Below are 107,152 nucleotides of genomic sequence, written 5' to 3'. Positions count from 1 at the left end.
GGTTACTCACGTGTTACTCACCCGTTCGCCACTCTCACCAAAAGTGCAAGCACCAATGGATCCCGTTCGACTTGCATGTGTTAAGCACGCCGCCAGCGTTCGTCCTGAGCCAGGATCAAACTCTCCAAACAAAAACATTCAGAAAACACCCAAAAAAGGGCAATCCCAACCAAAAAAACAAAAAACAGACTCACACAACCAAAAAAGAAGTGCAAAGCCCACACGCAAAAAAGAGCAAAAAACAAAAACACACTATCGAGAACAAAAACAACCCCACCACACCAAACAACCAACCAAAACAGCCAGCCACCTGGGGGCCCGTCTCGCCGGCTCCTGTCCGGCGCAACGAGAAATACTTTAGGCAGGTGCGCCCCTCAAACGCAAACTATTTTGCGGTGACGCTGCCCACATATCCCCGCTTTATACCAAGAGCCTTGCAATAGTGCGGAAAAGTATTTCGCGGAAAATAGTTTCGTCAACGCCTTTATGGAAAAACGTTGCCGCCCACACATTTTGCAATGTGGGGCGGCCAACAAATCGATTAATTGCAGCTCACTTCTGTTCGTAGAAAGGGTAATCCGTATATCCCTCAGCACCTTTTGCATAGAAAGTGGACTGGACCGGCTCGTTGAGTTCCAGCCCCTCGCGCCAGCGCTTCGCTAGATCCGGATTAGCTAGGGCAGCCCGCCCCACCCCTACCGCATCCGCGTAACCGGCGGCAACAATTTTCAGGGCTTCCTCGACTGTAGTGACCGTGTCGAAGCCGTTGTTCAATACCAGACCACAGCCAGACTCATTCCGAATTTTTTGTACTAAATCAGAACTCGGGTCGCGGTAGATCACATCCAAAAATGCGAGCCCCTCTTTTTCTACGGCCAAGGCATATTCCGCGTAAGTGGCCATGGTAGCTTCGCGATCGGCCTCGATGACTCCTTGCACATCATGCTCCGGAGACAGGCGCACCCCGACCCTATCCGCACCGATCGCCTCGGAAACAGCCTGGGTGACCTCGATAGCGAAACGTGCCCTCTTCTTCGGGGAACCACCGTATGCATCAGAACGCTTATTAGTAGTAGGGGCGAAGAACTGATGTATCAGATACCCGTTCGCCCCATGTAACTGCACCCCGTCCATCCCGGCAGCGATCGCGTTCTTGGCAGCCTGAACAAAATCGTCAATAACAGATTTCACCTCGGCTGCAGACAGCCCCTGCGGCGCAGGCGGCACCACCTTGCCGGACTTTACCCGCACCGGCCCATCTAGCGGCACATCGGATGCAGATACAGTTCGCCCGGTGCCCGTGATCTCGGGGTGGGAAACCCGCCCGCCGTGCATGAGTTGCAAAACGATTACGCCTCCGCGCTCATGCACCGCCTCGGTTACCTTCTTCCACCCCTCAATCTGTTCCCGATTAGCAATGCCGGGCTGGCCATACCAGGTACGCCCCTCCAAAGTGGGCCAGGTCCCCTCCGCGACAATCATGCCCAGGGAAGCGCGCTGGGAATAGTAGTCGGCGAGTAGCGGCCCGGGAACGCCCTCGTCACCCGTACGTAAACGGGTAAGGGGAGCCATAACAAGCCTGTTTTTTAGTTTTAGGGCCCCCAAAGTAAGCGGGGTGAAAAGTGGTGCGGTATCGAGCATAAAAACCTCCTGCCGGTATTTTGGAGCACCAGCGTAAACACTTCCTTAACTTCTTCCAAAATCAACGTATTTACTACATTTATCTCACATAGAGAACTGCACAGTTAGCCCAAGCCCCCAAGTGCGGCCTTGTACTGCACAAACAGGTATTTGCATCCCGAAGAAAAATGTGCGAAATGTTTACTAAAGATCCCCATCTAAATGGTCGAATGGAGTAAATCGGTGACCACAAAACCACAAATAACCCCTCCCGCGTGGTCCATGGCAGTAACTGGCATGGTTTCGGTACAAATTGGTTCCGCCCTATCTGTCGGTTTGATCGACCGCTACAGCGCAGGCGGGGTTGCCTGGATGCGCCTTGTGGCTGGCACAATTATTTTTTGGATCATAGCTAGGCCTCCACTACGAGCAATACGCAAGAAAGACGTCCTCCCCCTAATAGGCCTCGGCCTGGCCACCGGCTCGATGACCACACTATTCATCTTGGCCTTGCCCTATATAAATCTGGGAACAGCCGTGGCAATCGAATATTTGGGACCGCTTACGGTGGCGGCGATGCGCTCTCGCTCACTGAAACCTGTGGGATGGCTATTTTTGGCATTCGCGGGCGTTATAGCCATGACTCAACCCTGGTCCAGCGCTTTCAACCTAACAGGCGTCCTAATGGCAGCCTGCGCCGGGGTGTGCTGGGGTACCTACATTTTGCTAACCCAGAAAATAGGTGACCGTTTTACTGGCCTAAGTGCACTGACGATTACGGTACCCATCGCCTCGTTAGTTGCAGGGGCAGTTGGCGCACGGGCGATCATCAGCCACTTCGATCTGCAGATGGTCGCTTTTGCCTTCGGTATCGCACTTTTACACCCGGTGATCCCCTTTGCAGTCGAAATGATGGCCCTGCGGCGGATGAATCCGACGGCCTTCGGTACCCTCACCTCCCTTGAACCTGCGGTGAGCATAATTATCGGCGTAATAATACTCGGCCAAATTCCCAACTGGCTACAGGCTCTAGGCGTAGTCGTAGTAGTCATTGCGGGGGCTGGTTCACAACAAAATGCTGCGCGCGATCCCGAGGCCTCGACCAAACAAAATGTTACCGAACTGCTAGCAGACGAAAATGCGCTGATGCCTAAAAAGAAAAGTCGCCTACATTTGCCCAAAAAGCCTCATCTTCGCAGGCAGAAACGAAAAGATGATTAAGGCCACCAGAGCTACGAAATAGACGCGGAGACGTTTAGACTTTAACCGCAGATAAAGTTTTTCGGAATGAGGTATTGATGGCGTCTGTCGCAGAAAATATTGTCGCCAGCTTAAAAGCTAGCGGTGTTTCAAAGGTATGGGGCGTAGCAGGGGATTCTTTGAACGCGCTTACCGATGCTATCCGTCTTACCGACGGAATTGGTTGGGTTCCGGTTCGCCACGAGGAGGCCGGCGCTTTCGCCGCCGGTGCTGAAGCTGCCGTCACTGGCAAGCTCGCAGTAACAGTTGGCTCTTGCGGTCCGGGAAACCTTCACCTAATTAACGGTTTATTTGACGCTAACCGGTCCCGCCAACCCGTCCTGGCTATCGCCGCTCACATTCCACACGACGAAATTGGCGGCCAGTACTTCCAGGAAACCCATCCCGAGAACCTGTTCCAGGAATGCTCTGTGTACTGCGAATTGGTTTCTAATCCAGCACAAATGCCGCGTATCCTGCGGGTTGCAATGCGCGCCGCCCTCGACAAAAAAGGTGTCGCCGTGCTGGTCATTCCCGGCAATATTTTGCAGGCTGAGGTAAAGGGCGGCCCCGAAGCTGTGTACCACTCCCCCACCCGCGCCATTCCCGCTGAGGAAAGCCTCGAGAAGGCTGCCGAAATCCTGAATCACTCCAAGAAGGTTTCGATTTTGGCCGGGGCCGGTTGCGAGGGCGCACACGACGAGTTGGTGTCTTTGGCGGAGGCCTTGCAGGCTCCAATGGTGCACACCATGCGCGGTAAAGAATGGGTTGCCTATGACAATCCCTATGACGTGGGCATGACCGGGTTGTTGGGGTTTACTTCCGGCTACAACGCCATGACCGAGTGCGACACTCTGCTAATGCTCGGCGCCGACCTTCCCTACAGGCAGTTCTATCCCAAGAACGCTAAGGTTATTCAGGTAGACATTGCCGGAGATCATATCGGCCGTCGCACCAAAGTGGATGTACCGCTCGTGGGCACGGTAAAAGACACCGCTCCCGAACTAGAAAAGCTCATCAAGATTGGCCGGTCCTCCAAGCACTTGAAGAAGATGCAAAAGGATTACAAGGAAGCAACTAAGGATTTGATGTCCCTAGCTAAGCCTTCCCGCGGCAAGATTCACCCTCAATACCTCGCAGAGCTTCTGAATCGCTACGCAGACGACGATGCCGTCTTTGTCCCGGATGTAGGCTCCCCGGTCATCTGGGCTGCCCGCTACATTGACGTGAACGGCAAGCGCCGCATTATCGGCTCGTTCAACCATGGCTCTATGGCAAATGGACTTCCCATGGGGATGGGGGCGCAGGCTGCCTACCCGGATCGCCAGGTTATTTCCATGTCTGGCGACGGCGGTCTTTCGATGCTGATGGGTGATCTGCTCACGCTGAAGCAAGATGGACTACCAGTTAAGATCGTCGTCTTCAACAATTCCTCACTGAACTTCGTAGAGCTGGAAATGAAGTCGGCTGGTTTCGTGAACTACGCTACCGACCTGTCCGATCCGAATTTTGCGAATATCGCCGAGGCCTGCGACATTAAGGGATACCGTGTCGAAAAGGCTAAGGATCTGGAGAAGACAGTGAAGGAATTCTTGGCCCACAAGGGCCCGGCCATCCTTGACGTAGTAACAGATCGGCAGGAGCTTACTATTCCGCCGTCTATCGACCTTGATCAGATGAAGGGATTTAGCCTCTACGCCATGCGCACTGTTCTTTCGGGTCGCGGCGCAGAGCTTATCGATATGGCTAAGACCAACATTAGGCAGCTGCCGAACCTGTTCTAGATTGAAGGGCTCGTTGGTGTGGGGGCGTCCTGCGTTGCAGGACGCCCCCACACCTATAAACCGCCTGGTAACTGGGTTATTGCCCACCCATTCCGGTGGTAGCAAAGCCCTTGACGATTTGGCGTTGGAACAAGATAAAGACGATTACCAGCGGCAGGGCACCAATTACAGCACTTGCCATCCCCTGTGCATACTGGACGCCATAGGCATTCTTGACCGTTCCCAAGCCCACTGGAATGGTCATCAGCTTTGGCGAGTTGGTAATGATAAATGGCCACAAAAAGTTGTTCCAGCAGCCAATAAAGACGAAGATCGCAACAGCCACGATTATTGATCTAGATAGCGGCAATATTATCGAAGTGAGGATCTTCATTCTTGAAGCTCCCTCCAATCTTGCGGATTCCTCTAGCTCAAGCGGCAGTTGGTCGAAAAAGTTCTTAAGCACAATCACCATCAGCGGCGCCACTACCTGTGGCAGTGCTACACCGGCGAGAGTATCGGTCAGCTTCAGGAACTTCATTTGCTCAAACAAGGGAACAATTAGGATCTGAGGTGGCACCATGATTGCTGCGACAGTTAGTCCGTAGCAAAACTTTTTTCCTGGAAAGGTAGCCCTCGAGAATACGTAGGCTGCTGGTACGGAAATTAGCAGGGTAATCACAGTAACTACAGTGGCGACGACTAGAGAATTCCACAGCCAAAGGGGGATGTCCCCGCCTCGAAATACCGCAAGATAATTGTCTAAAGTCCAGCCTTTTGAAGGCCAGAAGGCAAGTGGAGCGGCCGAAGCATCGGCCTCGTGTTTCAGCGACAGCTGTAGTGCGAACAATACCGGGATTGCCCAGGCCAGTGCCGCAACCGCCAACGCTGCGAAGGCGCCAATTCGTACTCCCTTGTTATTGCCGAGGAGAAGAGAACGGGCTTTGGCATTGTCGGCTGCTCGCTCCTGGCGACTAGCGCCCCGTTTGCTCAAGGAACTGCCCTTTGGTGTAGACAAACTTTCAGTAGTGCTCATTTCTGCTCCTGCCTACTGTGGCTAACCGCTACCATCTGGAAGAGGGATATGCCTACGACGATGGCAAAAAAGATGTACGAAACCGCTGAGGCGTATCCGACCCTGTAGCCACTAAAGCCCACGTCGTATATGTACTGGATTATTGAACGCGTGGCTCCATCAGGGCCTCCCGCGGTAAGCAGGAATATTTGGTCGAACACTTTCAGCGATGCAAGTATCTGTAGCAAAATGACCATCACCGTTGTAGGCCTGACGATGGGTAAAGTCACTGACACTAGCCGGCGCCATGGGCCTGCCCCGTCGATTTGGGCCGCTTCGTATACCTGATCGGGAATATTTTGAAGGGCCGACAAGTACAACAAAAAGTTGAATCCGACGGTCCACCACACAGTAGTCAGAGCAATAGCCCACATCGCTACGTGCTTATCACTCAACCAACCTATCTGGGCAACATTCAGATGTTGCAGTATCCCATTGATGAAGCCGAAATCATTGGCAAACATTACGCCCCACATTGCAGTCACTACAGAAACTGGCAGTAAGTAGGGGGTGAAAAAACTCAGGCGCCATAGCCACTGCCCGGGTAGCCCGGCAACTACCAGGTATGCCAAGAGGAATGACACAACAATCAAAGGCACAGTAGAAATGACCGTGAAGAACACGGTATTGCCCAGACTCTGCCACATCTCGGGTGCCGTCAGTGCCTCAACATAGTTTGCTAGCCCAACGAATTCTGAGTGCCTCGCCGCCAGTGATTGGTTTGTAAAACTCATCCAAACCCCCCACAGGATCGGCACTATAAGAAAAAGCGCAAACAAGACCATGTAGGGAAGGACAAACCAACCTGCTCCCTTCGAGGCGAGTTTCGAATGCGGCCTCATCATGCCTCCTAATTCGTGGGATTCGGCTGTTTAGCAATTGCGGTTACGGTGTCGAGCAGGTTCTCTACCGCGCGCTTAGGCTCTACAGAGCCCCTGAACCCTTCGATAAGATGCTGACATACTCGATTCTGAAAATCTGTGCCCGCACCTGCGTACCAGACCGGCGGATCAAATACGACAGTCTGCGCAGCCTGCGAATACTCGTTTTGCAACTCCAAGCCCTTGTAACCGGGCTTTTTCTGCGAAGGAAGATAACCGGGAATGTGTCCAGCGCTGCCCCACCTGTCACCAAGCTTCAGCATTGAGGCAACAAACTCGTAAGTCTTCTTTTTCAGGGTCTCGTTCATACGCCTATTAGTTGGAAATACGTAGGTGTGAGAATCTGCGTAGTTAGCAGGATGGCCAAACATGGTTGGCATTGGGGAGGCGGCTAATGCAGGCACATTTTCTCGAAAGCCGTTCAATTCCCACACTCCAGAAAGAATCATCGCATTTCTTCCCCCGTCGAATGCAGAGAGCCCTCCGGCGTAATCTTGGTCTGCTGCCATGCATTTTCCATCCATCCAGTGACGGATGGCCTGCACCACAACAGCCGCCTTGTCCACGTCTAGTTCAGCTTTTGTACCTGCCTCAAAGTTGTATTCCCCGCCCGTCTGGTTATAGAGCCCCCAAAACAGCCGCCAAGCTTGCGCCGTATCTAGCAAGTAGCCGAATGCTATGCCAGCGCCACCCACAATTTCGCCCATCTTTACTCCTGCTTCGTACATCGCCTCTGCAGAGTCAATGGCTAAGCTTCCATCGGAGCGAAGCACCCCTGCTTTATCCGCTACATCACGGTCATAAAAAGTAATAAAAGGGTGGGTATCCAGCGGTATCGCGAATTGTTTGCCGGCATACTGGCCAGCACTAAATAGCGCCTCCGTAAACTTGGTTGAATCTACTCCAAACTCTTCAAATAAGGCCATGTCCCAGGGCTCTATCAGGCCTCCTGGCGCGAATCCCGGCATGCGGGAAACATGCATGATAGCAGTAGACGGTGGCGCCTCCGAAGAAGCTGCCATCGCAAGTTTCGTGTAATAGGGATTTCCCCAGCTCAAGGTGGTGGGCTCAATTTTTAGAGAGGGGTTATGCTCCATTATCGAAGCGATCATAGACCTGGTATTTTCACCGTCGGCTCCGCTAAATAGGTCCCAAACGGCAACACTGTCCTGTACCCGCCTATTAGCTGAGCAGCCGGATAGCCCCAGCGAGGAAGTAACGCCTCCGAGCCCCAGTCCGAGCAGAGCCAAAGCGCTCCCCTGTAGAAAGGAGCGTCGAGTCATTCCCAATTCGTGCCGCAAATGCTTTTGCGCCATGGCTTACCATGTCACCTTCCTGGTCATCTTTGACCGGCGTGAAGGAATAGAATTTAAAAACTAATTCTCACGTGAGAGTATTGCACTATGAACCAGGCAGGTCAAATAATTAATTAGCCAGGCTCGCCCGACGCAAACTGTCGCACGGCCTGCAGGCCCTCGCCAATAGGAGCATAGTTGAGAGCAAAAAGAGCGACTATAAAAGACGTTGCTGTGCACGCAAAAGTGTCTTGGAAGACCGTTTCTAACGTAGTGCACGGACGGACGTGTGTACGCCCTCAAACCCGAGAGAGGGTGCTAAAAGCAATAGAGGAGTTAGGTTACGTCCCCAACCATTCTGCTCGCGACATTCGCGGCAGTTCAACTCGGACTATTGCCTTGGTAATTCCCCATCTAACTAATCCGTATTTTGCTGAACTAGCAGAAACCTTCCACTATCTCGCCCACGAGGCCGACTACACCGTAGAGATAGCCCTGAGCGGGGCCCGCGGTGAAATAGAGCGCAAGTATGCTGAGGGAAAACTGTCGCATTCAGTCGATGCTCTGATCATGTCACCCATGCTTGCTGAAACAAGCAGACTTCTTAGCCACCACCATGAAATTCCAGTTGTATTACTGGGCGAGGCGGTAGTAGAGAACGGTCCAGTTAGCCATGTTTCGATCGACAACACTGCCTCCGCAGTAGACCTTGTGCGGCACGTTCTAGAGCGAGGCGCACGAAAAATAGCCTTTTTGGGAGCTCAGTCGGGAGTAACTTCGACCGGATCCGAGAGATTTGCAGGAGTGCGCGCCGCCCTACTATTTTCCCAAGGCCAACTAGACGGGGACCTGTTCATTACCACTGAAAAGTGGACTAGGTCGGAAGGCTACAGCCAAACCATGAGACTACTGGAGCAGGCAGATGGCGCCCCTGCCGTTGACGCCGTAATCGCCGCGAACGATCTACTTGCCTTGGGAGCTCTGCGCGCATTTGCTGAGCGAGGCATAAAAGTAGGCAAAGACGTACTAGTAGCAAGCTGGGACAATATCCCGGAAGCTCACTTTTCAACGCCATCGCTAACTACCATTGCTCCCAATCTGACTTGCCTCGCCTCTGCAGCCCTTTACGCGGCCGTAAAAGATGATGCTTTCAAAAGGGACGCGCTCATGGCTTCAACTTCTACGGTCGGGACCAATCTGGAGCTTGTGGTCCCCCACGAACTGAAGATTCGCGAATCCACATTCCCACGTTGAAATAAATGCCCAGAAGGTGTTGACTGGGGGTATCTTAAACAACGAAGTTAGGACACCATGACTGGCTCTTCCGAGATAGCTGATTTTGCTTCCATACGGTCACTAACTGCAAGGGCAGATGAGCTCGCTGCCCTACTAGATCCTCCCCGTACGAATAAAACCGTTCCCAAACCAGAACACCCGCGTCCCACCTTGGCCCGTAGCCTTTGGATTAACCTGAACGGCGAATGGGAATTTGAAATTGATCCATCAGACTCTGGCCGTGAACGGGGACTTCTGCAAAGGAAGCTCTCAGGAACCATTACGGTGCCTTTTGCTCCAGAATCGAAATTGTCTGGAGTAGAAAACAGAGATTTCATGGAGGCGGTCTGGTATCGCAAAAAGGTAACTATCCCCAGCTCGTGGAAAGCTACCGAGTTACGCCCAATCTTGCACTTTGGAGCAGTCGACCACGACGCTACTGTCTGGGTAAACGGCACCGAGGTCGCGCGCCACCGGGGCGGTTTCACGCCCTTCAGCGCAGATCTAAACGGAATCGTCAGCGGCGGACAGACGGCAGAAATAGTTGTGAGAGCCCGCGACAGCCGCATAGCCCCGCAGGCCCGGGGGAAACAGGCGACTTGGTACGATTCCACTCACTGTCAGTACACGCGCACAACTGGCATCTGGCAGACAGTATGGCTCGAGGCCGTGCCTCACGTCCACATTCGTTCCCTTCGGATCTTTCCGTCAGTAGAAAACGAAAGTTTCAACTTTGTAGTTCCCATATCGGCAAACGCCCCCGGCCTCACCTTAAAAATAGAGATCGCCAACCCCGGGGCAGCGGTTATTGCCCGTCGTCGCGTTGCTGTGAGGGCGGACTTATCCGCCCAACTCGAGATTGCTATCCCCAAAGAACACGTGCGCCTGTGGGAAGTTGGCAATCCCCAACTATATTCCGTTAGCGCCCAATTAATAGACGACGCTGGCCGACCTCTTGACCGCGTCAGTTCTTACTGTGGTCTCCGTTCGACAGCACTACACGGACAAAGATTCTTGCTTAACGGCAAGAAGACTTTCCAACGCCTGGTACTGGATCAAGGTTATTGGCCAGACTCGCTAATGACCGCACCTTGCGACGCAGCTATAAAACGGGACATTAGAATCGCCCTGGCTGCCGGTTTCAATGGAGCGCGATTACACCAGAAAGTTTTCGAAGAGCGGATGCTATTTTGGGCAGATTTGCACGGATACCTGCTCTGGGGTGAATTCGGGGATTGGGGGGTATCCGGACGCGGCCCACTGGGCTACAACCAGGAGCCCACAGCTTCCTTCCTCACCCAGTGGACAGAAGTGCTGGAACGCGACATTTCCCACCCCTCCATAATTGGCTGGTGTCCCCTAAACGAAACCCATCAGGTTCTGCACGATCGAATCACAGTACTTGACGACGTGACCCAGGGAATGTACCAGCTAACGAAGCTCGCCGACCCAACCCGCCCTGTCCTCGACGCTTCAGGATACGCGCACAGAGTTAGAAACGCCGACATCTACGATTCACACTCCTACGAGCAGGATCCGAAAGCATTTTATAAAGAGCAATCTGGGCTCGCCGACGGCAACCCCTACATAAATCGCGTTGAATTAGCGCCCAACCAGATGCCCTTTGCCGACGGTAACTTTTCCCTCCCCTACGCTGGTCAGCCCTTTTTCATCTCGGAATTCGGAGGTATCTGGTGGAATGAGGACGAAGCACTGGCCCAGGCCCATGCCAATGACCAGACGGCCTCGTGGGGTTACGGCGATCGCGTTCGCACGCTAGAAGAGTTCTACGAACGTTTCGCCGGCCTGGTAGGCGTGCTGGCCGATATGCCACAGACTTTCGGATACTGCTACACCCAACTAACCGACGTATTCCAAGAGAAAAACGGCATTGTTGCTTTCGACCGCAGCCTCAAACTAGACGTGCAAAGGATCCGCGCAATACAAGCCAGGCCCGCCGCCTACGAAAGCTAGGCTCCCTACTTTACTTGGTCGCCCTCGCCAAGGGGCCGCAGCACGCGGCAAGGATTACCCGCCGCAACCACTCGGGCAGGAATATCTTTTGTCACAACTGAGCCAGCCCCCACAATTGCGCCCTCGCCGATACTGACTCCAGGAAGTACGCACACCTTAGCCCCTAACCACACGTTGTCCGCAAGGACAATGGGACTAGCCTTTTCTAAACCTTCCTTGCGCTGGGCCGGCAACCTCGCATGATCTGCAGTATAAAAACCACAATCGGGACCTATGAAACAATTCGAACCGATAGTGATCCCGCCCCCGTCCATGAAATAGGCATTGTGGTTAATAAATACATCGTCACCAATACGCGTTCTGGTCCCGTAATCGGCATAAACCGGCGAGAGTAACACCAGATTTCGCCCCACTTGCAAGAAAAGCTCGTCAACTACCCGGGCCCGCTCCCGCTGCTTCGACGGCGCCAGGTTATTCAATTCAAAGCACAGCTCTTCAGCGTGTGCTCGCAAAGCTAAAATCTGCTCGTCGTAATTCGCGTCGTACCATTTGCCCGCAATCATCTTCTGGTATTCGTCCATGTTTCCCCCTCCACCCCACTTTATCGATCCACGTACTCAACCCTAGAGCAGTCGCACCAGCGCCCCCCAGAACTACTTACCACCGCCATCCTTATGTCGAAGATGCGCAGCGGAAGCCCGGCTATAACCTCAGCCAGATTCCGCACGCAGGAGTAGTCGGCGGTCATTTACATAGCCCCCGAGCACTCAGTGAACGTTCGACCCGAGGAAGCGGGGCCGAATAGAAAGCTGTAGCCACTAGTGGGGTTTTGTTATCTACTGGCAGTCGACGGAAAAGTTAAAGAAAGCCGGCTATGTTGTTTCGCCAGTAATATCGGCGGCGTGACAAAGGAGATTAGATACAGCGTCGTAATGCTGAGAACGTGGAGAGTACGCACAAAGCACGTTTTAAATCTTTGCACCAACGCATGTAGTACATGTTTGTTCCTTCCACTGCCCATTGAAACAACTACGCAAGCCCTCACCTAGAAGCGGTACGTACTCAGACTTGAACTAATCGCCCAAATCGACGACGTTCTTAAGGAATAAAGATTCGCATGTATCCATTGAGAATCGCAATCACGGATCATTCTCAACGACTCTGACAATTGGATCAACAAGCCGCTCAGAGGAAATATAATCCTCAGCTTCTTTAGCTATAGCCGTAATGTCGTTCATCTGGGTTAAGACCACACTTTTCCAGCTTTTCTACATTTAAGCTTCAGATACTTTGGGAACGTGGTATTGTAAAACGCCTTCGCCGCTTCTTATGCAGGCTTCGACAGTGAAACCTCAATCTTTGCATCCCAAGCTAATCTAGGCTCATAAGTTATCGCGTCCATTTAGAGAACGGGAATCGGTTCTCCTGCCGAGGACAACGATGATGAGGGGAGTCTGCAATAAGGGCAGTATCGCCCACCGAAACTTGTATTGTTTCCGGTTCACTCGCATGGGCAGCTAGCGAACCAGGCGATACTAAGCTAATGCAACAGCACAGAAACGAGAAGCGCTTTCGATATTTTCGACTTCAATTATGTTTCCTTTCGTAGTGCCACCTTCTTTGTTGGCGGCTTGCTCAGCACGGGAAAACTGGGCTACGGCCTCCCCTTAGAGACAAGAGAATTTTCTATCCAAGATTTACCAAGCTGTACGGTTTCAGAAAATCTAGAACACCAGACCGACACGCGAATCGTACACCGAACCGCTACTCGGGCTATTGCCCCAGCGGATCGCCTGATTCAACACCATGATCGTGCCACTACGGCATTAGTTCTGTAACCTTAAGATCTATAAGCTCTTGGAGCACTTCATCCGAAAGAGCCCATGGTTTTTGCGTCGACTCAGTGAAATCGTTGCTAATAAGTGAACGCAGATTCTCAAAAGAGGTTGATTCAAGATTCTTCCATTTAGTAAAGATAATGCGCTCAATGGAGCGAGCCTCTTCTGGTTCCACTCTATTCCGAAGCAAGCACGTAGCATAGGAGGAGAACCCAAAATGGTCACTCAATTCTACGATGGCATTAATGATCCAAGATACTTCGACGCGTAACTCACGTACAATCTCTTCTCTGATAAGCCCACTCATTTTAACCCCTCCTATGCGGGAGCAACCCACTCGATTACTTTAGTTACCCAATAAGCAAGATCTGTACCTATCACTGGCGATAGTTGGTCTTGCACCGTTTGCCAAACTAGGTCCTCGTACCGAAGCAATCTTCGTAGGGTTGGACTGATATCGTAGATCACTTTTTCCACTCGCCGAGCTGGTTCTTTACCTACCCACCTTTCGACGCCTTTTACAATATCGCGTTCATGATGCAAAGCCCATTTGAGCGCCTTTTTAATAACCGCAGTTCCAGCGCTACGATCCTGCCCGTAGGACTGAGCCTTTTTGCCCCACTCGCTATTTTCAAAGGCTAATATAAGTTCTGCATATTCTTGCTCAGTTAATTTATCTGGTTTGGCTTCGCCCTGACCAATAGTACTGGGTTGATAATTAAAGGCAGGATAGGTACAAGCTTCCGCTGTTCCAGTAACAGAAATAGTCAGCAAAGCAACAATAATTGCGCTACTCAAAGCAGAAAATATGCGTTTTTCAATATTTTTCATCGCCATCCTCCTTGCTAGTCGCACAAGATAAGTGATAGTTTCCGGATTCCTTTGTTCAGGAACCTCTAAACCGACAAAACTGGGTGTCCCGACAATGCGACCTTCCGTTTTGCGTGAAATCTGTCTTTTCCTTTATAGCGGAGAATTAGTAATGCTCAATCACCCTCAAGTACTAAGTACCAACCTGCACCGGACAACGTATCAGAGAATTTCGACCCCCGCAATACATTTTGAGTACGTGCAATCCGAGTTGGTGATATGTCCTCTCGCTGGCCGTCCCTAGGCCGAATCTAATCGCACGGTGAGGAGCCAGGGTGGTGGCTACAACGCCGTCGATCTTTTCAGTGGATTTTTGTTTTCCAGGCCGGGTATACAGAGTCACGGCACAACCGTCTACTTAACGTCCGCGCTGTCCGGTGGAAAGACGAGCACGAACGCCGGGATATTAGTAGTGCTGGCGAACTCGTGTTTGCCTTAACGTAGCCAGCCTCCCGCGCGAAACCAACCACTCCAATCAAGGAAATCCTCAAACTCAGGAGACGCTCGCCACACAAGACCCGAACTGCCAAGCCCATACTATCCACGCATACCCGGACGTGGAAAACAAAACCTGCCCAACGGTACCTGGCAATAAGACTGCACTCTCTGGCACCTCAGCGGACACATCACGCGGAACATGGCCCGCACATATGGCCTGGGACATCTAGCCCTAAAACGTGAAAAATCCCGTGTCACAGGCGAGCCTATGGCACGGGACATCACACCAGTGGAGCTAGGGGGATTCGAACCCCCGACCTTCTCATTGCGAACGAGACGCGCTACCAACTGCGCCATAGCCCCTTTTGACTCGTATAGGTTAGCACTAAATGCCGAACGGTTTCCAACTGCCGCCACCAAGATCACAAAAATGCCGGCCGAGAAACCCCGACCGGCTAATGCTTGTCAGCCCTGTGCTACGAGGCGTTCGCCCTACGAGCAGCCAACATATCGTCGCCATCCATACGCACCAGCGCCGTACGGGCAACCTCGTCGGCAGTCATCGCAGCTTCGACCCTGTGCACTGTCCGCGGCCTATACGGGACTGCAACCCCCGTTGCCGGAGTATCGCCGCGCATGTGCTCGACCGCAACCGTGCGAGGCTGCACAAGCGGCTTCAACTTGTGCGTAGGCGCAGGCACGGGCATTGGAGACCAAGACATGCCGGTGGCATGTTTACGTGGGCGTTTGGCCGGCTGCGCGGTAGAACCCGCCTGCTCCTGAGCTTTAGCGTCCCGGTCTTTATTTTGCTGTTCAGCCTGAACCTCCCGAGCAGATTCCTGGCTACTTTCAGTATCAGTTTCGCCCGTATCGAACTGGATGAGCCTAGAAAGCTGACGCCAAGACTTGTTGGCCTTGGGAGCCGGTCGGTTGCTCTTCAGAGCTTCTTCCTTCAAGTGGCGAATGCGTTCCAAGTCAGCAGCGTCGCGTTTGCGGTCGGCCACCACGCTCTGTCGCGAATAGTAGAGGGCGCCTGCAACTCCCGCCGTGGGAAGCAGTGCCCACAGCAGTGAAATGACCCCGCTAGCCGCAACAATCAAAACCACAACCAGAGCCACCACCATGAGGGCGGTGACCGCCACCCTGCGTTGGGCGGCAGCATGCCTGCGGGCCACCAGCGCGGCTCGCTGGGCTCGCGCATTGACCAGTTCAGACCTGCTGTTGTTCATTTTGCCTCCTAGTTGGGGGAACAGCTTCCCGCCGTTGTCCCCCGGGCCGTGGTGCCTGACGTACCGAGTATTCAAGACCTGTAGTTTTTCGGAATAGCGATCGGATTCGTTACCCTGGCTAACTGCCATTCGCCAAAAGACGAGCTTAGGGAAAACAAACCCGAGCACGACCAGCACAAGTGCCGCGAAAACCAAACCTCCAAACTCCACACGGTTAAATCTATGAAAGAAAGAAGCAGATAGCAGTCAACTCGCCCCGCGAGCCGTATTACTCTGCAACTATTTTCCGACCACAATTATCAGCAGCCACAACTTTCACATTAGCCACAGGACTTGTGGCGATTGCGCAAAAGTAGAGCCACATATCCGGCACCCGCATCCTCGACCGTGGCCGCAAAAGAGACGTGATCCGCCCACGTGCCATCAATGCAGATGTATTTCTTGCGCAACCCCTCGTTGCGCAATCCCAGCTTGCGGGGAATTGCCAGCGAGCGCGCATTCTCGGGACGAATATTAATCTCGGCCCGATGCAAATTTAGGTCACTAAAGCAGCAATCCAAAGCCATAGCCACGGCCAAAGTCATAAGCCCCATATTCGCCCACCGCTGCGAAATCCAATACCCGATAGCGCAACTTTGCGTAGCTGCCCTGGAGATATCGGAAATAGTGAGCTGCCCCATCGGGGCTCCGTCGCCCTCGACAAGAAATGGAAGCATACGGCCTTCCAAAATCTGCCTATTACAGTTAGCCACGTACTGCGCAAAGGTGGGAGCCTGAACCCTGTATCCAACGGGAGCGCTAGCCTCCCAAGGCCCCAGCCACTCGCGTTCGCCGTAGCGTAACTCCGCCACCCGCACGTGATCCTCCTGAGTCATTTGCTTGAGCCTAAAGGTTCCCAAATTTGCGCTCGTGAGCTGTGCAAGATCAGACCCTTCAGAGACCAAATCTAAAGGCCTGCGCAGGCTTAGACGAACCCGGTCAGCCAAGGCAAACACTAGTCCAGCACCATGCAAACTAGCTCGTCGCCAGCACTTACCTCGGTTACGTCCTCGGGAACAACAGCGAGGGCGTTCGCCTCGGTAAGTTTCGAAAGCAGCAGCTGGCGCGGGTCACCGCACACTGCCGCCTGGTACCCTTCAGCTGGCGCACCACTGAGGGCCACCCGAACAAATTCGCGCTTGCCCGCCGGGGAAGCCCACCCCGAGTCGACGCGAGCAGTAACCGCATCCCGATACAAATCAGACCAACCCGCCATGGACCGCAACGCCGGCCGGACGAACACCTCGTAGCAAATCTGAGCCGTTACTGGATCGCCCGGAAGGCAGAAAATCGGGGTATCCTCAACCTTGCCAACCCCCATATGTTTTCCGGGCGCAATTGCCACAGAATCAAAACGAACCGTACCCAAAGGGGAGAGGACCTCTTTGACCGTATCGCCTGCCCCGTAAGACAATCCGCCGGTAGTGATAAGCAAATCTGCCCTCACCAGTTGGTCTTCTATAGTCTGCCGCAAAATACGATGCTCGTCTGGAACCGCATTTACTCGAAAAGTATCGGCTCCCGCATCGGCAACTGCGGCAGCAAGAGCGTGCCCATTTGCGTCAAAAACCGCCCCCGGCGAAGCAATGCGCCCAGGTTCTACAAGCTCGTCGCCAATAGACATCACCACCACACGCGGGTGCGGGTGCACGAGCACGCGCAGCCGCCCAACCCCAGCAAGCAACGCAATCTGCCGGGCCCCAATGCGTTGCCCCTCCTGCAGAACGTGCTGATAGGCTTTTACGTCGCTAGCTCGAGGGCGAATATTCTGACCAGGCAGGGCCAAATGCTTTATTTGCACATTCGACTCGTCCCGATCAGTATTTTCCAGATCGACAACCGCGTCTGCGCCGGCCGGCACCGGGGCTCCTGAAGCAATGCGCACAGCCGTATTCTCGACGACCGAAGTAGGGTCGACGTCACCGGCTCTGACCTCATCAATGACACGCAGGTAGGTGGGATCGTCTGCACCCGCCCCCGCTACGTCCACACTGCGCACCGCATACCCATCCAACGTCGACACGTCGGTAACCGGTAGATCAAAAGGTGAACTAACGTCCTCGGCTAGAACGCAGCCCACCGCGTCGGGCAATTGCACCTCTAATGGCGGCAGCGGGCCCACCTGAGCCAAGCAAGCTTCTAAATGTTGGGCGACAGTTCGCACGCGGCCTCCTAAAGTTACAGTTTCCTTAACGTTATCCGTTTTGGAGCGTCAGCCTCCGCTCGCGCGCCGAAAGCTGCAATGATAAAGACATGGATATGGAACAAAACTTCGACGCCGTTGCCGAAGAAGATATTGAAGAAGCCAAGTCCACCCTCCGCGCTAAGGTACGGGCGAAACGGAAACAGCTCACCAATGCGCAAAGAACAGAAGCAGCCGCAGGAATATTGCGGGCGGCCACCCCCCTACTAGAGCGAGCCCACACCCTTGCAGCCTACGTTCCTGTAAATTCTGAACCAGACATTATGGCTGTGGTAGATGCCGCCTGGGCAGCCCAGAAAAAGATCTTGCTTCCCCGGCTGGGGCCCAAGCTGTCGCGCACCTGGGCCTTGTACAGAGGCCGTGAAGATCTGCAGGTGCACGCTCCCGGCCGGCCTCCTGCCCCCTCGGGCGAAGTGCTAGACCCGCGGGCAATCACCCAGGCGAAAGTCCTCTTCATCCCTGCGCTTTCCATAGATCGATCCGGAAACCGACTAGGGCAGGGAGGCGGCTGGTACGACCACGTACTCGAAAATGCGGCGCCAGACGCTTGCATATGCGGGATTGTTTACAACCACGAATACGCAGATGCCGAGGACGTCCTCCCCACCGCCGGCCACGATAAAAAAGTCAACGCCGTAATAACACCCGCCGGATTGCTTTACCTAAACTGAACAGTAAATAACTAAACGGTTGCAATATTCTAAATTAGCCCATTGCCGACTACTTTTGCCCATAGCTTCACATCTAAACTAAAAGGCGAAACCTACAATTAAAGGAGAGCAAAATGCTACAGGGCTTCAAAGAATTCGTAATGCGCGGTAACGCCCTCGAATTAGCTGTTGGCGTCGTTATCGCGGGAGCGTTTTCTGCAATCGTCAACGCTATCGTCGACGGCATAATCAACCCGCTAATAGCCGGATTAGTTGGCAAACCAAACTTCGACGACGTGGCTGCCTTCCACCTGGGGTCGGCAACGGTCAAACCCGGCCTACTAATTACTGCCGTCATCAACTTTTTGCTGATAGCAGCCGCCGTCTACTTCATTATTGTTCTGCCCATGAACAAGCTGAACGAAAAGATTGCCGCCCGCCGCAAGGCAGGCGAAGAGGTCGAAGACGCTGCCATTTCCGACGAGGCCGCACTACTTACAGAAATTCGCGACCTACTGGCAACTGAACGGAATATCTCCGCCTCCTCCAGCCCCGCAGAAGGTCGGCACAGGGCAGACATCTAACAGCTAGGTATGTGTTGGGGCCTGCGGGTCCCAACACATTTTTACTGCCGCCCCCAATGGGGCGGCACGTTTTCCATAAGGCGAGCATCGTTTTCGCCAGCACCGTGGTCTTGGGAAGCGTGTGCCAACTTCACATAGTCGGGCCTGTTTGTGCCCTCGTCCCAACTGGGAGTCTTCCCTTCAGCCAGACGCCGCCTGTCGGCCTCGGAAACAAAAACTGCGCGGCGCCTCTTAGTTTTCTTCATCGGGAAGTGCCCCATTTCGCCGCGCCACATTAGCTAACACAGCATTCACCTGTGCTCCCCTGCGAACCAATTGCAACTGGGCAATCAATTCTGCGACCATCTGAGATTCAGTGCGGTCAAGCCCGTCGGAGGCAATCCACTTGGCCATTTCGTCTAACTGATCGTCGCCGTAGGCAGTGAGCGGCAGCCCGGGAGCAATCGGAGGCCGCGGGTCTTTGCGCTCCGGAACAGGCTCCACAGCTTCTCCGGCCTCGTCTACTTCGAGCTCATCTGTCTTCGCTTCCGATTGTTCCGGCGCAGGCGAGACCGCGGTTTCCCCCTGTAGGTCGTCGACCATGTCAAGCACTAGATTCAAGATCGCTTCTGCCTCAGCCTGCGGGTTCATAAACACGGCGGTCGAGTAAACCATGTAGACGCCCCACCCGAATTCACCGAGTCGAGCAGGCAGCAGCAGTTCCCGACGCCTCAAAGAGGGTTCGGAGGCATAAGCAACATTGTCTGTTAACACCGCGACTAACAATTCGTCTGGGAAAGCCGGGTGCCCAATGGCCAGCGGAATGCGCACGCCTTGCGCACTGCCCAAATTCGGCAACACGGTGAGGCCTAGCCGGTAGAGCCGCTCCGCTAAATCCACGAGCAAGCGATCGGGCTCAGATTCCTCTTCCGTTGAAAGTTGCGCCAGCTGAATCGGAGAGAGCGCCTTGCCGGATTCCTGTGCGCTCTCGATCAAATCAACTAGCATGCGGGCGCCCTCGGTAGAAAGACGCGACTTGTCCACATCCTGGGGGGCGAAGGAAGCTACCACGTCCAAATCCCCCCGCACCGCCGAAAGGGCATCCACCAGCAAGGACGGCCCGGAGGCCCCGCCAATTGCACCAAAATCGTGAAGCACCCGCCCGTGTGGAGTCTTGGCGTAGCCGACCGACAAAATAATGCGGTCGCGGCGCAACCCGGCCGCGTGTGCCGCGTCGAGGGTGACAAACGGTTCCGCACTTGCCGGATTGAAGAACGAATCTATTGCGGGTGAATCCGCAACCGCAGAAATAATTGCCTCGCGGATGCGCTGAGCGTGACGCGCATTCAAAGTGATTACAGCTAAAGACTCGTCGCTGCGCGAAAGCGCGTGTTCTATTACCAAATCGACAACAGCTTCGACCTCGTCGGCCGAAGATTCTATAGCAGAAAGCCCGGGCGCAGGCATTCCGCGACCGTCGACCAGGTGCAGTTTCAGTGCCGAGGATGCCCGGGGCACGGGAACTGCAAACACGTCCCGCCCGTAACCGTGCGAAGCTAAAAACTCCGTAACTGCTTCGTTCGAGCGCGCCAACGCAGGAGGAACCGTAATGTGGGGCAACAACTTAGCTATTTCAGCTACCGCCCCTCCGAGTTTGCGACGCACGTCCCCAGCAACCACAACCTGGCTCGCGCGGCAAATGGCCGGCAAAAGCTGAGCTACCTCAAGGCGTTCAACCCCATCGAGGACAACCACGTCAATCCTGGCCTTCGCGTCCAGCAGAGAGGCCACCTGCACGGGCGGCACAATCCTAATCGGCATCACGTAGGCAGAGATGGGATAGTCCGACAAAATCTTTGGCAGCGGCAGATCGCGGTCCGGCCCAAGCGCCTCGTATAACAACCCCGCCTGATCGCGATCGTCTAGCAGCCTGCGACGCACCTGTTGAGCGATCTTGAAGCGCGCCTGCGGTACCAGTGACCGCTCCTGTTCACGTTCCAAATTGCGCAGCTGCGTGCTGAGCCCAGCAAGCGTCTTACCGGTGTAGTGCGCGAGCCTCTCGTCTCCGGAAAGCATCACGGACAGGGCCGAAGCCCACCAGGCCAGATCCAGCTCCGCGGGGATTAGATAGTCGGGAACCTGGCGTTCGCGCAAATCGTCAACTAGTTCTTCGAGCCCCATTCCCTTAATTCGCTTGAGCACTTTAACCCGATCAGGCAGCTTTGCGGCGCCCTCTTTATCTTGGGCCAAAGCATCCATTAGGCGCACCAGATCGTCGACGGGCATCTTGGTCAGATCCCCGTGCACCGTAGAGAAGAACGGAGCAATTGCCTTCAGATCTGCCCGCAGAGCCTGGTTGACATTGATCATCTCGTCGAGCCCGCCAGGCAGTTTAGGCCAACCAGCCGTGTCGCCATGTTCTGCCCAAATGCTGCGCAAATTCTGCACCCGCGCAAGCTCTGTATGCAAGTCTTGGACCTTCACCCCCGGACGCACCATGTCGCGTGCCTGCTTTACCAGGCGCCTTCGGGTGGAGCCCTTCATATTGAGGGCGCGTTCCTTGCGCCACTCTTTAGAGGCCGTAGCAATCATCATGTCCGCGGCCGAACGCTCAAAGACCATGGGCATAAACACGTCCAGAGATTCGCGCACTCCGGACAGCAATTCTAGCTGCTCCGCCCAATCGGCCAAGTTGTGGGCCTGAGTTAGTCCAGTTTCGCGAGCTACCCGCCCAATATTTGCGCGCACCTGCGGCAGCGACTGAATAGAAATGCGTTGGACGCATTCGACTGTTTCAGCAACCGCCTCCGGAGCAGAAATAACCGCCCCGTGCCAGGGATTAGTTTGCTTGCCAGCTTTGAAAATGCCCAGTTGGGAAGCCTCTTGCAGAACTTCTCGGGCAGCAGCTGCGCCGTCCTCGGCAATCTTATCCAAACGCTCTTTAGAAAAGCGCACCCGAGTGCGCGGGCCGGAACTGCCCGCAGTTAAATCGGTGAGCACCTGCAGTGCGTCGTAGGGAGAAATACCCCAATTCGGCTCAGGCCGATGCAATGCAGCAGTATAACCCCCAAGTTTTTCGCGGACGTTGGACAGTTCGGTGCGGATTTCTTCAACCAGGTCAGCGTCCTGGGTTTTCTTAGGCTCGACTGTGATCGCGTGCCGCAGTGCCGCCTCGCCCTTACTATCCCACTCGGTACTATCTGAGAGGTCGAGTACAAGGTCGTCTAGGCCAAGTTTGCGCAGGTAGGCAACTAGTGCAGTGCCTGCGCGGCGTTCCCCCGGCACATACAAAACGCGTTTTCCGGAGGCAGCAGCGTCGATCAAAATCGCAGCAATGGTCTGAGCCCGCTCAGACGCCGGTGGGGTATCCAAAACCAGCGACCGCCCAGCGGCGACAGCGTCGAGGGCGTCGTGCTGGACCGGGTCAAGAAGCCCCACTCCTTGCTCGGTGTGCGGGTCCCGGTCAGTGCGAATCGGATCCGCCAGAGGGACCGCCAGCGCACTGCGCGCAGTGGTGTCCCCCGCCAATGCTGCAACAAGCGTAGACTCGCCGGCGCGTTCGCGGAGCTTACGCAAATCAGCTGTCAAAATATCGGCAGGCTTCACAAACACGCCAAGTGTGAGCGACTCGTACATGTCGAAACCAACCAGGTTCAACGACCCGGCCTCGCGCAAAAACCGCAGTGCGTTCAGCGGCGAAAAATCCCCGGCCTTGTCGAACTGGGAAATATCCAGACGCAATCCCTTTTGCTCCAAAGCCTGGGCCAATTCCTGATTCAGGATCAGCCCCGGGCGCAGCGTGAGCAGAATATCGTCGTCCTCGGCAAGCTGCATTGTGAGCGGACGCAGCAGAGCCGTGACAGAGTGAGCGGAAGAAGTTCCCTGGGCAGTTTCGGCCCACGAGGCCGTTCCCACCCCCAGGTGCATGGGTACCGCGCCCTGACCAGAACTGAGCTCATTTTGAGCAGCCAGAAGGTCGTGGGCGCGCATCCGCGCATGCGCCAACGCATTGGGTTCGCGCACCAAGTTCGTAAGACGCGTTGGCCGCCCAGCATAGAGCTGAGCCAGCCCCGTTGGATGGGCGGCCGAAAGCTCGAGCGTAGGTAACGAGGGCGCAGTAGAGTCCTCGCGGCGCAGCTGCTCTGTCCAATCTTGCAGTGCGGCCTCTACTAGCTCCCCACGCGAAGAGCCAGTCCTTTCTTGCCCGCGCCCCGGGCGCAGCTTAGAAAACCTGTCATTCTTGCTCACTGTTCCACCATATCCAGGACCAAACAACCCACGAGGCCGCAGCCTGCGCGCGCCTTAAAAAAGACCGCAAAATTGCCCTGGGAAAATGGCAGGGCCGCTAACGCACCTTGACGGATGCGGCTGCCACTCCGGCGGCCTCACGGGCTTCAGCGGTAGAGGTCCCCACAGCCATAGCCACTCCCATGCGCCTGTCGTTGTAAGCCTGCGGCTTGCCAAAGATGCGCACGTCCACACACGCATTGGTGCCGTTCGTTGTAGCCAGGGCCTCTTCGACGCCCTCGTAACGCGGAGAATCGGTTCGGATCTGCGACTTGATGGGAACGGATGCCCCGGGCCTGCGGATAGACACGTCCAACGGCAACCCCAAGATGGCCCTCGCCTGCAAATCGAATTCACTGTGGTACTGACTGATCATAGTAACCATGCCAGTGTCGTGAGGGCGGGGCGACAGTTCCGAGAACATGACCTCGTCGCCGGCAACGAATAGTTCCACCCCGAACACCCCTAGGGTGGGCCCCTGCCACTGCGGGGCTTCGGCCGCGAGCGCGTCCACTACTGCCTTGGCCACCTCGCGGGCCTTAGCTAGCACCTTCGGAGCCATCTGGTGAGGCTGCCAGCTTTCGACGTAGTCGCCGCGCGATTGAGTGTGCCCGATAGGGGCGCAGAAGCTAGTTTGCACCTGCCCGTGGGCGTCCAGATGACGGACCGTGAGCAGGGTTATCTCGTAGTCAAAGTTAACTTTGCTTTCGCAGATCACCCAGTCGCTTTGTGCCCGAGCATCACTTTGGGCTTTCTTCCATGCCCCTTCTACCTGCTCGGGAGCGGTTACTAGGGACTGCCCGTGTCCCGAAGACGACATTGTCGGTTTCACGAAGCAGGGGTAGCCAATTTTATTGGCTAGCTCCCCCAGCTGAGAGGCGGAATTAGCGAAGCCGTACCTTGAGGTGGCTACCCCGGCCGTTTCGGCGGCTAGAGTGCGAATGTAGCGACGGTCGAAGGTGGCTTGCACTGCAGGGGCGTTCGGCACCACCCGCACTGGGGCGAGAGTGTCTTGGCCCCGGTTTTGTTCCATCCATTCTTCCAGTACCCCGGCTGCGAGTTTTTCCACTTCGGGCACTACCAGGTCGGGTTTTACCTCGCGCAACAAGTCGCGCAGCTGGGCGGCATCAGTCATGTCTAATACGTGGCTCTGCTGAGCTACTTGCATTGCTGGTGCCTCGGGGTAGGAGTCGGCGGCCACTACAGTGCAACCGAGGCGCTGCAGCGAGATGGCCATTTCTTTACCGAGTTCGCCACTTCCGAGCAACAGTATTTTGGCGGGTAAGACGAGGGGAAAATGATTCGCGTTCATATAAAGAATCGTACATGCCACACCCACCTGCTTTGGCCCTAATCCGCCCTGCGCTTATGCCTTGCCATTATTTGACGATGAATCGGAATCGTTATGGCGGTTGCCAAAGATACCATCGCTATCCCCGCAACAACCACTCCCAAACCGACCAGAGCCGATAGAACAGGCGAGGCGCTTCTAAACGGCGTGCCCGCACTATTGAAGAAAATCGCTAGCGGACCCGCATTTATACTCCCCAGTAAGTAGCCAAGAAGGCATACGCCGGCAACGGGGATTATTGCCTCGGCTGCCGACACCTTGAGGGCAAACGAATCTTTCGCTCCCATGCGGGCGAGGGCGTAGGAGTGATTTAGGTGTTCGAATTCGTGGGACATGGACGAGAGCAGGGTTGCTCCTGCCGCCAGTATGAAGCCGAAGAGGATAGTCAGCAAGGCTCCCACACGCACGTCCATTAGGACCGCTCGGACGAAGCGCTCTTCTTTTGGAATTTCGATTCCAGGAATAGATGCGGGTAGCAGGACAGCAATGGCGGCTATGAACGAAAGTATGCCTACCCCGGAAACCCTTCTCCAGGTGTTCCGTGGGGAAGCGACTATGCGCCACATGGCCACGGAAACTACCGGGTTTTTCGCCGCGGTAAATATGCGAGCCACCAGCCGCAGCAGCAGGGGCATTACAGCTGAAAAACCGGCCACCAGGAGCAAGATGATGGCAATCACTAGTCCCACTCCCACCGAGATTCCCCCCTCGGTGAACCAAACGGGGATCACGTAGGCGGCACCTATCCCTGTCAGCAAGAGCACTACCCGCCACAGGCGAGGGCGCCGTGGCAGAGCTTTTCTGCTTACCCCCAGGGGCGAGACTATGACCCTGCGCAGCCCGAATACCGCCGCCACTCCAGAAAACAATATTATGGCCAGCGCACAGGCTCCGTAGTAGGCGGGGGGCATGAACATTTCCTGCCATGACAATGCGATGCCTTGAAAAGAAAGGTTTTTGAGGGCGGGTAAGGCCAAAAAGGCGGCCAGCAATCCAATTGCTGCCCCCGCGGCGGCTTGGAGCATAGTTTCCAACGCGGCAATGCGCATCACTGCCCAATTTGATACGCCAAGTAGGCGCATTCCAGCCAGCCGGGTCTCGCGCGAGGTGGCCGCAAGCACAGATGCTAAACCGGCCAGATTGACCAGGGGCCCGAGCAGCAGCGAGAGCGCTAGCGCCGAAAGTAACACGTAGGCGGAGGCAGCGGCACTGCCAAGCTGTAGGTCGCCAAAGAATTGGTCGGCATGCTCGCTGCGTTGGTAGAACATGTAGGTGCCGGTGGCCACCAGATACGTTATGGCCGACACGATCGCAAACGACACTATAGTCAGCCCGACAGTAATGCCCTCCCCGCGAAGATTTTCGAGCCTATATTTAGCCAGTTGGAACGTAATAGAAACTAAGTTCGTGGCTCCTTTCCTCCTAGCCATCATTTCGCCCAACTAACTGATCAGAGTGCAGCAATCCGTCCCTAATCTCGATCACCCGATCGCACCAGGAGGCCACGTTTACGTCGTGGGTGACCATAACCAGAGCGCTCCCCATCATCCGCACCAGGGCAGTTAATACTTGCATCACTTCGTGGCCTGTGGGCTGGTCGAGGGCGCCGGTCGGCTCGTCGGCAAAAATAATTGCTGGTCGTGTAACTACTGCGCGGGCAACCGCAACTCTTTGGGCCTGCCCGCCCGACATATCCCCGGGTAGGCGCAACGCAACCTCATCTACCCCAAGTTTGGCAAGCGTATCCATGGCCCTCTCTAGTGCCTCCGGGCGCGAAAGTCCCTGCAGTTGCAACGGCAAAGCCACGTTCTCCCTAGCCGGCAGCTCAGGGAGCAACGCCCCGTCTTGAAAAACAAAGCCAAACGCGGACAACCTAATGGCCGAACGCGCCGAATCGGAAAGACCGGCCAAATCTTCGCCCTCAAAATAGACGCTACCTGAATCGGGAACGAGCACGCCCGAAAGGCAGTGCAACAAAGTGGATTTGCCGGATCCGGAAGGCCCCATTACAGCCACGGCCTGCCCACTTTGGACCTGCAGGGAAACGTCAGCTAGCGCGCGCACCTTTCCGAAGCTTTTTTGCAAATGCTCGGCCGAGAGGATTGTCTGAGTCATAGTTCCATTCTGCCCTGTTCTACCGCAGGAAAAATCGGGCGAGCTTTAGAGTCTAGGTAGGCCTAGCTCTACCTTGCGGCCTAAGTATGCTACCCATGCGGGCTAAACAGGCCTCCCCATTTAGGATAGTGGCGTGAGGTTTTTCGAGAAATGGCAGGACAGGCGCTCCGCAGCGGCCCAGGTGGAGCGGCTCGTGCGTTCCCGCCGCGCAATCGTAGATGCCTATGAGGTCGAAAGACGGCGCATAGAGCGCGACCTACACGACGGCGCCCAACAGTACCTGGTTGCGGCTGCCCTTTCGCTTGGCGAAGCCGAGATGGATCCCTGCTTGGAAAGTAATCCTCAGCTAGCGCAACTCCTTAGCGCTACCCACAAAAATATCGACACCGCCCTCGCGGAATTGCGTGCTACCGTCCGCGGGATCCACCCGCAAGTGTTGGAAGACAAGGGCTTAGTAGCAGCCCTAGAGGACGTAGTGCGCCACAGCGCCAGCGCAGTTACTATCCGCTGCCCCTCGCCTATCCCGCCCCTTCCAGAGGGCGTGTTAGCCTGCGCCTATTTCTTTGCCACGGAGGCAATAACCAACGCCGCTAAACACGCTGCCCGGACCCCCGTAAATGTGCTGATCACAGTGGGCAGGCAGCTGCGTATTTCCGTTCAAGATGACGGCCCTGGAGGCGCACGCGTAATACCCGGCGGCGGCTTAGCTGGTATCCAGGAACGCCTGGCTGCATTTGGAGGCAGGCTAATTGTTTCCTCCCCTGCCGGTGGCCCCACCCAGGTGATAGGGTCCTTACCGCTGTTGCTATTTGCTGGCGAATCGTCAATAACACTGGAGAAATAATGAAACTTGTACTTGCAGACGATTCCGGTCTGCTGCGCGAATCCCTAGCGGGGATGCTCGAGCGGCAAGGCTTCGAAATTGTGGGGCAAACTGACAATGCCCAGACTCTGCCGTTGCTTGTCGATTCGCTTTTTGCCGAGTCAACTCCCCCAGACCTCGTGGTTACCGATGTGCGCATGCCCCCAAATATGGCCGAGGACGGCCTGGAGGCCGCCAAGCAGATTCGCCAGCTGCACCCCGAGGTAGCTATCTTGGTGTGCTCACAGTACGTGGCCCCCGCGTATGCGCGCGCAGTACTAGACCTCACTACCCCCAGTGCAGGAACCGGCTATCTATTAAAAGACTCCGTGGGCCACGTGGCTGATTTCATCACCACCCTTAAGGCGGTGGGCAGGGGGGCCGTGGTGATAGACCCGCAAGTGGCCGGGGCAATGGTGTCTAAATCCGGCATAGATCAACTGACCGAACGCGAAATGGAAGTACTCGCTCTGATGGCTCAGGGCCAGTCCAATTCACAGATCGCCCAGAAGCTGTACGTGTCTGGCGCGGCGGTGGGTAAACACGTGGCTAACATTTTCGCCAAACTGGGGCTAACCCCAGAACAGGAAAACAGGCGAGTGCGCGCCATCCTCACCTACCTGCAAGACCAAGCTCGCAACTAGTTGCAGGTAACCTCGGCCTTACCGGCGGCAAAATCGCATACCAGTTCCGCCCAAGCATCCTTATTTTCCCAGGTCAACACCAATCGAGAATCCTCCTCATAGGAGCGCACCTGGCAGGAACCCCGAAACGCCGGGTGGGATTTGCGCAGCGCCAACAAATCAGTCAGCCTACGCACCAGCGGTTTGCGCAGCAGCTCGCGTACCCGAGAGCTGGAATAGTAGGGACGGTTGATATCGCGCCCCACCCCCGTGCGCTCTAGTAGTTCTAAGTCGCAGGGAGCCGCTAACAACCCCGCGTAATAAACCTGACATATACCGGGAGTGAAAGCCTGCAGGGCACGCGCTAAGAAGTAAGCCTCCTCATTTTTGCCACAGGCGTCAAAGAACGTGCAATTCACCTGGTAAACATCCAAATTCGAGGCATTCCAACCAGTGGCTTTGCGCGAAGCCCCTCCCGAAGCCTCATGTATGCCTTCCACCAGGGCGTCCACTTCGCCCTCGGTGAGCAAACCCGCCTGCCCACTTTGCCCATCTGGGCCCACGTCGACAATGCCGATACCGTCGTGAGTGTCCAAAACCGTGACTGCATTTATTGGCCTTACTCGAAGCCACTTCACTAGGGGGGCGATCTTCCCCGTGTACAGGGAATGCAACACTAGCGGCGGCAGCGCGAAATCGTAGACTGAATCCACCTTCGAAGCCACCTGGATCTGATTCTTGTAGTGCGAGTGGATTTCCACCAGCACGCTCATCCCCAACGCCCGGGCCCGCTGGGTGAGCTCGCCTATGAACTGGTAGGTTTGCGGGGTCATAAAGCACGAAGAGCCCGGCGTTTTCACGGAATAACCAACCGCGTCCAAGCGCACTTGGCTTACCCCGCCAGCGGCCATGGTCTGCAAAACAGAATCCAAATAGCCACTGCCCTCCTCCGAGCGAACATCGATGTCGATCTGCTGCGGGGTAAACGTGGTCCACACAAGGCGGGTTTCTTTTCCAAAAGTGTAGTGGGTGAAGGGAAGGCCAGGCCGAGGGCGGTAGATGGCGGCTAGCTCCTGCTCACTGGCCCCCTGCGGGAATATCGAAGATAAGGTCAAGAACATGCCCGCATACGGCGAACCCGCCCCCTTAGCCATTACATCGCGAAATTGCGGGGACTTGTAGGACAGATGATTGACGATCATGTCGGCCATAACCGTGAAGTGCTGGGAAATGCTGCGCACCTGCTCCCAGCTGCCCAAGCGCGGGTCGACGCTGGTGTGGTCGGCAGGGTCGAAGCCCGCATCCGCCCCGTCGAAAGGGGTGAAGAAAGGCAAAATGTGCACCCCGTCAAAAACCTCGCGCAGGTCTTCCAACAGTTCGCCCAGCTCTGAAAGATTCTGCCCAAAGCGGTTTGCGTAAGTGATCAACTGGGTTGAGTCAGCGTAGTCAGGCTGGCTGAGGGTGAACGATTGATCAGGATCGGGTGGGATCATTGTCGCCTCCAAACATTAGTGTCTACAGGTTAGGGCAAAACGGGCGAGGACGAACCAAAATGGGCTTTCTAATCGAAGAGTCCCCACAAAGTCACTATTGTATAAATATCCCCTACCCCAACTAGGAGCAAGCCGTGAGCGCCCAAGAGGCTAGCCAACGCCCAGAATCCAAGCCGCACCTATCCACCGCACAAATTATGCTGATGAACTTCGGTTTCTTCGGCATCCAATATTCGTTTGGCATGCAGCAAACTGCAGTGAATCCCGTCTACCAATTTCTGGGTGCCGACCCGGCTTCCCTACCAATACTGAATATGGCGGGGCCTATTACCGGCCTGTTCATCCAACCGCTAATCGGGGCAGTTTCCGACCGCACCTGGTCTCCGCGCTGGGGCAGACGCAAACCGTTCTTTTTGCTGGGGGCACTTGGATGCTCGATCTGCTTATTTTTGTTTCCCTTCGTAGCCGCCGTGTGGATGGCCGTCATCTTGCTGTGGCTGCTAGACGCCTCAAACAACACCGCAATGGAACCCTTCCGCGCCTTTATCGCCGACAAGCTACCCGAAAAACAGTTGGCCAAAGGATTCCTCACGCAATCCTTCTTTACCGGCCTCGGCATTACCCTGGCCAATTTGTCGCTGTGGGTCTTCCAACAACTAATCACCTCCTCTACCTCAGCGGGCATCCCCTACTGGGTGGTCGGCTCATTCATGCTCGGCTCCGTCTGCTCCATAGGATCGGTCCTAGTGACAGTCCTATCCACTAAAGAAATCCCTCCCACCAAAGCCGAGGTCGAACGCCTCAAAGCAGAAAAGAAGGGGCTGAAAGGCACACTCACCGAAATCTGGCAGGCCCTAAAGGACATGCCTAAAGGGCTGCGCAAACTCGCCCTGGTCTACCTTTTCCAATGGTTCGCGATGAACGTGTACTGGCAATTCGTTGCCGCCACCGCCGCCGACGCGGTCTGGGGCACCCACGCCCCGTCCTCGAACGCGTTCAAAGAGGCCACCGCCTGGACTGGCGTAATCAACGGCACCTACAACGTGGTTACCTTTTGCTGTGCCTTCGGCCTAGTAAGCCTCGCCCACAAAATCGGCCCCAAAGCCGTCCACTGCGCTTGCCTGCTCGTGGCCGCGGTTGGACTATTTATGTTTCCCGCCATGACCACGAAGGAAATGCTGCTAATACCCATCATCGGCTTGGGGGTGGCCTGGGCTTCCATCATGGGAGTGCCATACATTATGGCCGTACGCATGATCCCGAAAGAACGCTACGGCGTCTACATGGGAATAATAAACATGATGATCGTAGTCCCGCAGCTCCTTCAGACGCTTAGCTTCGGGGCCATCTACAAGCACCTGTTAGGGGCCCAGCCGGCGGCAGCCATGCGTTTTGCAGCAATCCTGCTCGCCGTAGCCGCCCTGGCAATGCTTTGGATCAACGAAAAGAAGGACGGGGCCACCGATCTGACCGCCTAAGCCGCAAAGTGAACTCCTTTGGGCCTACCCCACCCAGGCAGGCATAATGAGTACAAACAACTTCTGAAGGAGTCTCCATGCCCGACCTAGTAGGCCAGGAAATCGACAGAATCACTCCGCAGCTGATCGCACTGCGCCACGAATTGCACCAGATTCCCGAGGTCGGGCTCGACCTTCCAAATACTGCTCGGCGAATCCGAAGCGAAATTGACTCCCTGGGACTCGAGGTTGTAAAAGCCAAGTCTTCAACCGGTTACATGGCAATCCTGCACGGCCAGGCCGGCGACGGCCCTCTAGTCCTACTGCGCGCAGACATGGACGGCCTCCCCATAAAAGAGGCTACGAAACTACCCTGGGCTTCAAAAAATGGAAATATGCACGCCTGCGGGCACGACCTCCACATGGCCGGCCTAGTTGGAGCCATGCGCGCCCTCGCCCATGTGCGCGAGAGGCTTGCCGGAAGCGTAATCTTCATGTTCCAACCCGGCGAAGAGGCCTACCACGGAGCAGACAAGATGATTGCGGAAGGGCTCTTGGAAGCTGCCGGACGCATCCCCGACCACGCCTATGCCTGCCACGTGTGGGCTGGCCGCTACCCGGCCAAGACTATCTTCTCGAGGCCTGCGGGGGCTATGGCCTCGTCCGATAACCTCTACGTGACTATTCGAGGGCGCGGAGGCCACGGCAGTGCTCCCCACGAAACCCACGATCCAATAATGGCGTGCGCACAAATTTTGAGCGAAATTCAGGTAACAGTAGCCCGCGAATTCGACGCCTTCGACCCGGTGGTCGTCACCTGCGGGCAAATCCACGCCGGCTCTACCGAAAACGTAATACCCAACGAGGCAAAAATGGATTTCACCATGCGCTCAGTGGATCCGAAAACCCGAATTCGCCTGCAGGCGCGCATCCAGGAACTAATCCACTCCCTAGCAAAAGCTAACAACGTAGAAGCCAAATGCGTTCTAGATCCGATTACCCCGGTAACATTCAACGACGCCGCCGAGTATCAGTTCGTGGCAAACACCCTAGCAGTGAAATTTAAAGAGCGCTGGCTCCCCCAATCCCACGCCATGGCTGCCTCCGAAGATTTCGCCTACGTACTCGAGAAGATCCCCGGCTGCTTTATCGGAGTCTCGGCAGTCCCGGAGGGAACAGACGAGCACAAGGTGCAGTTCAACCACTCTGCAAAAGCAAACTTTGCGGATTACGCGGTAGCTGACACGGCAAAAATACTGGCAGAACTGGCCTGGGCCCGCCTGCAGCCCTAAGAAAAATTGTGCCCCCGAGACGATTCGAACGTCCGACACCCGCTTTAGGAGAGCGGTGCTCTATCCCCTGAGCTACGAGGGCAACAAGGCAAGGTTACCAGCATGATGGCCGACTAGTTAAATAACTAGTCGGCCATCAGAAAAAATGTAAGCGAGAACTCTACCTGTTCCACTTGGGGACCACAGAATCGCCCTCGTCGTGTTTGCGGGTGGGAACAACCATTACCGGACACTGCGAATGCCCGAGCACCGCCTGGGAAGTGGAACCAAGCAGCAAGCCCGCGAACCCGCCCCGCCCACGGGTACCCACCACAACCAAATCGACGGCGGTAGAAAACTCGGTCAGCAGTGCCGCCGCGTTGCCATCGAGAGCATGGCGGCGGATCTTTATCTTGGAATCGCCCTGCACGCCCTCGACCAATTCTGTAAGACGCTGGCGCGTATCTTCAATAACGGCGTCCCGATCCACAGAGGCCGGGAACCAGCCCATAGTGGACGAGGACGTAGCCAAAGGCACCGCAGAAACGACTGTGAGTTCAGCCCCCCAAGCCTCAGCTTCGGCAACCGCATAGTTTAGTGAAGGGCTTGCGGCAGCAGAGCCGTCGACGCCAACAACAATTCTTTCAGCCGGGGTGAATGCCGGACCCGACTTGTGGCGTGGCACCACAACCACCGGGCAAGCCGCGTGGGCAGGCAAAGCCGAGGACACCGTGCCCAGTAGCCGGTCGGCGAACCCCCCTCCCCCGCGGGTGCCCACCACAACCAGCTGGTATTCGTGCGACAGGTCGATTAGCACGCCGGCGGGATCGCCGGGTTCGAGCAGGGTGTTCACCGTGAGGCCATCACGCTCGGCCACTTGTGCGGCCTCGTCGACAACTGCCTGCGCTGAAGCTTTTATAGTTTCGTCGTCCAAGGCCGCATAGCCGCCATCTAAGGAAGCGGCGGTAAAAGATGGGAGTGCATACGCACAAACAATAGTTAGCTCACTACCAGTACGATTGGCGCGTGCAGCCGCCCATTCGACAGCCTGCAAGCTCTCCTTTGAACCATCGACACCAACCAGTATTGCGTTGCCAGACATAAGAACCTCCCAAAAGGTAACATCTAACTCCTATTGTGCCCTATTCGCGGCCCGAAGGGGATAAAAACGCGTACGCCACTTCTCACATTAAAAGTGCCCTTTTGCACGAATACCCACTTGTGTACATAAAAAGAACGCGCCCCGAGCAATAAGGGCGCGTTCTAAAAAGTCTAAGTACTACTTTGCGGTGCGGTAGTAGTGGAAGGAGGTGTACACGTCACCAACAGTGACGCCAGTTGAAGGGGTGGCAGCATGGATCATGCGACCGTTGCCAAGGTAGATGCCAACGTGACCCGGAGTCCACATCAGATCGCCCGGCTGTGCTTCGGCAGCAGAAACCTCGGATCCGGCGAGGGCGGCAGCCTGGCCCTCGGACTGGTGCGGCAGCGAAATCCCGACCTGGCCGAACACTACCTGGGTGAAACCAGAGCAGTCGAAGGCATCCGGACCTGCAGCGCCGTAAACGTAGGGCATACCCAGGTAGCGCATCGCAATATCGATGATGGCGTTTCCGGTTGCCTGGTCGTGGCCGAGCTGTTGCACAGAGGAGGCGGAGCCCCCCTCGGACGTGGCAGCTGCTGCCTGTGCGCGAGCCTGCTGGCGAGGGGCGGGGGCAACCTCGGAAGTGACCTTCTGGGTAGCGGCACCGTTCTGCCAAGTAGCAGCCTTAGAAACTACCTGCTGCTTGTTGGTGTCGGCATTGTGCTTGAGGGTCTTGGCCATGTGGGCCACATCCACGCCCTTGGTAGTGGGCGCCTGATGCCCAACGGTTCCTGCTAGGGCCGGAACTACAACCACACCTGACAGAGCGATGGAGGTACCTACAACCGCGCCTGCGCGACGGCGGACGGTAGGCGAGGCAAGAGAGTTGCCCAGTTCGGTCAGTGGCGTGGAGGGGCGGCACGCTGCGCGATGCCGGCCGGCGGACTGCTTAGCCAAGATTGCTCCTGTTTGTTTCCCCGCCTAGGCGGCACTCGCAACTGTTGCTCATTGGTTTCCGTCCTGGCGGGGCGAGTAACGGGGACCCGCCAAAACGCGATCTGAAGATCTAACGAAAAAAGCATAACCGGAAGATAACGGTTTGTCACGTTTTTATTACAGAAACGCGGGACAGATCACGCTCAGATTACTTTTTGACCACGAACAGGTGCGCCAGTAAGGAGGCGTCAAAGGAGACATTTCCCCTGGAAGCAGCGGTTTTGAGGACAGCTTCATTACCCTTGAGCAAAATTGTTACCTTCGCTCCAACCTGTATGGAAATCTGTTGCAACTTTGTTAAGACGTTCTCTTCAGCCTGCAGCGGCTCCCCAAATCGCGTGATCTGGAACTCGTTGCCGTCTAGCTCGACCTCGCTAGCGGCTACCTCGGCTGGGCGTTCTTCAGGCTTGTGGCCAGGTATTGGGTTTCCGTAGGGGTCGCAGGCGGGATCGCCCAACACGTCCGCAAGGCGTTCCTCGACCTTTTTAGAGAGGACGTGTTCCCACCTGCAGGCTTCCTCGTGAGCTTCCGCCCAGGGAAGTTTTAGGGGCCCCACGAGTAGGCATTCAACAAGTCTGTGCTTTCTTATTACCTCAGTAGCGCGCTTGCGGCCCTCTTTAGAAAGTTGAATGATGCGATCGTCGCCAACAAAAACCAGCTTGTCGCGTTCCATTCGTGCCACCGTCTGGGAAACGGTCGGCCCTGATTGGCCCAGCCTTTCAACGATTCGCGCGCGTAGGGGTGGGATTCCGTCCTCTTCCATCTCGTAGATAGTCTTTAGATACATTTCGGTGGTATCGATCAGATTGCCCACGTGCCCCTCCTAATATAAAAGCTGCCATTAATTCTAACCAGTACGGCAGCTCTGAGCGCTCCATATCTGCCGGTGTCCATAGCCGAGCTCACCCTCCTTGGATCCGCCCTTTGGCACCCGCCCCCACCTATTCGTCGTCAGCGCGTTCCCGGGGCCCATAGGAAGAGACAAAGGGGCGCTTCTTTTGTAAATGCACCTCGACCTGCCACCTGTGCCATGCCCAAGCCCCCATGACCACAGCTACTGCCACGGCGGCAAGAGAACCTATCCCAATAGACCAGCGCGGCCCCCAGACCTGGGCTACCCACCCCACGATTGGCGCCCCAATGGGGGTAGCACCCATGTTCACCGTCTGGTAGATGGAAATAACGCGCCCTCGCATGGAGGGGTGGGTGTACATCTGAATCGCAGCGTTCGCCGTAGTGAGCATAGTGAGGGTGGCAAGACCTGTGGGGATTAGCAGTAGCGCAAACGACCAGTATCCTGGGGCGAGGGCGGCGGCCCCGGAAGCCACCCCAAAGGCTAGGGCTGCAACCACCACAGTGCGTACTCGCGGGTAGCGCCGACGCGCCGCCAACAGTGCTCCAGTTAGCGTCCCCACAGCCATCGCAGAGGTGAGCAGTCCGTACGCCTCGGGCCCCCGATGGAACTGGACGCGGGCCATTATTGCCGTGGTCATCTGGAAGTTCAGCCCGAATGCAGAGACCACTCCCGCAATGGCCATGATTACCACGATGTCGCTGCGTCGCTTGATATAGCGAAAACCTTTGGATGAACATTCCTTTGCGCTCGGGCTTCTTAGCGGAGGTGGCTACATATGTCTCGCGAATCATGAACATGACCGCCACGGGCCCCGCAAAAGTCAAAGCATTTAATAGGAACACCCACCCCGGCCCTACTGCTGCCACCGCAATACCTGCTACGGCCGGGCCTACTAGGCGCGCCATATTAAAGGAAGTGGAGTTGAGCCCCACCGCATTGGGGAGCTTGTTGGGCGGCACTAATGAGGAGATGTAGACCAACCGCACCGGGGTGTCCACTGCCGCCACGCACCCCGAAAGAAACGCAAAGACGTACAGGTGCCAGAGTTCGGCAAGCCCTGAAAGCAGTAGCAGTGACATCGCGAGGGCGAGCACCCCCATGGCCGACTGGGTCACAATTAGCAGTTTGCGCCGATCTAGCCGGTCCGCTAGCACGCCCGCGGCTGCACCGAACAGCAGGGTCGGCAAGAATTGGAGGGCGGTGGTTACTCCTACCGCAAAACCGGAATTGTCGGTTAGTTCGGTGAGCACCACCCAGTCCTGGGCTACCCGCTGCATCCAAGTGCCGACGTTAGCGAACAGCGAGGCAACGAACCACAGGCGGTAGCTCCTGTAGTGCAGCGACGCAAAAGTTCTTCCCATACATTCATCCTTGCGCATTTTGCGCCGCGGCGCAGGCATAAAAAAGGAAGAGCAAGATTGGCTTGCTCTTCCTTTTTTATTTGCTAACTCTATTTAGGCAAACAGCGCCTTAATCGGGCCTAGCACAAAGTAGCAGACAAACAGAATTGCCACTAAGGCCATCAGGGGGTGGATCTGGCGGACCTTGCCCCTGGCCAGCTTGATTACCGTCCACACGATAACCCCCGCCCCGATGCCTACCGTTATCGAATAGGCGAAGGGCATCATAGCCACGGTCAAGAATGCCGGAATGGCGATTTCGGGGTCCTTCCAGTCGATGTCGAGCACCTGCTGCATCATTAGGAATCCTACGAACACAAGCGCGGTAGAAGCTGCCTCCGAGGGCACTACTTCAACCAGCGGCGAGAAGAATACCGAGGCCAGGAAGAAGCAACCCGTAAACACCGTTGCCAAGCCGGTGCGTGCGCCCTCGCCAACACCTGCCGACGATTCCACATAAGACGTATTCGAAGAGGTGCCTGCCAGACCGCCAATGGCAGCTGCCAGCGAGTCAACTAGCAAGATGCGGTCAGAATGCGGCGGTACACCGTTCTCGTCGAGTAGATCGCCTTCGGCACCAATCGCCACCATAGTCCCCATGGTGTCGAAGAAGTCGGCAAGCAGAAGCGAAAAGATGATCAAGACGGCCGCTATGGGGCCGAGCTTGTTGAACGCTCCGAAGAAATCGATCTGCCCCAAAGTGGCAAAATCGGGCAGTCGTATCGGCGAACCGGTAAGATTCGGGGCGTTCAGCCCCCACCCGGTGGGGTGGGCAACCTTGCCAGTCGCGTCGTGCATAGCGGGCACGTGGGCGATGGCCTGGACAATCACAGATAGTGTCGTGGCTCCCACGATGCCAATCAAGATCGCCCCGCGCACCTTCTTCACGTACAGCACCACGATCAAGAGCAGGCCGACCACGAAGATGAAGGCGGGCCACCCGGCTAGCGAACCGTCGATGCCCAGCTGGACGGGAGTGCCGCCGGGGCGAATGACCCCCGCGTTTAATAGGCCTACAAACGCGATGAACAGACCAATACCTACCGAGATCGCTGTTTTGAGCTCCGCCGGGACTGCCCGGAACACCGCCTCGCGCAGTCCAGTTAGTACGAGCACGGTAATTGCCGCACCTTCCCAGAAGATTAGGCCCATGGCCTCGGCGTAGGAAAGACCCATCGCACCACAAAGCGTAAATGCCACCATGGCGTTCAGCCCCATGCCGGCAGCGAGGGCGAGCGGATAGTTCGCGACGACTCCCATTAGGATCGACATGAGGCCCGCGATCAGCGCTGTCCCTGCAGCGATTGCAGTGGGCGGAATGGACGAGTCTACGCCTCCGAGCAGATTCGCGTTGACCACCAGAATGTAGGCCATCGCGAAGAAGGTCACCAGCCCGCCCCGGAATTCCCGGCCTACTGTTGAACCGCGCTCAGTAATGTGAAAGAACTTATCGAGCCCGCTGCCTTTGGCAGGGGCAGTAGTGTTTGTTGCCACGTCTTTTCCAATTCAATGGGGGAATAATCCGTGCCAATCGTTTCAAAATTTCGTCTGGGGAGGAAAACTGTTTCCTCACACTTATCTGTACTAGAGCGAATAAACGGCGAAAAATAGCGGTTTTCGCGAAAATGTTCTTCGTGCCACGTTAGCGGGCACTGACCTCCAGGTCGTCCTCGCTCAGAGCTGCTTCGTTTTGCGGCACTGTGGTAGGACGGACGGCCTCGTCGGTTTCCGAATGTGCCCCACACACGTGGTCGAGACTTACCACCGCCCCATCTTGCGGTGACCATTCGTTGGCACAAACCCCGAATAGGGTGCGCATAGACCCGTGCAACTTCACCAGAAAACCACAGGTAGAACACTGTTCGCCGCCTCTTTTGCGAGGGCGGGCAGGGCCATGTTCGCGGGAGCGGTACCACCGGCGGGCCGCCTGCGCGCGCCCCTCTTCAGAAAGCACGCGCTCCCGCCCTAGCCCTACTTCGTCAATTTGGAGGGCGTCGCGGTTGGCTGGATCGACCTGGCTGTAGCCCGGTTCGAGCCGCTCGTCTTGTTCCTTGTACGGCAGCGTGTCGCCCTCGCGCAGGTCGCCTGGCTTGAGCCGCTCTTTCCAAGGCACCCATTTGGGCGCCAGCAACGCATCGGGGCCGGGAATTAGGGCCACCTCGCAAATAGTCGCTTTGCGTCCCCGAGGTACACGCGCCACCGTGGACACCCAATGCCATCCGCGGTAACCCGGCTTGAGGCATTCGAAGGAATGCGTACCAAGGCGAACATCGTCGAGGACGAAACCTAAGTGCTTGCCAATCTCGTCTTCTTTTGCGATAGACAAAAGTGACTGCCTTGCCACCTCGACGGCTGCCGCCAAAACCTTGTCTGTTTCAGGCATCGAAATCATCCGCAACTGCGCGCAGGACCGAAGCGATCTTCTTGCCGTTGGCCGGGTAGCGCCCCTTGCGGAGGGAGGCCGAAGAGTAGTCCAACAGTTTAATTAGGTCTTCTACAACCGGCACCATGACTGCCGGTTTGCGGCGCGCCTGCTTCGCTAAGGAGGGCATGGGCGCTTCAACGGTGAGGCCGAACGCCTGCGGGCCTTTGCGCCCGTCAGCCACCGAGTATTCCACCCGGGTACCCGCTTTCAGGTGCGTGGTACCAGCGGGAAGAGCAGACGCATGCAAAAATACTTCTGCCCCGTCGTCGCCCGCGATAAAGCCAAACCCGCGGTCGCCGTCAAACCACTTCACTTTGCCAGCTGGCACTTTTACTCCTTAAGTACTCCAATACGTCACCTAATGATAGCTGAGCTAAGTCGCCGGACGTTATTTCGTTGCTCACTATAGTGCGTTTTTCGCATCCCGCGAATCTCGTTGCAGCTAGGCAGGCAAAAGCCGCTAATACTTGCGATAATGCACCCATGACGCGTTTTTCTTTTGTTCGTAAGGCAGGAGCAGTTCTAGCTGCAACCGCGGCGGTAGTTTTCGCCCTCCCCGCACCTGCCCTAGCCGAGGACCCCTATTCGATAGAGGACATGATTTCGGATCGTGCCCAAGTGATGGATTCGGGTCAGCTAGCCAAGGCTCGCGAGGCTGCCAAACAGACCCGATCTTCTAAGGCCGGCAATTTCAATGCCGTTTATGTGAACGATTTTTCTGGGCAATCCACCAACGCCTGGTGCGAACAGACTTTGCGCAAATCTTCTCTGTTGGGGCGCAACGTGTTGCTAGTAGTTGCGGTTCGCACCCACGACTACGGTTTTTGCTATGGCGACCAGGTACGCCTTTCCGATTCACAAAAGGAGCAGATCGACCAGGCTGCCGTATCCGCACTCTCTCGTGAGGATTGGGCTGGCGCCTCGGTCGCTGCGGCCGAACAGATGACTAAGCTCACCCCGGGGAACAGTTCCGGCCACAGCTCGGGCGGGGGAAGCGGTATCGGACGCCTCGGAGTGGGGCCCGTACTGCTAATAGGCTTGCTCGTAGTTGGTTTCTTTGTGTGGCGCAATCGCAAGTCCTCCGGAAAGCCTGCTAATGCCCCCACCGCTTCCGGCCCATCTGACCAGCAAATCGACCAGACGGTTTCTAAAGCTGGGTCAGCTGCTCTAGAGGCCGACAACGCGGTTCGCGCTGCCGAAGAGGACGTGCAGTTCGCCAAAGCCCAGTTCGGCACTACCCGCACCGATTCTTTCCAGGCCGCCTATCAGAGCGCTTCAAAGGAACGCGATCAGGCATTGGGATTGCTCAAGCAGATGAATTCGGCCTCGGATTCTTCCCAACGCTATTCCCTGGCCAACCAAGTGCTTGAACATGCCCAAACTGCTCTGCAAATCATTCAGGCGAAACGTCAGGAGTTTTCCGACCTATCTAACGACCAGGCCCAGGCCGACAAGGGGCTGGCCGATGCCCAGACTAGGATTGACGAATCGCGCGACAGCCTGCCCGCTGCCCGCGAGGAATTGAAAAACCTACACCTGTCGTTCCCGGGGGTGAATCTGTCCTCGATTGAAGACAACGCGGACCAGGCGGAAGCCCTGTTGGATTCTGCAGCCCAAACTGTTGCCGACGGCAAGCAGGCATTCGCCGCCGACGATCGCGCTCAGGCCGTCGAGCGCCTACACCTGGCTCGGCGCGCTATTACGCAGGCAAACGGGCTACTTTCCGGAATCACGAATGCCCGGCAAAATCTGGCCGAATCAAACCAGTCCCTACTGCGCGCTATTGGCTCTATCAGCTCCGACCTAGACGACGTAGCTCGCGAGAACAAGAAACGCGGTCAGTCACTATTCGAACCGCTAGTGGCCGAAGCCAAGGAGGCTATCGCCTTCGCCCAATCAGCTCGGGCGGGCAAAGCCGACCCGCTGGCGGCCGCCGAACGCATCCGCACTGCCGAGGACGCCCTCGACAATGTGCTGGACCCAATTCGCGAGCAAAACGAACGCGACTCGCGCAAAGCTGGCATCTACAACGATCGCAAGCAGAGCGCCCAAGCGCACATTTCCGAGGCCGAATCGCTAATCTCGCCCTACCGCGGCGTGGTGGATGTGGAGGTGCGTTCACTAGTCTCCCAGGCCAAGAACAAGCTGGAAAACGCCAGGCAACTCGAAGATTCGGACATTTCCACCGCGGTAGCCCTAGTTACCGAGGCCGACAAGGACGCGCTGCAGGCCATCAACGAGCTACGCGACGGGGGCGGCGGGCAGATGCGGGAGGCCTACCGGGCTCCAGGTATCGACTTTGGTTCATTCTTGCTAGGTGGACTGCTTTCGGGCGGGCATCACTCCAATTGGGGCTCTTCTGATTGGGACTCCTCCGACTGGGGGTCGGGGGGCACTTTCGGCGGCTCCTTCGGGGGCGGTTCCTTCGGCGGCGGGGGTGGCTTCGGCGGTTCCTTCGGCGGCGGCAAATTCTAGTTTTCAGATTTTCAACCTTTAGAAAGGCTAAAAATGGCAGAAAAACAATCAATCCTGGGTCGCATCACCCAACTTGCAAAGGCAAATATCAACGCCCTCCTAGATAGGGCCGAAGATCCAGAAAAGATGTTAGATCAGCTCATCCGCGACTACACGAACTCGATCGCAGACGCCCAGAATGCGGTGGCTCAAACCGTGGGCAACCTGCGCCTGGCCGAGCGCGACCGCGAAGAAGATAAGAATGCGGTGGCCGAGTGGGGACGCAAAGCCGAAGCGGCCTCTTCCAAAGCCGACGAGCTGCGCGCCGGCGGGGACAGTGCCCAGGCCGACAAGTTCGACAATCTGGCCAAGATGGCTCTAACCAAGCAGCTGCAGTTCGAAGAGCAGATCAAGACTGCCGATCCTATGATCGCTTCGCAAACCGAGGTAGTCGAAAAGCTCAAGGCTGGCCTGAATGACATGAAGGTCAAGCTCGACCAGTTGAAATCTAGGCGCGACCAGCTTGTGGCAAGGCAGAAGACCGCGCAGGCCCAGAACAAGGTGCACGACGCCATGAGTTCCATCAACGTCATGGACCCCACTTCTGAGCTGAGCCGCTGGGAAGAAAATATTCGCCGCCAAGAAGCCCAGGCTGCGGGCAAGATTGAGCTGCAGCAAGATTCCTTCGAATCGCAGTTCGAGGAACTCGAAAAGATGGGTCAGCAAAGCGAGGTCGAAGCTCGCCTGGCCGCTTTGAAGAACAAAAAATCCGAGTAGTTCTAGCCTTAAATAAAGTTGCGCTCCCCTGGCCTGGGGAGCGCAACTTTTTATTTTAGTCTTCCTTCCGGCGGGCTAAAATAATGCCACCTCCTGTAAGTAACAGGCCCGCTACGCTTACCAGAGCTGCAGCCCCGGCGCCTGTACCAGCTAGGGCGCGACCCTTTTTGAGCGCGGCTTTATTGCCTTTGCCCGAGCCTTGCCCGTTGGGCTTTTGGCCCTGGCTAGCGTTCTGTCCGCTGTCTTTGCCCGGGGCGGGCTTTGCACCCGGTTCGCTACCCGGTTTCGTTCCAGGCTCACTACAGGGAGCGGTACCCGGTTCAGTTTCGGCTTCCATACACGGCTCTACTTGGGCGGTGTTTGGATCTTCGAGCTCGGGGGTCAGATCTTCTACCACTACATTGTCAATAGTCATATCCGATTGCCAACCACCTGCCAGCTTTTCAATCCCAAACCAGTAGGCGCCCTCGCCCACTTCAATCACCTTCGAGAAATGGGCGGTGCCGTGGGTGGGGGCAAATTGGTTCTCGACTATGCGCTCAGTCTTCCCAGTCCGGTCAATGCCGGCCACAAACTTGTAAGTGTGTGGCAGAGCCACCTGGTAGTCGAAACTCACCTTATACTTGTGTCCCTTTTGGAACGGAACCGTAGCCGTAGTAGTACGCAGCACCAAGCCGGGATTTTCCTCGTGTGCCATAAGCGACCACTTGCCCTCGAGCACGTTGTCTATGAGCTTAGCCCCCTTCACTACCTGGCCGGCGGAATTGCGCCCCCACCAACCCCGCTGGGAGTATGGTTCGTGGCGTTCGGCAAGCTGAGTGCGAGCATCCCCGCCCTTGTTAGCTTCACCGGTGACAAAGGGCCAATAGCCCACGTCTGGGTGCTCAAAGTCCTCGGCAACAATCGCGTTCTTCACTGACTTTGACGGAACGTAACTGGTAAGCCGCAAATCGTCTATGCTCACCCTGGCGTTACCCGCTGCTGCTCCAATCTTGAAATTCACTTTGCCCCCACTGGTGGTGAAGGTGACGCGAGCACGTTGGAAGTAGGTTCCCAATTTCTCGTCCGAGGCCGTAGCGTTAATTGCCGTTGTGGAGGTCAGCACAGTGGTGGGAATTCCCCCTATCGCGCGTTGCGTGCCCGCTGGTTTTACGCCCTCGCCACACACTTGCAAGTTCACCTGGCGTACGGCGCGCGGATCTATTTCTATCCACGCCGAGGCATTGTAGGTGCCCGCAGGCAAGTTTCCTCCCCTAAAGGTGGTGGCAATCGAAGAGTTGCCCTTGCCTAGCTCAGCCTGGAAATTGCCCCTGTCTGTGCGCACCACGCGCGCCTTGCCCTTGACCCTGTACGCATCCAAGTTTCCCGAGAAGAAGCTGGGGTCCGAGATCCCGCTGCCCTCGCCCCAGTTAGGATCTACCGTCCGGTCGCTGGTGTCTAGTACGTAGGCAGTTTTGGCAGCGGCCTTCAAAGTAACCCGGCCGTTCGAGACCGGTACGGTACCGAGTGCTTCGCGACCAATATCTGTAAGCCTGTATACCTTCAGTGAGCTCACCCCAGCCCATTTTCCGGTCAGTTCCCACGTGGTGGTGCCGCCCTGAGCGTTGTAATGGTATAGCCTGTCGTGGCCGCCATCGGACCACGGCAACAGATACGCGCCATCTTTGTACACCGTCTTGCCCTCGTAGGTTATGTGGCGATCGGTAGGAATGGTCCGCCCATCTATTTTGCTCTTGGGGGAGGTGGCTACGGTGCCATTTTCAAACGTTATTTTTCCTTTTTCCCAACTGCGAATGGGACTGCTCTGCAAAAACTTGGTTGGCAAGTTGCGTTCCCACACGTTAGTAATGAACGGGCCGTAATCCACGTGGCCAGTCCAACCTTCGAACTCGACCACGTTGGTATTACCCAAGATCGGATCTGGGTTGAAGGTGTCGCGCCGAGAGTTCTCGACAAAGCGGAACACCTTCGAGGAGATGCCCTTGTTGTTGCTGCCACCGTATTTTTCGTCATTTGCCCAGTGCGACCACAAAGAGACCTCGGGCAGGGAGTATGACCATTCAGACCCTACTTTCCAACCCTGCTTTTGCAGCTCTGCACCCAGGCGGTTCGGCTCCCAACCGAAGTCACGGTAGACGTCCAAGTAAACCCAGTCCAAATTCTGGGGAACTTCCTTGCGCAGCTGCGCAAAACGATTCAACACCTTACCGGTGCCCAAGTCCTTTGCCGAATCGATCGTGTAGGCCTGGTTCATCCACCCCCAGGCAGCTTGGGGTGGCCAGTTCAGCAGTTCCTCACTAAAGTTATGCGCTTCTGAATAGGATTCTGTGACGTTTACGTGCACGCCTAGGTTAGCGTTGAAGTTGGCGGCTGATTTTGCCAAAGTCTTCAAATCCTCAAGCCCGCCTGCCCGCTCGTTGTAGTGACCGGCGTAGTCGGGGTGGGCGCTGTCGTGCCCCTCTGCCTGGTAGCCCTTGAGCAGAATCTGCTGCCCTAACCCGTCGGTTGCGAGCGAAATGCGCTTCGTGTCGTCAAGAGTCCTCAAGAACGGGTGCGTGGCTTGCGAAACAATGTTGAAGGGGATCCGGGTGATCACCTTGTTTGGCACTTCTTGGGAACCGTTTGGCCCCTTGCGCAGCGAGCGCAGGGCAGTGGCCCCATCTTGCCAGTCCACTTTGCCATCTTTGTTGGCGTCGGCTACTGGTTTTATGCCAATCCAGGGGTCAGCATCGTTGCCAATGGCGTCGGTGGCAGCTGCTCCCCTCCAAGTGAAGGTGCCCGGATAGATGGTTGCGGTGGAAGCGGCACGCGTTTCCCAGCGTCCATCCGTGCGCAGATCCTTTTCCGGGTAATTCGCACTGCCGTCGTCTACTGCATTCGATTCCATCCCGAAGGAAAGCCCACCGGTTGTGGGGACGGCGAGCCAAGAACGGTACGAGGACTTTTTCAGTTCTTTAGCTGTAGTGAACAGGTCCCCGCTGTTTTCGCGGTCTACGCTGAGGCGGGTAAGCGCTAGTTTCCCTTCAGGGGCTACTTTTACCAGCCCGAGGGCGGGAATGCGCACCCGGTGTACCTTGTGCTGCGGATCTACCAAATTCGTGAGGGTGAGTTTCCAGGTACCCTCGCTAACCGTTGCCACAGCATCCATGGTTACCGAGAGATCGGGCAGAGACACCTTCCAAACAGCTTTCGCGGGGCCAGTTTCGGCGAGTTTGAATTCGGCCTTCTGCGGCTGCTCATCCACCTGCAAAGAAGAAATTTTTTCAGCCGACCCAGCTACTTCCCGCCCGTCTTTTTGCCACTTCAACACGGCAGGATAAGCGCGGGCCATCTGCACCTTCAGCGTCCCATCCGAAAGTTGCAGGGATGTTTCTTCGCCCTCGGCAGGCCTGCCGGGCTCACCCTTTGGAGCCGGCTCCTGCTTCTTAGCTGAGGGCGCGGGTTTTTTGGCGGGCGCTTCGGCCTTCTGCGCTCCGTCAGCCTGCTCGGGCTGATCTTTTGCGGGGGCAGCGGGATGGTCTTCGCCCTCCTTGGCAATCCTCGCTTGCGAGTTGTCTTGATCAGTGGGCGTGGGAGCGGGGTCTGCTACTGCCAGGGAAACCCCACTAAAGAGTAGTGCTCCCGAAGCCAGAACTGCACCGCCCGCACGCGCGAGCACGCCAGAGTTTTTCGGCGTTATTGACATCGTTGTCCCTTCGACGGTTTTTCAGGAACAACAATATTGCCCCCAGCGAGGACTCACAGTAGTTTGGCGACAAAAAACATTTTGTGCAGCCTCCATGATTTTTTTCCTAGGAATATTGGCTGGTCAGCTAGTAGCCTAAAGAACATGAGTAATAAATTAACTTACGTAGTTATAGATGGGGAAAATATTGACGCCACTTTAGGCATGTCTGTCCTCGGCCACCGCCCCGAGTCTGAGGAACGCCCCCGGTGGGATCGCATTCTCGAATATGCCCACGAACATTGGGAAGGCGAGGTCCACGGCCTATTCTTCCTGAACGCTTCTTCCGGACACCTCCCCATGGCCTTCGTACAAGCGCTAGTTGCGATGGGTTATACGCCCGTACCACTTTCGTCCACCAATCCCGAGGACAAGGTGGTCGATATCGGTATTCAGCGCACCCTTGACGCGATCTTGGATCAGGGCGAGGGCGACGTGATTTTGGGAACCCACGACATAGATTTTCTTCCCCAGGTGCAGGATTTGCTCAGCGACGAACGGCGTGTGGGAATCATGTGCTTCCGCGAATTCTTGTCGATTGCTTTCAACGACTTTGTGGAGCAGGGCATCGAGATCATAGACATGGAATACGACATGCACGCCTTCCAGGTTCCGCTACCCAGGTTGCACATTATTCCGCTCGAGGAATTCGACCCAACCGAAATTCTTTAGTGCCTGGCAAAGAAGCTGTTTAGTTCCGCTTCTTTCTTTGCACTATCCCAACCGCACACGTCAGCGACCACTTCTGCGATTGCTGGGGCGGCCTCCTTGCCGTCATCTTGATGGCGCCGCCCTAGCATAAGGCGTCGCTCAATTACGTCGGTGAGGGTGAGCGCGCCCTCGGCTTGCAGGGCCCAAAAGATTTCCACTTTGAGCCGCTCTTGTGCGCCCGGAATAGTTTGCCCCATCTGCGGATCAGTACGAATTTTGGCGAGCAGCATTTCGGCCTCGTCGCCATACCTGTTGAGCAGCGAAGCCACGTGTACCGAATCTATGCCACTGTTGGCAGCCACGGAATAGCGGGTATTCCACAGCTTTGTGTAGCCGGCTGCCCCAACCAACGGCAGCTTCGCTGTGCGGGAGGGCTGCCATTTGCCCAAATGCGCCAGGATCTGGTCTACAGTTCGCTCGGCTGTAAGGCGGTACAAGGTCATGGCCCCACCAAAAATGGCGGTAATCCCCGAGCCCACATCTAAAATGTGCGGCCACCGCATAGGTTCACCCTGCGGATGGTCCCGGTCGGCAATCAGATGGCGTACCCCGGCCCAGGCTGCAACCACCTGGTCCCGCCTTAGCGGCACCGCCAGATGTTCGTTTACTTGTTCCAACAGGGCAGCTATTTCCTGTTCGCTAACCGGCGGCTTTGCCTTATCCCCTGCAAAGGCGCGGTAGTCCGTGCCTATGATCCAGTGGGTGCGCCTGGGAACCAGGCTGAGCAGGTGACCGCCGGAGGATAGACAAACGCCCGTGGAACCGCGAATGGCCTGGCGCGGCACAGCAATGTTGATGCCCTTTTCCAGGTGGACCTTGTCGGCAAGGTCCGGTGACATTTGCAGGCTCGACGAGGCCACCCAAGGCCCGGTAGCCAGTACGGTGTGGCGGGCCCTAATTCTAAACTGCCGGTCGGGTTGCAGCTGGTCTACTACCTGCGCCCCGTTTACTTTCTGAGAGGCATCGCGCAGGATTTTGGTGGCTTGCAGGTGTGAAGCTACTACTGCCCCGTATTGCCGGGCCGTGCGCAAGACGGCAATAACTAGGCGGGTATCTGTTACTACCGCATCAAAAAAGCGCAGCGCCCCAGCCGAGGGGCTTTTCGCAAACGAGGGAAAGGCACGCACAGCTTCTTTTACTCCGCATGCTCGCGGGGGCGGCACTGCCCCACGCACCCCGGCTCTGATAATCATGTCGTGTAAGAATGCTATGCCGAGCTGCCGGATGCGCCCCTTCAGTCCCTTTTCTATGGGCCAGATGAAGGGCATTAGTTTCACCAGGTGGGGAGCGGTTTTTTGCAAAAGAATTCCGCGTTCGTTGGCAACTTTCGCTATCTGCCGCAGCTGATTATTTTCGAGCCAAGATATGCCCCCGTGGATGATCCCTTTGGTTCTGGAGGACGTTCCCTCGCCCCAGTCCTGAGCTTCCACAAGGCACACCTGCAGGCCCCGGCTAGCAGCTTCAAGGGCAATTCCAGCCCCATTTATGCCTCCCCCAATTACGAGGACGTCGAAGATCTTGCCCGCACTCATTTGCGCTATGGCTTGTTCCCTGCTGTGGGCGTTGAGCTGCGAATCTACCACCTGTCCCCCTTTTCGGCTCAGCTAAAATCTACCACTAAAAAAAGGTGGCTCCGCTAACGCGGAGCCACCTTTGCCTCTTAGTTAGCTCTGTCGTTTGACTAGTGGGAAGGTGATGGTCTCGCGGATACCAAGGCCGGTAATAGCCATGAGCAAGCGATCAATCCCCATGCCCATACCACCAGCCGGGGGCATGCCCAACTCGATAGCCTGCAAGAACTCCTCATCAACTTCCATAGCCTCAGGATCACCATTAGCCGCATCCAAAGACTGCTTCTCGAAACGCTCACGCTGAACCACCGGGTCGTTCAGCTCCGAATACCCAGTAGCCAACTCAAACCCGCGCACGTACAAATCCCACTTCTCTACAACACCCTTACGAGACCGATGCTGCTTGACCAGCGGAGAAGTATCCTCAGGGAAATTCTTCACGAAAGTCGGCTCATACAAATCATCGCCAACCTCTTCTTCCCACAACATCTCAGCCAACTTGCCCGGCACGTAGTAGTCCTCGACAACAATCCCGCGCTCTTCAGCCAGCTCAACCAGCCGCTCACGCGGAGTCTCGGGAGTGATCTGCTCGCCAATCTTCTCAGAAAGAGTCGAATACAAATCCATCTCCTTCCAATCCCCACCCAAGTCATACTCAGTACCATCAGCCAAAGTAACCAGCGTAGACCCAGTAGCAGCCACAGCCGCGTTCTGAATCAATTCCTTGGTCAACTGGGCAATAGTGTCGTAGTTGCCGTAAGCCGCGTAGGCCTCAAGCATGGTGAATTCAGGCGAGTGCGAAGAATCAGCGCCCTCATTACGGAAATTCCTGTTAATTTCGAAGTTGCGCTCAATGCCACCAATCAGGCACCGCTTCAAGAACAGCTCAGGCGCAATACGCAAGTACAGATCCGTGTCATAAGCATTCATGTGAGTGGTAAACGGACGAGCCGCCGCCCCACCGTGCAGGTTCTGCAAAATCGGAGTCTCCATCTCGATAAAGCCCTGCTCATCAAAGTAATCACGCAAAGACTTCACCACGCGAGCACGAAGACGCACCATCTCACGCGCCCGCGGCCGCATAATCATATCCAGCTCACGCCTACGCACCCTCTGCTCCTCAGACAGCACCGACGCCCCATCCTTGCCCTCAAACGTCTTCGGCAAAGGCAAAATGGACTTACACGTAAGCATCCATGCCGGAGGAACAACCCCGGTACGCTCATCAGGAGTGCTCCCCGGAGTGGCCATAACCGACAGCTCGCCAGTACGCGAAGAAATAACCCGACCATACACAAACAAGTGATCGCCCAAGTCAACGTCGGCCTTGTAACTCTTCAATGAATCAGCACCGATCTCGCGAGCCGACAACATAGCCTGCAACCTGTTGCCCTCACCATCCATCAACGTAACAAAACACAACTTGCCAGTATTACGCGAAAGCATCACCCGCCCAGCAACACCAACAAAATCATCAGTCTCATCCCCCGCACCAAGATCACCATACTTAGCGCGAACCTCACTAATAGAAGCCGTAACCGGCACCAACACAGGATACGGATTACGCCCCTCCGCAAGCAGCCGCTCACGCTTAGCCGCACGAACACGCACCTGCTCAGGTTGATCTACATTGACGTCTACTGCTTCATTCGATTCTTTTTGTGCCACGGTTAACAAGTGTACAGGTAGATTCAACAGAGGAGGTAGTCTCGCAAACCGTCCTCCTTTAGGTGCAGAACCCGGCAACTTACATTTTGTCTACCTGCGGTTAACCGCAACGTCAACTACGCGTAAAAATGGCCGGTTAGTTTTAGCGCCGTGAGATTTTTACACAAAACCCTGGCGGGGGTAACCGCCATTGCTATGACCGCGCTTGGCCTCGGCTCTGTGGCCAGCGCAGAGACAACCCCGGAACCAGCTGCTTCCGTAGCCGGCGGCACTGAGCTGAATACTTCCGAGGGCGCACGCGGCTCCATTGCCGTTCTTCCTGACACCCAGTTCTATGCCCGCTACGGCGAAACGCAGAACAATCAGTACGGAAAGAATTTCCCCGATCTACCAAACCCCTACGATTCGCAGGTGCAGTGGATCATCGACCACTCCAAGGACTACCACATTGGCATCACCCAACACTTGGGTGACGTGGTAGACCAGATGCAGGTTCCCGGCCAGTGGGCACTAGCTTCAGCCTCCCAAAAGAAGCTCGAGGACGCGGGCGTTCCCTACGCGATCCTTCCGGGCAACCACGATTGTCACGACTGCGTCCCTGAATGGAATGGCAGCCCCGACGATCTTTTCGGCACCTACAAGAAGAACTTCCCCGTGTCTAGGCAAGCTAAGTCTTCTACGTTCCAAAAGGCTTCGCCCTCGGGCCTTTCTAACTTCCACCTGTTCAAAGTGGCGGGAGTGCAGATGGCCTCCGTCAACCTGCCCTGGCACGGCGACGACGCCGAAATTGCCTGGGCAGGCAAGATTTTGGACCAGAACCCCACTATTCCTACTATCGTCACCTCCCACCAGATCATCAATGTGGACGGGGAGGGCAATCCTCTAGCCACCGACTACGGCGACAAGCTGTGGGACAAGATTATCCGCAACCACCCGCAGGTGTTCCTCACCCTAAACGGCCACCACCACGGGGCCACGAACCGCGTCCTCAAAAACGATGCGGGCCTGGACGTGTTCGAGCAATTAATCGACTTCCAGGGTGCCTATCAGGGCGGCAACGGAAAAATGTCACTGCTGGAATTCGACTTCACCCATAACCAGCTGTCGCAGACTTCCTTCAGCCCCTGGGTAATGCAGAAATCGCAGAAGCAGGTTACCCCCTTTGACAAGGCGATCGACACTTCTAAGGGCGCTACCTTCAGTTATCCCATCGACTTCAAGAAGCGTTTCGAAGCCTTTGGAGCCACCTATAAGCCCGAGGGCAGTGTGGCTTCTTCCACTGCAGACTTGCGAGCGTGGATTGAACGCGGCTTCACCCCGGCAGAAGCTATTGAAAAGCCCGCCCCCAAGGGCGAGGCTGATTATCCGCAGGTGCGCGGCACTTTGGCTCACTGGCGTCCGGTGAAGGAAAAGGGCTTAGCTTTGAAGGATCTTACTGGCAATGGCAACGACATGGCACTCACCGGCCCTGCCGATGCCGCGTCCCTTTCCGAGGACGTCCCCCAAGATTCTGCGGCTGCAAAGTCTGTGTACTTCACTCCTCAGGGCAAGGGCGTTTTTGCCCGCTTCCAAACTAAGGACGACGCGCCCTTAAATGGGCAGGAGTTCAAGAAGGGTTACACCTTCGAAACCTTCGTCAAGATCGACAAAAACTTCTCGGAAGCCAACCACTGGATGGCTTTCGTTACCCGCGGCGGCAAACGCTCGGACATCAAGAATTTTGGGGAGGACTCCGACATTGAAGAACCCCCGCTCGCAGGCGCCATTTCCTCGCTGAGAGAGGTCCAGTGGGCCTTTGCCGACGCCGAGAAAACTTCGCTTGGGCACTCCAACTGGTCTAGCGAAATTCCCGTAGGAAAATGGCACCACATCGCGGTGGTCGACGACCCGGCCGCAGATTCGGTGACCATGTTCGTGGACGGGGCTCCCACCCTACGCGCCACCTACGGCGTCCACGGGTTGCGTTCCATCAACAACCTTCCCTGGATCATTGGCGGTTCACTGTACAACGGCGAACCGAACACCGGCTTCTTCGGAAACATTGGTGAGACCCGCATTGTTGACCATCCGTTGAAGCGAGCCGAATGGCTCACCGCTCGCACTGGCCAGCAGGGCCCCGCCCAGCCCGGCACCGAACAGCCTGGAAAGGGCAACCAGCCAACCGCCACCGGCCAGACTAAGCAAAACACCGGCGCACAAAAGCCCGCGCAGCCGAGCACCCACAAGGGGGCCGCTAGCTCGAAGCTTTCGCACACCGGTGTCAATATGCCGCTTGTACTTGGAGCGGTAGTAGTTCTAGTGCTAGCCGGCGGAGCGGTTCTTTACCTGCGCCGCCGCAGGGGTTAGCCCTTTACAGAACCTGCTGCCAGTCCAGACTGCCAGTATTTCTGTAGCCCCAAGAACAACACAATAAGTGGCACAACCCCGAGGAGGGCGCCCATCATTACGGCTCCCTTTTCGGGGTTGAAGTAACTCATCATCCCGTACAGGCCCAAGGTGACCGGTTTGATCTCGGGGCTCGAGACCATCATCAACGGCAAAAGGAAGTTATTCCAAGTAGCCACAAAAATAAAGAGGAAGATCGTAACCATTGCGGGGGCTAGTAGGCGCAACACCATCGTGAAAAAGATGCGTGCTTCAGAGGCGCCATCGATACGAGCCGCCTCTATTAGTTCAGTAGGCACCGAAGATTGGGCGTAAACACGCCCCAAGAACACCCCGAAGGGGCTCACGCACGAGGGAATAATAATTGCCGCCATGGTATTAGTTAGGCCCAGGTGCTGGAAGACGATGTACATGGGGATGGTCAGCAGTGCAACCGGCAGCAGCAGGCCCCCCATGATTACGCCCATGGCCACATTTTTTCCGGGGAAACGGAACTTCGCCAACCCATATCCGGCCATTACTGAAATGAGGGTGCCAACTATGCCGGCCACCGTCGAATACAGCAGCGAGTTACCCACCCACCGCCAGAACATTCCGTGGGTCCAACTCATCAGCCTGTGGTAGTTGGCTGCAAAACCTTCAACGATCCCAGACGGGCCGCCGGCAAACCAGACGCCGGAGGAATTTACCAGCTCCGGGTTGGACTTCGACGAGGCAATGATCACCCAGTACACGGGAAACAGGAAGTAGACCAGAGCTAGCAGCAGCAGACCGGTGGTAAGCCATTTTGCGGCGGTTGAAGGAGCTACCGAACGTACCGGCACGCCCTCGAGCGAAGGCCGGTAGGTGATTCCGCTTTTGGTTGTTTTGGTGCTCATTTTGCGGTCTTCCTATCTACGAGGGCGTACACAACAGCTAGGACGCCGGCGAACACTGCCATCACGATTGAGACGGCCGACGCGGGCCCATCGCCAGAAGGCGAGAGATTACCCATCATGGTGTTGTAGGCCATCATCATTGGAGTGTAGGCCTTACCCATCCAGGTTTGGGTGGTGGCCATGATTGCGGGCTCGTTGAAGAGCTGAACGGTACCGATGATTGACAGCAAGACCGCCAGGAGGGCGGCGCCGCGAACCAGCGGAATCTTAATTTTGGTAACTATCTGGAAACCAGTTGCTCCGTCGATACGTGCGGCCTCCGACAAATCCCCTGGAATAGCCTGCAAAGCAGCTAGGAAGATGAGCATGTTGTAGCCCGTGTAGGTCCAGGTAGTCATGTTAGCCATGGAGGCCAAAATTACGTTGCGCGAAAGAAAGTTTACGTCTAGGCCCAGATGCGAGAGCCCAGCTACGATTGGGGACAGTTCCGGAGTGTACAAATACAGCCAGATCATTGCTGCCACGATGCCTGGGATAGCGAACGGCAAGAAGTAGCCAAGTCTGTAGATCGTCACATGTTTAGTTAGGAACGAATCCAAAAGCAGCGCAAAAATAAGCGCCAAGATAATCATGATTGGCACCTGGAACAGGGTGTACAAAATTACCCTGCCCATGCCATGCCAGAACTCAGGGTTAGTGACTACGGTCTTGTAGTTAGCTAACCCTACGAAGTTAGAGACGGTTTCCCCGCCCCCAAATGCGCCGCCTCCCGAGGCTTCCTGCACGAAGAAGGACGAGAATATGGAGACGCAAATGGGGATCAGGAAAACCAGGACGAACAAGAGGCAGAAAGGCGCCATGAACGCCCATCCGGTTCTTGCGTCGTGCCTTTCACGGGCTCTTGACCCCCGTTTCGCACTCACCGCAGACACACTAGAGGAGCCGCGAACTTTTTCTGCACTCACTGTTCTTCCTTACTGTCTAGACTCTAGTTAGCGACCGGCAGCTTCTGATCCTGCAAGGACTTCACCGAGGCGTCCTGCGCAGTCTTGAAGATGTCGGCAACCTTCTTCTCGCCGGTGGCAGCGTTAGCTGCCGTCTTGTTCATTTCTTCCATCACACCGCTGAATCCGGGCATGTATCCGAAGTCCTGAGCCATTACTTCGTTGGCCTTCGACAGCTCTGCCAATACGTCCTGGCCGCCGTAGAACTTCGAGATCTTTTCGGGGGTCTTCACGTCGCCCTTGGCGGCAACAACTAGACCCTGCGATACCAGCGGCTCAATCTGGGTGTTGAACCAGCCGGCGAAGTCGACTGCAGCATCTACAGCCTTGCAACCCTTCATAACGGCTACGCCCGAGCCACCGTCGGGACCCGACTTTACGCCCTGCCCGAAATCGGGCAACTGGGCTACAGCCCACTGGCCCTCGTTGTCGGTTCCGGCCATGTCGTCAACCAGCAGCGGGGCTTCCCAAGCAGCACCGATAGTGCCAATCAGCTTCTTCTCGCCCAAAGCCTTCTTGAAGGAGTCATCCCAACGGTTTTCGGTGAGGACGGCCTTGTTATCCAGCAGATCCTGCCAGAGCGCAGCCACCTTCTGGCTACCTTCGCCGTCAGTCTTTACTGCCCACTTGTCGTTTTCTACCTTGTACCAGCTGTCACCAGCGGCAGCAGCCTGCGCGGAGAGCCAGAACGCAGATTCGTCGGGCTGGAAATCGGCAATGTACTTGCCAGCGGCAGCAGCCTTCTTAGCAGCAGCCTTGAACTCGTCCAAGTTCTTAGGAGCTGTAATGCCCAGCTTTTCGAACTCTGCCTTGTTGTAGTAGTAGACGAGCGGACCGGTATCCTGCGGTAGCCCCACCGTCTTTCCATCGACGCTCATCAGCGAGAACGGGCCTGCAGCGAACTTGTCTTTGTAGGTTTCGGCCTGCTTCGTTACGTCCTCGACAAGCCCCTTAGTGTACATCTCGGGCACCTCAGAGTAGCCGAGCTGCGCCAGACAGGGACCATTGTTGGCCTTGATGTCAGTTTCGAGCTTCTTGGTAAGTTCTTGCGCCTTGCCGTCGAACTTGGTTGCCTTGACCTGTTTGTCAGGGTTTTCCTTATTCCATTTCTGGACAATCTCGTCAACCTTCGTCATTCCGTCGCCGTCGGGCAGACGATGGATGAACTGAATCTGAGTGTCAGAAGAATTAGAAGCCTTGGTGTCTTTGTCTGCCTTGTCGGTGCCCGAAGAGCATGCCGCCAAGGATAGGGATGCAAGCGCTAACACAGCTACGCCAGCGCCAGCTTTTTTGAAATTTCTCATTGGTAACCTCTTCATTGAAGTGAACAATAAATGTAAGCAACTACGGAACTAGTTTATTTCCCGGCTCCTCCCCTCCGGCCTTTGAAAAAGTCCTCAAAAAACCTCATTTAACCCACTTGACCTGCATAGATGGAACGTTTACGGGCTCGGTTGAAAAGCCTGAAATAATCCCGGACTGATCACTGCCCGTGATATTTGCTACCAGGATTTTGCCGTTGGGATAGTGCGCTACCTCCAGAGCCGGGTTAGAGCACAGCCCCGCCTGCTCCCACTCGCCCTCGGCACCCGCTGCCCAGTAGATAGCCCGGTGTAACAGGCGCGCGTTTGCAACCGAATAGGCCATGCCCGTCGCGTAGACTGCGCGCCCTCCAAAATATTCGTTTACCGCTAGCGAAACGCCGCCCTCTGTGTGGGCAAGCGAGGTGCCCGTGGTGGTGAACACGCCAGCTAAAGCCTCCCCAGGGACGAAGGGGCTATCCAGATCTGCGGTGACAAAGTGCTCCCGTGCCCTGCGCGGGTACTTGTCAGTAGATAGCGACCAATCGCGTTCGCGGTCGACCCCCAGCACATCGGCTAGAGCGAACGTGACACCACTAGTCCCTGCCGCCTTGGCAGTGAGCCCGGTAGGTTCGCCGACCCCAATAAAGCCGCCCCCACCGGCCACAAACTCTCGCATAGCAACTACCAGCGCCGGGTCCTCCCAAACCGGCCCACCCGAGAAGGCAGTACCGGCCGAGCCGGCGTTGATCACGACGTCGATCCCCTCTAAACCGCCATTTTGAACGTCAGCAAAAGACATGAACTTCACATCGAAAGGAAGTCCCGCCAGAGCCTCGATAACGCCCACGTAAGAATAGGCTTCCCGGTAGTGCAGGGCGTGGGCAACCATGTGGGTCTGCCAGGCACGCAACGAGCCCCAGGCATTCACAATTGCCACCTTTATGCGGCTATTTTCAGGGCGCTGGCCATCCGAAACCGAATGCAACGAACGGAATTCGGCGACGATCTGTTCGACCCGCTCGATAAAATCGGGGTGCGCGACCGCCAACGACAGGTAGCCGCCGTAGCCCATCCGATCTAGCGGATTGCGAATGATAGCCCTGCGCGCTCCCAACCACGACTCGTTGGCCTCCCCCACAGGATCACCCTCGGGATTGAACACGTCAGGGAAAAAGTATGGCAAGAAGCGGCCCTCGGTGTAGCGCACGCCCTCGATATCGCTAATCATGCGACAGGTGGCCGCATTGCCCACAGACCCCACCACGGCGTCCAAACCGATCTGGCTGAAATACTTGCCGTAGGGCTCAGTGCCAATCCAATTGTCACCTAGAAACATCATGGCCTCGCGACCGGCCTCGTGTGTGGTTTCGACAAGCACCTTTGCCTTGTCCGCAACCTGGGAGGAGACAAAGTCAATCCAATCCAAAAACCGTTTACGTGGAGGGCGGAAGGGAGAGTTGTAATAGCCGGCATCGACGAAGTCCTCAGGGCGCAACGCGTAGCCCTTCACTCGCTCAAATTCTTCCAGAGCCGGAACCGACACGGCCGCCGAGTACCCGAACCAATCCACGTACTTTTCGCGGGCATCTTCGCCGAACACCAACGTGAAATGGTAAAAGAAAGTGGTAAAACGCACCACATCCACCTCGGGGTGTTCCCCCAACCATTCCTTCAATGCCCGCTGCATGAACTGCCAGGTCTGGGCGTAAGCAGGATCGTAAGTTTTGTCTTTTTTCCGGTTCGGGTCCGCCGCCCAGTCGTTAGTTAGGTAGTTGTAGATCTGAGTCGAGTCCCAAATCTGGCGGGCCAGGAAGTTCACGGTGTATTCGTGGAACGGCTCTGGGTCCTCGATAGTTACTATCGCCGAGGCCGCCTCCGGATCCTGCGGGCCAGAGTTCGCTGCCTCTGCTGCCCTGTCGATGGCCCGCGCAGGAGCCTGGCGAACCGACCACTGCCCATAGGGAACCTCGCTGTTCGTAGTACGGTCAATCACCTGCCAGTACTTACTTTTGTCGCAGTCCATTTCGGGGGCAAATTGCTGGGAGAAGTACCCCTCCATAACGTCTATGTGCAGCGGTTCGCCCCCTCCCACGTGGCGCCTGCTCATCAGGTACTGGTGTACACGCTGGTCCGGGTGGGCCCGTGACCAGTCGTGATCCCCCCGCGACGGGAAGTAGGTGGCGTACACCTTGTCAACCAATTCTTTAGCCACTGCGGGCAGCGCAGTGCCGTCAGAATTGCGCACAGCATCAGGCTTCAGTCTTTGCACTAGCTCGCGCAGCTGCGAGTCCATGCCCTCTTCGATTGGCAGGGTCAACCGGCCACTATCCATTGGTGCTCCTCCGATAGGCTCTTCCAGCAAATTCCGCCACGTACGTGGCCGCTGTGTCTTTCAAATAGGGGAAGGAACTCAAGTATTCTGCTAGCCACTTGCTAGCGAAAGCTTCGGCCTCGTCACGCTTCACAAGTGCCCACACGCTTCCACCGAAGCCGGCCCCAAAAGCGCTGGCGGCAACCGCCCCCAAACGCCGCGCCGAATGTGCTAGGAACACGGTCTGTTGCACCTGATTTTCGAGGCCCGACTCGGCCAATTCCTGGGACCTGTCTACAAGTTCCCCAAACGCCTGTAGATGGCTGCCCGCGAGCGCGTCTGCGGCCAGGGGCACGATCTCTTCAGATTCGGCATAAAACTGGTCTAGGCGGCGGCGCAAATAGGTTTCGTCGCCGACTAGTTCGCGCATGCGTTCGAGGGCGTATTCCGAAGATGCGATAGCTTCGGCTAAAGAAGCGTCAGAACGGCCGGTGTCGGAGTTCCACAGTCCCACGATTTCGCGAACGGCCAGCGAGACGCGGTTGTAGGCTTCGCGGGCTGCTCCCGTTTTTTCGGCTAATACTCCCGACACGGCAACCACGAACGCGTAACCTTTCGGGACCGGCACGAGTGCGCGCCGCCGGACCGGCGAGAAAGAGTACTCGGCCAGCTTGCCCTCTTCGCAGCAGAGCATTGCCGTGTGGTCTTCGGAGCCTCCGAACGTACCCACTCCGCGCCGGCCTTTCAGATCGCCGAAAGTCATGCCGTTTTCGATGCAGGCCATGTATCCGGCGAGCGATTCGTAATCGCGAATGTGCCTGCGAAACAACGCCAGGCTGGCTATTCCGCCCAGATCAATGAGGCAGCGGGCAATGCCGATCACCATTGCCGAGGACGAAGACATGCCGGAAGCCAACGGCAATGTGGAGTCAACCTCGATTTGGGCCCCGGGAACGTGGCCGGGAAAGTTGGCTGCAAGCCTGGCTACGACTGCTTCGGGGTAGGCCGCCCAGTGCCCGGGTGGCAGGGGCGGGGTTTCCCCGTCGATCGCGATGTCTACGCTCTCGCCTATAGCGGATGAATATACGCGCACTAGCGGCTGGTCTAAGCGGCGTGCTTTGAAGGTGATCCCCCGGTCTACCGCGGCTAGCAGCGACCGGCCTCCGGCGTAGTCGGTGTGTTTGCCTAGTACTTCGATGCGGCCGGGTACGAACCAGCTGACTTGGTCTACGGGGGCGGTTAGCGCGTCCGGGGTGGATACTTTGGCGGCAATGTTTATTGCCCCGGTGACCGGGCCGGTGGGGTATAGGACGGGATCCATGGACATTGTTTACAGCCTGACCGCTACGTGTTCAAGCGCTTTGCCGACTGCGGCGATGTCGCGCCTAGAGGACATGTCGAGCACGCCTTCTTTTGACGGCACCACTGCCACCGAGGTGCCGGCCTCCAGCAGGTAGCGCACGGCATCGACAATTTCATATTCGCCGCGCCCCGAGGGGGAAATGTGTGCGCAAGCGTCGATAATTTGCGGGGTGAAGCGCCAGCAGTTCATTGACACGGGGGCCTGGGGCATTTGTTTTAGCTGTGCCTGGGAAGGTTTTTCCACGATGTTTTTCAGCTGGCCTGCCGCGGTGTCCATAACCGCAAAGGCGGCGATGCGGGAGGCGGGAATGTTGGAATTTGCTACCAGCCCGTCGCGGTCAAAGCCCACGGTGGCGCAGCCTTCTTGTTGAGCCAGGGCCTGCAGGGCAGAAACGGGATAGTAGTTGTCCGAGTTCAACACTAGTGCGCCCTCGGTAAGGAAGTCTTTGGCGGCGGCAACCGCGTCGGCTGTACCTAGCGGCTCTTTTTGAATTGCATACGTTAGGGTTACGCGCGTTTTTTCCACTGAATCGTAGTAGTTGGCAAAGGCCTTCTGTTCGGGGCCGACTACCAGGCACACCTGGTCAATGCCGGCGTCGGCGAGGGCGGAAATTACGTAGTCGAGGAAGGGGCGCCCCACGTTGATCAGCCCCTTGGTTCCCGCGTCGGCGGCTCCTTGCTGGGACTGTTCGAGTTTTGTGCCGTCGTCGGCGCGCATGCGAGTGCCGAGACCTCGAGCCATGATGACTGCCTTGCGCGTGCTCATGCTACGGTGACCTCAATTCCGTGTTGTTGTAGCGCGGCTATTTGGTCGGCACTGACACCGGCGTCGGTAATCAGTTTATCGACCTTCGCGAAGGAGCAGATGTTGGCGAAGGCGCGTTCGCCAATTTTTGTGTGGTCCGCCAAAACTACAACCTTCTGAGCCACTTCGACCAAAGCGGCGTTCACTGCAGCTTCGGCTTCGTTGTTCGTATAAATGCCTCCCGATTCTATATCGACGGCGGTTACTCCTAAAAATAGGAGTCCAACGTTGATGCGCTCTAAAACGGCCTGAGCGAGCGAACCTACCAATTCGTATGAGCGGGAACGCGCCACCCCGCCAATAACCACTAGCTGCACGTTGGGCCTAACCGTAAGGTCGTTGGCAATGTTGACGGCATTGGTCACAACTGTGAGCGGGTGCCCAATAAAGGCTCTTTCCGAGGACGTGCGGACCCCTAATTCGTAGGCGGCGACGGTGGTGGTGGTGCCGCCGTTGAAGCTAACTACCGAACCGGGTTTAGGCAGCAGGCAGGCGCGCCTTGCGATCGCCTGTTTTTCGTCCCACTGCCTGGAAGTGCGGTAGCGCATCGGCAGTTCGCCCGAGGTGGAGTTGGCTTTGGCTCCCCCGCGGATGCGGGTGATGAGCTGCTGCTCGGCTAGCATGTCCAGGTCGCGACGGACGGTAGCGGGCGAGACTTTCAGGGCGGCTACTATTTCGTCTACGTGCACGCTGCCGCGTTCGATGACCAAGTCAACAATTTTTGACTGCCGATCCTGCCTGTCCACCTGCCACTCCTTTGCTAGCCGGTTGCGAACAAGCAAATCCTGTCATAACCAATCACTTTTTTGCAAGCAATTTTAGTCAACTTAGCTGAGCAATCATCATATGCGCACTTCACAGGCCTTTTTGCCAGCTGATCAGTTCTGCTTAAAACAGCATTTCCGCCCTCGAAACACCACCTACTATTGACCCCAATCGACGCCAAAATCTAGCCTTGAAGCACCTACGAATCAGAAAGGTGCAGCAATGTCGCTTACCAGTGAAGAAATCAAATCTCAGCCACAAACTTGGCGCAAAACCAGCGAAGTCGACGCCTCCGCCCTCAAAATCGAAAAGGGCCGAGTAGCCGTAGTCGGCTGCGGCACTTCCTGGTTCATGGCCCAGGCCTACGCCCGCATGCGCGAGGTGAAGACGGGCCAACCAACTTTCGCCTACACCGCCACTGAATTCCCGCTGGGCGAGTGGGACAAGGTCATTTGCATCTCCCGCTCCGGCACTACGACCGAGATCGTGGACCTGCTCAAGGCCACCCGCAAGCACTCCATCCCAAACGTGTTAATTACCGCCGTAACCCCGGGGCCGGGCAGCGAGTACGCAGACGACGAGATTACGCTGGCTTTCGCCGACGAAAGCTCGGTAGTGCAGACCCGTTTTGCCACTACTGCGCTGGCACTGTTGCTGTCGACCTTAGGCGAGGACGTAGAGGCGGCCGCGCTCGATTGCGAAAAAGCGCTAGAGGCAGAGTTGCCACAGTCGTGGATAGAGGCCGAACAGGTTACTTTCCTAGGTACCGGTTGGACTATCGGGCTAGCCAACGAAGCCGCCCTCAAAAATAGGGAGGCCTCCCAATCGTGGGCCGAATCCTACCCGGCAATGGAATACCGCCACGGCCCAATTTCGATCGCCCAGCCGGGGCGGCTGGTCTGGGGCTTCGGCCCTCTGCCTGTCGGCTTAGCTGAACAGGTGAATAAGACCGGCGCCGAACTTGTGACTAGTAAATTGCACCCGCTCGCGCACCTGGTACTTGCCCAACGGCTAGCTGTAGGGCGCGCTGAAAACCGCGGACTCAACCCCGACACCCCTCGTCACCTGACCCGCTCTGTAATTCTTAGTGAAGGCCAACACTAATGCACGCCTACGGGATAGACGTCGGCGGCACCAATATAAAGGCCGTCCTCGTAGACCAGGATGGCAAACTGGCCGCCGACTGGTCAGCTCCCACTCCCCAAACGCGGGATGCCGCCGACGTGGTTGAGGCCGTGGCAAACCTGTATCAACAAATGCGTGCCCCCTCCGTACTAGCCGGCATCGACGAGGTCGTTGCCACGGTTACTGTGGCAGTGCCCGGCATTGTAGACGAAGCGGCAGGCGTGGGCGTGTATTCGGTGAACCTGGGGTGGGAAAACTACCCCCTGCGCGAGGCCCTTGCAGAACGGCTGCAAGTACCCGTGGTACTAGCCCACGACGTGCGCTCTGGGGCGCTGGGCGAATCCCGCTGGGGCGCCGCCGAGGCCGATTCCCTCTACGTCGCGTTAGGCACGGGCATTTCTGCCGCTTTGATCATCGACGGCTATCCCGTAGCCGCCCACCCCTGGTCGGGTGAAATAGGCCAGCATCTGGTACCCGACCCGGATCAGCCCGGGCAAACCACAACCTTAGAAAAGGTGTGTTCGGCCTCGGCGTTTGCGCGCCGGATGCACACCGCCGCTCCGCACCTGCTTGCCCCCGAGGCGGGGGCCCGGGAAGTTTTCGACCTAGCTGCTTCGGGCAACGAGTTGGCCAGGCACATCATCAATTCTGGGGTGGCCGAGCTGTCGCGTTCCATTTCGGCTGCGATCCACTTGCTGGGCCCAATCCCAGTGGTCGTAGGAGGGGGCATGGCCGAGGCTGGACCGCTCCTGCTGGAGCCTCTTGCCAAACAGTTGCGCTCTTATTCTCCGCTGCTGCCCGAAGCCCCCTTGCGCAAGGCTACTTTAGGAAAGTATTCCCAGGCCTTGGGGGCCGCCGTGCGCTCATTCGATTCGCACGCAATGTGGCAGGCCCTGCCCATCAGTTTCCCGGCGGCGATGTAAATGATTTTGACCGTTACCCCCAATCCCGCCCTAGACATCACCTACCAGGTAGACCACCTAAAGCGGGGAGTTTCCTTCAGGGTTACTCCCCTGGCCGAGGCCGGAGGCAAAGGACTAAATGTGGCGCGCGTGCTGGCCGCTCTCGGCAACGAGGTTTCTGCCACCGGTCCGCTTGGTGGGGCTAATGGGCTAAGGGTCCGCGAACTATTAGAAAAGACCGCGGTGGTACCCAAATTCATCGCCAGCCAGGTGCCCACCCGCCAAACCATAAACGTGGTCGACGATTCCGACGCGACTATTTTTAACGAGGCCGGCCTCCCCCAGACGGAAGAGCTTTGGGAACGTCTCAGCCACGTCATTTTGGCCGCGCGGGCAAAGGTAGTTACGATCTGCGGTTCTTTCCCCCCACACACCGCCCCCGGCACCTTAACTAAGCTGCTGGCGGCAGCCCGCAGTGCCGGTTCCAACACGGTAGTGGACACCTCCGGGCAGGCCCTTGTGGCAGCCGCGCAGGCTGGGGCCGACCTGCTAAAGCCCAACGAGGTTGAGCTGGCCGAAGCCACCGGGGAGAATGCCCTTCAAGCCGGCGCCACCCGCCTTCTTGGCCTTGGCGCCAAAGCGGTGGTGTGCTCGCGCGGAGCCGCAGGCCTTTCCGCTTTCACCCCTTCCCTGCAGGTGAACGTTCCCCCAGGGGTGCGCCTACACGGCAACCCCACCGGAGCGGGCGATTCTCTTGTGGCCTCGCTGGCCGCATCCCTAGCCAAAACCGGAGAGATTCCCACCTCTAAACCAGAACTAACCAGCTGGCTAAACCGTGCCTCTGCCCTGGCGGCAGCTACGGTAGCCGCCCCCACAGCCGGCGCTTTCGACCAAGCCCTGTACCAAAAACTCTTGGAGGAATAAATGCCTAAAAGTGATACCGCCGCCCTCGCCCGCGAAGCCGCGAAAGCCGGAGTCGGGCTCGGAGCGTTCAACGTAGTTTTGCTCCACCACGCCGAAGTGTTTGTCGAAGCCGCAGAAGAGACCGGCCTGCCCGTGATCTTGCAGCTGTCCCAAAACGCCGTCAAATGGCACGGCAAATTTGCTCCCCTAGCTTCCGGCCTACTCGCACTGGCCGAACAGGCGCAGGTACCTGTGGGGGTACACCTAGATCACGCTGAAGACCAGCAGCTGTGCGTTGACGCCATCGACATGGGATTTTCCTCGGTCATGTACGACGGCTCTAAATTGCCAGACCGACAAAACCGGGAGGCCACCGCCGAGGTCGTGCGCTACGCCCGCGAGCGGGGGGTTTCAGTCGAAGCCGAACTCGGCGAGGTAGGCGGCAAAAACGGGGTACACGACCCTTCCGCCCGCACTAACCCGGCGGACGCCGCAAAGTTTGTGGCCGACACGGGCGTTGACCTGCTGGCAGTTGCAGTCGGATCTTCTCACGCCATGGCAACTCGCGACGCCGTCCTCGACAATGAGCTGATTTCCCAAATTCGCGACCAGGTGCCAGTCCCGCTGGTGCTGCACGGCTCTTCCGGGGTACCCGACGAGGGTATGGCAAGCGCGATCAAAGCCGGGATGACAAAAATCAACGTGTCTACTCACTTGAACGTGGTGTTCACCCAGCAGGTGCGCGAGGGGTTAGCCGCAGATCCGAAGTTAGTCGATCCACGCAAATACATGGGCCCTGCCGACGCGAAGGTGGGTGCCGAAGTCGCTCGCCTACTTCGCCTCTACAACGCGTAATAGTTGTCAGAAAGAGGACGAGACGAGAATAAAAGCGCAGGTCGCACATTAGAAGTTTCTAATAGAGGCCGGTCTTATCCTTTTCCTACCCTTGCGTTGCGCATACTTTAATCCGATGCACACAGAGGTGCACGAAACAGTTAGGGATTGATATGCGCAACGCAAAGATGCGGGTACTAGCGGCGGCTACGGCTGCCACAGCCGCTTTTACCCTCGCCGGATGTGGGCAGGCCAAGAACGAATCTGCCCCCGAAGAAGGAACCACCCTGAAAATGCTGGTTCCGGCCTACACGGACAACGTGAAGGAACTGTGGGGGCAGGTAATCGACGGTTTCAAGAAGGAAAACCCCAAGATCAAAGTCGACCTGCAGGTCGAATCCTGGGAAAACATCAATGACGTCGTCCGGCAAAATATTCAAGCCGGCAAAGCCCCCGACATTCTAAATATCGATTCATTCACCGATTTTGCCGGCGAAGATCTACTCTACAGTGCCGACGAGGTCACCTCTAAAGAAACCTTGCAAAATATCGAAGAATCGTTCCGCAAGAACGCTTCAATGGATGGGACCCAATACGGGCTGCCCCTGTTCGCCTCGGCTCGCGCCCTCTTCTACAACGAAGATCTGTTCAAAGAAGCCGGCATTTCTGCTCCTCCCAAAACTTGGGACGAGCTGGAAAAAGACGCCAAGGCAATTAAAGCCCTAGGTAAAGACGGGGTCGACGGTTACGGGATGCCCCTGGGCAACGAAGAAGCTCAAGCCGAGGCCGCAATCTGGTTCTTCGGGGCCGGCGGCTCCTACGGGGACGAAAAAAAGATCGAGGTAAACCAGAAAGCCAACATTGAAGCCGCCCAGTTCATGCAAAAGCTCATTAAAGAAGGAGCAACCGAAGCCAACCCCGGTTCTGCCCAGCGCACTCCGCTAGGCAAGACCTTCTTCCAAGGCAAACTCGGCATGGTAGTGGGCCTACCCCAGTACAAGAAACTGATCGAGGAACAAAACCCCAATCTGAACTACAAGATTGCCCCGATCCCCACTAAGGACGGGTCCGAAATTACCCTCGGCGTGGCAGACCACCTGATGGCTTTCGAAAATGACGGCGACAAAAAAGAGGCCATCAAGAAGTTCTTTGACTACTTCTACTCCGACGCCGCCTACCCCAAGTTCGTTTCTACGCTCGGGTTCATTCCCATCACTAAATCCGCTGGCGAAGCCCTAAAGGACGATCCCACCACCAAGGAATTCATCCCGCTGCTCCCCAAGGCGAAGTTCTACCCCTTCACAAACCCGAAGTGGCAGTCCACCCAAGGGGCAATCCAGTCCAACATTGGCAAGATCGCAAGCGAAGACCCCAAGACCGTTCTAAAACAAATTCAAGACCAAGCAGAACAAGACTAATCCTCCAGGTGGGAGCGCCCCGCGCTCCCACCTGCCCCAAAGAACTCATGAAGAATCGCAAAAACAAACGGGCTGGACTCCTTTCAGCTCTGCCCTGGCTTGCCCCCGTCCTAATACTGATCGGCGCCATCGTCGCCTACCCCATGGCCTTGATGGTGTGGAACTCCACCCGCAAAATCACCCGAATTGGCCGCGACAAAGGCTCAGTGGGACTAGCTAACTACACGCGAGTCCTGCACGATCCCGCCCTGGGGCGCGTGTTAGTTAACACGGCCATCTGGGTAATAGTTGTAGTAGCCCTGACCATTGTCCTCTCGTTGGCACTGGCCAACTTCCTAAATAAAGCGTTCCCTGGAAGGAGGCTCGTCCGCCTGGCAGTGATAATCCCGTGGGCGGCCTCGGTAGTAATGACCACGACTGTCGTCTACTACTCCCTGCAACCTAAACTGGGAATTGCCCAACAATTCCTCAAAGACATCGGCATTACCTCGCGCACGGACCTGGGAATCACCTCCCGGCCCATTCCAGCGTTTATAGTCGCAATTGGGGTGGCCATCTTCGTATCCCTGCCCTTCACCACCTACACAATCCTGGCCGGGCATCAGGCAATAGGGGCAGACGTATTAGAGGCGGCCCGCGTGGACGGGGCTTCGCCCTCGCGCACCTATTTCTCAATCATTTTGCCCCAGCTGAAACCCGCAATAGCTACCGCCACCACCATCAACATCATCAACGTGTTCAACAACATCCCAATTCTGCAGGTCATGACCGGAGCCATTCCCGGCAACAGCGCAGACACAACCACCACACTGTTGTTCAAATACATCCGTGCGCGGGGGCACGTCGATTGGGCCTCGGCACTGTCGGTACTGAACCTGGTGCTCATGATCGTAATTATTGGAATCTATCTAGTACTTGCAAAACCAATGCAAGGGGTGGACGAATAATGCTAAAAAACTGGTGGAACAAACAATGCGAACCGAAATCCCCCGGCGTCCACCCACACACGGGCCTGCGCGTTGCAGGCGGGATAGTTTTAATAATTATTTTTATATTGCCCTACCTAGTAATGGTGGCAGGCTCATTAAAATCGCGGGCCGAAGTACTGTCTATCCCACCTACCTACCTGCCTAAAAATTGGCATTTCGACAACTACTTGTCCATGTGGTCTACTCCGGAAACTCCGGTGGGACAAAATCTTGCCTCCACCCTAATTATTGCCGGGGCCGCAACGTTGATAGTGGTGGCAGTGGCAATGCCCGCCGCATACTACACGGCTCGTTTCCGCTTCCCAGGCAGAGGCGCATTCTTGTTTTTAGTTTTGCTCACCCAAATGTGCCCGCCAGCACTTGTCGTTGCCGGGCTCTTCCGCGAATTCCAAATGCTCTCGCTCACCGACACTTTACTGGCGATGATTTTGGTCAACTCTGCCTTCAACTTGGCTTTCGCCACCTGGATTATGCATTCGTTCTTTGCCTCTGTTCCGAGCGAGGTCGACGAGGCAGCTCAAATCGACGGAGCTGGTTCGCTGGCGGTACTTTTCCGCATTAATCTGCCGCTGGTTTGGCCGGGCATAGTTACCGCTGTCATCTTCACTTTTGTGGCGGCATGGAACGAATTTGCCGCCTCCCTAGTAGTACTCTCGACCCCGGGAAAACAGCCGTTGTCAGTGGCGCTAACCAAGTTCGTGGGCCAGTACGAAACCAGCTGGCAATATGTTTTTGGAATTTCTGTAGTGGCAATTATTCCGGTGGTTATTCTGTTTGCCCTTGTGGAAAAGCGCCTCATCGGTGGCCTTACCGCAGGTGCCATCAAGTAAATTTGAGGGGCGCCCTTCGGCGCCCCTCAAATTTACTTCTGCACTGGCAACTTCTGATCTTCCAGCACTCTCACAGAAGCACTTTGAGCAGTAGAAAATATTTCTGAAACTGGGGCACTGCCCTCAGCTACCTCACCTGCCTTGCGCTTTATAGCCTCAGCTACGGTATCGTAACCGGGAATAAAGTAAGTTTCTGCCACCATCCTGGCTTCGGCCTCTTTATTTGTTCCCACCACGCTTTGGCCAGAATAAAAGGCGTTTAGCTGGGGATCGTCTTTAGGTCTCTTTTTGGCGGCCACAACCAAGCCCTGGGAAGCCAAATCGTCGACGTTCGTGTTGAACCAATTGGCAAATTCCATGGCCTTTTGTGGGACTTTGCACCCCTTCATAACTACTACGGCCGATCCCCCGTCGGGAGCAGTAACCGGGCCCGCCCCCAAATCGGGAAGTTGAGCTATTGCCCACTTGTCCTTAGTCTTTTCCATGTCTTCGGCAAGAAGTGGGGATTCCCACGCCCCGCCAACTGTGCCGATGAGTTTGCCCTCGCGCAGAGCCTTTTTAAACCTATCGTCCCACCTGGGCAGGGCCAGGGCGGCTTTGTCTGTTAGCAGCCCTTGCCACAATTCAGAAACGCGGGCGGCCCCTTCCGAATTGGCATTTACCTGCCAGCGCCCGTCTTTTATGCGATACCACTTGTCGCCTGCAGCCATAGCCTGGGGGGAGAACCAGTACGGGGATTCGTCGGGTTCAAAGTCCGCCACGTATTTGCCGTGGGCGGCAGCTACTTTTCCTATTTGGCGGAATTCAGAAATGTTGCTGGGGGGTTTTATTCCCAGCGAATCGAATGCGGTCTTGTTGTAGAAGTAAACTAGCGGGCCGGTGTCTGTGGGCAGGCCGAAGAATTTTCCATCTACGCCGGTCATTGACACTGCCGAGGGCGAATAGTTGCCTTGGTATTTTTTTGCTTCTTTTGTAACGTCTTGTACCAACGATTTGGTGTAGACGCCGGGGATTTCGTTGTAGCCCATCATTGCCAGGCACGGCGCGGTGGAAGCTTTTACATCCAGTTCGAGCTTCTTTATTAGTTCGTCGAGCCCGGAATCAAACTTGGTTGCATTGACCGGGGTATCGGGATGTTCTTTATTCCATTTTTGCACCATTTGACTTACTTTCACCATTCCCTGCCCGTCCGGCAGGGTGTGCAAGAATTCGATGGGCTTCGTTTGGTTGTTAGCGGAGCATCCCGCTAACAGGCATAGTGACAGTACTGAACTTGCGGCAAGCAACTTGGAAAAACGAGTCCGCATATTCGCCCCCTAAAGGCAATAGAAAAGTTGACTACCTCCAATCTAATGCACCCAGCTGGCGGACAAAAAAGTTATGCCTAGCGGACCTTGCCCTTCCGCGTTCGCGTAGATAGGTAGAGTGAGAAAAAACGATCAGGAAAAATTATGCACACTCAGGTATTAGATAGAGCCGAAGGCGCCCTAGTTGGGCTGGCGCTCGGGGATGCGCTTGGGATGCCCACCCAGTCGATGTCGCCCACTCAGATACAAGCCACCTATGGCCGCATAGAGTCTTTGGTATCCGCGAGCGCTGATCAACCTATTGCGCCTTCGCTTGAGGCGGGACGGGTTACTGACGACACGGAACAGGCAATAATTCTAGCCAAGCAAATTGAGGGCGGGTTTTCGATCCGGTCTTATGCTCGCCAGCTCCTCGCTTGGGAGGAGCAGATGCGGGCGAGGGGGTCTCTCGATTTGTTGGGCCCTTCCACTAAAGCGGCTTTGCAGCTGGTGCGCGAGGGCGCAGATATCGCCAAGGTAGGCAAGGAGGGGGCTACCAATGGGGCGGCAATGCGGATTTGCCCCGCGGGTATTGCCTACCGGCCCGGTTCGGAACTGATTTCGCGGGTGCAAACTATTACTGAGCTAACGCACGGGTCCAGCATTGGTATTTCTGGGGCTGTAGCGGTGGCAGTCACCGTTAGTTGCGCGTTGGAGGGGGTTCCGTTGCCCGAGGCGATTGCCGAGGGCGTAGCCGCCTGTTCGCGTCCACGGGGTAACTGGGTTGCCGGAGCCACCATTGCCGCCCGCTTTACTACCTTTGAACAGCTGAGCCGGAATCTTTCGGGTGCGGATTTCACCCGGTTTTTGCGCGAGGTCGTTGGCACCTCGCTGCAGTCGCAGGAATCGGTTGTTGCGGCCCTGCTTATTGCCGTCCATTATGCAGAGCGCCCGTTTGAGGCACTGTTGGAAGGCGCAAACTTGGGTGGGGACACTGACACTATTGCTGCCATTGCTGGGGCAATGTTGGGGGCCGCCCACGGCAGCGCTGGTTTTCCCCACGAGCAGGTGGCGTTGGTAGAAAGAATAAACGAGCTAGATTTTGCGGCCTTGGCGCGCCCGCTCGTGGCAATGAGGGAAGAACGCTCACATGGGTAAAACTCTAGGAATCGTAGAACAGCGAGGCATAGAACCAGTTCCGCTCGAAGAGCGCAACGGGAATCCCTTGGAACTGTTTTGGGTGTGGTTTGCAGCGAATATTTCGGTGCTGGGCTTGCCGCTAGGTGTTTCCCTAATCGCCCTCGGGCTAAACGTGCCCCAGGCTCTTTTCGCGGCAGTGATCGGCTCGGCGGGTTCTTTCGCAGTAGTTGGCATTATCTCGATTGCAGGCAGGAACGGGGCAGCCCCTTCGTTGACCTTGTCGAGGGCGATGTTCGGCACGCGCGGCAACATTGGCCCCACGTTCGTGTCGCTAGTGTCCCGCCTGGGATGGGAAACAGTAAATACCGCAACTGCGGCACTGGCGTTTGTCACCTTCTGCTCGTATTGTTTTGGAACGGCCGAAACCGCCGCAAAGGCGCCCGTTGTGGCGATAGCCGGAGTGGTTGGATTTGTGGCTTTGACGGTGGCCGTTTCGGTGCTCGGGCATGCTGCCATTTTGGTCGTGCAAAAGTGGGCCACTTGGATTTTCGGAGTGCTGAATTTGCTGGTGGCTGCGTTTCTCCTCGGGCAAGTGGACTTTTCGGCGCTAGTTTCCGAAACCGGTGCGGAGCCCGCCAGGGTGCTCACGGGGGTGGGAATTATTGCTGCGGGCACAGGCATCGGCTGGGCCAATTCTGGCGCTGACATGGCCCGCTACCAGCGCCCTTCTGTAAAGGCTGCTGCGCTGGTGGTTTCTGCTGCCGCGGGGGCTGGAATACCGCTGGTGATCATGATTGGCATGGGCAGCCTTGTTGGCGGGTCCAACTCGGTGGTGTTGGCGTCTCCTAACCCGATGGAGGCGATCCGGCAAACGCTGCCCGGCCCTGTGGCCGCGATATATCTGATTGCTTCGATAGTGGGATTGCTCTTGTCGAATCACCTGTCGGTGTATTCGGCTGGTCTAACTACCCTGACCTTGGGAATTCGCATTCGACGAGTGTGGGCGGTGGTCGTTGACGTGGCGGTAACTACCACGGGGGCAATACTATTTTTGCTGGTAGCAACTGGTTTTTATGGTCCTTTCGTGGCTTTCATTTCGATCCTGGCTATCCCCATTTCCGCCTGGATCGGCATTTTCTTAGTGGATATGTGTGTGCGCCACACCTACAGCGGGCCAGATTTGCTCGACTTGTCTAGTGGCGGAGCCTATTTCTACACCGGGGGCATCCGCTGGGCAGGGTTGGTTCCCTGGCTGGTTTCTATCTTGGTAGCAAGCTTGTTCGTCCAGATTGGCGAGGGCGCGCACCCGTTTTTTACCGGCCCAGCCTACTTCACCTGGTTGGGCCAGTCAGGGTTGGCTTGGCTGCTCGCGCTCATTGTTGGCGCAGCTGGCTACGCCCCTCTGGCACGAAGGAGCTTCTAGTGGGACGTCTAATCCATACTGGCCAAGCGATCGTAGATCTAACTATGTCTGTTGCTGCAATCCCCAAAGCTGGCGAGGACATTTTTGCTTCCTCACCTGCTTTCTGCGCTGGAGGTGGTTTTAACGTTATGGCGGCGGCCGCCCGCGACGGTGCACAAGTGCTGCACTTAGGCACCCATGGTACGGGGTTCTTCGGAGACCTTGTCCGCTCTGCCATGCGGGATGAGGGCATCACGGTGGCGCTGCCGGTAACGCCGGGCCAGGACACCGGCTTTTGTATAGCACTTACGGACGCGCAGGCGGAACGCACTTTTGTGTCCACAGTTGGGGCTGAAGCCGAAGTTACGAAAGAACAATTGGGGCAGGTTCGACTCTTTCCCGAGGACGTCGTCTACCTGTCTGGTTATTCGTTTGTGCACCCTAAAAACTGCAAGGCGCTCATGCAGTGGCTGCCCACTGTGCCTGCTGGGCAAATAGTGTTGGACGTGAGCCCTGTAGTGGCCGACATTCCCGATATTGGAAGGCTGCTTCGCCTTAGTTCTGTGGTCAGCGCGAACGAGCGCGAATTGGAAATACTGTCTAGGCGCACCCAACTGGCACCAGCCGCCCTCGCCCAACATTTCCAAGTGAGCGTACTAGCCCGTGCCGGCGCTAGTGGCACTACCATTTATCAGCCACAAGCCTATGCGCCAGTACACGTGGGGGCTCCGGCGGTGACGGCAGTCGATTCTAACGGTGCAGGTGATGCCCACGCGGGAGTGTTTTGTTCGTCGCTACTCGCCGGCCTTCCGCTCGTTCGGGCGGTAAAGCGCGCCAACGTTGCGGGTGCACTCACTGTCACACGCAGGGGCCCGGCCACCTCGCCCACCCGCGCCCAAATCGAACGAACTCTAGATGGGAACCGCCTTTGATGCCAGCCGCCTGCTAGTAGTGCTCCCGCCAAGAGCCTGCCGCAAGGCTACCTGTTGCTCAAACGCTACGAACGTTTTGCCACCATTTCCAGCGTTTCTCTAATGGTGCGGCACGCGTTGGCAACCGCCCTATAAAGTGAGGGCGCACACTCAGCTAGAGCTATCTCTAGGGGGACAACTCGCTGCATTGTCGAAAATATTGCCGCGAAATACTCTGGCACTAGCTTGTACGCTTCGTCGGTCACGTTACCGGCAAAGCACAACGCCGGCACCGCCTTCGCGCGAGCAGCCTCTGCCACCCCCACCGGAGTCTTGCCAAAAGCACTTTGCCCGTCTAGTCTGCCTTCCCCCGTAAACACCCAGTCGGCTCCCACTAGATGAGCTTTCAAGCCCACAGCATCGATTACAGCATCTACTCCTCGTACCACCCGCGCGTTAGTGGCTGCTAAAATCCCTGCCCCTAATCCACCCGCCGCCCCAGCACCGGGCGTAGTTGTTACCTCCTTGGCAAAGGTCCGCGCCAGCACCTTGCCGAAGTGAGAAAGGGCGGCGTCTAGTTTTGGCAGGTCATCTGCACTCGCCCCTTTTTGGGGAGCGTAGACGAAGCTAGCCCCGCCCTCGCCGGAAAGCGGATTCGTTACATCGCAGGCGAGTACGATCTGGGTTTGCAACAGTTTTCTGTCCAATCCGGAAGTATCGATACAGCTAACCTGAGCCAAATTTGCCGGCACTGGTGCTAGCTCGTGCCCGTTTTCGTCTAGCAGCCTCGCCCCCAAGCCAACTAGGAAGCCGGCGCCGCCGTCGTTAGTGCCACTGCCTCCAAGTCCAATAATTATTTGCTCGGGATCTTCCTCTAACGCGGCCCTCACAAGCTGGCCTACCCCGCGCGTGTCCGCCTGCCAAATGTTCCCACCCAAAGCAAGGTTTAGTCCACTGGACTGGGCCATGTCGATAACTGCCAGCCGTTTGTTGGCAACCATCCCAAAAGTCGCCACGACCTCCTTACCGAGCGGCCCAGACACGGAAAGGTGCCGCTTCTTGCCGCCCAACGCCACAGTAATAGCTTCGGCGGTTCCCTCCCCACCGTCAGCCATAGGCACCTGCAGAACGGCGGCCTCTGGGAATATCTCGCCTACCGCTCTACCCATTACAGCTGCGGCTTGAGGGGCGCTCAAGGTTCCCTTAAACGAATCCGGCGCCAGCACAATTTTCATATGCTTTTCTTCCCCTAAGAAAAATGGGGCTGACGCAACGCGCCAGCCCCCAAATCCATGTTGGATTTACTTCATCTTGGTGCCCTTAGAGCCCAGACGCTCGCAGGCCTCGACAACGCGAGCGGCCATGCCAGCTTCAGCAGCCTTGCCCCAAGAACGCGGATCGTATTGCTTCTTGACGCCAACCTCGCCGTCGATCTTCAGAACGCCGGCGTAGTGCTCCATCATCCAAGCGGCGACGGGGCGGGTGAAGGCGTACTGGGTGTCGGTGTCGACGTTCATCTTGATGACGCCGTTGCGAACCGCAGTGGCGATCTCGTCGGCAGTAGAACCGGAGCCACCGTGCATTACCAGGTCAAACGGGCGGTCGCCAGCGTTGAACTTGGCACCCACCTCTTCCTGAATGGTGCCCAGGATCTCGGGACGCAGCTTCACGAAGCCGGGCTTGTAGGCGCCGTGCACGTTGCCGAAGGTCAGAGCGGTCAGGTAACGGCCCTTTTCGCCTAGGCCCAGAGCCTCGACAGTCTTGATGCCATCTTCAGTGGTGGTGTACAGCTTTTCGTTGATTTCGCCCTTGATGCCATCTTCTTCGCCGCCGACAACACCAATCTCGACCTCGAGAATAGTGTTAGCCTTCTGCGACAGCTCCAACAGCTCCTGGCCGATCTTCAGGTTCTCGTCGAGCGGCACGGAAGAACCGTCCCACATGTGCGACTGGAAGAACGGATCACGGCCGGCCTTTACTTCCTCGGCTTCCAGTTCCAGCAGCGGACGAACCCAAGAATCGATGTTCTGCTTGGCGCAGTGGTCAGTGTGCAGCGCAACGGTGACGTTGTAGTTCTTGGCAACCTCACGGGCGTAGGCAACCATTGCCAGGGACCCAGCGACGCGGTCCTTCTTGGTGGAACCCGAGAAGTATTCTGCGCCACCGACGGAAATCTGGATGATGCCGTCAGATTCGGCTTCCTCAAAACCACGCAGAGCAGCAGTTAGAGTCTGAGAAGAGGTCACGTTGATTGCCGGGTAGGCGAACTTCTGTTCCTTTGCCCGGTCTAGCATCTCGGCGTAAACCTCTGGGGTTGCGATTGCCACAGGTATCTCCTTTTAACTAGAGGATCGCTACAGGGATAAATTTACCCTGTTTCACATTTTTTTCCGAGTGCCAAGGTCCCAACAATCGCCAATATTCGCCTCGAGCAAACCCCCTAGCGGCTCAAATGCACCCGCGCCCACGCCCACATAGCCACGGCAGCTGCTGCCCCCACGTTGATCGACCTAGTGGAACCGTACTGGGTTATGTGGTGTATGGCAGCGCAATTGGCTCGCATTTGTTCGCTGAGTCCTTCAGATTCGGAACCAAAAACTAGTACGCAATCGCGCGGCAGTTCGACCTCCTCGATAGGGGTAGAGCCGGCAACATTGTCAATGCCGATGATTGTTTTGCCGCGCCGCACCATCATCTGGACGAACTGTTCAGGCCCGGGCACGTTGTCCACGTGCAAATAGCGGTCGGTGACCATAGCACCGCGCCGATTCCACCGCTTCTTCCCCACGATGTGCACCGCCTCGGCATTGAATGCGTTGGCGCTGCGCACAATAGAACCGATGTTGAAATCGTGGTCTAGATTTTCGATCGCCACCTCGAGCGCAGAACGCGAAGAATCCAAGTCCGCCACAATCGCCTCCATGCGCCAATACCTATATTTGTCCGCCACATTGCGCCGATCGCCGTATTCGAGCAACGTGGGATCTAAACGGGCGTCTTCGGGCCATGCCGAGCGCCCTCCCGGGTAAGGCCCCACGCCCACTTCCCGCGAATCAATCCGTTCTTCTGCCACTATCGAATCCTCCAGTTGGGCCTACCTGTAATAAGCCTTATAAGAGGGCGCGGGCTTACATGGGTGAGGGCGTCGACCACCTTGTACGTAAGTGAGGGGACGACCTCGACCTTGCCGGCCGCAACCGCACGCATTGCCTCATGCACCACCTGCCCGGGGGTAATTCGGGCAATGGTCGGCAAGGTAGCAAAGTCGAAACCGATCTTGTCGAAAAAGTCGGTGTCGGTGGTACCGGGGCGCACCGAGGTAACAGTTACCCCACTGCCCTTCAATTCACTGGCCAGCGCCTCAGAAAATACGTTTACCCAGGTTTTGTGAGCCGCGTACGTTCCCCCGGCAGTCCAAGAAGCCACCGAGGAAATGTTTACGATGGCGCCCCTGCCGCGAGCCTTCATGGCCCCCGCCGCGGCGTGGGAGAGAACCATTACTGCCCGCACCATCACGTTCAATGCGTCTACTTCCCGCTGCAAGCTGCCGTCCACAAATTTTTGCCCCAAGCCGAAACCCGCGTTATTTACTAGCAGGGATACGGGTTGGTCTGTGGACCTGAGTCGCTCCGCCACTTTTTGAGTGTCTGCTTCCTCAGCCAGGTCTGCACTGAGTACTTCGACTTTTACCCACTCCAGGCTCGCAGCTACTTCCTGCAGTTTTTGTTCATTTCGGGCTACCAACACGAGGTTGTGTCCACGTGCGGCTAACTGGCGGGCAAACTCGAGCCCGATGCCCGAAGAAGCTCCGGTGATTAGGGCGGTAGCCACCTAGTTCAGCTCCAAATCGGCCAATCCGAGGGCGTTGAGGTACTTGTAGCCGGCAGCTTCAATCTTTTCTTTGGCACCGGTGTCGCGGTCAACCACTACAGCTACGGCCAAAATGTTCGCCCCGGCCTCTTCAACCGCCTTGGCAGCCTCGAGCGGAGAGCCGCCGGTGGTAGAGGTATCCTCGAGCACAACTACGTTGCGGCCCGCAATGTCCGGGCCTTCGATGCGGCGTTTCATGCCGTGGTCCTTGGCAGCTTTGCGCACCACGAATGCGTCTACGTCGAGCCCCCTCGAGGAGGCGGCATGCAAAATCGCGGTAGCTACCGGATCTGCCCCCATGGTGAGCCCGCCTACTGCGTCAATGTCCTCGGGGGAAAAACCGGCCTCTTCGAGCATGTCTAGCATGACGTGCCCGATTAGCGGGGCGGCTTCGTGATGCAAGGTTGCCCTGCGCATGTCGACGTAAAAATCGGATTTCAATCCGGAGGCCAAAGTGACTTCCCCACGGATTACTGCGAGTTCTTGGACTAGTTTCGCAAGTTTGTTGCGCTGCGGATCGTTAGACATGCTCCTACTCTACAGTCTTCTAGAGGGCGGCCTCTGCGGTAGCTTAGAAGTATGCGTATTGCCACCTGGAATGTGAATTCGATTAGGGCCCGCCTCGAGCGCGTGCTGGCCTTTTTGGAACGCTCGAGTACCGACGTGTTAGCGATTCAAGAGACCAAATGCAAGGCGGAGCAATTCCCCGCTGAGGCGTTTGCCGAGGCCGGCTACAAAGCTTGTGCGAGTGGGCTCAATCAGTGGAATGGGGTTGCCATAGTTTCGCGGGTGGGGTTAGAAAAACCGGCCGAGTCCTTCCCGAACTGCCCTACTTTCAAAGACCAGCTTGAGCCACGGGCCCTGTTCGCCACGTGTAACGGGATCCGCGTGGGCTCGCTCTACGTCCCTCACGGGCGCGCGCTAGACGATCCGCACTACACCTACAAACTGGCCTGGCTGCGGGCTTTGAAGGAATACGCCTCCACGCTCACGGCCGCTGGCGAGCAGGTGGCCCTCATGGGCGATTGGAACGTAGCCCCGCGCGATAGCGACGTGTGGGACATGGCGGTATTCGAAAATTCCACCCACGTCTCTGCCCCCGAGCGGGAAGCTTTTGCTGCTTTTGAGGGCGAAGCCCACCTGGTAGAAGTCTCGCGCGAACGCGTGGAAGGCTACACGTACTGGGATTACCGTCGCCTGCGTTTCCCTAAAAACGAGGGCATGCGCATCGACTGGATGTTTGCCACACCCGCTCTTGACAAGACGGTTTCACATGTGGAAATCGACCGCGACGAACGCAAGGGCAAGGGCGCCTCAGACCATGTCCCGCTGATTGTAGATTTCGACCTTTAGGAGGTACCGTGCTCCAGCAAGAAAGGTGGCTCACCTGGGCCATGAAAATCCAGTCGCTGGCCCAGGCCGGACTGGCTTACACCCAAAGTGAATACGACCGGGAACGGTACCGGGAGCTACGCGAAATCTCTGCCCAAATTTTAGCTCACAAAAGTGAGGTTCCCGTAGAAACAGTTCGCGACCTCTTTTGCAACGACGAGGGCTACCAAACCCCTAAAGTGGATACTCGCGCCGCCATTATTGCCGACGACAAGATCCTTTTAGTACGCGAAAACGACGGCTACTGGTCGCTACCTGGCGGCTGGGCCGACATCTTGCAGTCACCGGCTTCTAACACCGCTAAAGAAGCCGCAGAAGAGGCGGGAATCCAAGTAAAGGTAACCAAACTGGTGGCCGTCCAAGATCGCAACCTGCACAATACGCCGGTATTTCCGTACTCGGTGTGGAAGTTATTTTTCCTCTGCGAATCTGAGGGCGGGCACTTTGCCAAGAATATCGAGACCACGGCCTCGGCCTATTTCGGCCTCGCCGAATTGCCGCCCCTGTCCGAAAGCAAGAACACCGCGGCCCAAATCCGCATGTGTTTTGAGGCCCACCGGCAGGGCCAGGGCTGGCAGACGCTATTTGACTAAGCGTAGTTGTTCAAGATCGCGCTGTTGAGTCCGGGCCAGGCTCTGACGTGATCCTTCCCGAACGGCTTACTGCCCACAAAAGCCGCCCCCAGTTTTAGGTCGGGATCAAACCACAAAAAAGAACCGGATTGGCCAAAGTGTCCACATACCTTAGCGGAGGCTTCCGGGGCACACCAGTGGGGGTCCTTGCGCCCTCTAATTTCAAACCCCAATCCCCACAGGTTGTCTTCTTGCTTGCCGTACCCCGGCAGAATACCGGGAAGGCCAGGAAAATGCGGGCGCATGGCAAGAGCAGCCGTATCCTTGCTGATGAGCGTGGGAGCCATTATTTCTGTCAGAAACTTGGCCAGATCGTCGGTGGTTGAGACCCCCGAGTGAGCCGGCGAGCCCGGCAGCTGAGTTTGTTCCATTCCCAGGGGTTCTAGAACGCTTTTCTTAATCCACTCCCCCGCATTTTTGGCACCCACCGCCCGAGCTACGTACTCGCCCAACAGCTCGATGTTGCGGTTGGAATAGATGCGCCTGGTTCCCGGGGAGGCGAGAACCTTGTCTGAGTCCATTGCCAAGCCCGAGGCGTGCGAAAATACGTGCTCTACGGTAGCCCCCTTCGGGCCAAGAGGGGCATCGAGGCTGACGGCTCCCTGCTCTACTGCCACCAGGTAGGCCCACGCGGAGAGCAGTTTAGTTACAGAGGCCAGCTTGAAAGATTGATGAATCTGCGGGGTCCACCCAACAGCTTTCCCATCTTTGACCACCACCAGTTGCCAGGGCGCCTTTAAAACCTTCTGTACCTGTTCTAGAGCTTCGGTGAACGCCTGTGGCATGTGACCTTCCTATTCAGTTGGAGTTTGGGTTTCGCCCTCTTGAGTGAACAGATGACGAATGGCTTCCTCACGGCTTTCGCTCTGGTGCACGCCCCACCCTCTGGAGAGCGCCAAATCGCGGTCGGTGACCACGTCTGCAGCAATAATCTTGTCGACCACATGAGCCGGAACGTGGTGCCCGTAGTAACAGTCGGCCACATCTTTCACCGACAAGGCGTCCGACTTTAGGATCCGGTACACCAAATCAATCTGCAGATGCCCCACCCCTATTGCCGAGAGATTATCTGGGGACACGTTCAGCAGACCAATATTCAGAAAATCCTTCAGCCCCAGCCCGGTGGCCTTTTCGATCTGCACCATCGCCTCGGGGGTAGAAAGCCCCAAATAATTTGCTAGCGCCAAGTGTTCCTGATTTAGGATGTCCAGGCTCTTTACCACCTCGCCGCGCAAAATCCCCTGCACGTCGACACTGTGGTCGTACAACCACATGATTCGCAGGCCACGCCACATTGCCAGATGCTTTTGCGCCAGCTCAGCGGCAGGAACGTCAACCAAAAACATCCCCTGGTCTTTGAAAGCCTCGTAAGCCTTAGTCAGCGCTCCACCAATCTTGCGCATGTTGTCTTTGTAATGTTCGCGAGCCGGGTGACCGGTGGAAGCTGCCTCGACCTCGATCACGCAATCCATCTGCGCCAGAGCAGGGTTGTGCACGTGGATGCCAGCCAACACTAAAAACAGGCGCAACACCTCGTGAGGCTCCATGTGCGCCAGCTTGTCCATGGTTACCCCAAATTGGGCTTCGTATCGTTCGATAACTGCAGCTAGCAAAGCCTCTTTTGTGGGGAAATGGTAGATCACCCCGGGGTGGGAAATTCCCACCCGGCGGGCTATGTCGCGCATCGAAAGCCCGTAGTAGCCGACCTCGCCTAGGAGCGTAACCGTGGTGTCGAGAATCTTCTGCCGACGGGCCAGACCACCAGCGTAGGGTCCTCGCTCTTTCTTACGCGCTGGCATGTCTAGCTCCCTTCGACACTGTACTGACAAGTCTAGTATTTCCCAATATCTTTGCCATTATTTATTGCTTTGCATAGACGTGCGGCGGGGCAGCTCAGTACCTGAACCACCCCGCCTCACACACGGTTCTATTATGCCACAGCCAGATTAAGGCCAGAACCATCCTCGCTAACGCGCACGGTTTGCCCCTCTCTCACCTCTCCGGCAAGTAACATCTTGGCCAGTGGATCGCCAATCTCGCGCTGCACCAAGCGCCGCAGAGGCCGAGCCCCGTAGGCCGGATCATAGCCTTCGCGCGCCAAGTAGGCGCGTGCCGAATCGGTCACGTCCAAGCCGATGCGACGATCAGATAGCCGCTCGGCCATAGCCGCAACCTGCAAACTGACAATCTTGCCCAGCTCGTCCTCGCTCAGGGCCTCGAACACCACGATCTCGTCTAGCCGGTTCAAAAACTCTGGCTTGAAGGCTCCACGCACGGCAGCCATAACCGACTCGTGTGCCTCCTCCTTGTCGATCGTGGGATCTACCAAAAACTGCGACCCCAGGTTCGAAGTCAGCACCAAGATCGTGTTCCGGAAATCCACTGTGCGCCCCTGCCCATCGGTCAAGCGCCCGTCATCCAACACCTGCAGCAAAATGTTGAAAATCTCGGGGTGAGCCTTTTCGACCTCATCCAGTAGGACCACTGAATACGGGCGCCGCCTGATCGCCTCTGTGAGCTGGCCGCCCTCGTCGTAGCCAACATAACCCGGAGGCGCACCAATCAGGCGTGCCACCGAATGCTTTTCGGAATACTCCGACATGTCGATGCGCACCAGCGCATGCTCGTCGTCAAACAAGAAGTCGGCAAGCGACTTGGCCAACTCAGTCTTACCAACGCCGGTGGGCCCAAGGAACATGAACGAACCCGTAGGCCGATCGGGGTCGGACACCCCAGCCCGCGAGCGCCGCACAGCATCGGCCACCACCTGCACAGCCTTCTTCTGGCCGACTAGGCGCCTCGCAATTACCTCTTCCATGTGCAGCAACTTCTCCTGGTCGCCCTCGAGCAACTTGCCCGTGGGAATACCCGTCCAAGCCTCTACTACTTCCGCAACTTCGGCGGGGCCAACCTTCTCGGCAATCATGGGATCAGCTGGGGCTTGTTCATCCTTCTCGGCGGCCGCAATCTGGCGTTCGACCTGCGGAATGTCGCCGTTTTGCAGGCGCCCTGCTTCATCCCACCGCCCGTCGCGCATGGCCACATTCAACTGGGTGCGCAACTCGTCGAGCTTTACGCGCAAATCGCCAACCTTGTTGTGTTCAGCCTTCTCGGCCTCCCACCGAGCGGTGAGGCCACGCAATTCCTCGGTCTTGTTGGCCAGTTCCTCGCGCAACTTCGCAAGGCGCTCAACGCTGGCAGCGTCGTCGGCCTCGTCGGAATCACTCAAATAGGATTCCTCCATGCGCAACCTGTCCACCTCGCGGGTGAGCTGGTCGATCTCTTCCGGAGACGAATCGAGCTCCATGCGCAGCCTAGAAGCGGCCTCGTCGATCAAGTCGATCGCCTTGTCTGGCAACTGCCGGCCCGAAATGTAGCGATCCGAGAGCCGGGCCGCCGCAACCAAGGCGCCATCCGAAATGGTGATCTTGTGGTGCGCTTCATACTTAGGGGCAATGCCGCGCAAAATAGCTACCGTGTCATCCACGGAAGGTTCGCCCACATAAATTTGCTGGAACCTCCGCTCCAAAGCGGGATCCTTCTCAATATTTTCGCGATATTCGTCCAGGGTAGTTGCCCCAACCAGGCGCAACTCGCCACGGGCAAGCATAGGCTTGAGCATGTTACCCGCATCCATCGCCCCTTCAGAACCGCCCCCGGCACCAACCACCGTGTGCAGCTCGTCAATGAAGGTAATAATCTGCCCGTCTGCGGATTTGACCTCGTTCAGCACTGCCTTGAAGCGCTCTTCGAACTCGCCGCGGTACTTGGCGCCCGCCAGCATAGCCGAGATGTCCAGGCTGATTAGCCGCTTGTCGCGCAGGGACTCAGGCACGTCGCCGGCCACGATTCGCTGGGCTAGCCCTTCGACAACTGCGGTCTTGCCAACGCCAGGTTCGCCGATCAGCACCGGATTGTTCTTGGTGCGCCTGGAAAGCACTTGCACTACGCGGCGGATCTCGCTGTCACGGCCAATGACCGGATCGAGCTTGCCGTCGCGAGCAACCTGGGTTAGATCGCGCCCGTACTTCTTCAGGGCTTCGAAGGTCCCCTCGGGGTCGGGCGAAGTAATCGGTCCGTTCTGGCGGATCTTAGGCATTGCTTCTTCCAGCGCCTTGGCACTGGCCCCGCCGGCCTTCAGAGCGTCGGCAGCAGGCGAATCCACTCGCGCCAGTGCAGACAGCAAATGTTCAGTGGATACGTACTCGTCACCCATTGCACTGGCAATCTCGCCAGCTTGGGTAATCACGTTTAGCAGTGCTCGCGAAGTGGAAGGTTCGGCCACCGAAGAACCTGACGAGGACGGCAACGCCACTAGCGCGTTGCGCACCTTCGTGCCAATGGTCTTGCGATCGGCTCCGGCAGCCTCTAGGAGGCCGAGAGCGATACCGCCCTCGTCCTCGAGCAGAGCATTCAGCAGGTGCAGAGGTTCAACCTGCGGGTTTCCTGCTGCGGAGGCAGCTTGGAGAGCAGAGCTTACAGCCTCCTGCGATTTGGTAGTGAGCTTGGTGTTCACTTGGACCTCCTCAAGAATTTTCCTATCTGATTAGTCCAACAACTTCTAAGTTGAGTCTATTCCACTCAACCTTGACATTTAGTGTATCTCGGCTCACTTTTGATGAATTTCTCAGGCTTGCCTCCCCGACGGCCAAAAGAACTGCTTTGTTCGCAGAGGGCGGTTCTAAAAAATGCGAGCAAGCATGAGATGTCGCAGAATGGGGGTGTCAACCATTTTCTAACCAAGGAGCAAATATGGGACTCGACGATCTAAAGAACAAGGCCGCCGAAAAGCTGAACGAGGTCAAGGGCAACGAAGAGACCACCGACGCTGGTCTGGACAAAGCCTCTGACGCCGCGAAGAAGGTAACCGGCGGCAAGTTCGACGACAAGATTGACCAGGCCCGCGACGCCGCTGACGAGCGTCTGGGCGAATAACAAACTCTTCTGGGTGGGGCCACACGCCCCACCCTCTTTTTGCTACAAGGACAGGGTAATGGACCTGAACAACCTAAAGAATCAAGCACTGAACAAGTTGCGCGAGGCCTCCCACAACGAGCAGGTAACCGACACCGTATTAGATAAGGCTTCTGAGGCCGCTAAGAAGGTAACCGGCGGCAAGTACAACGACAAGATAGATCAGGCTCGCAATAGCGCCGACAAGTATCTGGGCAGCAAGCAGGAACAGCAGAAAAACGAACAGGCTCCCGCTAACGAACAAAACGAGCAAGATTCCCCCGCACAGGGCGAAGGCAAGCCCAAGGACGAAGCTAAGTAGGCTTTGCCAATAAAAATCTGGCCTGACACACATACCTGTCAGGCCAGATTTTTTACCGTTTTCGGGATCTTCTTCGCACCAGCACTACCGCGCCTATTCCCACCGCCACAAACGAGGCGAACACGAACACTTGGATCCCAATCGCAAATATTGGGCTAAGTCCGCCTTGAAAGTCGGGATCTAAGTACTGCGCCGAATCGGTAGCCACACCCTGGTAGTCGCAGTGGAAGGTGTAGTCTCCAGCCGCCAGAATTGGCGCTATGTACACCTTGGGCGAGAATGGGGCTGGAACTAGTTCGGTACGCCCCTTTCCGTGTTCGAGCGAACACCCGTCGCCCTGGCCGTCCTTTTCGAAGCCCACGTAGGTGATTCCCATCTGCGACATGGCCACCTTTGTTCCCTCGCGAACCTGGCTCGCGGCAGAGGAATGGAAAGCCTCCTGTAGTCCTGCTGGTTGGCGAAACAGCATAGTGGCCCCCAAACCCAGCGGGGCCACAACGAGCGCACAAAACAGTCCCCCCAAAATGAGCACCAGAGGCAAAACTAGGGAAGTCTTCTTTTTCCGCTTTGACTTGGTCGACCACTGGCCCGGTTTGGGCGGCCAGGGTGCAGGGGTTACTTCGGCCGAGGTATCCGCCCGCGGTGGCACATACGTGCTGCCGTCCGGCAAGATGGGCCTACCTTTACTGTCGCGTGGCAGCCGCACCCCGTAGCGGGGCTCTTGAGGATCAGCCATCGAACTACTTCTGCTCTTTTTCTACTAACAGCGACGTATTGCGCGCAGTTCGCACGTTTGCCACCAAGAACTCCAGCAATACTCGCCCAAAGACCAGGTGGAACAGCGAGGGAACAATGCCCAAGAACAAGAACAGCAAAAAGCCCAGCACAAAGCTGCCCCCGACTCCGTCGTACTGGGAGGGAGCAGAGAAGGCAGCCCCGCCCGCTATAGCGAAGATGAGCCAGCACAGCCCAACCCAAATTAGCAGCAGTACGTAGAGCGCCTTAGCGAAGCTGATAGTTACAAACTTTGTGAAGCTGAAATCAAACAGGGCACTAAAGAAACCGTCCGAGTGGCGCTGGTAGCCGTTGTAGGGAGGTTGATAGGGCGGATATTGCCCCGCCTGCCCATACGGGTTAGGCGCCCCCTGCGCAGGTTGGCCCATCGCCGGAATAGAATTCGTGGTTGGCGGTTGCGGCGCCTGCTCAGGACGGGCCGATTCTGGCGGCGGAGGCGGCGGAGTTTGCGAATTGAAGTTTGCCTCAGGAAATTCAGACATAGTCCCCTCTTCTTCCGTTTTCGTAAGTCCAAGCATACGCAATAGCTCTACCGCCTGGCCAAAACAATCACGTACACGAAAGGTGCCCCCTGGAGTATCCAGAGGGCACCTAGTTCGCAGTTAGATATCTAGTACAACCACGGCTTGCGATGCTGGCTGCGTTCCTCGCGAGAATCCGAGGCGGCGCCCGTAGGGAACCAGCGCTCCCCCGCTTGCCGGAGCCCGGAAGCGTTTGCCGAGGGCAGACTCCCAGACCTCCCCAGAAGAGGAAGCAGCAAACACGCGGGAATTGCGGTCGACCAATTCTTGCAAGCGCTCATTTTCAGCTTGCAGAGTACTTAGGCGTTCCTCGAGCTCAATGATGCGGGCAATCCCAGCCAGGTTGATTCCCTCTTCCTGACTCAGCTGTTGAATGCGGCGCAAGCGAGCAATGTCAGAGGGCGAATACCTGCGCCCTCGCCCCTTTGTGCGTTGCGGGGTAACCAAGCCCAACCGGTCGTACTGGCGCAAAGTTTGAGGGTGCATTCCAGCGAGCTCAGCAGCCACTGAGATCACGTAAATCGCTGCATCAAACACGCTTTCACCTCCAAATTACTTCTGCGCTGCCTGAGCCTGCCACTGTGCCCGCGGGTCAAAACCGGCAGTCTCGGCTGCGAAATCCTCAAGTGCAGACTTCGCCTTGCGCGAGAGCTTCTTCGGGATCTCGACCTTAACCTTTAGTAGCAGATCCGAGGCCTTGTTGCCCTTGGGAATCCCCCGCCCACGCAACCTCAAAGTAGCACCAGAAGAGGAGCCGGCGGGAACCTTTACGGTGACTAACTTGCCATCCAGCAACGGCACCTGCACCTTAGCGCCCAGAGCTGCCTCGGTAACAGTTACAGGCAGCACAGCAACTAGGTTTCCGCCCTCGATCGAAAAGACCGGATGGGAGCGCACATGAATAGTAACTACCAAGTTACCTGCCGCACCCCCGTTTGGGGAGGGCCTGCCCTTGCCCCGCAGACGCAGCTTCTGCCCGTCGTGTACCCCCGCAGGAATACGCACGGTCATGACCCTGCCGTCTACCTTCATCCGCAAGGTAGTGCCGTGTACAGCCTGGCGCAAGTCCAACGTAGTTTCGGTTGCTAGATCCTGCCCCTTTCGCGGCGAGGACGAAAATCCCCCGAAGGAGTTTCCGCTACCGAAGCCGCCTGGAGCGCTTCCGCCGCCGAAAAGCCCGGACAAGATGTCTTCGAACCCCGCGCCCTGACCTGAGGAGGTGGAAAAGCGAACCTTTGAGTTGGGACCGCCTCCGCCGAACATTGACGCGAACATGTCTTCGAACCCCCCGGCGGAGGCCCCCTGAGGGCCCGCAGAGAATCTGGCACCTCCCCCGGCCATCCGTCGCAAGGCATCGTATTGGCTACGCTGCTTAGGATCTGAAAGCACTCCGTAGGCCTCTCCGATTTCCTTGAACCGTTCCTCGGCCTTCTTGTCGCCGGGGTTCTGGTCAGGGTGGTACTTGCGAGCGAGCTTGCGGTATGCCTTTTTGATGGCTGCCTGGTCGGCATCCTTTGAAACACCTAGGACTTTATAAAAATCCTTAGAAAGCCAATCTTGATTGGTCATCCCAGCTCACCTCCCTTTAGGCGGGATTCGAAACCATCACTTTGGTCGCACGCAGGACACGCTCGCCGACTTTGTAGCCGGGTTGAAGTACCTGCGTGACTGTAGGTTCGTCGACTTCGTCAGATTCGTTGGCCATGAGCGCTTCGTGCAACTTCGGGTCGAAATGGTCGCCCTCGGCGCCGTAGCGTTCGAGGCCGAAACGGTTCTGCAACGTGTCTTCTAGTTTTTGCGCGATAGCAGCAAACGGGCCGTCCGTTAGGTCCCCGGCCGTGCGTGCCCCCTGAATGTCGTCGAGGACGGACAAGAGGGCCTCTAGCACGTCTATTTGGCCGGCGCTCTTGTGGGCCAGAATGTCGGCCTTAGAGCGACGCACATAGGACTGGTACTCGTTATTCAGGTTGTACAGGTCGGCCTTAGCCCGCGCTAAATCGTCCCCCAGCTTGCCAATAATTTCGTCTGGACTGGGTTCTTTGGGCTTGTCAGCATCGGCGTCCTTCTTGGGCGCTTCTTCCAACTTGGGCTCCTGTTCCCCCTGAGGGTTGGAGTCCTGATCAGCCTGGGGCGAATCGGCCGAGCTCTCTTCTGGGGCTTGGCCGGCCTCGCGCTGAGCGGCAGATTCCTCTGCCTTCGCGTTCTCGGCGTCCGAGACGCCGGGAGCGGGCTGGTCGGCCCGCTCCTGGGGCTCGTTTACTTCACTCACTTAGAGGAGTCCTCGTCATCTACTACCTCGGCGTCGATAACGTCGTCATCGGAACCGGAGTCGTTGGACTGATCGCCGGCAGGGGCCTCATTTGCAGGAGCCTGCTGAGCCTGCGCGTACAGCGCCTGGCCGATCGACTGTGCCTTCTCGTTTAGCTCGTCCATGGCCGACTTGACCGCCTCAGTGTCGTCGCCCTCGAGGGCCTTCTTCACCTTGTCAACGGCTTCGCGAACCGGAGCCACGGTGTCCTCGGGGAGTTTCTCGGCGTTATCCTTTAGCAGCTTCTCGATCGAGTAGACGGTCTGCTCGGCGTTGTTGCGGGCCTCCTGAGCGTCGCGACGCTTCTTGTCCTCTTCAGCGTTTTCTTCAGCCTCCTTGACCATGCGGTCGATGTCCTCGTCAGACAGGGACGAAGTGCCGGTGATGGTCATCGACTGCTCGCCGCCGGTGCCGCGGTCCTTAGCGGAGACGTGGACAATGCCGTTAGCGTCAATGTCGAAGGTGACCTCGATCTGCGGGATACCGCGCGGCGCCGGGGCAATACCGGTCAATTCGAAGTTGCCAAGCGGCTTGTTGTCGCGAGCAAACTTGCGTTCACCTTGGTAGACCTGGATCAGTACCGACGGCTGGTTATCTTCCGCAGTGGAGAAGACCTCGGAGTGCTTGGTAGGAATAGCGGTGTTGCGATCGATCAGGTTGGTCATTACGCCGCCTTTAGTTTCGATGCCCAGCGACAGCGGGGTCACGTCGATCAGCAACACGTCAGAGCGCTCGCCCTGAATTACGCCAGCTTGCAAAGCGGCACCGACAGCCACAACCTCGTCAGGGTTGACGCCCTTGTTGGGTTCCTTGCCGTTGGTCAGTTCCTTCACCACGTCCGTCACAGCGGGCATACGGGTGGACCCGCCTACAAGAACCACGTGGTCAATGTCGGAAACCTTGATGCCAGCATCCTTGATCACCTGCTCGAACGGAGCCTTGGTGCGCTCGAGCAGATCAGAAGTCATGTCCTGGAACTTGGCGCGCGAGAGCGACTCGTCCAAGTGAATTGGCCCCTCGGGGGTCATGGACAGGTACTGCAGCGAAATTGAAGTCTGGGTTGCGCTAGACAGCTCCTTCTTGGCCTGCTCGGCAGCTTCACGCAGCCGCTGCAAAGCCACCCGATCGGTAGTTAGATCGGTACCGGTCTTGGACTTTACCTGCTGGACCAACCAGTCGACGATCCGCTGATCCCAGTCGTCGCCACCCAACTTGTTGTCGCCGTGAGTTGCGCGCACCTGAATAGTAGAGAAGTCGTCCTCGTCCTTGCCAACTTCCAGCAAAGAGACGTCAAAAGTACCGCCGCCGAGGTCGAACACCAAGATCAATTCGTCTTCCTTGCCCTTTTCAAGGCCGTAGGCGAGCGCAGCAGCCGTAGGCTCGTTTACGATGCGCTTGACGTTTAGACCGGCAATCTTCCCGGCGTCCTTAGTTGCCTGGCGCTGAGAATCGTTGAAGTAAGCGGGAACGGTGATGACCGCGTCGGTAACGGTGTCGCCCAAGTATTCTTCGGCGTCGTGCTTCAGTTTGCCTAGAATGCGGGCGCTGATCTCTTGGGCGGTGTATTTCTTGCCGTCAATGTCTACGGTCCAATCGGTGCCCATGTGGCGCTTGACCGAAGAGATCGTGCGGTCGACGTTGGTCACTGCCTGACGCTTTGCAATCTCGCCTACCAGCACCTCGCCAGACTTAGAGAAAGCAACTACAGACGGAGTAGTGCGCGCGCCCTCTGCGTTTGCGATAACGGTAGGCTCGCCACCTTCAAGTACTGCGATTGCCGAGTTCGTGGTGCCAAGGTCAATACCTACTGCACGTGCCATATTATCTTCCTTCCATCTGGCCGCCGCGAACCGAGCGACCATCATTGAGTCCGTTACACTCAAGTTTCTCTTGAGGCCTTCCGACTGTCAAGTCGAAGCCCCAAAAGTTGAGTCTACTTAACTCAACTAACGAGCCCCTCGTTTTATTCCATAAAATTAGTGGGCTCGCTCACACCCGAAACGGCCTAGTTGAGCGCCCTCGGCGCGCGCGTGCGAAAATGCCTACAGCAAAAGAAATCTGGAGGAAAAATGGCAACCGAAATTCTGACCGAAGCCACAGGCGAAGTAGTGGAAATGATGGAAAAGCTCATCCCGCAGCTTTCCCGGTCTTCAAAACCGCTCACCGCCGAGCAGACCGCCACCCTTCTCGCGCAACCGGGAGTCTACCTATTCGGCTTCCGCTCCGAAGCTGGCAAAAGCGAGGGCGAACTTTTGGGAATGCTTTCACTGGCAACTTTCAAGATCCCCACCGGGCTGCGCGCTTGGATCGAGGACGTAGTTGTAGATGAGGCCGCACGCGGACAGGGGGCCGGCCAGGCACTAGTCGAGGCCGCACTCACCTACGCCAAGAAACTTGGCTGCCGTACGGTCGACCTTACCTCAAGGCCTTCGCGCGAGGCCGCAAACCGACTCTACAAGAGGTGCGGTTTCGCACTGCGCGAGACCAACGTCTACCGTTTCGCCGACTAGCGTTGGCCAGCCTGCTGGCAGGATTCCGATTCTGCCAGCAGCACATTCACCTGCTCTATTACGCGCACGATTGCGCGTTCGTCCATTTTCGAGAGCCCATCAAAGAAGTACTTTTGCAGCGCGGGCTCAATTACCACCATGGCCCTGGCGAGGGCGGCCTCGCCCTTAGGGGTCATTACCGCATACATGGCCCGTTGATCTTTAGGGCACACCTGCCGGCAGACCAGTTCCCTATCTACTAGCCGGGACACCGCCCGGGTTACGCCGGAGCGGGTGAGAGCAACAGAATCAGCCAGGTCGCTCATCCGCAACTGCCACTGCTCGGCTTGCTTGAGCGAGTAGAGCAACTGCACGTCCTGCAACGAGATCCCAAGTGCGGCCAATTTCAGGTCGAGGGCGTCGTCAACTTTGCGCAACACCGAACCCAGCTGGTGCCACAGCGAAAAGTTATCAGACACGAGTTCCTCCTTACAGGTCCAGCTAGCCATTGTAAACAAAAAGCTTTATTTCGACTCAGCAATCGTTTAGGCGGGGCCTAATCGGTAACTAAATTTCACTCACCAGGTACATTATCTTATCTATAAAGTAAAGCAATTTTCAATATTGGTTGCGTGCGCAAATATCTATGGTTAGACTGAGGCCAGTCAAGCGAAAGGACTGCAAATGACAAAAGTGGCAATCGTCTACTACTCTGCAACGGGGCACGGCACTTCAATGGCCGAAAAACTCGCCGAAGCCGCCGAAGCAGCTGGCGCCGAAGTTCGCCTGCGCCACATAGCCGAGACCGTTCCCCCAGAGCAATTCGCCTCTAATCCCGCTTGGACCGCTAACTACCAGGCAACCAAAGACCTTCCGGCCGCCACCGGCGACGACCTGGTTTGGGCAGACGCTGTAATCTTCGGCGCCCCCACCCGCTTCTCGTCGCCCGCTAGCCAGTTCCAAGCCTTCATCGACACCTTGGGGGGACTGTGGGCCGAAGGCAAGCTAGCCAACAGAGTCTACGCAGCTTTCACCTCTTCCCAAACCGCCCACGGAGGCCAGGAAACTACGCTGATCAAGATGCACCAGATGGTCATGCACTTTGGTGGCATCATCGTCACTCCCGGCTACACCGACCCACTGAAATTTGTCGACGGCAACCCCTACGGCGTCGGTAAAGTAACCGGCCCACAAAACCAAAACGACATGGATCAGGCAACCGCCGATGCCCTCGAGCACATGGCGAAGCGCGTTGTCGAAATCGCAGACAAACTTGCCTAACCGTTGGGCAAACAAAATGTGGGGAAGGAAAACTTCCCCACATTTTTTGCATCTATTTGCTCTTTAGCCGCCCCTATTCGGCAGCGGCATCGGCAATGGAGTCTACGGCCTGGACGGTAACATCGACGTTTCCGCGCGTGGCCTTGGAATACGGGCACAGTTCGTGAGTGCGCTCGGCGAGCTTTTGTACCTGCTCGAGCTCCACCTGCGGGATTGCCACTTCGAGCTTGACCTTGATGGCGAAGGAATCGCCCTCGGGACCAATGCCAACGGTGGCGCGTATCTTAGAGCCTTCAGTGGGAATATCTAGTTCTTTGGAAGCGATGGCCATTGCTCCCTGGAAGCAGGCCCCGTAGCCAATCGCGAACAGCTGCTCCGGGTTAGTGCCCTTGCCTGTTCCGCCCATTTCGGTTGGAGTGGCCAGCTGCAAAGTGATGTCGGGATTGCGGGAATAGGCTTTGCCGTCGCGGCCGCCTTCGGTAATTGCTACTGCCTCATAGGCGATATTTTCTGGTGTATTCATATGTGTAGCTCACCACGTTTTTCCTCAATATGCAATAGGGCCAGACCGCGTCAGCAAGTAGTATTTAGGCATGAGTCACGAAAACGAACGCCATTTTTTGGTGGATTTTATCGCCCAATCTCCCACCTCGTTTCACGCTGCCGCTAGGGCAGCTCAGCTCCTTGTAGAAGCCGGCTACCGCCTCGAAGACGAAGCCCACCCCTTTTCCAGCGCCCCTGGCGGGCACGTGGTAGTGCGAGACGGAGCATTCATCGCTTGGTTCGTTCCGTCCTCCCCTAAAAAGGGTGCCCGAATTGTAGGGGCGCACACGGACTCACCAGCCTTCAAATTGAAGCCCACCCCCCAGTTCACTACAGCCGACGGCTATGTGCAGCTGGCCGTTGAAGTATACGGGGGAATGATGCCGAACTCGTGGCTAAACAGGGAACTCGGGGTTGCCGGACGCATCTCAGACACGGCGGGGAATACCCACCTAGTGCGCACTGACGCGGTGGCCATCTTGCCGCAATTGGCAATACATCTAGATCGCAGTGCCTCCACTACCCTAGAGCTCGACAGGCAAAAACACCTACAGCCCATTTTAGAGGCAGAGGACATTTTGGGCCTTGTGGCCAAGAAAGCCGGCATCGCCAAAGCGGATATTGTCGGACACGACCTTTTCACCTACCCCACCGAGGGGCCGAAGGTGTTTGCAGGCGACTATTTAGCTTCCGCCCGCCAGGACAATCTTTTGTCTACAGCCGCAGGCCTGCACGCTATGGCCCACCTGGAAGATGCCGAACACGTGGCAGTATTGGCATGCTTCGATCACGAAGAGGTCGGTTCCCAATCTAGGTCAGGAGCTTGCGGGCCGTTCCTCGAATCCGTATTGAACCGCATCATTGGGGCTACCAATGCAGAAGAACGCGAAATTTTCATGGCCGAAAGTACTTGTCTCAGCGCGGATGTGGCCCACGCGGTGCACCCCAACTATGCCGAGAAACATGATCCGAACCACCACCCGCTATTTGGGGGTGGTCCGGTCCTAAAGATCAACGCTTCCCAGCGGTATTCCACAGACGCAGTGGGCGAGGCCATATTTAGCTCGGCTGTGGCTCAGGCCGGGGCGGTCAGCCAGGTGTTCGTTTCCAATAACTCGAGCCCTTGCGGGACTACAATCGCCCCGCTAACGGCAACGCGGCTGGGCATCACCACGGTGGATATCGGCCAGCCGATCCTGTCTATGCATTCTGCCCGCGAGGTTTCCTACCTTCCCGACTTCGAGGCAACCCAGGCCGTAATGGCTGCTTACCTGGCTTCTTAGAAGGCGAAAATTGCCGGAACTAGGATGATCTTGACGATCATGGCGAAGGCAAAGAGGGCGGCGTAGGCGTTTTCTATGCGTTCGTCAGCTACGCGTTCTTGGGCAGCGCTCAAGACCGCGGGCTGGCCTAGCGCCCCCGCTACTGCCCCGGCTGTCCTGGGCGCAGAAAGCCCTGCAAAAAAGCACATCCCAACCGTTGCCAAGCAGGAAAATAGCACTATCGCAAACGAAACCAGAATGCCGCGGATGCCCTCGGGGCTGGTAGCCATGCGTACGAAAGACGGCCCTGCTACTAGCCCAAGGCCCGCCAGGAAGAACAGCAATCCGAGTTGACGCATGGTGAGGTTAGCTGCCTGCGGCAGCGCCCACACCAAAGGCCCAGTGCGGCGCAACCCGCCTAATACCATTCCCACCACTAGGGGGCCGGCAGCGGGCCCCAGCGAAAATGTCATGTCCCCCGGCATGGGGATCTGGGCAGAGCCCACAATCATGCCGATAACCAGGCCGATTCCTACCGCCACCGCATCGATTTCACTTACGCGCCGTTCGGAATCGCCGAAGAAAGTAGAGATCTTTTCGATCTCAGTGCGGGGTGATACTACGGCTACGTGGTCGCCCGGTTCGACGATGGTGTTGTCGGTAGCCAGCAGGTCTAGGTCTCCGCGGCGGATGCGGGTCACCTGGGAACCAAAACGGGCGGGCAGGTTGAGCTCCGCAATGGTGCGCCCCGACACTTCCGGATTTGAACAAATAAACCATTCAAATTCGACCTCGGAACGATCGTCGGCGAGGTGCTCTTCAACCAGCTGACCCAGAAATTCTACCGTTTCTAGAGGAGCGTCGCCCACGCCCACTACCACTACTTCGTCGCCTGGCACCAGATCCTCGCCGGGAGCTACCACGCGCGTATGGCCTCCGCGCCGCAGATACGACATGCGCACTTCGCCAGTGGCCATGCCGGGAACCTCGCGCACTGGGATGTAGCGGTGCACTTCGACCGTGTAGGATACCAGCCCCTGGCCGGCCAGGGAGGGTTCGTCTTTTTTGCCCGCCCACTTGAGCCCCACGGTAACGGCAGCAATCACAATGCCTACGATCACCGCCAGCGGGTAGGCCAACGCATACCCTACAGTTGCCTGGTGCGAACCTGTGAGCTTCGCTGCCGTGTCGAGGGCAGGGGCGGCGGTTAGCGCTCCGGTGAACAGGCCCGTGGTGAGTGCTTTGGGCAGGCCGGCTATGTGCCCACCCACTACGGCAACAATCGCGGCCACCAAAACTGAAGCGGTGGCAATCCCCATAAGTGGCAGTTGCCGCCGAAACTTCGAGACGAACGTGGTACCTGCTCCCACTCCTACCGAGTAGACGAACAGGGCCAAGCCTAGCCCTTGGAGAAGTCCCATCCCCTCCCCGAGCTCCGGCTTTGCGGCCGCTAACGCCAGCCCTACAAACAAAGCTCCTGCTGCCCCGAAACGGATTGGTCCGAAGGGGATCGCGCCCAATATGGCGCCCAAGGCTACTACTAAGAAAACTGTTAGGAGTGGATGCGAACAAAGAAGGTCAAGCACGCTAAAATCTTACCGCGTTTTAACCTGCCTTTAATGCGCGCCTAGTTGGCGTCCTCCCGGGGTGGGATCCATCCGTTGTCGGCGCAGATTCGCTCTAAGAACATACCCGCCCAGTCAGCGTAGGCAGCCGAGTTGGGGTGGAACAGATCGGCGCTATGGCGCCGGAAAAGATAGAACCAGGTAGGTAGCGAACGCGAGTAGGTGCGCAGGTCGATTACGGTGTGCCCGTGCTTGTCGGCCGCCTCATCTAGGTGCTTGGAAAACAGTGCGGCGCGTCGATCCCAGCGACCAATTACATAGCTGGGGATATTGGCCACATAAGCCTTCGCGGGGAGATTAGCAAGAATTTTCTCTACTGCCCCGCCGAAAGTCTTTGCCTCGAGCTGCGCCATCATTACGTCGTTTCCGCCGATGTCCATGGTTATCACGTCCGGGGTAAGGACACTTCCATCCAGGCCCATCCCGCGCAGTTGGGCTAGTTCGTTGCCGAGTACCGTTATAGCCGTGCCCCCAGATACCGACAGGTTTACACAGAGGACTTTGCGCCCACTTGCCTCTTCCAACCCGCGCGCAATGCGGGCCACGTACCCTTCGGATACGTCGGTGGCACCTATCCCCTGTGCCGCCGAATCACCTAACGCCACATATATGAGAGGGCGTTTCGCGGCCTCGAGCTGCCTGATCCGATCCAGATCCACACTAATGCCGAGCTGAGCATCTTCCCAGGCCCTGCGGTAGGGGCGGCGCTGCTTCGCCAATTTGTGCACTGCGGCCCGCCAAAATATAAGGCCGCCTGCTGCTGCAGCTCCGGCGGTAAGACCCAGTGTTTTTCCAGCAACATTGATGAACTTGCGCTTATCCATAGCCCAATCATCGCACAGCCACATCGCCTTCAGCTGGCGCGTGACGACTATAGTATTTCGCCCCACAATTCGACACCATTGCATGACAGGCGAAGAATGCGGCGATATGTTGGGCGCTATCAAAAATCAGAATATAGGCTTGAACTAGCCCTAAGCGTCATACGGATACGAGGCCGAATGCTCCTGAAACTCTCCTGGCAATATTTGCGCCGGCACAAATTTGCCATCGCCATAGTTATAGTTGCCCAGCTAGCTCAGACGCTGCTCAACCTATTTTTGCCGGCACTCAACGCGCGAATCATCGACAAGGGTGTAGTCGTGGGCGATCTGCAGGTCGTAAAATCCTCGGGATTAGCCATGATCGCTTTCTCTTTTTTGTCCGCCGGCCTGTCCTTCTTGGCGGTTTACCAAGGGGCGCGCCTATCCATGGCGCTCGGCAAGTGGTTGCGAAAGATCCAATTTTTGAAGGTGGGCGAATTTGGCCTGCCCGAAATCAACCGGTTCGGCGCCGGCACGCTGGTTACCCGAGCCACTAACGACGCTCAGCAGGTGCAGATGGTTACATTCGTAACCCTGACTGTAATGGTTGTCGCCCCGGTGATGATGGTCGGCGGGATCGTTGCCGCCCTGCGTCAAGCCATGGGGCTGTCATGGATACTAGCGGTCTCGATTGCCGTGCTGGCCGCCGCCGCGGGTGGAGCCATGTTCTTGCTAGCTCCAGTCTTCAAACGCATTCAGTCGCGCATAGACGACGTAAACGGAGTCTTGCGCGAACAGCTCACCGGCGTCCAGGTGATCCGCGCCTTCGGCAGGCAAGAAACCGAAGCCGAGCGCTTCAGCAGGGCCAATGCTCGCCTGCGCCGCATGCAGCTGCGGGCAGGCAACATCTTTGCCATTTTCATTCCGTCGATATCGCTGATCATCGGAGTTTCCAACGCTGCCGTAGTCTGGTTCGCCTCCGGCCAAATAGAAGCAGGCGCCATGCAGGTTGGTGACCTGATGGCCTACATCAACTATCTGGCAATGATTTTGGGGGCCGTGATGATGGCCGCAATGCTATTCATGATGATTCCCAGGGGCCGCGTCAGCGCCACCAGAATTGCAGAAGTTCTAAACACCAGCCCACAAGTGGCGGATGCGCCCTCGCCTAAAGATATGCCAAAGGGGCCCGTAGACTACGTCTTTACCGATGCAGCTGTTACCCATCCCGGGGCCGAACAGCCCGTCCTCAGCGGCCTCAACGTCACCATTCCCGCTGGCAAGACCACAGCAATTATCGGTTCCACGGGCACCGGCAAATCAACTTTCGTCAACCTACTGCCCCGCCTCATGGACGCTTCCGAAGGAAAACTCGAACTAGTAGACCAGAACGGAGGCGCCACCGACATACGCGAAATAGAACTCGCGCAGCTACGTTCGCGCGTCGCCCTCGTCCCCCAAAAGGCATACCTATTCTCGGGCACAATCGCCTCGACCGTTTCAGGTATTCCCGAAGCCCAAATCACCCAGGAGGTACGCGAGCGGGTAAAGCGGGCTTTGGCCGGAGCCGCCGCCGACGAATTCGTAGACAAACTTGCCGACGGCATCGACTCCAAGGTCGAATCCGGCGGAGCCAATTTCTCGGGTGGACAAAAGCAACGCCTAACCATTGCGCGCGCCCTCTACACCGATGCAGACCTGGTAATCTTCGACGATTCCTTCTCTGCGCTGGACTACGCCACCGACGCGCGCGTGCGCACCCACCTGCGCGAATACGTAGGGCAGGCAGCAATATTGGTGGTGGCTCAGCGGGTTTCTACCGTGCGGGGAGCCGACAACATCCTAGTATTTGACCAGGGCAAAATAGCCGCCCAAGGCACGCACCACGAACTCATGAAAACGTCCCAAACCTACCGCGAGATTGTGGCCTCACAGCTGAGCGCCGAGGAGGCAGCATGAGCCCCAGAAACGTGAACAAACGTCCGGGCGAAAAAGCCCAAAACCCGCTGCGCACCATCGGCCGCCTATTCGGCACCCTAAGAGCCGAGAAACTGCGCGTAGGAACAGCCATAGTTCTAACCTTTATCTGCATAGCCGCTTCAGTTAGCGCCCCTCGGCTGCTAGGCAAGGCCACCGACGTTATCTTCGCCGGAATGATCGGCGCCCACATGCAGCCCGGACAAACTAAAACCGAGGTTATAAAGCAGCTTTCGGCCTCGGGAAACCAACAGCAGGCAAAGATGCTCCAGGGCATAGATGTAGTCCCCGGGGCTGGCATCGACTATTCGCTACTGGGCAAAATTCTGCTCCTTGTGGTGGGGCTCTACGTCGGTTCGGCCGTGCTCAACTGGCTTTCCGGACTAGCTACCCGCACGGCCGTACAAAACGTCTCCTACGAGCTGCGGCAGAAAGTGCAGGCCAAGGTAAATCGCATTCCGCTCAGCGCGCTGCACGGTTCCGCTCGCGGCGACATTCTCTCGCGCGTCACTAACGATGTTGACAACGTCTCGCAGTCGCTACAACAGGTGGTAAACCAACTATTCCACTCCATCTTCTTGCTGCTCGGCACGCTCGCTATGATGTTCGCTCTCTCTTGGAAACTGACCATTGTGGCACTGCTGATTGTGCCCGCGGGGCTAATAATTATTTTCTTCATAATGAAGAAGGCGCAGCCCTACTTCCAGCGGCAATGGAAAGCTACAGGAGCCGTCCAATCCACAGTTGAAGAAGCCTTTTCGGGCCACGAAATCATGCTCACCTACAACTTGCGCGACAAATTCCGGGAGCGTTTTGCACGCGAAAACAAAGAGCTATTCCGTTCCGCTTTCGGGGCAAACTGGATGTCGGGCCTCAGCCAACCGGTAACCACTATGGTAAATAACCTAGCTTTCGTTGCTGTTTGCGTCGTGGGCGCACTGATGGTGCTCGAAGGGCGCATGTCCGTAGGCGGAGTGCAAGCCTTCATCCAATACTCGCGTCAGCTACAAACGCCCCTGGGGCAGCTTTCGCAGATGCTGTCTACCGTGCAAAGCGCGGGCGCCAGCGCCGAACGCATTTTCGAATTTCTAGATTCTGCCGAAGAAACCGAAGAAACGCCCAAGACTGACACCGGCCAGGTAACTAGATGCGGGGCGCACATCGAATTCAAGAATGTTTCCTTCAGCTACCAGAAAGGTGTGCCGGTAATCAAGAATCTTTCCCTAGAGGTCGCTCCCGGCCAAACCGTGGCTATAGTCGGGCAGACCGGCGCAGGGAAAACCACCCTAGTGAACCTGCTGATGCGGTTCTACGAGATTGACAGCGGCCAGATCCTCATAGACGGGACCGACATTCGCGACATGACACGCGCTCAGGTGCGCGCCCGCTGCGCGATGGTTTTGCAAGATACCTGGCTGTTCAAGGGATCGATTCGCGACAACATAGCCTACGGCAGTGCTTCAGCCACGGACCAGCAAATCGTTGAAGCCGCCAAAGCCACCCAGGTCGACCGCATAATTAGGCAACTGCCAGATGGCTACGATACCGAAGTGTCAGACGAGGGCGGGTCACTTTCTCAAGGCGAAAAACAGCTAGTCACCATTGCCCGGGCGTTCTTGCGCCACTCAGACGTGTTAATCCTGGACGAGGCTACGTCGAGCGTAGATACGCGCACCGAGGTACTAGTTCAAAAGGCCATGGATAGGTTGCAGGAAGGAAACACCTCATTCGTGATTGCCCACCGCTTATCTACCATCCGCGATGCTTCCACCATCATTGTAATGGAAGATGGCGACGTGGTAGAACAGGGCACCCACGAGGAGTTGTTGCAGGCAGGGGGCGCCTATGCCAGGCTCTACCAGTCCCAGTTCGAGGGCGCAAACGCCTAACCCGAGGGCGGTTGCCTCTGATTCCATCTGGGCGAAGGGGACGCCCGCCCTCGCGCTTAGCAAAGAAGAGCACCCCGGGGCTAGCCCTAAATTTGGATTAGCCTCGGGGTGTTCTTCTGTTATTGGGCGTTAGTTAGGCCCCTTGCTCTTTGAGTTCTTTGTGGGTGTCGCGCCCGTTGCGAGTGTCGATAACCCACGTACCTAGAACGCGATCGAGCCAGTGCCGCTCTGCGCTGTCGCGGCTGGCAAACCAGATGATGAGGAACACGATCACTGCAATACCAGTGCCGTTTAGGAAGTAGTAGATCAGCTGCTTGGCTACGGCCCTCCAGCCGCCTCCCTTACCGGTCTTGTAGTCGATAGTGCGAACTCCGGTAATTAGCCCGCCCAGGGTCCAGCCGGTGAAGTAGTTCAAAATCTGCAGCAAAATGAAAATGATGAACGCGCCCGCAGCAATCGCAAGGAATGTTTTTATCATTTGCGGCCCCATAACCTGGCCTACTTCCTGATCGGACATGCCGTCCAATTCGTCGGCCGAGTAGTTACTCATGGTTCCCGACAGGCCCGCAAATCCAAGCAGGCCGCAGACTAAGAAAGTCAGGATGCCGTTCAGTATTCCGTCTAGAATGCGGGTGCCGATGCGCTTGCCCAGGCTTACCCCCTGTACGCCTGCTAGCCGCGAGGGCACCTGCGGTACCTGCTGGGGGCTGAAGGAATTGTCAACCTGAGGTTCGCCGTCTACAACCGTGTACTGGCCCCCTTGCCCGTACCCTGCGTAGCCAGCGCCGCCGTAGCCGTTTGCCTGGTTACCGTATCCCTGAGGATTTTGGTCCCAGCCCGCCTGCCCCATCTGCCCGTAGTTGGGATCAGCTGTGTTTGGCGAGTACTGCCCGTATTCGCCGGGTTGGGCAGCTTGGCCGGGTTGATTGCTATTCTGACTAGCCCCGTAAGGAGTAGAGCCAGCCTGGTTCGACTGTTGCGGCTGCCAGGGATTTTCGCCTGTGGAACCGCCGTTTAGATTCGGATCAGACATTTTGTCTCCTACACGCATAGATGTACTTTCTAAACCAGTCTATTGCCTGATCTTTCAGCTCGCAGGACCTAGATTTCGGTAGAGTGAAACGGATAGGAGGACCCTTTATGAATTCCGCTCTCAAGATTCCTACTAGACGCACTAGAGGCGGCTATTCGATTCCAGTTTTTGGTTTCGGTACCTATAAGATTGCCCCCTCTGACACTCAGCGCCTTGTGGAAGAGGCGCTCGCGGCTGGCATCCGCCACATTGACACTGCCCAGATGTACGGCAACGAGAAGGAGGTCGGGGCCGCCATTGCGGCTAGCGGGATCCCTCGCTACGAAATCTTTCTTACCACCAAACTGAATAATGGCAACCACATGCCCGACGACGCCCGCAGGTCTTTTGAACAGTCGCTGCAGGCCCTCAAAACGGATTACGTTGACCTGTTTTTGATGCACTGGCCCATGGTGCATCGTTACGGTGGGGCCTACCCGCAGTGTTTTCAGATGATGCAGGAATTTGCTGCCGACGGCAGCGCGCGCACTGTTGGGGTTTCTAATTTCGAGGTCGAACACTTGCGTCGGGTTGAGGACGAAACCGGTTTGGTCCCGCACGTAAACCAGATCGAAATGCATCCGCTCTTTGCCAACAACGAGGTGCTGAATTACTGCCAGGAACGCCGGATTGTAGTGCAGGCTTGGAGCCCCCTTGCTCGCGGCAAGGCGTTGGAGCTGCCCAAGGTGAAGGAGCTCGCCGCAAAGTTGGGGCGCACCCCGGCACAGGTTGTGTTGCGTTGGAACATCGAACGCGGGGTCGTGGTATTTCCAAAGGCCTCATCTAGGGAGCGCATCGACGAGAATGCGCAAATATTTGATTTCCACCTGGATTCGGACGCCCTGGCAACATTAGACGAATTAGATCTGGGGGAGGCTGGGCGTACCGGCTCTTCACCTAGGACCATGGATCGCATCTAAGGGGGCGTTAAAACAGGAGTGCCGGGGAAAACCCCCGGCACTTTCTAGCCCCCGATACTACTCGTGGTCAATGCTCTTCTTAGTAGAGGAAGATTTGACCGCAATCTTGCGGGGCTTGGCCTCTTCGGCAACTGGGATCGTAAGGGTGAGCAGCCCGTTGTCGTATTCGGCCTCGATCTTATCTAGCGCTACCCCGTAGCCCACAGATAGCTGCCTTGCAAAGGTACCCGTGGGACGTTCGTGAGTTAGCCATTCTAGATCGTCGCCCTCTACCGAGTGGCGCTCGGCACGCACCGTCAGGGTGCGGTCTTCGACGTCGATGTCAATGGTTTCGGGATCTACGCCCGGCATTTCGAGCAGTGCAATGAACTTGTCCCCCTGGCGGTACAAGTCCATAGGCAGTACAGGAGTGGAGGCCTGACGCATAGTCGAGTTGAACAGACGTTCCATTTCGTGGAAGGGATCGTACTTATTGACCATTTGAAGCTCCTTTTCCTTTCTTCAAGTTCACCTTGAGTCTATGACACTCAACTTCAGATTTCCTAGTTAATTCACCTCGAGCGAAAGATTGAGTCTAGCCGACTCAGGTTTCCATTTTCTGTGATCGGCGCCTCAGCCGCGCGCCTACTCCACCCACCCCACCTGCAGTGAAAGACTTTATCCATGGAAACGACATATAGGCCCTTCTTCGTTTACGGCACTCTTCGACCCGGCGAGACGAACAACGAGGCCATTCTTGGTTCACACGTCGAAGAAACCGCCCCTGCGATCCTGCACGGTTACCGGCTACTGCTAACCCCGTCCTACCCTATGGCGGTACCCACAAAAGATCAGGGCAGTCAAATACTTGGCGAGATCATTTACGTGGCACGGGAAAATTTCGAATCAATTCTAGAAGACATGGATGAACTTGAGGGATACTGGGGCGAAGGAAGCAGCGAAAATCTGTATACCAGAGTCATTGCTAGACCCGCCCTCGCAAATGGGCCTAGGGCCGGCAAAGAGGTAGAAACCTACTTATATGTAGCTACCCAAAATGCCCTCGAGCAGAACGCTTCCTACACCTGCCCCTCCTCCACCGGGGACTGGACAAAGAGGGAGCAGGATTTTTCGGAATAGTTTAAACAATAAAAATACAGTTTATTTAGTGACTGTATTTATACCAATGGCGGAAAAATGCTGCCTCCAGTGGTAAACACTCTTGTTTGCCGGTAGCCTCATTAATGAGACTGTGTCGTAGCACATAAACATGTTATGGCAGCGCTCTTAATCATCCTGTACGAAAAATAAGGAGCTCAAAGTGGCAGCAACAAATCAGAAGCCGTCGGCAAAGCCTACCGACGTAGCAGCAAAGAACGATGCACGTAAAGATGTCGCCAAGCACGGCGCAACTGCCCAGGGCAAGGGCACTGACGTAACCCAGTCGAACATCGGCAAAGACAACGGCAACGGCACTACCACTATTGCCGACCAGGTTGTAGCTAAGATTGCCGGCCTTTCCATCCGCGAGATTCCCGGTGTTTACGACATTGGCGGTTCCTTCTCGCGCGCCCTCGGTTCGGTCCGCGACAAGATGGGCGCCTCCGAGAACGTCAAACAGGGCATCAACGTCGAAGTTGGCCAGACTCAGGCTGCTGTCGACCTGACCCTGGTTGCCGAATACCCCTACCCGCTCCACGAGGTAGCCGACAAGGTTCGTTCCAAGATCATCGAGGGCGTCGAAGGGCTCGTGGGCCTCGAGGTAACCGAAGTGAACATCGACATTGCCGACGTTCACATCCCCTCGATCGACGACGATGACGACGATGAGGACGAGGTTAAGGAAATCGAGACCAAGAGGGAGCGCGTAAAGTGACTAACACCCAGATGGGCATCTTCGTAGGTGCCATTCTTGCAGTAGTAGCAGTCAAGCTCGGTTTTTGGGCTTTCATCCTGACTGCCTTGTTCATGGTTATTGGCGCCATTTTGGGCCGCGCCACCACCGGCAAGCTCGACCTGCGCGCTGTCGGGAGCGCCTTGATCGGTAAGCACACCACCACTTCTGACTAGTGGCTGAACAAACTACTAACGCGCAGGCCTACCGCGGCCACACCACCATTCGCGCCAAAGCTATCAAAAGGGCTGCGGCGGCAGTGGTTGGCGAGGCCCTGTCAGTTCCGGCTGACAAGATCTCGGTAGATCTGCACGATTCCGAAAGCGCCTTGGGCTTGGATATTTCCACTCCCGTTCCCGAAACAACGGTGGAAAGGGTAACCCGAACCAAAGATGCGAACATTTTTAGCGCTGCCGATTCGGCTCGCGAGGCTATTGTTCGCAACGCTCAGCACATCACTGGTCACACGATAGGCGATGTGCGCATGGTTTTGACTGGTATCCACTTCAAGCCTCAGCCAAAGAGGAGGGTTGAATGAGCACTGACAAACCCAATGCCTCTGCGCCCGCTCCGCTCCAGCTTGCTTCGCAGGGTCCGCACGTGCCGTACATGGTGCGCCGCGAAACCCACTCTTCCAGGGCAATCACCGCCTCTATCGTGGGTTTGCTGGTAGCTGTCGTGCTGGTGTGGCTAATAGCAGAGCGCATTCTCAGCGCACTCGGAAAACCCAATCTACTGGCGTCTTGGGACCAAATCGCCACCGCAGTTACCGACCTTCCTGCCGGAGTACCCCGGTGGGGGCTCATTCTAGGTGGGATCATAGCCATTCTGCTCGGGCTCTGGTTGCTCGGTAAAGCTCTGGGCGGCGGCGCCCTCGACCGGCACTCGCTGGAATCGAATCGCGTTGCCTACATTGTCGACGACAAGGTGACCGCCTCCGCCCTTTCCCGCACTGTACGCGAGCACGCTGGGCTCCCCGAGGGGCAGGTTTCTACTTCCCTTTCGAAGAGGAACGCGAACGTGCACGTCACTCCCACCTCAGGGCGTGATGTAGACACCAGCTCAATCCAGTCTATTTTGAATAACGAAATCGAAGGCTACCGCCTGAATCCTGCTACCAGTGGTCAGGTCAGGCTCAACTCTAACGGGGAGGTCGCAAAGTGAAGCACTTACCTAGGGCTTTGAACAGGTTCTTGCTGTTCCTGCTTGCGGCCTTGCTTTTAGTTGGCGGGGTGGGGGCGCTGCTAATCTCTCTGTGGCCAAAGGCGGCAGAGGCGTACAAGCAAAATGCTCCAGCCGCTCTAGACAACTACTCCGATCTAGCCAGGCGCACCATCGTGGGCAACAGCAACCTCTCGTGGTTGTCAATCGCCCTGTTAGCGCTTGCCGCAATTGGGGTAATAGTTGCCCTCTGCGTCATATTTTCGCAGGGTGGGGGCCGCACTCGGGCCGCGTCGTTGGTGCCCTCCCAGACTTCTTCTGGCACTACCACCGCCAGTATCGATCTAGTCCAACAGGTCATCGAGCACGAAGTGGGCGACGACAGGTGGATAACTAACATTTCCACCTACGGCTACGAGGTCAAGAACGAACCGGGCATCTTAGTAAAGGTAGGTGCCTATAAGGGCGCTTCACCGGCTCACATCCGCCAGATTATGGATCGAGCCATTGCCCGCGTCGATTCGCTGCTGGGCACTACCCCGCCCATATGCGTAGAGATCCAAAACGACTGGCGTTCACTCATCGGCTCTTCCGATCGAGTTCGCTAATTCAACAAACACTTGATTGCAGCCAGCTGCATCACTATAAAAGGAGGAAATATGTCTTTCGAAGACAAACTGAAGAACACTGGCGAGGACCTAGGTGGCAAGGCTAAGGAAGCTGCCGGCAAGGTAACTGGCGACAAAGACACCGAGGCCGAAGGCCGCATGGATCAGGTTGGCGCCGAGGTCAAGGACAAGGCTTCCGAACTTTCCGAAAAGGCCAAGGATGCTGCCGGTGACCTAGGAGCAAACCTAAAGGCTGCTGCCGACAAGCTAAAAGAAGGCTTCACCGACAAGTAGTCCGGATTTGGTTGTGGCGGGCCTCGTGCCCGCCACAACTTTTTTTTAACTAGCCCCAGCGGCAAATATTAAGAACCTTTCATATTCCCTGCCTGCGGGTTTTAATTTTCAGCCTTTGGAACGGGGATGGCTTTTAGAAAAATTTCCCGTTATCTTTGATCCAATGAGTCCGATTAATCTTGATCAAATGCTTGCCCGCCTAGATGCCAAGATCCAAGGCGAGTACATCTACCTAGTTTCCTCTAGGATTCCCAAAGATGTTCACGTGTTTGCCACCGTCGCCGAAGACGAGGGAACCACCTGTGTGATTGCCCGCGAAGATGCTGAGGCTGCCGGCTACCCAATAACTGATATCTACACTCGCATAACCCTGCGCGTGGAATCCTCGCCCCAGATGGTGGGCCTCACTTCTGCGGTAGCACAAGCACTTTCGGCCCGCTCTATTCCGTGTAACGTAATTGCCGGTTTCTACCACGACCACATTTTTGTTCCCAAGCGCATGACTGACGACGCGATTGAACTGCTACAAGACCTCTCGAAACAAGCTCAAGGGTGGCTCTGAGTAAACCCCGGGGCGGCCTCGCTCACCTATTTGGAACGATTTGCCTATAGGGTTGAACTATGAGTTCATCGAAGACCGAATCCTCCCCCGCCCTCGTGGCAATGCAGGACGGAACGGTTAAACAGAAGAACATGTTGACCGGCACTGAAGTGTGGACCGTACCGGGCCGGGGGCATCGGCCTCTGACAGTGCCAAAGCCCAACCCCAAACCCATAGACAGTGCCAACGCCGGTGCTCACTGCGCATTTTGCCCCGGGCGCTACCTCGAGACACCTCCCGAAAAAGATCGTCTGGTGCGGCGCGGAGAACGATGGGTGCACGAGGTCGGCCTTTCAGCTGACCAGATCACACGGGAAGTGGCCGATTTTCGTCGCATTCCTAACCTTTTTGAAATCGTTTCCGCTAATTATTGGGCACTAAACCACGGACACCAGGCCTCGACGGCAGAGCGCGAGCGCATGGCTGCCTATTTGGCATCAGATTCTGGCTACGACCACGTGATGGCAGTACTCAAGGCGCGCCTGCGAGCCTACGGGGTGCCCGAAGAAAAGATTGCTGGCCAACGCGACGACGAATTGCTGCCGCAGGCGACCGGATTTTTCACGGGCGGACACGACGTGATTGTGGCCCGCCGCCACTTCGTAGACGGCGCCAGCGACGATTCCCAACTGGCCTCCTCGGGTACGCTCACCCCGGAAGAGCACGCTGCCTATATACAGTTCACTTGCAATTCCATGGGTGACCTATACGGCCTTGATCCGGCAGTGCGCTACGTGGCCGCCTTCCAGAACTGGCTCAAACCTGCTGGAGCTTCGTTCGATCACCTCCACAAGCAACTAGTTGCAATCGACGAACGCCCAGTACAGATCGAAGCCGAGATGGAGCGATTGCGCCGCAACCCCAAGATTTACGACGAAATCCTGTCCGTAGCCGCTTCCCGCGATTTAATTCTGGCCCAAAATGAGCACGCCGTTGCGCTTGCCGGAATCGGCCACCGCTTCCCCACCGTGGCCGTGTGGGCCCTAGGTGACCCGGTAAATCCCTGGGAGGCCAGCACCGAACAGGTACGTGCGGTTTCAGATCTTCTACACGCTGTACACGCTGCTACCGGCCCGGACGTGCCCTGTAACGAAGAGTGGTACCACCGGCCAGCCTCAGTCTCCTCACCGCTTCGGTGGAGAATTCTAGTAAAGTGGCGCATCTCGACTCTTGCCGGTTTCGAGGGCGGCACTCGCATTTACCTGAACACCATCGACCCCTGGGGGGTGCGCGACCGGGTGCTGCCCAAACTGACTTCGCTGCGCGAGCAAGGCCTCATCGCCCCGATGCGCCTGGGTAAGGAATGCAAGGTGGATCCATCCTTGCTGCG

At 56.7% G+C, this 107,152-nt stretch carries 97 protein-coding genes, 2 tRNA genes, 1 rRNA gene and 3 pseudogenes (1 of these 103 running past the window's edge); 43 read left to right on the top strand and 60 right to left on the bottom strand.

Going from position 1 to position 107,152, the window contains the following annotated elements; genetic code table 11:
- Both G437_RS0107300 and G437_RS0107290 read right to left on the bottom strand, forming a co-directional pair.
- Nucleotides 1–131, bottom strand: a 16S ribosomal RNA gene (locus G437_RS0107300); the annotation flags it as partial.
- A 421-nt stretch (nucleotides 132–552) separates the two neighbouring features.
- Nucleotides 553–1,641 (bottom strand): alkene reductase, encoded by a 1,089-nt coding sequence (locus G437_RS0107290; protein ID WP_024331911.1) that lies wholly within the window; start codon nucleotides 1,639–1,641, stop codon nucleotides 553–555.
- A gap of 222 nt (nucleotides 1,642–1,863) precedes the next feature.
- On the opposite strand from G437_RS0107290, the gene G437_RS0107285 reads away from it, so the two are divergent.
- Both G437_RS0107285 and poxB read left to right on the top strand, forming a co-directional pair.
- Entirely contained in the window at nucleotides 1,864–2,841 is a 978-nt protein-coding gene (locus G437_RS0107285; RefSeq protein WP_024331910.1) for an EamA family transporter, read from the top strand.
- Between the two features lie 77 nt (nucleotides 2,842–2,918).
- Nucleotides 2,919–4,643, top strand: coding sequence for a ubiquinone-dependent pyruvate dehydrogenase (gene poxB, locus G437_RS0107280; RefSeq protein ID WP_024331909.1), 1,725 nt, complete (start codon nucleotides 2,919–2,921; stop codon nucleotides 4,641–4,643).
- A 76-nt stretch (nucleotides 4,644–4,719) separates the two neighbouring features.
- Here the strand turns inward: poxB and G437_RS0107275 are convergent, their stop codons facing one another.
- The 3 genes from G437_RS0107275 to G437_RS0107265 form a co-directional block, all read right to left on the bottom strand.
- On the bottom strand, nucleotides 4,720–5,658 hold the full coding sequence (locus tag G437_RS0107275; protein ID WP_024331908.1) for a carbohydrate ABC transporter permease: 939 nt from the start codon (nucleotides 5,656–5,658) through the stop codon (nucleotides 4,720–4,722).
- Nucleotides 5,655–6,431 (bottom strand): carbohydrate ABC transporter permease, encoded by a 777-nt coding sequence (locus G437_RS0107270; RefSeq protein ID WP_231782296.1) that lies wholly within the window; start codon nucleotides 6,429–6,431, stop codon nucleotides 5,655–5,657. Before G437_RS0107270 ends, G437_RS0107275 begins: the two co-directional genes overlap by 4 nt.
- 116 nt (nucleotides 6,432–6,547) lie before the next feature.
- Nucleotides 6,548–7,894 (bottom strand): extracellular solute-binding protein, encoded by a 1,347-nt coding sequence (locus G437_RS0107265; protein WP_024331906.1) that lies wholly within the window; start codon nucleotides 7,892–7,894, stop codon nucleotides 6,548–6,550.
- A 177-nt stretch (nucleotides 7,895–8,071) separates the two neighbouring features.
- Here G437_RS0107265 and G437_RS0107260 point away from each other — a divergent pair, with 177 nt between their 5' ends.
- Entirely contained in the window at nucleotides 8,072–9,127 is a 1,056-nt protein-coding gene (locus tag G437_RS0107260; RefSeq protein WP_024331905.1) for a LacI family DNA-binding transcriptional regulator, read from the top strand.
- Nucleotides 9,128–9,184: 57 nt separating this feature from the next.
- A complete protein-coding gene (locus tag G437_RS0107255) occupies nucleotides 9,185–11,122 on the top strand; it encodes a glycoside hydrolase family 2 protein (protein WP_024331904.1) in 1,938 nt (645 codons plus the stop codon).
- A 79-nt stretch (nucleotides 11,123–11,201) separates the two neighbouring features.
- Here G437_RS0107255 and G437_RS11655 read toward each other — a convergent pair.
- The 9 genes and pseudogenes from G437_RS11655 to G437_RS0107220 all read right to left on the bottom strand — a co-directional run.
- A pseudogene (locus G437_RS11655) lies at nucleotides 11,202–11,295 on the bottom strand (DapH/DapD/GlmU-related protein); the annotation flags it as partial.
- Between the two features lie 108 nt (nucleotides 11,296–11,403).
- A pseudogene (locus tag G437_RS11650) lies at nucleotides 11,404–11,685 on the bottom strand (maltose acetyltransferase domain-containing protein); the annotation flags it as partial.
- A gap of 38 nt (nucleotides 11,686–11,723) precedes the next feature.
- The gene (locus tag G437_RS11585; RefSeq protein ID WP_231782298.1) at nucleotides 11,724–11,870 is read right to left on the bottom strand and encodes a hypothetical protein; all 147 of its coding nucleotides are present in this window, start codon (nucleotides 11,868–11,870) and stop codon (nucleotides 11,724–11,726) included.
- A 1,070-nt stretch (nucleotides 11,871–12,940) separates the two neighbouring features.
- Nucleotides 12,941–13,267, bottom strand: a complete 327-nt coding sequence (locus tag G437_RS0107245) for a hypothetical protein (protein ID WP_024331902.1) — start codon at nucleotides 13,265–13,267, stop codon at nucleotides 12,941–12,943.
- Nucleotides 13,268–13,278: 11 nt separating this feature from the next.
- A complete protein-coding gene (locus G437_RS0107240; RefSeq protein WP_024331901.1) occupies nucleotides 13,279–13,791 on the bottom strand; it encodes a hypothetical protein in 513 nt (170 codons plus the stop codon).
- Nucleotides 13,792–14,558: 767 nt separating this feature from the next.
- Nucleotides 14,559–14,631: transfer RNA gene (locus G437_RS0107235), tRNA-Ala, on the bottom strand.
- Nucleotides 14,632–14,744: 113 nt separating this feature from the next.
- Nucleotides 14,745–15,497: a hypothetical protein gene (locus tag G437_RS0107230; protein ID WP_141739475.1), complete on the bottom strand. Its 753-nt coding sequence runs from the start codon at nucleotides 15,495–15,497 to the stop codon at nucleotides 14,745–14,747.
- A gap of 320 nt (nucleotides 15,498–15,817) precedes the next feature.
- Nucleotides 15,818–16,372, bottom strand: a complete 555-nt coding sequence (locus G437_RS10590) for a GNAT family N-acetyltransferase (protein WP_141739474.1) — start codon at nucleotides 16,370–16,372, stop codon at nucleotides 15,818–15,820.
- A 119-nt stretch (nucleotides 16,373–16,491) separates the two neighbouring features.
- A complete protein-coding gene (locus tag G437_RS0107220; protein WP_024331898.1) occupies nucleotides 16,492–17,700 on the bottom strand; it encodes a molybdopterin molybdotransferase MoeA in 1,209 nt (402 codons plus the stop codon).
- A 95-nt stretch (nucleotides 17,701–17,795) separates the two neighbouring features.
- On the opposite strand from G437_RS0107220, the gene G437_RS0107215 reads away from it, so the two are divergent.
- The gene (locus G437_RS0107215; RefSeq protein ID WP_024331897.1) at nucleotides 17,796–18,410 is read left to right on the top strand and encodes a 5-formyltetrahydrofolate cyclo-ligase; all 615 of its coding nucleotides are present in this window, start codon (nucleotides 17,796–17,798) and stop codon (nucleotides 18,408–18,410) included.
- Nucleotides 18,411–18,523: 113 nt separating this feature from the next.
- Nucleotides 18,524–18,973, top strand: coding sequence for a large conductance mechanosensitive channel protein MscL (mscL, locus tag G437_RS0107210; protein WP_024331896.1), 450 nt, complete (start codon nucleotides 18,524–18,526; stop codon nucleotides 18,971–18,973).
- A 41-nt stretch (nucleotides 18,974–19,014) separates the two neighbouring features.
- On the opposite strand, the gene G437_RS0107205 is transcribed toward mscL, so the two are convergent.
- The 5 genes from G437_RS0107205 to G437_RS0107185 form a co-directional block, all read right to left on the bottom strand.
- Nucleotides 19,015–19,218, bottom strand: a complete 204-nt coding sequence (locus G437_RS0107205; protein ID WP_081638932.1) for a hypothetical protein — start codon at nucleotides 19,216–19,218, stop codon at nucleotides 19,015–19,017.
- Entirely contained in the window at nucleotides 19,205–23,200 is a 3,996-nt protein-coding gene (locus G437_RS0107200; protein ID WP_024331894.1) for a hypothetical protein, read from the bottom strand. Before G437_RS0107200 ends, G437_RS0107205 begins: the two co-directional genes overlap by 14 nt.
- Nucleotides 23,201–23,297: 97 nt before the next feature.
- The gene (purT, locus tag G437_RS0107195; protein WP_024331893.1) at nucleotides 23,298–24,551 is read right to left on the bottom strand and encodes a formate-dependent phosphoribosylglycinamide formyltransferase; all 1,254 of its coding nucleotides are present in this window, start codon (nucleotides 24,549–24,551) and stop codon (nucleotides 23,298–23,300) included.
- A 38-nt stretch (nucleotides 24,552–24,589) separates the two neighbouring features.
- Complete coding sequence (locus tag G437_RS0107190; RefSeq protein ID WP_024331892.1) at nucleotides 24,590–26,020, bottom strand: FtsX-like permease family protein; 1,431 nt, start codon at nucleotides 26,018–26,020, stop codon at nucleotides 24,590–24,592.
- Nucleotides 26,013–26,705: an ABC transporter ATP-binding protein gene (locus tag G437_RS0107185; protein ID WP_024331891.1), complete on the bottom strand. Its 693-nt coding sequence runs from the start codon at nucleotides 26,703–26,705 to the stop codon at nucleotides 26,013–26,015. The genes G437_RS0107190 and G437_RS0107185 overlap by 8 nt, the downstream gene beginning before the upstream one ends.
- A gap of 133 nt (nucleotides 26,706–26,838) precedes the next feature.
- Between G437_RS0107185 and G437_RS0107180 the strand changes: the two genes are divergently transcribed.
- Nucleotides 26,839–27,549 (top strand): sensor histidine kinase, encoded by a 711-nt coding sequence (locus G437_RS0107180; RefSeq protein WP_024331890.1) that lies wholly within the window; start codon nucleotides 26,839–26,841, stop codon nucleotides 27,547–27,549.
- Nucleotides 27,549–28,211, top strand: a complete 663-nt coding sequence (locus G437_RS0107175) for a response regulator transcription factor (protein WP_024331889.1) — start codon at nucleotides 27,549–27,551, stop codon at nucleotides 28,209–28,211. Before G437_RS0107180 ends, G437_RS0107175 begins: the two co-directional genes overlap by 1 nt.
- On the opposite strand, the gene gtfA is transcribed toward G437_RS0107175, so the two are convergent.
- On the bottom strand, nucleotides 28,208–29,683 hold the full coding sequence (gtfA, locus tag G437_RS0107170) for a sucrose phosphorylase (RefSeq protein ID WP_024331888.1): 1,476 nt from the start codon (nucleotides 29,681–29,683) through the stop codon (nucleotides 28,208–28,210). The two genes, G437_RS0107175 and gtfA, sit on opposite strands and share 4 nt — an antisense overlap.
- A 134-nt stretch (nucleotides 29,684–29,817) precedes the next feature.
- Between gtfA and G437_RS0107165 the strand changes: the two genes are divergently transcribed.
- Together G437_RS0107165 and G437_RS0107160 are read left to right on the top strand one after the other, a co-directional pair.
- The gene (locus tag G437_RS0107165; protein ID WP_024331887.1) at nucleotides 29,818–31,161 is read left to right on the top strand and encodes an MFS transporter; all 1,344 of its coding nucleotides are present in this window, start codon (nucleotides 29,818–29,820) and stop codon (nucleotides 31,159–31,161) included.
- A gap of 77 nt (nucleotides 31,162–31,238) precedes the next feature.
- The gene (locus tag G437_RS0107160; protein WP_024331886.1) at nucleotides 31,239–32,432 is read left to right on the top strand and encodes a M20 metallopeptidase family protein; all 1,194 of its coding nucleotides are present in this window, start codon (nucleotides 31,239–31,241) and stop codon (nucleotides 32,430–32,432) included.
- A gap of 9 nt (nucleotides 32,433–32,441) precedes the next feature.
- Here G437_RS0107160 and G437_RS0107155 read toward each other — a convergent pair.
- The 9 genes and pseudogenes from G437_RS0107155 to G437_RS0107120 form a co-directional block, all read right to left on the bottom strand.
- Nucleotides 32,442–32,514 (bottom strand) — tRNA-Arg (locus G437_RS0107155).
- Nucleotides 32,515–32,592: 78 nt separating this feature from the next.
- A complete protein-coding gene (locus tag G437_RS0107150; RefSeq protein ID WP_024331885.1) occupies nucleotides 32,593–33,513 on the bottom strand; it encodes a universal stress protein in 921 nt (306 codons plus the stop codon).
- Nucleotides 33,514–33,690: 177 nt separating this feature from the next.
- Nucleotides 33,691–34,452, bottom strand: a complete 762-nt coding sequence (locus G437_RS10960) for a C40 family peptidase (protein ID WP_024331884.1) — start codon at nucleotides 34,450–34,452, stop codon at nucleotides 33,691–33,693.
- A 187-nt stretch (nucleotides 34,453–34,639) separates the two neighbouring features.
- On the bottom strand, nucleotides 34,640–35,305 hold the full coding sequence (locus G437_RS0107140) for a metal-dependent transcriptional regulator (RefSeq protein ID WP_024331883.1): 666 nt from the start codon (nucleotides 35,303–35,305) through the stop codon (nucleotides 34,640–34,642).
- A gap of 127 nt (nucleotides 35,306–35,432) precedes the next feature.
- The gene (locus tag G437_RS11625; RefSeq protein ID WP_269844037.1) at nucleotides 35,433–36,029 is read right to left on the bottom strand and encodes an MFS transporter; all 597 of its coding nucleotides are present in this window, start codon (nucleotides 36,027–36,029) and stop codon (nucleotides 35,433–35,435) included.
- 82 nt (nucleotides 36,030–36,111) lie between these two features.
- Nucleotides 36,112–36,708, bottom strand: a pseudogene (locus G437_RS11620) (MFS transporter); the annotation flags it as partial.
- Between the two features lie 93 nt (nucleotides 36,709–36,801).
- Nucleotides 36,802–38,241, bottom strand: coding sequence for an NCS2 family permease (locus G437_RS0107130; RefSeq protein WP_024331882.1), 1,440 nt, complete (start codon nucleotides 38,239–38,241; stop codon nucleotides 36,802–36,804).
- 148 nt (nucleotides 38,242–38,389) lie between these two features.
- Nucleotides 38,390–39,130 carry a DUF3027 domain-containing protein gene (locus G437_RS0107125; protein WP_024331881.1) on the bottom strand — a complete coding sequence of 247 codons (741 nt, stop codon included), beginning with the start codon at nucleotides 39,128–39,130 and terminating at the stop codon, nucleotides 38,390–38,392.
- Nucleotides 39,123–39,500 carry a cold-shock protein gene (locus G437_RS0107120; RefSeq protein ID WP_024331880.1) on the bottom strand — a complete coding sequence of 126 codons (378 nt, stop codon included), beginning with the start codon at nucleotides 39,498–39,500 and terminating at the stop codon, nucleotides 39,123–39,125. The genes G437_RS0107125 and G437_RS0107120 overlap by 8 nt, the downstream gene beginning before the upstream one ends.
- Before the next feature lie 155 nt (nucleotides 39,501–39,655).
- Here G437_RS0107120 and G437_RS0107115 point away from each other — a divergent pair, with 155 nt between their 5' ends.
- Both G437_RS0107115 and G437_RS0107110 read left to right on the top strand, forming a co-directional pair.
- Nucleotides 39,656–41,647, top strand: coding sequence for a TPM domain-containing protein (locus G437_RS0107115; protein WP_024331879.1), 1,992 nt, complete (start codon nucleotides 39,656–39,658; stop codon nucleotides 41,645–41,647).
- Between the two features lie 33 nt (nucleotides 41,648–41,680).
- Nucleotides 41,681–42,403: a PspA/IM30 family protein gene (locus G437_RS0107110; protein ID WP_024331878.1), complete on the top strand. Its 723-nt coding sequence runs from the start codon at nucleotides 41,681–41,683 to the stop codon at nucleotides 42,401–42,403.
- 55 nt (nucleotides 42,404–42,458) lie between these two features.
- Here the strand turns inward: G437_RS0107110 and G437_RS0107105 are convergent, their stop codons facing one another.
- The gene (locus G437_RS0107105) at nucleotides 42,459–46,088 is read right to left on the bottom strand and encodes an endo-alpha-N-acetylgalactosaminidase family protein (protein ID WP_024331877.1); all 3,630 of its coding nucleotides are present in this window, start codon (nucleotides 46,086–46,088) and stop codon (nucleotides 42,459–42,461) included.
- 144 nt (nucleotides 46,089–46,232) lie between these two features.
- On the opposite strand from G437_RS0107105, the gene G437_RS0107100 reads away from it, so the two are divergent.
- Entirely contained in the window at nucleotides 46,233–46,799 is a 567-nt protein-coding gene (locus tag G437_RS0107100) for an NYN domain-containing protein (RefSeq protein WP_024331876.1), read from the top strand.
- Here the strand turns inward: G437_RS0107100 and G437_RS0107095 are convergent.
- Both G437_RS0107095 and G437_RS0107090 read right to left on the bottom strand, forming a co-directional pair.
- Nucleotides 46,796–48,421 carry a glycerol-3-phosphate dehydrogenase/oxidase gene (locus tag G437_RS0107095; RefSeq protein ID WP_024331875.1) on the bottom strand — a complete coding sequence of 542 codons (1,626 nt, stop codon included), beginning with the start codon at nucleotides 48,419–48,421 and terminating at the stop codon, nucleotides 46,796–46,798. The two genes, G437_RS0107100 and G437_RS0107095, sit on opposite strands and share 4 nt — an antisense overlap.
- Before the next feature lie 81 nt (nucleotides 48,422–48,502).
- Nucleotides 48,503–50,077 carry a lysine--tRNA ligase gene (locus G437_RS0107090; RefSeq protein WP_024331874.1) on the bottom strand — a complete coding sequence of 525 codons (1,575 nt, stop codon included), beginning with the start codon at nucleotides 50,075–50,077 and terminating at the stop codon, nucleotides 48,503–48,505.
- Between the two features lie 150 nt (nucleotides 50,078–50,227).
- Here G437_RS0107090 and G437_RS0107085 point away from each other — a divergent pair, with 150 nt between their 5' ends.
- Nucleotides 50,228–52,423, top strand: a complete 2,196-nt coding sequence (locus G437_RS0107085; protein WP_024331873.1) for a LamG-like jellyroll fold domain-containing protein — start codon at nucleotides 50,228–50,230, stop codon at nucleotides 52,421–52,423.
- Here the strand turns inward: G437_RS0107085 and G437_RS0107080 are convergent.
- The 7 genes from G437_RS0107080 to G437_RS0107050 form a co-directional block, all read right to left on the bottom strand.
- Nucleotides 52,420–53,340, bottom strand: coding sequence for a carbohydrate ABC transporter permease (locus G437_RS0107080; protein WP_024331872.1), 921 nt, complete (start codon nucleotides 53,338–53,340; stop codon nucleotides 52,420–52,422). The genes G437_RS0107085 and G437_RS0107080 overlap by 4 nt on opposite strands.
- Nucleotides 53,337–54,305: a carbohydrate ABC transporter permease gene (locus G437_RS0107075; protein WP_024331871.1), complete on the bottom strand. Its 969-nt coding sequence runs from the start codon at nucleotides 54,303–54,305 to the stop codon at nucleotides 53,337–53,339. Before G437_RS0107075 ends, G437_RS0107080 begins: the two co-directional genes overlap by 4 nt.
- Nucleotides 54,306–54,328: 23 nt before the next feature.
- Nucleotides 54,329–55,648 carry an ABC transporter substrate-binding protein gene (locus G437_RS0107070; RefSeq protein ID WP_024331870.1) on the bottom strand — a complete coding sequence of 440 codons (1,320 nt, stop codon included), beginning with the start codon at nucleotides 55,646–55,648 and terminating at the stop codon, nucleotides 54,329–54,331.
- A gap of 103 nt (nucleotides 55,649–55,751) precedes the next feature.
- Complete coding sequence (gnpA, locus tag G437_RS0107065) at nucleotides 55,752–57,980, bottom strand: 1,3-beta-galactosyl-N-acetylhexosamine phosphorylase (RefSeq protein WP_029769430.1); 2,229 nt, start codon at nucleotides 57,978–57,980, stop codon at nucleotides 55,752–55,754.
- A complete protein-coding gene (locus G437_RS0107060) occupies nucleotides 57,973–59,280 on the bottom strand; it encodes a galactokinase family protein (protein ID WP_051141911.1) in 1,308 nt (435 codons plus the stop codon). The genes gnpA and G437_RS0107060 overlap by 8 nt, the downstream gene beginning before the upstream one ends.
- Nucleotides 59,281–59,289: 9 nt before the next feature.
- Complete coding sequence (locus G437_RS0107055; RefSeq protein WP_024331867.1) at nucleotides 59,290–60,087, bottom strand: nucleotidyltransferase family protein; 798 nt, start codon at nucleotides 60,085–60,087, stop codon at nucleotides 59,290–59,292.
- Nucleotides 60,084–60,872 carry a DeoR/GlpR family DNA-binding transcription regulator gene (locus G437_RS0107050; RefSeq protein ID WP_024331866.1) on the bottom strand — a complete coding sequence of 263 codons (789 nt, stop codon included), beginning with the start codon at nucleotides 60,870–60,872 and terminating at the stop codon, nucleotides 60,084–60,086. The genes G437_RS0107055 and G437_RS0107050 overlap by 4 nt, the downstream gene beginning before the upstream one ends.
- Before the next feature lie 241 nt (nucleotides 60,873–61,113).
- On the opposite strand from G437_RS0107050, the gene G437_RS0107045 reads away from it, so the two are divergent.
- The 7 genes from G437_RS0107045 (at nucleotide 61,114) to G437_RS0107015 (ending at nucleotide 67,892) form a co-directional block, all read left to right on the top strand.
- The gene (locus G437_RS0107045; RefSeq protein ID WP_024331865.1) at nucleotides 61,114–61,995 is read left to right on the top strand and encodes an SIS domain-containing protein; all 882 of its coding nucleotides are present in this window, start codon (nucleotides 61,114–61,116) and stop codon (nucleotides 61,993–61,995) included.
- On the top strand, nucleotides 61,995–62,939 hold the full coding sequence (locus tag G437_RS0107040; RefSeq protein ID WP_024331864.1) for an ROK family protein: 945 nt from the start codon (nucleotides 61,995–61,997) through the stop codon (nucleotides 62,937–62,939). Before G437_RS0107045 ends, G437_RS0107040 begins: the two co-directional genes overlap by 1 nt.
- Nucleotides 62,940–63,842, top strand: a complete 903-nt coding sequence (locus G437_RS0107035) for a 1-phosphofructokinase family hexose kinase (protein WP_024331863.1) — start codon at nucleotides 62,940–62,942, stop codon at nucleotides 63,840–63,842.
- Complete coding sequence (locus G437_RS0107030; protein ID WP_024331862.1) at nucleotides 63,843–64,676, top strand: class II fructose-bisphosphate aldolase; 834 nt, start codon at nucleotides 63,843–63,845, stop codon at nucleotides 64,674–64,676.
- 152 nt (nucleotides 64,677–64,828) lie between these two features.
- Entirely contained in the window at nucleotides 64,829–66,073 is a 1,245-nt protein-coding gene (locus G437_RS0107025; protein WP_024331861.1) for an extracellular solute-binding protein, read from the top strand.
- Nucleotides 66,074–66,120: 47 nt separating this feature from the next.
- Complete coding sequence (locus tag G437_RS0107020; protein ID WP_024331860.1) at nucleotides 66,121–67,020, top strand: carbohydrate ABC transporter permease; 900 nt, start codon at nucleotides 66,121–66,123, stop codon at nucleotides 67,018–67,020.
- Nucleotides 67,020–67,892, top strand: coding sequence for a carbohydrate ABC transporter permease (locus tag G437_RS0107015; protein WP_024331859.1), 873 nt, complete (start codon nucleotides 67,020–67,022; stop codon nucleotides 67,890–67,892). Before G437_RS0107020 ends, G437_RS0107015 begins: the two co-directional genes overlap by 1 nt.
- A gap of 32 nt (nucleotides 67,893–67,924) precedes the next feature.
- Here G437_RS0107015 and G437_RS0107010 read toward each other — a convergent pair whose 3' ends face one another.
- The gene (locus G437_RS0107010; protein ID WP_024331858.1) at nucleotides 67,925–69,199 is read right to left on the bottom strand and encodes an ABC transporter substrate-binding protein; all 1,275 of its coding nucleotides are present in this window, start codon (nucleotides 69,197–69,199) and stop codon (nucleotides 67,925–67,927) included.
- Between the two features lie 144 nt (nucleotides 69,200–69,343).
- Between G437_RS0107010 and G437_RS0107005 the strand changes: the two genes are divergently transcribed.
- From G437_RS0107005 to G437_RS0106995, 3 genes are read left to right on the top strand one after another with little or no spacing between them, the layout of a single operon-like run.
- The gene (locus G437_RS0107005) at nucleotides 69,344–70,336 is read left to right on the top strand and encodes an ADP-ribosylglycohydrolase family protein (protein ID WP_024331857.1); all 993 of its coding nucleotides are present in this window, start codon (nucleotides 69,344–69,346) and stop codon (nucleotides 70,334–70,336) included.
- Nucleotides 70,329–71,741, top strand: a complete 1,413-nt coding sequence (locus G437_RS0107000; RefSeq protein ID WP_024331856.1) for a purine-cytosine permease family protein — start codon at nucleotides 70,329–70,331, stop codon at nucleotides 71,739–71,741. Before G437_RS0107005 ends, G437_RS0107000 begins: the two co-directional genes overlap by 8 nt.
- Nucleotides 71,741–72,652, top strand: a complete 912-nt coding sequence (locus G437_RS0106995) for a PfkB family carbohydrate kinase (RefSeq protein WP_024331855.1) — start codon at nucleotides 71,741–71,743, stop codon at nucleotides 72,650–72,652. The genes G437_RS0107000 and G437_RS0106995 overlap by 1 nt, the downstream gene beginning before the upstream one ends.
- A gap of 65 nt (nucleotides 72,653–72,717) precedes the next feature.
- Here G437_RS0106995 and G437_RS0106990 read toward each other — a convergent pair whose 3' ends face one another.
- The 5 genes from G437_RS0106990 to pyrE all read right to left on the bottom strand — a co-directional run bounded on the left by G437_RS0106990 (nucleotide 72,718) and on the right by pyrE (nucleotide 77,029).
- A complete protein-coding gene (locus tag G437_RS0106990; RefSeq protein WP_024331854.1) occupies nucleotides 72,718–73,866 on the bottom strand; it encodes a glycerate kinase in 1,149 nt (382 codons plus the stop codon).
- A 66-nt stretch (nucleotides 73,867–73,932) separates the two neighbouring features.
- On the bottom strand, nucleotides 73,933–74,958 hold the full coding sequence (gene fbaA / locus G437_RS0106985) for a class II fructose-bisphosphate aldolase (protein ID WP_024331853.1): 1,026 nt from the start codon (nucleotides 74,956–74,958) through the stop codon (nucleotides 73,933–73,935).
- Between the two features lie 113 nt (nucleotides 74,959–75,071).
- Nucleotides 75,072–75,704 (bottom strand): TrmH family RNA methyltransferase, encoded by a 633-nt coding sequence (locus G437_RS0106980; protein ID WP_024331852.1) that lies wholly within the window; start codon nucleotides 75,702–75,704, stop codon nucleotides 75,072–75,074.
- Nucleotides 75,704–76,462, bottom strand: coding sequence for an SDR family NAD(P)-dependent oxidoreductase (locus G437_RS0106975; RefSeq protein ID WP_024331851.1), 759 nt, complete (start codon nucleotides 76,460–76,462; stop codon nucleotides 75,704–75,706). The genes G437_RS0106980 and G437_RS0106975 overlap by 1 nt, the downstream gene beginning before the upstream one ends.
- Complete coding sequence (pyrE, locus tag G437_RS0106970) at nucleotides 76,463–77,029, bottom strand: orotate phosphoribosyltransferase (protein WP_024331850.1); 567 nt, start codon at nucleotides 77,027–77,029, stop codon at nucleotides 76,463–76,465. It abuts the gene before it with no gap.
- Nucleotides 77,030–77,080: 51 nt separating this feature from the next.
- Between pyrE and G437_RS0106965 the strand changes: the two genes are divergently transcribed.
- Nucleotides 77,081–77,854, top strand: coding sequence for an exodeoxyribonuclease III (locus G437_RS0106965; protein ID WP_024331849.1), 774 nt, complete (start codon nucleotides 77,081–77,083; stop codon nucleotides 77,852–77,854).
- 8 nt (nucleotides 77,855–77,862) lie between these two features.
- Nucleotides 77,863–78,486, top strand: coding sequence for an NUDIX hydrolase N-terminal domain-containing protein (locus G437_RS0106960; RefSeq protein WP_024331848.1), 624 nt, complete (start codon nucleotides 77,863–77,865; stop codon nucleotides 78,484–78,486).
- Here the strand turns inward: G437_RS0106960 and G437_RS0106955 are convergent.
- The 3 genes from G437_RS0106955 to clpB all read right to left on the bottom strand — a co-directional run bounded on the left by G437_RS0106955 (nucleotide 78,483) and on the right by clpB (nucleotide 83,041).
- Nucleotides 78,483–79,310 (bottom strand): serine hydrolase domain-containing protein, encoded by an 828-nt coding sequence (locus G437_RS0106955; protein ID WP_024331847.1) that lies wholly within the window; start codon nucleotides 79,308–79,310, stop codon nucleotides 78,483–78,485. The two genes, G437_RS0106960 and G437_RS0106955, sit on opposite strands and share 4 nt — an antisense overlap.
- 9 nt (nucleotides 79,311–79,319) lie before the next feature.
- A complete protein-coding gene (locus G437_RS10955) occupies nucleotides 79,320–80,324 on the bottom strand; it encodes a TetR/AcrR family transcriptional regulator (RefSeq protein WP_024331846.1) in 1,005 nt (334 codons plus the stop codon).
- 131 nt (nucleotides 80,325–80,455) lie between these two features.
- The gene (gene clpB, locus G437_RS0106945; protein ID WP_024331845.1) at nucleotides 80,456–83,041 is read right to left on the bottom strand and encodes an ATP-dependent chaperone ClpB; all 2,586 of its coding nucleotides are present in this window, start codon (nucleotides 83,039–83,041) and stop codon (nucleotides 80,456–80,458) included.
- Nucleotides 83,042–83,277: 236 nt separating this feature from the next.
- Between clpB and G437_RS0106940 the strand changes: the two genes are divergently transcribed.
- Entirely contained in the window at nucleotides 83,278–83,460 is a 183-nt protein-coding gene (locus G437_RS0106940; protein ID WP_024331844.1) for an antitoxin, read from the top strand.
- Nucleotides 83,461–83,518: 58 nt separating this feature from the next.
- Nucleotides 83,519–83,800, top strand: coding sequence for an antitoxin (locus G437_RS11215; protein ID WP_024331843.1), 282 nt, complete (start codon nucleotides 83,519–83,521; stop codon nucleotides 83,798–83,800).
- A 52-nt stretch (nucleotides 83,801–83,852) separates the two neighbouring features.
- Here G437_RS11215 and G437_RS0106930 read toward each other — a convergent pair whose 3' ends face one another.
- The 6 genes from G437_RS0106930 to dnaK all read right to left on the bottom strand — a co-directional run bounded on the left by G437_RS0106930 (nucleotide 83,853) and on the right by dnaK (nucleotide 89,244).
- Entirely contained in the window at nucleotides 83,853–84,536 is a 684-nt protein-coding gene (locus tag G437_RS0106930) for a hypothetical protein (RefSeq protein WP_024331842.1), read from the bottom strand.
- 4 nt (nucleotides 84,537–84,540) lie between these two features.
- Nucleotides 84,541–85,077 (bottom strand): DUF4282 domain-containing protein, encoded by a 537-nt coding sequence (locus G437_RS10950; protein WP_024331841.1) that lies wholly within the window; start codon nucleotides 85,075–85,077, stop codon nucleotides 84,541–84,543.
- Between the two features lie 120 nt (nucleotides 85,078–85,197).
- Nucleotides 85,198–85,653 (bottom strand): heat shock protein transcriptional repressor HspR, encoded by a 456-nt coding sequence (locus tag G437_RS0106920; protein ID WP_024331840.1) that lies wholly within the window; start codon nucleotides 85,651–85,653, stop codon nucleotides 85,198–85,200.
- A gap of 15 nt (nucleotides 85,654–85,668) precedes the next feature.
- The gene (locus G437_RS0106915) at nucleotides 85,669–86,685 is read right to left on the bottom strand and encodes a DnaJ C-terminal domain-containing protein (RefSeq protein ID WP_024331839.1); all 1,017 of its coding nucleotides are present in this window, start codon (nucleotides 86,683–86,685) and stop codon (nucleotides 85,669–85,671) included.
- Between the two features lie 16 nt (nucleotides 86,686–86,701).
- Nucleotides 86,702–87,385, bottom strand: coding sequence for a nucleotide exchange factor GrpE (locus G437_RS0106910; RefSeq protein ID WP_024331838.1), 684 nt, complete (start codon nucleotides 87,383–87,385; stop codon nucleotides 86,702–86,704).
- Nucleotides 87,382–89,244 (bottom strand): molecular chaperone DnaK, encoded by a 1,863-nt coding sequence (dnaK, locus tag G437_RS0106905; RefSeq protein ID WP_024331837.1) that lies wholly within the window; start codon nucleotides 89,242–89,244, stop codon nucleotides 87,382–87,384. The genes G437_RS0106910 and dnaK overlap by 4 nt, the downstream gene beginning before the upstream one ends.
- A gap of 249 nt (nucleotides 89,245–89,493) precedes the next feature.
- Between dnaK and G437_RS0106900 the strand changes: the two genes are divergently transcribed.
- A complete protein-coding gene (locus G437_RS0106900) occupies nucleotides 89,494–89,934 on the top strand; it encodes a GNAT family N-acetyltransferase (protein ID WP_024331836.1) in 441 nt (146 codons plus the stop codon).
- Here the strand turns inward: G437_RS0106900 and G437_RS0106895 are convergent.
- On the bottom strand, nucleotides 89,931–90,392 hold the full coding sequence (locus tag G437_RS0106895; RefSeq protein WP_024331835.1) for a MarR family winged helix-turn-helix transcriptional regulator: 462 nt from the start codon (nucleotides 90,390–90,392) through the stop codon (nucleotides 89,931–89,933). The genes G437_RS0106900 and G437_RS0106895 overlap by 4 nt on opposite strands.
- A gap of 205 nt (nucleotides 90,393–90,597) precedes the next feature.
- On the opposite strand from G437_RS0106895, the gene wrbA reads away from it, so the two are divergent.
- Nucleotides 90,598–91,194 (top strand): NAD(P)H:quinone oxidoreductase, encoded by a 597-nt coding sequence (gene wrbA, locus G437_RS0106890; RefSeq protein ID WP_024331834.1) that lies wholly within the window; start codon nucleotides 90,598–90,600, stop codon nucleotides 91,192–91,194.
- A 73-nt stretch (nucleotides 91,195–91,267) separates the two neighbouring features.
- On the opposite strand, the gene G437_RS0106885 is transcribed toward wrbA, so the two are convergent.
- Nucleotides 91,268–91,717 carry an organic hydroperoxide resistance protein gene (locus G437_RS0106885; RefSeq protein ID WP_024331833.1) on the bottom strand — a complete coding sequence of 150 codons (450 nt, stop codon included), beginning with the start codon at nucleotides 91,715–91,717 and terminating at the stop codon, nucleotides 91,268–91,270.
- Between the two features lie 70 nt (nucleotides 91,718–91,787).
- Here G437_RS0106885 and G437_RS0106880 point away from each other — a divergent pair, with 70 nt between their 5' ends.
- A complete protein-coding gene (locus tag G437_RS0106880) occupies nucleotides 91,788–93,020 on the top strand; it encodes a M18 family aminopeptidase (RefSeq protein WP_024331832.1) in 1,233 nt (410 codons plus the stop codon).
- Here G437_RS0106880 and G437_RS0106875 read toward each other — a convergent pair.
- Nucleotides 93,017–94,585 (bottom strand): aspartate:alanine exchanger family transporter, encoded by a 1,569-nt coding sequence (locus tag G437_RS0106875; RefSeq protein ID WP_024331831.1) that lies wholly within the window; start codon nucleotides 94,583–94,585, stop codon nucleotides 93,017–93,019. The two genes, G437_RS0106880 and G437_RS0106875, sit on opposite strands and share 4 nt — an antisense overlap.
- Nucleotides 94,586–94,626: 41 nt before the next feature.
- Nucleotides 94,627–95,514, bottom strand: a complete 888-nt coding sequence (locus G437_RS0106870) for an SGNH/GDSL hydrolase family protein (RefSeq protein WP_024331830.1) — start codon at nucleotides 95,512–95,514, stop codon at nucleotides 94,627–94,629.
- A gap of 111 nt (nucleotides 95,515–95,625) precedes the next feature.
- Between G437_RS0106870 and G437_RS0106865 the strand changes: the two genes are divergently transcribed.
- Nucleotides 95,626–97,386, top strand: coding sequence for an ABC transporter ATP-binding protein (locus G437_RS0106865; RefSeq protein ID WP_024331829.1), 1,761 nt, complete (start codon nucleotides 95,626–95,628; stop codon nucleotides 97,384–97,386).
- On the top strand, nucleotides 97,383–99,293 hold the full coding sequence (locus tag G437_RS0106860; protein WP_024331828.1) for an ABC transporter ATP-binding protein: 1,911 nt from the start codon (nucleotides 97,383–97,385) through the stop codon (nucleotides 99,291–99,293). Before G437_RS0106865 ends, G437_RS0106860 begins: the two co-directional genes overlap by 4 nt.
- A 133-nt stretch (nucleotides 99,294–99,426) precedes the next feature.
- On the opposite strand, the gene G437_RS0106855 is transcribed toward G437_RS0106860, so the two are convergent.
- Nucleotides 99,427–100,326, bottom strand: coding sequence for an RDD family protein (locus G437_RS0106855; RefSeq protein WP_024331827.1), 900 nt, complete (start codon nucleotides 100,324–100,326; stop codon nucleotides 99,427–99,429).
- 107 nt (nucleotides 100,327–100,433) lie between these two features.
- Here G437_RS0106855 and G437_RS0106850 point away from each other — a divergent pair, with 107 nt between their 5' ends.
- Nucleotides 100,434–101,285, top strand: coding sequence for an aldo/keto reductase (locus G437_RS0106850; protein ID WP_024331826.1), 852 nt, complete (start codon nucleotides 100,434–100,436; stop codon nucleotides 101,283–101,285).
- 57 nt (nucleotides 101,286–101,342) lie between these two features.
- Here the strand turns inward: G437_RS0106850 and G437_RS0106845 are convergent, their stop codons facing one another.
- Complete coding sequence (locus G437_RS0106845; RefSeq protein WP_024331825.1) at nucleotides 101,343–101,765, bottom strand: Hsp20/alpha crystallin family protein; 423 nt, start codon at nucleotides 101,763–101,765, stop codon at nucleotides 101,343–101,345.
- Nucleotides 101,766–101,948: 183 nt separating this feature from the next.
- Between G437_RS0106845 and G437_RS0106840 the strand changes: the two genes are divergently transcribed.
- From G437_RS0106840 to G437_RS0106800, 9 genes are all read left to right on the top strand, one after another.
- Nucleotides 101,949–102,404: a gamma-glutamylcyclotransferase family protein gene (locus tag G437_RS0106840; RefSeq protein ID WP_024331824.1), complete on the top strand. Its 456-nt coding sequence runs from the start codon at nucleotides 101,949–101,951 to the stop codon at nucleotides 102,402–102,404.
- A gap of 181 nt (nucleotides 102,405–102,585) precedes the next feature.
- Nucleotides 102,586–103,140: an Asp23/Gls24 family envelope stress response protein gene (locus G437_RS0106835; RefSeq protein WP_024331823.1), complete on the top strand. Its 555-nt coding sequence runs from the start codon at nucleotides 102,586–102,588 to the stop codon at nucleotides 103,138–103,140.
- On the top strand, nucleotides 103,137–103,334 hold the full coding sequence (locus tag G437_RS0106830; RefSeq protein ID WP_024331822.1) for a DUF2273 domain-containing protein: 198 nt from the start codon (nucleotides 103,137–103,139) through the stop codon (nucleotides 103,332–103,334). Before G437_RS0106835 ends, G437_RS0106830 begins: the two co-directional genes overlap by 4 nt.
- Nucleotides 103,334–103,696: a hypothetical protein gene (locus G437_RS0106825; RefSeq protein WP_024331821.1), complete on the top strand. Its 363-nt coding sequence runs from the start codon at nucleotides 103,334–103,336 to the stop codon at nucleotides 103,694–103,696. Before G437_RS0106830 ends, G437_RS0106825 begins: the two co-directional genes overlap by 1 nt.
- Nucleotides 103,693–104,322, top strand: coding sequence for a hypothetical protein (locus G437_RS0106820; RefSeq protein ID WP_024331820.1), 630 nt, complete (start codon nucleotides 103,693–103,695; stop codon nucleotides 104,320–104,322). The genes G437_RS0106825 and G437_RS0106820 overlap by 4 nt, the downstream gene beginning before the upstream one ends.
- Entirely contained in the window at nucleotides 104,319–104,927 is a 609-nt protein-coding gene (locus G437_RS0106815; protein ID WP_024331819.1) for a hypothetical protein, read from the top strand. Before G437_RS0106820 ends, G437_RS0106815 begins: the two co-directional genes overlap by 4 nt.
- Nucleotides 104,928–104,978: 51 nt before the next feature.
- Nucleotides 104,979–105,221: a CsbD family protein gene (locus tag G437_RS0106810; protein WP_024331818.1), complete on the top strand. Its 243-nt coding sequence runs from the start codon at nucleotides 104,979–104,981 to the stop codon at nucleotides 105,219–105,221.
- A 163-nt stretch (nucleotides 105,222–105,384) separates the two neighbouring features.
- Complete coding sequence (locus G437_RS0106805) at nucleotides 105,385–105,783, top strand: ACT domain-containing protein (protein ID WP_024331817.1); 399 nt, start codon at nucleotides 105,385–105,387, stop codon at nucleotides 105,781–105,783.
- Between the two features lie 59 nt (nucleotides 105,784–105,842).
- Nucleotides 105,843–107,152, top strand: the 5' portion of a protein-coding gene (locus G437_RS0106800; RefSeq protein WP_024331816.1) for a DUF4921 family protein. It continues 7 nt past the right edge of the window; only the first 1,310 of its 1,317 coding nucleotides appear in the window; its start codon is at nucleotides 105,843–105,845; the stop codon falls past the right edge of the window.

Source organism: Winkia neuii subsp. neuii DSM 8576 (genome assembly GCF_000420405.1).
GTDB lineage: Bacteria > Actinomycetota > Actinomycetes > Actinomycetales > Actinomycetaceae > Winkia > Winkia neuii.
The sequence above is the reverse complement of the archived record's forward strand: the minus strand, read 5'-3'. Positions and strand labels throughout refer to the sequence as shown.

Coding starts and splice junctions, on each gene's coding strand:
- G437_RS0107290 (WP_024331911.1), bottom strand. CDS start 1,641: ATGCTCGATACCGCACCACTTTTCACCCCGCTTACTTTGGGGGCCCTA.
- poxB (WP_024331909.1), top strand. CDS start 2,919: ATGGCGTCTGTCGCAGAAAATATTGTCGCCAGCTTAAAAGCTAGCGGT.
- G437_RS0107275 (WP_024331908.1), bottom strand. CDS start 5,658: ATGAGCACTACTGAAAGTTTGTCTACACCAAAGGGCAGTTCCTTGAGC.
- G437_RS0107270 (WP_231782296.1), bottom strand. CDS start 6,431: ATGAGTTTTACAAACCAATCACTGGCGGCGAGGCACTCAGAATTCGTT.
- G437_RS0107265 (WP_024331906.1), bottom strand. CDS start 7,894: ATGGCGCAAAAGCATTTGCGGCACGAATTGGGAATGACTCGACGCTCC.
- G437_RS0107255 (WP_024331904.1), top strand. CDS start 9,185: ATGACTGGCTCTTCCGAGATAGCTGATTTTGCTTCCATACGGTCACTA.
- G437_RS11585 (WP_231782298.1), bottom strand. CDS start 11,870: ATGACCGCCGACTACTCCTGCGTGCGGAATCTGGCTGAGGTTATAGCC.
- G437_RS0107245 (WP_024331902.1), bottom strand. CDS start 13,267: ATGAGTGGGCTTATCAGAGAAGAGATTGTACGTGAGTTACGCGTCGAA.
- G437_RS0107240 (WP_024331901.1), bottom strand. CDS start 13,791: ATGAAAAATATTGAAAAACGCATATTTTCTGCTTTGAGTAGCGCAATT.
- G437_RS0107230 (WP_141739475.1), bottom strand. CDS start 15,497: ATGAACAACAGCAGGTCTGAACTGGTCAATGCGCGAGCCCAGCGAGCC.
- G437_RS10590 (WP_141739474.1), bottom strand. CDS start 16,372: ATGACTCAGGAGGATCACGTGCGGGTGGCGGAGTTACGCTACGGCGAA.
- G437_RS0107215 (WP_024331897.1), top strand. CDS start 17,796: ATGGAACAAAACTTCGACGCCGTTGCCGAAGAAGATATTGAAGAAGCC.
- mscL (WP_024331896.1), top strand. CDS start 18,524: ATGCTACAGGGCTTCAAAGAATTCGTAATGCGCGGTAACGCCCTCGAA.
- G437_RS0107205 (WP_081638932.1), bottom strand. CDS start 19,218: ATGAAGAAAACTAAGAGGCGCCGCGCAGTTTTTGTTTCCGAGGCCGAC.
- purT (WP_024331893.1), bottom strand. CDS start 24,551: ATGAACGCGAATCATTTTCCCCTCGTCTTACCCGCCAAAATACTGTTG.
- G437_RS0107190 (WP_024331892.1), bottom strand. CDS start 26,020: ATGGCTAGGAGGAAAGGAGCCACGAACTTAGTTTCTATTACGTTCCAA.
- G437_RS0107185 (WP_024331891.1), bottom strand. CDS start 26,705: ATGACTCAGACAATCCTCTCGGCCGAGCATTTGCAAAAAAGCTTCGGA.
- G437_RS0107175 (WP_024331889.1), top strand. CDS start 27,549: ATGAAACTTGTACTTGCAGACGATTCCGGTCTGCTGCGCGAATCCCTA.
- gtfA (WP_024331888.1), bottom strand. CDS start 29,683: ATGATCCCACCCGATCCTGATCAATCGTTCACCCTCAGCCAGCCTGAC.
- G437_RS0107160 (WP_024331886.1), top strand. CDS start 31,239: ATGCCCGACCTAGTAGGCCAGGAAATCGACAGAATCACTCCGCAGCTG.
- G437_RS0107150 (WP_024331885.1), bottom strand. CDS start 33,513: ATGTCTGGCAACGCAATACTGGTTGGTGTCGATGGTTCAAAGGAGAGC.
- G437_RS11625 (WP_269844037.1), bottom strand. CDS start 36,029: ATGGCCATTGCGGGAGTGGTCTCTGCATTCGGGCTGAACTTCCAGATG.
- G437_RS0107125 (WP_024331881.1), bottom strand. CDS start 39,130: ATGCCTGAAACAGACAAGGTTTTGGCGGCAGCCGTCGAGGTGGCAAGG.
- G437_RS0107115 (WP_024331879.1), top strand. CDS start 39,656: ATGACGCGTTTTTCTTTTGTTCGTAAGGCAGGAGCAGTTCTAGCTGCA.
- G437_RS0107110 (WP_024331878.1), top strand. CDS start 41,681: ATGGCAGAAAAACAATCAATCCTGGGTCGCATCACCCAACTTGCAAAG.
- G437_RS0107105 (WP_024331877.1), bottom strand. CDS start 46,088: ATGTCAATAACGCCGAAAAACTCTGGCGTGCTCGCGCGTGCGGGCGGT.
- G437_RS0107100 (WP_024331876.1), top strand. CDS start 46,233: ATGAGTAATAAATTAACTTACGTAGTTATAGATGGGGAAAATATTGAC.
- G437_RS0107080 (WP_024331872.1), bottom strand. CDS start 53,340: ATGAGCACCAAAACAACCAAAAGCGGAATCACCTACCGGCCTTCGCTC.
- G437_RS0107070 (WP_024331870.1), bottom strand. CDS start 55,648: ATGAGAAATTTCAAAAAAGCTGGCGCTGGCGTAGCTGTGTTAGCGCTT.
- gnpA (WP_029769430.1), bottom strand. CDS start 57,980: ATGGATAGTGGCCGGTTGACCCTGCCAATCGAAGAGGGCATGGACTCG.
- G437_RS0107060 (WP_051141911.1), bottom strand. CDS start 59,280: ATGGATCCCGTCCTATACCCCACCGGCCCGGTCACCGGGGCAATAAAC.
- G437_RS0107055 (WP_024331867.1), bottom strand. CDS start 60,087: ATGAGCACGCGCAAGGCAGTCATCATGGCTCGAGGTCTCGGCACTCGC.
- G437_RS0107045 (WP_024331865.1), top strand. CDS start 61,114: ATGTCGCTTACCAGTGAAGAAATCAAATCTCAGCCACAAACTTGGCGC.
- G437_RS0107040 (WP_024331864.1), top strand. CDS start 61,995: ATGCACGCCTACGGGATAGACGTCGGCGGCACCAATATAAAGGCCGTC.
- G437_RS0107035 (WP_024331863.1), top strand. CDS start 62,940: ATGATTTTGACCGTTACCCCCAATCCCGCCCTAGACATCACCTACCAG.
- G437_RS0107030 (WP_024331862.1), top strand. CDS start 63,843: ATGCCTAAAAGTGATACCGCCGCCCTCGCCCGCGAAGCCGCGAAAGCC.
- G437_RS0107025 (WP_024331861.1), top strand. CDS start 64,829: ATGCGCAACGCAAAGATGCGGGTACTAGCGGCGGCTACGGCTGCCACA.
- G437_RS0107020 (WP_024331860.1), top strand. CDS start 66,121: ATGAAGAATCGCAAAAACAAACGGGCTGGACTCCTTTCAGCTCTGCCC.
- G437_RS0107015 (WP_024331859.1), top strand. CDS start 67,020: ATGCTAAAAAACTGGTGGAACAAACAATGCGAACCGAAATCCCCCGGC.
- G437_RS0107010 (WP_024331858.1), bottom strand. CDS start 69,199: ATGCGGACTCGTTTTTCCAAGTTGCTTGCCGCAAGTTCAGTACTGTCA.
- G437_RS0107005 (WP_024331857.1), top strand. CDS start 69,344: ATGCACACTCAGGTATTAGATAGAGCCGAAGGCGCCCTAGTTGGGCTG.
- G437_RS0107000 (WP_024331856.1), top strand. CDS start 70,329: ATGGGTAAAACTCTAGGAATCGTAGAACAGCGAGGCATAGAACCAGTT.
- G437_RS0106990 (WP_024331854.1), bottom strand. CDS start 73,866: ATGAAAATTGTGCTGGCGCCGGATTCGTTTAAGGGAACCTTGAGCGCC.
- pyrE (WP_024331850.1), bottom strand. CDS start 77,029: ATGTCTAACGATCCGCAGCGCAACAAACTTGCGAAACTAGTCCAAGAA.
- G437_RS0106965 (WP_024331849.1), top strand. CDS start 77,081: ATGCGTATTGCCACCTGGAATGTGAATTCGATTAGGGCCCGCCTCGAG.
- G437_RS0106955 (WP_024331847.1), bottom strand. CDS start 79,310: ATGCCACAGGCGTTCACCGAAGCTCTAGAACAGGTACAGAAGGTTTTA.
- G437_RS10955 (WP_024331846.1), bottom strand. CDS start 80,324: ATGCCAGCGCGTAAGAAAGAGCGAGGACCCTACGCTGGTGGTCTGGCC.
- G437_RS0106940 (WP_024331844.1), top strand. CDS start 83,278: ATGGGACTCGACGATCTAAAGAACAAGGCCGCCGAAAAGCTGAACGAG.
- G437_RS11215 (WP_024331843.1), top strand. CDS start 83,519: ATGGACCTGAACAACCTAAAGAATCAAGCACTGAACAAGTTGCGCGAG.
- G437_RS0106930 (WP_024331842.1), bottom strand. CDS start 84,536: ATGGCTGATCCTCAAGAGCCCCGCTACGGGGTGCGGCTGCCACGCGAC.
- G437_RS10950 (WP_024331841.1), bottom strand. CDS start 85,077: ATGTCTGAATTTCCTGAGGCAAACTTCAATTCGCAAACTCCGCCGCCT.
- G437_RS0106915 (WP_024331839.1), bottom strand. CDS start 86,685: ATGACCAATCAAGATTGGCTTTCTAAGGATTTTTATAAAGTCCTAGGT.
- dnaK (WP_024331837.1), bottom strand. CDS start 89,244: ATGGCACGTGCAGTAGGTATTGACCTTGGCACCACGAACTCGGCAATC.
- G437_RS0106900 (WP_024331836.1), top strand. CDS start 89,494: ATGGCAACCGAAATTCTGACCGAAGCCACAGGCGAAGTAGTGGAAATG.
- wrbA (WP_024331834.1), top strand. CDS start 90,598: ATGACAAAAGTGGCAATCGTCTACTACTCTGCAACGGGGCACGGCACT.
- G437_RS0106885 (WP_024331833.1), bottom strand. CDS start 91,717: ATGAATACACCAGAAAATATCGCCTATGAGGCAGTAGCAATTACCGAA.
- G437_RS0106880 (WP_024331832.1), top strand. CDS start 91,788: ATGAGTCACGAAAACGAACGCCATTTTTTGGTGGATTTTATCGCCCAA.
- G437_RS0106865 (WP_024331829.1), top strand. CDS start 95,626: ATGCTCCTGAAACTCTCCTGGCAATATTTGCGCCGGCACAAATTTGCC.
- G437_RS0106860 (WP_024331828.1), top strand. CDS start 97,383: ATGAGCCCCAGAAACGTGAACAAACGTCCGGGCGAAAAAGCCCAAAAC.
- G437_RS0106855 (WP_024331827.1), bottom strand. CDS start 100,326: ATGTCTGATCCGAATCTAAACGGCGGTTCCACAGGCGAAAATCCCTGG.
- G437_RS0106850 (WP_024331826.1), top strand. CDS start 100,434: ATGAATTCCGCTCTCAAGATTCCTACTAGACGCACTAGAGGCGGCTAT.
- G437_RS0106845 (WP_024331825.1), bottom strand. CDS start 101,765: ATGGTCAATAAGTACGATCCCTTCCACGAAATGGAACGTCTGTTCAAC.
- G437_RS0106840 (WP_024331824.1), top strand. CDS start 101,949: ATGGAAACGACATATAGGCCCTTCTTCGTTTACGGCACTCTTCGACCC.
- G437_RS0106820 (WP_024331820.1), top strand. CDS start 103,693: ATGAGCACTGACAAACCCAATGCCTCTGCGCCCGCTCCGCTCCAGCTT.
- G437_RS0106810 (WP_024331818.1), top strand. CDS start 104,979: ATGTCTTTCGAAGACAAACTGAAGAACACTGGCGAGGACCTAGGTGGC.
- G437_RS0106805 (WP_024331817.1), top strand. CDS start 105,385: ATGAGTCCGATTAATCTTGATCAAATGCTTGCCCGCCTAGATGCCAAG.